General features: G+C 64.2%; 97 protein-coding genes, 2 tRNA genes, 12 pseudogenes and 1 riboswitch (2 of these 112 running past the window's edge). Of the genes and pseudogenes, 56 read left to right on the forward strand and 55 right to left on the reverse strand.

What is annotated here, in order from left to right; all coding sequences use genetic code 11:
* Positions 1-364 carry the 3' portion of a c-type cytochrome gene (locus ACTGJ9_RS05965; protein ID WP_456676313.1) on the forward strand. 230 nt of this gene lie to the left of the window's left edge, so 364 of the gene's 594 nt are visible here — the last part of the coding sequence; the start codon falls outside the window, past its left edge; its stop codon occupies positions 362-364.
* 32 nt (positions 365-396) lie between these two features.
* Here ACTGJ9_RS05965 and panE read toward each other — a convergent pair whose 3' ends face one another.
* From panE to ACTGJ9_RS05985, 4 genes are all read right to left on the reverse strand, one after another.
* Positions 397-1,320: a 2-dehydropantoate 2-reductase gene (panE, locus tag ACTGJ9_RS05970; protein ID WP_456676314.1), complete on the reverse strand. Its 924-nt coding sequence runs from the start codon at positions 1,318-1,320 to the stop codon at positions 397-399.
* A 105-nt stretch (positions 1,321-1,425) separates the two neighbouring features.
* Positions 1,426-2,040, reverse strand: coding sequence for a 2-hydroxychromene-2-carboxylate isomerase (locus ACTGJ9_RS05975; protein ID WP_456676315.1), 615 nt, complete (start codon positions 2,038-2,040; stop codon positions 1,426-1,428).
* A gap of 103 nt (positions 2,041-2,143) precedes the next feature.
* Complete coding sequence (locus ACTGJ9_RS05980) at positions 2,144-3,493, reverse strand: MATE family efflux transporter (RefSeq protein WP_456676316.1); 1,350 nt, start codon at positions 3,491-3,493, stop codon at positions 2,144-2,146.
* Positions 3,494-3,578: 85 nt separating this feature from the next.
* A complete protein-coding gene (locus tag ACTGJ9_RS05985; protein WP_456676317.1) occupies positions 3,579-4,175 on the reverse strand; it encodes a DUF2239 family protein in 597 nt (198 codons plus the stop codon).
* Positions 4,176-4,323: 148 nt separating this feature from the next.
* Between ACTGJ9_RS05985 and ACTGJ9_RS05990 the strand changes: the two are divergent.
* Positions 4,324-4,988 (forward strand): annotated as a pseudogene (locus ACTGJ9_RS05990) (glutathione S-transferase family protein).
* 26 nt (positions 4,989-5,014) lie between these two features.
* Here ACTGJ9_RS05990 and ACTGJ9_RS05995 read toward each other — a convergent pair.
* Both ACTGJ9_RS05995 and ggt read right to left on the reverse strand, forming a co-directional pair.
* Positions 5,015-6,309: pseudogene (locus ACTGJ9_RS05995) on the reverse strand (MFS transporter).
* Between the two features lie 96 nt (positions 6,310-6,405).
* Positions 6,406-8,156 (reverse strand): annotated as a pseudogene (gene ggt, locus ACTGJ9_RS06000) (gamma-glutamyltransferase).
* 101 nt (positions 8,157-8,257) lie between these two features.
* Here ggt and ACTGJ9_RS06005 point away from each other — a divergent pair.
* On the forward strand, positions 8,258-9,643 hold the full coding sequence (locus ACTGJ9_RS06005) for an MFS transporter (protein ID WP_456676318.1): 1,386 nt from the start codon (positions 8,258-8,260) through the stop codon (positions 9,641-9,643).
* Positions 9,644-9,827: 184 nt separating this feature from the next.
* On the opposite strand, the gene purH is transcribed toward ACTGJ9_RS06005, so the two are convergent.
* The 3 genes from purH to ACTGJ9_RS06020 all read right to left on the reverse strand — a co-directional run bounded on the left by purH (position 9,828) and on the right by ACTGJ9_RS06020 (position 14,809).
* A complete protein-coding gene (gene purH, locus ACTGJ9_RS06010; protein WP_456676319.1) occupies positions 9,828-11,420 on the reverse strand; it encodes a bifunctional phosphoribosylaminoimidazolecarboxamide formyltransferase/IMP cyclohydrolase in 1,593 nt (530 codons plus the stop codon).
* A gap of 25 nt (positions 11,421-11,445) precedes the next feature.
* Positions 11,446-11,527, reverse strand: a riboswitch (ZMP/ZTP riboswitch).
* A gap of 59 nt (positions 11,528-11,586) precedes the next feature.
* Positions 11,587-13,305, reverse strand: a complete 1,719-nt coding sequence (locus ACTGJ9_RS06015; RefSeq protein WP_456678450.1) for a heparinase II/III family protein — start codon at positions 13,303-13,305, stop codon at positions 11,587-11,589.
* A 157-nt stretch (positions 13,306-13,462) separates the two neighbouring features.
* Positions 13,463-14,809 (reverse strand): RsmB/NOP family class I SAM-dependent RNA methyltransferase, encoded by a 1,347-nt coding sequence (locus ACTGJ9_RS06020; protein WP_456676320.1) that lies wholly within the window; start codon positions 14,807-14,809, stop codon positions 13,463-13,465.
* Between the two features lie 189 nt (positions 14,810-14,998).
* Between ACTGJ9_RS06020 and ACTGJ9_RS06025 the strand changes: the two genes are divergently transcribed.
* Entirely contained in the window at positions 14,999-15,196 is a 198-nt protein-coding gene (locus tag ACTGJ9_RS06025) for a DUF1674 domain-containing protein (RefSeq protein ID WP_456676321.1), read from the forward strand.
* A 43-nt stretch (positions 15,197-15,239) separates the two neighbouring features.
* Entirely contained in the window at positions 15,240-15,833 is a 594-nt protein-coding gene (locus ACTGJ9_RS06030) for a thermonuclease family protein (protein WP_456676322.1), read from the forward strand.
* Positions 15,834-15,884: 51 nt separating this feature from the next.
* On the opposite strand, the gene ACTGJ9_RS06035 is transcribed toward ACTGJ9_RS06030, so the two are convergent.
* A complete protein-coding gene (locus tag ACTGJ9_RS06035) occupies positions 15,885-16,400 on the reverse strand; it encodes a L,D-transpeptidase (protein WP_456676323.1) in 516 nt (171 codons plus the stop codon).
* Positions 16,401-16,813: 413 nt separating this feature from the next.
* A complete protein-coding gene (gene acs / locus ACTGJ9_RS06040; protein ID WP_456676324.1) occupies positions 16,814-18,760 on the reverse strand; it encodes an acetate--CoA ligase in 1,947 nt (648 codons plus the stop codon).
* Positions 18,761-19,159: 399 nt separating this feature from the next.
* Here acs and ACTGJ9_RS06045 point away from each other — a divergent pair.
* A pseudogene (locus ACTGJ9_RS06045) lies at positions 19,160-20,330 on the forward strand (DNA topoisomerase IB).
* An 11-nt stretch (positions 20,331-20,341) separates the two neighbouring features.
* Here ACTGJ9_RS06045 and ACTGJ9_RS06050 read toward each other — a convergent pair.
* The gene (locus ACTGJ9_RS06050; RefSeq protein WP_456676325.1) at positions 20,342-20,797 is read right to left on the reverse strand and encodes an SRPBCC family protein; all 456 of its coding nucleotides are present in this window, start codon (positions 20,795-20,797) and stop codon (positions 20,342-20,344) included.
* Positions 20,798-20,898: 101 nt separating this feature from the next.
* On the opposite strand from ACTGJ9_RS06050, the gene ACTGJ9_RS06055 reads away from it, so the two are divergent.
* Positions 20,899-21,978, forward strand: a complete 1,080-nt coding sequence (locus ACTGJ9_RS06055; RefSeq protein ID WP_456678451.1) for an adenylate/guanylate cyclase domain-containing protein — start codon at positions 20,899-20,901, stop codon at positions 21,976-21,978.
* A 13-nt stretch (positions 21,979-21,991) separates the two neighbouring features.
* Here the strand turns inward: ACTGJ9_RS06055 and ACTGJ9_RS06060 are convergent, their stop codons facing one another.
* From ACTGJ9_RS06060 to tsaD, 3 genes and pseudogenes are all read right to left on the reverse strand, one after another.
* Positions 21,992-22,405 (reverse strand): EVE domain-containing protein, encoded by a 414-nt coding sequence (locus tag ACTGJ9_RS06060; protein WP_456676326.1) that lies wholly within the window; start codon positions 22,403-22,405, stop codon positions 21,992-21,994.
* A gap of 2 nt (positions 22,406-22,407) precedes the next feature.
* Positions 22,408-23,388 (reverse strand): NAD(P)H-dependent glycerol-3-phosphate dehydrogenase, encoded by a 981-nt coding sequence (locus tag ACTGJ9_RS06065; protein WP_456676327.1) that lies wholly within the window; start codon positions 23,386-23,388, stop codon positions 22,408-22,410.
* A 189-nt stretch (positions 23,389-23,577) separates the two neighbouring features.
* A pseudogene (tsaD, locus tag ACTGJ9_RS06070) lies at positions 23,578-24,650 on the reverse strand (tRNA (adenosine(37)-N6)-threonylcarbamoyltransferase complex transferase subunit TsaD).
* Between the two features lie 152 nt (positions 24,651-24,802).
* Here tsaD and ACTGJ9_RS06075 point away from each other — a divergent pair.
* From ACTGJ9_RS06075 to ACTGJ9_RS06120, 10 genes are all read left to right on the forward strand, one after another.
* Positions 24,803-25,549 carry a uroporphyrinogen-III synthase gene (locus ACTGJ9_RS06075; protein ID WP_456676328.1) on the forward strand — a complete coding sequence of 249 codons (747 nt, stop codon included), beginning with the start codon at positions 24,803-24,805 and terminating at the stop codon, positions 25,547-25,549.
* A 65-nt stretch (positions 25,550-25,614) separates the two neighbouring features.
* Positions 25,615-26,850 (forward strand): COG4223 family protein, encoded by a 1,236-nt coding sequence (locus ACTGJ9_RS06080; protein ID WP_456676329.1) that lies wholly within the window; start codon positions 25,615-25,617, stop codon positions 26,848-26,850.
* 48 nt (positions 26,851-26,898) lie between these two features.
* Positions 26,899-28,644, forward strand: a complete 1,746-nt coding sequence (locus ACTGJ9_RS06085; protein WP_456676330.1) for a heme biosynthesis HemY N-terminal domain-containing protein — start codon at positions 26,899-26,901, stop codon at positions 28,642-28,644.
* 98 nt (positions 28,645-28,742) lie between these two features.
* Positions 28,743-28,818: transfer RNA gene (locus tag ACTGJ9_RS06090), tRNA-Thr, on the forward strand.
* Positions 28,819-28,855: 37 nt separating this feature from the next.
* Positions 28,856-30,262, forward strand: a complete 1,407-nt coding sequence (locus tag ACTGJ9_RS06095) for a tyrosine-type recombinase/integrase (protein WP_456676331.1) — start codon at positions 28,856-28,858, stop codon at positions 30,260-30,262.
* A 420-nt stretch (positions 30,263-30,682) separates the two neighbouring features.
* Positions 30,683-31,066 (forward strand): hypothetical protein, encoded by a 384-nt coding sequence (locus tag ACTGJ9_RS06100; protein ID WP_456676332.1) that lies wholly within the window; start codon positions 30,683-30,685, stop codon positions 31,064-31,066.
* A gap of 455 nt (positions 31,067-31,521) precedes the next feature.
* Positions 31,522-31,683, forward strand: coding sequence for a DNA-binding protein (locus tag ACTGJ9_RS06105; protein ID WP_456676333.1), 162 nt, complete (start codon positions 31,522-31,524; stop codon positions 31,681-31,683).
* A 289-nt stretch (positions 31,684-31,972) separates the two neighbouring features.
* Entirely contained in the window at positions 31,973-33,367 is a 1,395-nt protein-coding gene (locus ACTGJ9_RS06110) for a DUF1376 domain-containing protein (RefSeq protein WP_456676334.1), read from the forward strand.
* A 537-nt stretch (positions 33,368-33,904) separates the two neighbouring features.
* Positions 33,905-34,234, forward strand: a complete 330-nt coding sequence (locus tag ACTGJ9_RS06115; RefSeq protein ID WP_456676335.1) for a hypothetical protein — start codon at positions 33,905-33,907, stop codon at positions 34,232-34,234.
* A gap of 204 nt (positions 34,235-34,438) precedes the next feature.
* Positions 34,439-34,675, forward strand: a complete 237-nt coding sequence (locus tag ACTGJ9_RS06120; protein WP_456676336.1) for a hypothetical protein — start codon at positions 34,439-34,441, stop codon at positions 34,673-34,675.
* A 1-nt stretch (position 34,676) separates the two neighbouring features.
* Here ACTGJ9_RS06120 and ACTGJ9_RS06125 read toward each other — a convergent pair whose 3' ends face one another.
* From ACTGJ9_RS06125 to ACTGJ9_RS06135, 3 genes are all read right to left on the reverse strand, one after another.
* Positions 34,677-35,024: a hypothetical protein gene (locus tag ACTGJ9_RS06125; protein ID WP_456676337.1), complete on the reverse strand. Its 348-nt coding sequence runs from the start codon at positions 35,022-35,024 to the stop codon at positions 34,677-34,679.
* Between the two features lie 310 nt (positions 35,025-35,334).
* Entirely contained in the window at positions 35,335-35,646 is a 312-nt protein-coding gene (locus ACTGJ9_RS06130) for a hypothetical protein (RefSeq protein WP_456676338.1), read from the reverse strand.
* 824 nt (positions 35,647-36,470) lie between these two features.
* Complete coding sequence (locus ACTGJ9_RS06135) at positions 36,471-37,409, reverse strand: hypothetical protein (RefSeq protein ID WP_456676339.1); 939 nt, start codon at positions 37,407-37,409, stop codon at positions 36,471-36,473.
* Between the two features lie 281 nt (positions 37,410-37,690).
* On the opposite strand from ACTGJ9_RS06135, the gene ACTGJ9_RS06140 reads away from it, so the two are divergent.
* From ACTGJ9_RS06140 to ACTGJ9_RS06165, 6 genes are all read left to right on the forward strand, one after another.
* Positions 37,691-38,596, forward strand: a complete 906-nt coding sequence (locus tag ACTGJ9_RS06140; protein ID WP_456676340.1) for an ATP-grasp domain-containing protein — start codon at positions 37,691-37,693, stop codon at positions 38,594-38,596.
* Between the two features lie 337 nt (positions 38,597-38,933).
* Positions 38,934-39,158 (forward strand): hypothetical protein, encoded by a 225-nt coding sequence (locus tag ACTGJ9_RS06145; protein ID WP_456676341.1) that lies wholly within the window; start codon positions 38,934-38,936, stop codon positions 39,156-39,158.
* A 29-nt stretch (positions 39,159-39,187) separates the two neighbouring features.
* Complete coding sequence (locus tag ACTGJ9_RS06150; RefSeq protein ID WP_456676342.1) at positions 39,188-39,829, forward strand: hypothetical protein; 642 nt, start codon at positions 39,188-39,190, stop codon at positions 39,827-39,829.
* 78 nt (positions 39,830-39,907) lie between these two features.
* Complete coding sequence (locus ACTGJ9_RS06155) at positions 39,908-40,909, forward strand: ImmA/IrrE family metallo-endopeptidase (protein ID WP_456676343.1); 1,002 nt, start codon at positions 39,908-39,910, stop codon at positions 40,907-40,909.
* A 554-nt stretch (positions 40,910-41,463) separates the two neighbouring features.
* Positions 41,464-41,625 (forward strand): hypothetical protein, encoded by a 162-nt coding sequence (locus tag ACTGJ9_RS06160; protein ID WP_456676344.1) that lies wholly within the window; start codon positions 41,464-41,466, stop codon positions 41,623-41,625.
* Between the two features lie 109 nt (positions 41,626-41,734).
* A complete protein-coding gene (locus ACTGJ9_RS06165; RefSeq protein ID WP_456676345.1) occupies positions 41,735-42,403 on the forward strand; it encodes a hypothetical protein in 669 nt (222 codons plus the stop codon).
* A gap of 451 nt (positions 42,404-42,854) precedes the next feature.
* Here the strand turns inward: ACTGJ9_RS06165 and ACTGJ9_RS06170 are convergent, their stop codons facing one another.
* Positions 42,855-43,916 (reverse strand): polysaccharide deacetylase family protein, encoded by a 1,062-nt coding sequence (locus tag ACTGJ9_RS06170; protein ID WP_456676346.1) that lies wholly within the window; start codon positions 43,914-43,916, stop codon positions 42,855-42,857.
* Positions 43,917-44,362: 446 nt separating this feature from the next.
* Here ACTGJ9_RS06170 and ACTGJ9_RS06175 point away from each other — a divergent pair, with 446 nt between their 5' ends.
* A complete protein-coding gene (locus tag ACTGJ9_RS06175) occupies positions 44,363-44,578 on the forward strand; it encodes a hypothetical protein (RefSeq protein WP_456676347.1) in 216 nt (71 codons plus the stop codon).
* Positions 44,579-44,581: 3 nt separating this feature from the next.
* On the opposite strand, the gene ACTGJ9_RS06180 is transcribed toward ACTGJ9_RS06175, so the two are convergent.
* Positions 44,582-46,270, reverse strand: a complete 1,689-nt coding sequence (locus tag ACTGJ9_RS06180) for an MFS transporter (RefSeq protein WP_456676348.1) — start codon at positions 46,268-46,270, stop codon at positions 44,582-44,584.
* Between the two features lie 136 nt (positions 46,271-46,406).
* Here ACTGJ9_RS06180 and ACTGJ9_RS06185 point away from each other — a divergent pair, with 136 nt between their 5' ends.
* The 7 genes from ACTGJ9_RS06185 to ACTGJ9_RS06215 all read left to right on the forward strand — a co-directional run bounded on the left by ACTGJ9_RS06185 (position 46,407) and on the right by ACTGJ9_RS06215 (position 54,369).
* On the forward strand, positions 46,407-47,777 hold the full coding sequence (locus tag ACTGJ9_RS06185; protein WP_456676349.1) for a hydrolase: 1,371 nt from the start codon (positions 46,407-46,409) through the stop codon (positions 47,775-47,777).
* A gap of 34 nt (positions 47,778-47,811) precedes the next feature.
* The gene (locus ACTGJ9_RS06190) at positions 47,812-49,179 is read left to right on the forward strand and encodes a cytochrome P450 (protein ID WP_456676350.1); all 1,368 of its coding nucleotides are present in this window, start codon (positions 47,812-47,814) and stop codon (positions 49,177-49,179) included.
* A 50-nt stretch (positions 49,180-49,229) separates the two neighbouring features.
* On the forward strand, positions 49,230-50,639 hold the full coding sequence (locus ACTGJ9_RS06195; protein WP_456676351.1) for a DUF5939 domain-containing protein: 1,410 nt from the start codon (positions 49,230-49,232) through the stop codon (positions 50,637-50,639).
* Between the two features lie 356 nt (positions 50,640-50,995).
* The gene (locus ACTGJ9_RS06200; RefSeq protein WP_456676352.1) at positions 50,996-51,484 is read left to right on the forward strand and encodes a tellurite resistance TerB family protein; all 489 of its coding nucleotides are present in this window, start codon (positions 50,996-50,998) and stop codon (positions 51,482-51,484) included.
* 225 nt (positions 51,485-51,709) lie between these two features.
* Positions 51,710-52,489 carry an SDR family NAD(P)-dependent oxidoreductase gene (locus ACTGJ9_RS06205; protein ID WP_456676353.1) on the forward strand — a complete coding sequence of 260 codons (780 nt, stop codon included), beginning with the start codon at positions 51,710-51,712 and terminating at the stop codon, positions 52,487-52,489.
* Positions 52,490-52,609: 120 nt separating this feature from the next.
* Positions 52,610-53,404 carry a glutamine amidotransferase gene (locus ACTGJ9_RS06210; protein WP_456676354.1) on the forward strand — a complete coding sequence of 265 codons (795 nt, stop codon included), beginning with the start codon at positions 52,610-52,612 and terminating at the stop codon, positions 53,402-53,404.
* Positions 53,405-53,556: 152 nt separating this feature from the next.
* Entirely contained in the window at positions 53,557-54,369 is an 813-nt protein-coding gene (locus tag ACTGJ9_RS06215) for an enoyl-CoA hydratase (protein ID WP_456676355.1), read from the forward strand.
* A 112-nt stretch (positions 54,370-54,481) separates the two neighbouring features.
* Here ACTGJ9_RS06215 and ACTGJ9_RS06220 read toward each other — a convergent pair.
* Positions 54,482-54,557: transfer RNA gene (locus tag ACTGJ9_RS06220), tRNA-Ala, on the reverse strand.
* A gap of 184 nt (positions 54,558-54,741) precedes the next feature.
* On the opposite strand from ACTGJ9_RS06220, the gene ACTGJ9_RS06225 reads away from it, so the two are divergent.
* The 3 genes from ACTGJ9_RS06225 to folD are packed head-to-tail and all read left to right on the forward strand — an operon-like array spanning position 54,742 to position 56,286.
* On the forward strand, positions 54,742-55,032 hold the full coding sequence (locus ACTGJ9_RS06225; RefSeq protein ID WP_456678452.1) for a YggT family protein: 291 nt from the start codon (positions 54,742-54,744) through the stop codon (positions 55,030-55,032).
* 35 nt (positions 55,033-55,067) lie between these two features.
* Complete coding sequence (locus ACTGJ9_RS06230; protein WP_456676356.1) at positions 55,068-55,400, forward strand: DUF167 domain-containing protein; 333 nt, start codon at positions 55,068-55,070, stop codon at positions 55,398-55,400.
* A 1-nt stretch (position 55,401) separates the two neighbouring features.
* Entirely contained in the window at positions 55,402-56,286 is an 885-nt protein-coding gene (folD, locus tag ACTGJ9_RS06235) for a bifunctional methylenetetrahydrofolate dehydrogenase/methenyltetrahydrofolate cyclohydrolase FolD (RefSeq protein ID WP_456676357.1), read from the forward strand.
* A 43-nt stretch (positions 56,287-56,329) separates the two neighbouring features.
* Here the strand turns inward: folD and ppa are convergent, their stop codons facing one another.
* Together ppa and ACTGJ9_RS06245 are read right to left on the reverse strand one after the other, a co-directional pair.
* Positions 56,330-56,866 (reverse strand): inorganic diphosphatase, encoded by a 537-nt coding sequence (gene ppa, locus ACTGJ9_RS06240; protein WP_456676358.1) that lies wholly within the window; start codon positions 56,864-56,866, stop codon positions 56,330-56,332.
* Between the two features lie 179 nt (positions 56,867-57,045).
* The gene (locus ACTGJ9_RS06245) at positions 57,046-57,555 is read right to left on the reverse strand and encodes a GNAT family N-acetyltransferase (protein ID WP_128963308.1); all 510 of its coding nucleotides are present in this window, start codon (positions 57,553-57,555) and stop codon (positions 57,046-57,048) included.
* 266 nt (positions 57,556-57,821) lie between these two features.
* Between ACTGJ9_RS06245 and ACTGJ9_RS06250 the strand changes: the two genes are divergently transcribed.
* Positions 57,822-58,709, forward strand: a complete 888-nt coding sequence (locus tag ACTGJ9_RS06250; protein WP_456676359.1) for a dienelactone hydrolase family protein — start codon at positions 57,822-57,824, stop codon at positions 58,707-58,709.
* A gap of 43 nt (positions 58,710-58,752) precedes the next feature.
* Complete coding sequence (locus ACTGJ9_RS06255) at positions 58,753-59,160, forward strand: thiol-disulfide oxidoreductase DCC family protein (protein WP_456676360.1); 408 nt, start codon at positions 58,753-58,755, stop codon at positions 59,158-59,160.
* 523 nt (positions 59,161-59,683) lie between these two features.
* On the opposite strand, the gene ACTGJ9_RS06260 is transcribed toward ACTGJ9_RS06255, so the two are convergent.
* From ACTGJ9_RS06260 to ACTGJ9_RS06280, 5 genes and pseudogenes are all read right to left on the reverse strand, one after another.
* Positions 59,684-60,847: an IS110 family RNA-guided transposase gene (locus ACTGJ9_RS06260; protein ID WP_456673537.1), complete on the reverse strand. Its 1,164-nt coding sequence runs from the start codon at positions 60,845-60,847 to the stop codon at positions 59,684-59,686.
* 110 nt (positions 60,848-60,957) lie between these two features.
* A pseudogene (locus ACTGJ9_RS06265) lies at positions 60,958-62,227 on the reverse strand (IS110 family RNA-guided transposase).
* Between the two features lie 275 nt (positions 62,228-62,502).
* On the reverse strand, positions 62,503-63,747 hold the full coding sequence (locus ACTGJ9_RS06270; protein ID WP_456676361.1) for a flavin monoamine oxidase family protein: 1,245 nt from the start codon (positions 63,745-63,747) through the stop codon (positions 62,503-62,505).
* A 172-nt stretch (positions 63,748-63,919) separates the two neighbouring features.
* Complete coding sequence (gene typA, locus ACTGJ9_RS06275) at positions 63,920-65,746, reverse strand: translational GTPase TypA (RefSeq protein ID WP_456676362.1); 1,827 nt, start codon at positions 65,744-65,746, stop codon at positions 63,920-63,922.
* 292 nt (positions 65,747-66,038) lie between these two features.
* On the reverse strand, positions 66,039-66,815 hold the full coding sequence (locus ACTGJ9_RS06280; RefSeq protein WP_456676363.1) for a Crp/Fnr family transcriptional regulator: 777 nt from the start codon (positions 66,813-66,815) through the stop codon (positions 66,039-66,041).
* Positions 66,816-67,005: 190 nt separating this feature from the next.
* On the opposite strand from ACTGJ9_RS06280, the gene ACTGJ9_RS06285 reads away from it, so the two are divergent.
* Positions 67,006-67,389: a response regulator gene (locus ACTGJ9_RS06285; protein WP_456676364.1), complete on the forward strand. Its 384-nt coding sequence runs from the start codon at positions 67,006-67,008 to the stop codon at positions 67,387-67,389.
* Between the two features lie 13 nt (positions 67,390-67,402).
* On the opposite strand, the gene ACTGJ9_RS06290 is transcribed toward ACTGJ9_RS06285, so the two are convergent.
* Positions 67,403-68,950 carry an alkaline phosphatase D family protein gene (locus tag ACTGJ9_RS06290; protein WP_456676365.1) on the reverse strand — a complete coding sequence of 516 codons (1,548 nt, stop codon included), beginning with the start codon at positions 68,948-68,950 and terminating at the stop codon, positions 67,403-67,405.
* A 244-nt stretch (positions 68,951-69,194) separates the two neighbouring features.
* On the reverse strand, positions 69,195-70,640 hold the full coding sequence (locus ACTGJ9_RS06295) for a TAXI family TRAP transporter solute-binding subunit (protein WP_456676366.1): 1,446 nt from the start codon (positions 70,638-70,640) through the stop codon (positions 69,195-69,197).
* A 151-nt stretch (positions 70,641-70,791) separates the two neighbouring features.
* On the opposite strand from ACTGJ9_RS06295, the gene ACTGJ9_RS06300 reads away from it, so the two are divergent.
* The gene (locus ACTGJ9_RS06300; RefSeq protein ID WP_456676367.1) at positions 70,792-71,094 is read left to right on the forward strand and encodes a 4a-hydroxytetrahydrobiopterin dehydratase; all 303 of its coding nucleotides are present in this window, start codon (positions 70,792-70,794) and stop codon (positions 71,092-71,094) included.
* A gap of 90 nt (positions 71,095-71,184) precedes the next feature.
* Entirely contained in the window at positions 71,185-71,565 is a 381-nt protein-coding gene (locus tag ACTGJ9_RS06305; RefSeq protein WP_456676368.1) for a YkvA family protein, read from the forward strand.
* Between the two features lie 145 nt (positions 71,566-71,710).
* Here the strand turns inward: ACTGJ9_RS06305 and ACTGJ9_RS06310 are convergent, their stop codons facing one another.
* The 3 genes from ACTGJ9_RS06310 to ACTGJ9_RS06320 all read right to left on the reverse strand — a co-directional run bounded on the left by ACTGJ9_RS06310 (position 71,711) and on the right by ACTGJ9_RS06320 (position 75,109).
* Positions 71,711-72,865, reverse strand: a complete 1,155-nt coding sequence (locus ACTGJ9_RS06310; RefSeq protein WP_456676369.1) for a TAXI family TRAP transporter solute-binding subunit — start codon at positions 72,863-72,865, stop codon at positions 71,711-71,713.
* A gap of 18 nt (positions 72,866-72,883) precedes the next feature.
* Positions 72,884-73,738, reverse strand: a complete 855-nt coding sequence (locus tag ACTGJ9_RS06315; RefSeq protein ID WP_456676370.1) for a hypothetical protein — start codon at positions 73,736-73,738, stop codon at positions 72,884-72,886.
* Positions 73,739-74,134: 396 nt separating this feature from the next.
* Complete coding sequence (locus ACTGJ9_RS06320; RefSeq protein WP_456676371.1) at positions 74,135-75,109, reverse strand: NADPH:quinone oxidoreductase family protein; 975 nt, start codon at positions 75,107-75,109, stop codon at positions 74,135-74,137.
* A gap of 219 nt (positions 75,110-75,328) precedes the next feature.
* Here ACTGJ9_RS06320 and ACTGJ9_RS06325 point away from each other — a divergent pair.
* The 6 genes and pseudogenes from ACTGJ9_RS06325 to argG all read left to right on the forward strand — a co-directional run bounded on the left by ACTGJ9_RS06325 (position 75,329) and on the right by argG (position 81,194).
* Positions 75,329-76,167, forward strand: a pseudogene (locus tag ACTGJ9_RS06325) (SDR family oxidoreductase).
* Positions 76,168-76,273: 106 nt separating this feature from the next.
* Positions 76,274-76,903 (forward strand): invasion associated locus B family protein, encoded by a 630-nt coding sequence (locus ACTGJ9_RS06330; protein WP_456676372.1) that lies wholly within the window; start codon positions 76,274-76,276, stop codon positions 76,901-76,903.
* Between the two features lie 251 nt (positions 76,904-77,154).
* Positions 77,155-78,356: pseudogene (rlmN, locus tag ACTGJ9_RS06335) on the forward strand (23S rRNA (adenine(2503)-C(2))-methyltransferase RlmN).
* A gap of 70 nt (positions 78,357-78,426) precedes the next feature.
* On the forward strand, positions 78,427-78,921 hold the full coding sequence (locus tag ACTGJ9_RS06340; RefSeq protein ID WP_456676373.1) for a hypothetical protein: 495 nt from the start codon (positions 78,427-78,429) through the stop codon (positions 78,919-78,921).
* A gap of 56 nt (positions 78,922-78,977) precedes the next feature.
* Positions 78,978-79,753 (forward strand): annotated as a pseudogene (locus tag ACTGJ9_RS06345) (phosphatase PAP2 family protein).
* A gap of 103 nt (positions 79,754-79,856) precedes the next feature.
* Positions 79,857-81,194, forward strand: coding sequence for an argininosuccinate synthase (gene argG / locus ACTGJ9_RS06350; RefSeq protein ID WP_456676374.1), 1,338 nt, complete (start codon positions 79,857-79,859; stop codon positions 81,192-81,194).
* A gap of 165 nt (positions 81,195-81,359) precedes the next feature.
* Here the strand turns inward: argG and ACTGJ9_RS06355 are convergent, their stop codons facing one another.
* Complete coding sequence (locus ACTGJ9_RS06355) at positions 81,360-82,298, reverse strand: OmpA family protein (protein ID WP_456676375.1); 939 nt, start codon at positions 82,296-82,298, stop codon at positions 81,360-81,362.
* A gap of 496 nt (positions 82,299-82,794) precedes the next feature.
* On the opposite strand from ACTGJ9_RS06355, the gene ACTGJ9_RS06360 reads away from it, so the two are divergent.
* Entirely contained in the window at positions 82,795-83,142 is a 348-nt protein-coding gene (locus ACTGJ9_RS06360; protein WP_456676376.1) for a hypothetical protein, read from the forward strand.
* A gap of 474 nt (positions 83,143-83,616) precedes the next feature.
* On the opposite strand, the gene ACTGJ9_RS06365 is transcribed toward ACTGJ9_RS06360, so the two are convergent.
* The 8 genes and pseudogenes from ACTGJ9_RS06365 to sdhC form a co-directional block, all read right to left on the reverse strand.
* A complete protein-coding gene (locus tag ACTGJ9_RS06365) occupies positions 83,617-83,910 on the reverse strand; it encodes a hypothetical protein (RefSeq protein ID WP_456676377.1) in 294 nt (97 codons plus the stop codon).
* A gap of 72 nt (positions 83,911-83,982) precedes the next feature.
* Positions 83,983-84,369, reverse strand: a complete 387-nt coding sequence (locus ACTGJ9_RS06370) for a VOC family protein (RefSeq protein WP_456676378.1) — start codon at positions 84,367-84,369, stop codon at positions 83,983-83,985.
* Positions 84,370-84,390: 21 nt separating this feature from the next.
* Positions 84,391-85,241, reverse strand: a pseudogene (locus tag ACTGJ9_RS06375) (FkbM family methyltransferase).
* Positions 85,242-85,394: 153 nt separating this feature from the next.
* Positions 85,395-87,548 carry an ATP-binding protein gene (locus ACTGJ9_RS06380; RefSeq protein WP_456676379.1) on the reverse strand — a complete coding sequence of 718 codons (2,154 nt, stop codon included), beginning with the start codon at positions 87,546-87,548 and terminating at the stop codon, positions 85,395-85,397.
* Positions 87,549-87,733: 185 nt separating this feature from the next.
* Entirely contained in the window at positions 87,734-88,516 is a 783-nt protein-coding gene (locus ACTGJ9_RS06385; RefSeq protein ID WP_456676380.1) for a succinate dehydrogenase iron-sulfur subunit, read from the reverse strand.
* Positions 88,517-88,540: 24 nt separating this feature from the next.
* Positions 88,541-90,391 (reverse strand): succinate dehydrogenase flavoprotein subunit, encoded by a 1,851-nt coding sequence (gene sdhA, locus ACTGJ9_RS06390; RefSeq protein WP_456676381.1) that lies wholly within the window; start codon positions 90,389-90,391, stop codon positions 88,541-88,543.
* A gap of 3 nt (positions 90,392-90,394) precedes the next feature.
* Entirely contained in the window at positions 90,395-90,799 is a 405-nt protein-coding gene (sdhD, locus tag ACTGJ9_RS06395; RefSeq protein ID WP_456676382.1) for a succinate dehydrogenase, hydrophobic membrane anchor protein, read from the reverse strand.
* The gene (sdhC, locus tag ACTGJ9_RS06400; protein ID WP_456676383.1) at positions 90,796-91,194 is read right to left on the reverse strand and encodes a succinate dehydrogenase, cytochrome b556 subunit; all 399 of its coding nucleotides are present in this window, start codon (positions 91,192-91,194) and stop codon (positions 90,796-90,798) included. Before sdhC ends, sdhD begins: the two co-directional genes overlap by 4 nt.
* A gap of 503 nt (positions 91,195-91,697) precedes the next feature.
* Between sdhC and ACTGJ9_RS06405 the strand changes: the two are divergent.
* Positions 91,698-92,558: pseudogene (locus ACTGJ9_RS06405) on the forward strand (sulfite exporter TauE/SafE family protein).
* A 121-nt stretch (positions 92,559-92,679) separates the two neighbouring features.
* Here ACTGJ9_RS06405 and ACTGJ9_RS06410 read toward each other — a convergent pair.
* On the reverse strand, positions 92,680-94,209 hold the full coding sequence (locus tag ACTGJ9_RS06410) for a malonate--CoA ligase (RefSeq protein WP_456676384.1): 1,530 nt from the start codon (positions 94,207-94,209) through the stop codon (positions 92,680-92,682).
* 94 nt (positions 94,210-94,303) lie between these two features.
* Here ACTGJ9_RS06410 and ACTGJ9_RS06415 point away from each other — a divergent pair, with 94 nt between their 5' ends.
* From ACTGJ9_RS06415 to ACTGJ9_RS06430, 4 genes are all read left to right on the forward strand, one after another.
* Positions 94,304-95,065 carry an SDR family oxidoreductase gene (locus ACTGJ9_RS06415; RefSeq protein WP_456676385.1) on the forward strand — a complete coding sequence of 254 codons (762 nt, stop codon included), beginning with the start codon at positions 94,304-94,306 and terminating at the stop codon, positions 95,063-95,065.
* Between the two features lie 317 nt (positions 95,066-95,382).
* A complete protein-coding gene (locus ACTGJ9_RS06420; protein WP_456676386.1) occupies positions 95,383-95,937 on the forward strand; it encodes a fasciclin domain-containing protein in 555 nt (184 codons plus the stop codon).
* Positions 95,938-96,110: 173 nt separating this feature from the next.
* A complete protein-coding gene (locus ACTGJ9_RS06425; RefSeq protein WP_456676387.1) occupies positions 96,111-96,740 on the forward strand; it encodes a cytochrome b/b6 domain-containing protein in 630 nt (209 codons plus the stop codon).
* A 14-nt stretch (positions 96,741-96,754) separates the two neighbouring features.
* Positions 96,755-97,537, forward strand: a complete 783-nt coding sequence (locus tag ACTGJ9_RS06430) for a molybdopterin-binding protein (RefSeq protein WP_456676388.1) — start codon at positions 96,755-96,757, stop codon at positions 97,535-97,537.
* A gap of 110 nt (positions 97,538-97,647) precedes the next feature.
* Here the strand turns inward: ACTGJ9_RS06430 and ACTGJ9_RS06435 are convergent, their stop codons facing one another.
* Entirely contained in the window at positions 97,648-98,850 is a 1,203-nt protein-coding gene (locus ACTGJ9_RS06435; protein ID WP_456676389.1) for a YbfB/YjiJ family MFS transporter, read from the reverse strand.
* 245 nt (positions 98,851-99,095) lie between these two features.
* Here ACTGJ9_RS06435 and leuB point away from each other — a divergent pair, with 245 nt between their 5' ends.
* Positions 99,096-100,208, forward strand: coding sequence for a 3-isopropylmalate dehydrogenase (gene leuB, locus ACTGJ9_RS06440; RefSeq protein ID WP_456676390.1), 1,113 nt, complete (start codon positions 99,096-99,098; stop codon positions 100,206-100,208).
* 170 nt (positions 100,209-100,378) lie between these two features.
* On the opposite strand, the gene ACTGJ9_RS06445 is transcribed toward leuB, so the two are convergent.
* Both ACTGJ9_RS06445 and ACTGJ9_RS06450 read right to left on the reverse strand, forming a co-directional pair.
* Complete coding sequence (locus ACTGJ9_RS06445) at positions 100,379-100,780, reverse strand: hypothetical protein (protein WP_456676391.1); 402 nt, start codon at positions 100,778-100,780, stop codon at positions 100,379-100,381.
* 156 nt (positions 100,781-100,936) lie between these two features.
* Positions 100,937-101,725, reverse strand: coding sequence for a hypothetical protein (locus ACTGJ9_RS06450; protein ID WP_456676392.1), 789 nt, complete (start codon positions 101,723-101,725; stop codon positions 100,937-100,939).
* 116 nt (positions 101,726-101,841) lie between these two features.
* Here ACTGJ9_RS06450 and ACTGJ9_RS06455 point away from each other — a divergent pair, with 116 nt between their 5' ends.
* On the forward strand, positions 101,842-102,876 hold the full coding sequence (locus ACTGJ9_RS06455; RefSeq protein WP_456676393.1) for an aspartate-semialdehyde dehydrogenase: 1,035 nt from the start codon (positions 101,842-101,844) through the stop codon (positions 102,874-102,876).
* Positions 102,877-103,007: 131 nt separating this feature from the next.
* On the opposite strand, the gene ACTGJ9_RS06460 is transcribed toward ACTGJ9_RS06455, so the two are convergent.
* On the reverse strand, positions 103,008-103,652 hold the full coding sequence (locus tag ACTGJ9_RS06460; protein WP_456676394.1) for a carbonic anhydrase: 645 nt from the start codon (positions 103,650-103,652) through the stop codon (positions 103,008-103,010).
* A 110-nt stretch (positions 103,653-103,762) separates the two neighbouring features.
* Between ACTGJ9_RS06460 and ACTGJ9_RS06465 the strand changes: the two genes are divergently transcribed.
* The gene (locus ACTGJ9_RS06465; RefSeq protein ID WP_456676395.1) at positions 103,763-104,644 is read left to right on the forward strand and encodes an HpcH/HpaI aldolase/citrate lyase family protein; all 882 of its coding nucleotides are present in this window, start codon (positions 103,763-103,765) and stop codon (positions 104,642-104,644) included.
* 22 nt (positions 104,645-104,666) lie between these two features.
* Here the strand turns inward: ACTGJ9_RS06465 and ACTGJ9_RS06470 are convergent, their stop codons facing one another.
* The 4 genes and pseudogenes from ACTGJ9_RS06470 to ACTGJ9_RS06485 form a co-directional block, all read right to left on the reverse strand.
* Entirely contained in the window at positions 104,667-105,155 is a 489-nt protein-coding gene (locus tag ACTGJ9_RS06470) for a hypothetical protein (protein WP_456676396.1), read from the reverse strand.
* A 324-nt stretch (positions 105,156-105,479) separates the two neighbouring features.
* Positions 105,480-106,264: pseudogene (locus ACTGJ9_RS06475) on the reverse strand (glycosyltransferase family 32 protein).
* A gap of 80 nt (positions 106,265-106,344) precedes the next feature.
* Positions 106,345-106,950 carry a 3-isopropylmalate dehydratase small subunit gene (gene leuD / locus ACTGJ9_RS06480; RefSeq protein WP_008539074.1) on the reverse strand — a complete coding sequence of 202 codons (606 nt, stop codon included), beginning with the start codon at positions 106,948-106,950 and terminating at the stop codon, positions 106,345-106,347.
* A 78-nt stretch (positions 106,951-107,028) separates the two neighbouring features.
* Positions 107,029-107,427, reverse strand: a complete 399-nt coding sequence (locus tag ACTGJ9_RS06485; protein WP_456676397.1) for a metallopeptidase family protein — start codon at positions 107,425-107,427, stop codon at positions 107,029-107,031.
* Between the two features lie 156 nt (positions 107,428-107,583).
* On the opposite strand from ACTGJ9_RS06485, the gene ACTGJ9_RS06490 reads away from it, so the two are divergent.
* Positions 107,584-107,889, forward strand: coding sequence for a hypothetical protein (locus ACTGJ9_RS06490; protein ID WP_456678453.1), 306 nt, complete (start codon positions 107,584-107,586; stop codon positions 107,887-107,889).
* A 79-nt stretch (positions 107,890-107,968) separates the two neighbouring features.
* Positions 107,969-108,232, forward strand: coding sequence for a hypothetical protein (locus tag ACTGJ9_RS06495; protein ID WP_456676398.1), 264 nt, complete (start codon positions 107,969-107,971; stop codon positions 108,230-108,232).
* An 82-nt stretch (positions 108,233-108,314) separates the two neighbouring features.
* Here ACTGJ9_RS06495 and leuC read toward each other — a convergent pair whose 3' ends face one another.
* The 4 genes from leuC to ACTGJ9_RS06515 form a co-directional block, all read right to left on the reverse strand.
* Positions 108,315-109,721, reverse strand: coding sequence for a 3-isopropylmalate dehydratase large subunit (leuC, locus tag ACTGJ9_RS06500; RefSeq protein ID WP_456676399.1), 1,407 nt, complete (start codon positions 109,719-109,721; stop codon positions 108,315-108,317).
* A gap of 321 nt (positions 109,722-110,042) precedes the next feature.
* Positions 110,043-110,426 (reverse strand): 50S ribosomal protein L19, encoded by a 384-nt coding sequence (gene rplS / locus ACTGJ9_RS06505; RefSeq protein ID WP_028133304.1) that lies wholly within the window; start codon positions 110,424-110,426, stop codon positions 110,043-110,045.
* Positions 110,427-110,535: 109 nt separating this feature from the next.
* Positions 110,536-111,291: a tRNA (guanosine(37)-N1)-methyltransferase TrmD gene (gene trmD / locus ACTGJ9_RS06510; RefSeq protein WP_456676400.1), complete on the reverse strand. Its 756-nt coding sequence runs from the start codon at positions 111,289-111,291 to the stop codon at positions 110,536-110,538.
* A 9-nt stretch (positions 111,292-111,300) separates the two neighbouring features.
* Positions 111,301-112,379 carry the 3' portion of an MFS transporter gene (locus ACTGJ9_RS06515; protein ID WP_456678454.1) on the reverse strand. The gene runs 178 nt beyond the window's last position, so only the last 1,079 of its 1,257 coding nucleotides appear in the window; its start codon lies beyond the right edge, outside the window; it ends in the stop codon at positions 111,301-111,303.

Raw genomic sequence — 112,379 nt, forward strand, 5'->3', positions numbered from 1 at the left:
GAACGAGCAGATGCAGCCGATTGCCGCGGAGATCACCAACGAAGATGTTCGCAGTCTCGGCGCCTATTTCGCGGCCTTGACGCCGCCGAAGGCCGCGGACGACAAGGATCCGGACCTGTCGAAAAAGGGCGCGCAAGTTGCCGCCGGCCGCCGCTGCGCCTCATGCCACACGGACAGCTTTGCCGGCACCAAGGCCGTCGCGCGGCTCGCGGGTCAGCGCGAGGAATATCTGGTCAAGGCGCTGCACGACTACAAGAGCAGCCAGCGCGTCGGCGGCGGCGGCGCCGCGATGGCCGATGTCGCCTATCACATGAGCGATGAGGAAATCACGGCCGTCTCGCACTATCTCGCGTACTTCAAATAGCGCTTCGCTGCGCGTGTGCGGGATGACAGCGATTACCCCGCGCGCTGCTTCTCATACGCCTTGAGATGCGTATACGCGATGCGCAGCTTCGGTACCGGGACCTTGTCGGCGTCGGCGCGCGCGATGAGATCGCCGATGACGTGATCGGCCTCGACCGGAAAACCCGCCTTGATGTCGCGGAACATCGAGGCCGTCATCGGCGAGCCTTCAGTGGTGAGGTTGCCCTTCACGCGCTCGAAGAACGGACCGCCCGGTGTGTAGCCCGACGCGGTGGCGATCGAGCTGGTTTCATCGAGCATGCCGAGCAGGAAGTCGCGGCCGCCGGGCGCGGCGAGGATGTTGCCGACCGAGGTGCGCATCAGGCAGGTGCTTGCGGCGAGTGAGGACAGGAACACCCACTTCTCCCACATGTCCTGCATGATGTTCTGGCTGGCGGTGGCGCCTTTGATGCCGCTCTTGAAGGCTTCGTCGATCGCCTGGACGCGATCCGACAATTTGCCATTGCGCTCGCCGTAGTTGATCGATTGCATCGGCTGCAGCTGCACCACCTCGCGTTTCTCGTTCAAGGTTGCGGCGATGGCGCAGAGGCCGCCGAGCACGCGCTCGGCACCGAACTCGGCATCGAGCGTGTCGAGATGCTTCATGCCGTTGAGCATCGGGATGATCGTGGTGTTCGGGCCGACTGCGGCGGCGAACGATTTAATGGCATCGTCGAGGTCGAACGCCTTGCAGCTCAGCAGCACGACGTCGAATTTTTCCTTGAGCGCATCGGCCTGCACGGTCGGCGGATTCTTCAAGGTCACGTCGCCATTCGGGCTCTTGATGACGAGGCCGGCGCTTGCGAGCTCGCTGGCGCGGCGCGGTCGGACCAGGAACGTGACGTCGCGGCCGGCCTGCAACAGCCTGCCACCAAAATAGCCGCCGATGGCGCCGGCGCCGACCACGAGGATACGCATTGTAGAGCTCCGTTGAACGAGGCAAATGGCGAGTAGGGAATAGCGAATAGGGCGAGAGGCCGCAAATGACGAGTCACAATTTCACGACTCGCTATTCGCCACTCATTATTCGCCCCCTTGCAGCACCATCTCCTCGACCTCGCGCAGCTGCTCCTTGCCGAAGAACATCTCGTTGCCGACGAAGAAGGTCGGCGAGCCGAACGCGCCGCGGGCGACCGCCTCTTCGGTGTTCTTGATCAGCTTGCCTTTCACCTCGGGTTCCTGGGCGCGGGCGAACAGCTTTTGGGCATCGAGCCCCGAGGACGCCAGCGCCTTGGCTGCGACCTCGAGGTCGTCCATCTTCTTCGGTTCGCGCCACATGTGGTGGAAGGCAGCCTCGACATATGTCTCGAACACGCCCTCGAGCTGCGCCGCGATCGCGGTACGCATCAGGTTCAGCGTGTTGACGGGGAAGTTGGGATTGAAGACGTAGGGCTGGACCTTGAAGCGCTTGACGAAGCGCTCGGTCTCGACCTGCTGGAATTCGCGCTTGTTCTTGATACCGGCGAGCGTCTCGGCCGGCGATCTATTGTTGGTCGACTTGAAGATGCCGCCGAGCAGGATCGGCACATACTCGAATTTGACGCCGATGCGCTGCTCGATCGCGGGAATAGCCAGATGACTGAGATAGGCGTTCGGGCTGCCGAAATCGAACAGGAATTGCGGTGATGTGCGGGGCAAATTCGTTCTCCCTGACCTGGCTTTTTGATCTGGCTTTTCACCTATTGTGGCGCAGCGCACGCCACAGGTCCACCGTTTAATGACGATCATAATATCTCGATGATCAGATCAGACGCCGGATCCTCCGCTTGCGCCACACCAGCAGGTAATAGCCCATCTGCAAAACGAACATGGCGCAGAACACGATCGGATACGCCGCCCACACACCCTCGAGACCGATCGTGCGGCTCAGGATCACCGCAGCCGGCAGCTCGATCGCGACAATGGCGAAAATCGACAGCAGCATCGGCGTCAGCGCAACGCCGGCCGCTCGCATCGCTCCGGAAAACGTGGTGGCAAGGCCGAACGGCACCGAGCTCCACAAGGCGACGAACAGCAGTCCTTTCGCCAGATCGAGCACGGCGCTGTCGGTGATGAAGATGCCGAGCACGGTGCGCGGCGCGAGATAGATCAGCGCCACGAGCCCGCCAGTCAGGACGAGGTTGAACGCAAGACCAGTGCGGACGATGCCGTCGAGCCGCGCCCGGTCGCCGCCGCCGATGGCTTGCGCGCCGAGGATCGAGACCGCGATCGAAATCGACATCGCCGTGAACTGCGTGTAGCCCATCACCTGATTGACCGCGCCGTAAGCCGCCGTTGCGTCCGAGCCGAAGCCGTTGACGAGGCCGAGCAGAACCAGTTCGGCGATCGCCATCACGACCATGCCGACCGCACTGGGCAATCCAATGCCGAGGATTTTTCCGATCACAGCACGATTGAGCCGCACATGGCGCAGCAGGGCGGCGTCCGGCGCGAGCGCGTGCTTCTTCCGCAGCAGATAGGCCGCCAGCGCGGGCAGCGTCACCGCATTGGAGATCGCAGCCGCCCAGGCCGGGCTGGTGATGCCGAGCGCCGGCAGTCCGAATGCGCCGCGGATCAGCATCGGCGTCAGGATCAGGCCGATCGCAGTCGACAATGCCAGCGCGAGCAGCGGTGTCACAACGTCGCCGACGCCGCGGATCATTGCCGTCATGAGCAGGAACACGAATCCGAGCGGCATCGTCAGCAGCATGATGCGGGCATAGGCGCTTGCCTGGTCGAGGATGTCTGCGGGCGTCGCGAGCGCCATCATCAATTGCCGGCTGAACAGGCCGCCGGCCAATCCGACAGAGATCGAGAGCAGCAAGCCGACTGCGAGCGTCGTGCCGACAACGATTCGGATCCTGCCGTGGTCGCCCGCGCCGAAGGCCTGGCCGATCAGCACGGTGGCGCCGGTGCTCAGGCCCATGACGAAGGCAAACAGAAAGAAAAACACCGGGAAGAATGTCGAGACCGCCGCCAGTGCATCTACGCCGATCATCTGACCGAGATAGACATTGCTGACGGTGCCGAACAGCGATTGCAGCGCGTTGCTCAACATCAACGGGGCGAGGAAGCGCAGGAAGCTTTTCCAGAGCGGTTTTGGGGCGGGCATGGATGGGCCTTTCATCAGGGCGAGCAAAGCCGTTGCCGCGCGAAGCACGCGCGGCTTGGCCGTCTGGGGTTGTTGAAGATCGCGCCTAGGCGCGGTCGCTATAGGCGAGCTTGACGATGTGGTCGCGGATGTCGGCCGGCCAGTCGGCGATCAGTCCGGTGAAGCGCCGCCTGTCATCCGCAAACAGCGCACGCGACGCTTCCTCGAACTGCGCCAGATTGCCGGCCATGGTCGACATGAAGTGATAGGCCGCATCGCGCGCCTGCCGTGCGCGGTCCTTGTCGCCGCTCGCGCGTCGAGCCTCGTCGACAAGTTTTCGCAAGGCGACCGAAGCGCCGCCGGGCTGCGCGCCGAGCCACTCCCAGTGCCGCGGCAGCAGCGTCACCTCGCGCGCGACCACGCCGAGTTTCGGCCGGCCGCGGCCGCGAGGTTCGGTTGGTGGAGCGATCTCCTCAAGCGGCGGCGGGATCAGCTTCGCCAGGCGCGCCAGCACCTCGCGATCCCCGCCGCGCAGATCGAAGTCGATCGATCGGCCCGTGGCATCCTCGAAGATGATGATGGGCTCGTCCGGCCGTCGCGCCACGCGCTTGACGACCAGCGCGACCTCTCCCGCCGGCCCGGAGACCAGGCGGCGTGGGCCCTGGAATGCGGTGAAAATCCTCTGCATTGAAATCATTGCCATATCGATGACCCTGGCGACTTAATAACCGGGTAAATTGCTGAGGTCAATATACCCGGATGAAAATATCCCGCCCGAATGGCTCGACATTGCGGTTCCGGGCTGGCAGGTACCCGGCCGACCGATCACGCCCAGCCCTAAGGATCTCGCGATGCTGACCGTCCACCACCTCAACAATTCGCGTTCGCAGCGGGTGCTCTGGCTGCTCGAGGAGTTGGGCGCGCCCTACGAGATCGTGCGTTATCAGCGCCAGCCGGATATGCGTGCGCCGAAGGAGCTGCGCGCGATCCATCCGCTCGGCAAGTCGCCCGTCATCACCGATAACGGCAGCACCATCGCCGAATCAGGTGCGATCATCGAATATCTCGTCGCGACCTACGGCAATGGCCGGCTGATCCCCCGCCGAATACGCCGGAGCGGCTGCGATTCACCTACTGGCTGCACTATGCGGAGGGATCGGCGATGTCGCCGCTGCTGCTGAAGCTGCTGTTCACGCTGATGCCGAAGCGCGCCCCCGCGCTGCTTCGGCCGCTGGTGCGCAAGGTGTCGAACCAGGCGCTGACCGCGCTGGTCAATCCGCAGCTCAAGCAGCACATGGACTATTGGGAAGGCGAGCTCGGCAAGACCGAGTGGTTTGCCGGCAATGAATTCACTGCAGCGGACATCCAGATGAGCTTTCCGCTTGAAGCAGCACAAGCGCGCGGCGGGCTCGAGCAAGGCCATCCCAAGGCCATGGCGTTCCTGGAGCGCATTCACGCGCGGCCGGCTTATGCGCGCGCCCTTGAGAAGGGCGGCCCGTACCAGGTGGGGCGGTAAGTTTCCTCACCGCCCCGGATGACCTTTCAGTCCGCGTGCAGCACGCGGCCGCGCGTCTCCGGCAGCGCGAAGGCAGCGATGAAGAACACCGCGTAGGCCACGACGGCAAAGATCGCGATCGCGTTCGCCAGCGACGTCGATGCCGACAGCGCGCCGACGAGGAACGGAAACAGCGCGCCGATGCCGCGGCCGAAATTGTAGCAAAGCCCTGGCCCGAGCCGCGCAGCCGCGTCGGATAGAGCTCGGTCAGGAATGCGCCGATCCCTGAGAAATAGCCAGAGGCGAAGAAGCCGAGCGGGAAGCCGAGCACCCACAGGATCTCGTTGGTCAGCGGCAGTTGCGTGTAGAGCAGCACGACGGCCATGGCGCCGATCGAGAAGATCAGGAACAGATTGCGCCGTCCGATCCGGTCGGCCAGCCAGGCGCCGACGAGATAACCGATGAAGGACCCGATGATCAGCGTCGACAGATAGCCGGTCGAACCGACGATCGACAGGTGACGCTCCTTGGTCAGGAATTGCGGCACCCAGAAGGTGACGGCGTAGTAGCCGCCCTGGCAACCCGTCGCCATCAGCGACGCCAGGATCGTGGTCTTCAGGATCGGACCCGAAAAGATTTCCCAGAGCGCCGGACGATTGCCGCTTGCGGCCTGCTTCGCCCGCGCCTCGGCCGCAATTTCCGGCTCGGTGACGGAGCGGCGGATGTAGAACACCAGCAGCGCTGGCAGCGCGCCGATCACGAACATCCAGCGCCAGGCTGTCTCCGCCGGCATCAATGAGAACAGGATTGCCTGCGACAGCACGGCAAGACCCCAGCCGACTGCCCAGCCCGATTGCACCGAGCCGACCGCGCGTCCACGATATTGCGGCCGGATCGCTTCGCCCATCAGTACGGCGCCCGCGGCCCATTCGCCGCCGAAGCCAAGGCCAAGCACGGCGCGCGCGAGCAAAAGCTGCTCGAAATTCTGCACGACCGCGCAGACCAGCGAGAAGACCGAGAACCAGATGATGGTGATCTGAAGCGTCCTGACCCGGCCGATATGGTCGGAGAGATAACCGCCGAGCCAGCCGCCGATGGCGGAGGCCAGCAGCGTCACCGTGCCGGCAAGGCCGGCCGAGGCCGCATCGACCTTCCACAGTGCGACAATGGTGCCGATCACCAATGGGTAGATCATGAAGTCCATGCCGTCGAGCGCCCAGCCTGCTGCGCAGGCCCAGAACGTCTTTCGCTCCGGCGCATTCATGTCGCGGTAGAAGGCGAGAAGGCTGGTGTCCTCGATCTCGGCGCGTTCGATGCGCCCAGTCGGATCGGCTGTGGTCATGTGCGTTTTCCCGGCAAATTCCTTGGCCGGGCGGTGGTAGCACGCGCGGCGGCCGGCGCAAGCCGACGGGCGCGGTCGTGCCATGCAGGGGCAGGACTACTGTCCTGCCGCTTCCGCGCCGCGCGAGCGCGGATCCGGTGCGCCGAGGGCCCGTTCGGCGTCACGAGAATCGAGTTGGCGGAGGTCTGCCCCATCGGCTCGACGATGAGATGATCCATCGCCTTCAACTCGAACAGCACCTCATCGGGAAAGCCGCGCTCGACGCGCACCTCGTCCGGCAGCCATTGGTGATGCAGCCGTGGCGCGGCCACGGCGGCCGCCACGTCCATCTTGTAGTCGACCACGTTCACGATCACCTGGAGCACGGTCGAGATGATGCGGCTGCCGCCGGGCGAGCCCGTAACCAGCACCGGTTTGCCGCCCCTGAGCACGATGGTCGGCGACATCGAGGACAACGGCCGCTTGCCGGGCCCGGGCAGATTGGCCTCGTAGCCGACGAGGCCATAGGCGTTGGACGCGCCGACCGCCGCGGTGAAATCATCGAGCTCGTTGTTGAACAGCACGCCGGTGCCGTCGGCGACGAGGCCGACGCCGTAGCTGAAGTTCAGCGTATAGGTGTTGCTGACAGCGTTGCCGCTGGCATCGACGACGGAGAAGTGCGTGGTGTTGCTGCCTTCGCGCGGCGCAGGTAGGGCAGAAACGATCTCCTTCGACGGTGTCGCGCGATCGGTCGAGATGCTCGCACGCAGCTTGGCCGCATAGTCCTTCGCCGTGAGGGTCTCGATCGGTGCATTGACGAAGGCGGGATCGCCGAGATAGCGCGCACGATCCCCATAGGCGCGCTTCATGGCTTCGATCAGCAGATGCAACGATGCCGGTGAACCCTGCTTCAAATCGGCGAGCTGAAAGCCTTCGAGGATGTTGAGCGATTCCACCAGCACGACGCCGCCGGACGACGGCAACGGCATCGAGACGATGTCATAGCCGCGATAGGTGCCGCGCACCGGCGAACGGATCACGGCCTGATAGGCCTTCAGGTCAGCCGGGGTCATGAAGCCGCCGGCGTCGGACACGGCTTTGGCGAGCTTCTCCGCCACCGGACCTTCGTAGAAGCCGCGCGGCCCTTGCGTTGCGACACTCGCCAGCGTGTCGGCGAGATCGCTCTGCACCAACCTGTCGCCTTCGCCAAGCGGCGAGCCGTCGGCCTTTGCGAAAATTTTAGCCGAGGACGGCCAGCGTGCCAGTCGCGGGTACCAACCCGGCAGGGTGTCGGCGATGTCGTCGGTGACGATAAATCCGTCGCGCGCGAGCAGGATCGCAGGTTCGAGCAACTGCGCCAGCGTGAACTTGCCCGAGCCAAACTTCTCGAGCGCGAGCGCGAGGCCCGCGACCGTGCCGGGCACGCCGATGCCAAGTCCGGAATCGCGCGACTTGGCGGGATCGGGCCTGCCGTCGGCATCGAGGAATATCTGCGCCGTGGTTGCTGCCGGCGCGGTCTCGCGATAGTCGATCGCGATGTCTTCGTTGCGCTCGGCGGAATGGATCACCATGAAGCCGCCGCCGCCGATATTGCCGGCACGAGGATAAGTCACTGCCATCGCAAAGCCGGTCGCGACGGCCGCGTCGACGGCATTGCCGCCACGCCGCAGGATATCGGCGCCGACCTGCGCAGATATTTTCTCCTGCGCCACCACCATGCCGTGCTCGGCGGGAATCGCATGCACCGTATCGAGCGCCGGCGGGAGATAAGCCCGCCGCGCATCCTGCGCGGCTGCCGATGCAAGACCAAACGCCAGAGTGGCGATGAGCGCGAAAAAAGTCCGCCGTGTCGAAAATGACGCCATCATCAAATTTCCGCCGGGCCCTCAGGCCAATCCAAAACGCGTCGCTGCAATGCTATACGGTTTGGGCTAAGAGAGACAAAACTGTTTGTGATGAGGACTGCGTCATGACGACGATCGCACCGGCGGCGTGCATGGCCGCGGCCCCGCGGACCTATCCGCCGCGCGCCGCGGTCGTCAGCTGGATCTTCTTCGACTGGGCCGCGCAGCCCTATTTCACGCTGATCACGACCTTCGTGTTCGCGCCCTATTTTGCCACCGGCATTGCGCCAGATCCTGCCACGGGCCAGTCGCTCTGGGGTTTTGCGATGGCAGCAGCTGGCATGGCGATCGCGCTGCTCTCACCGGTGCTTGGTGCCATCGCGGATGCGTCGGGCCGCCGCAAGCCGTGGATCGCCGCGTTCGGCGCGGTGCTCGTGCTGGCCTCCTGCGCGCTGTGGATCGGCAAGCCCGGCGATCATGCCATCATTCCGCCGCTGCTCCTCGCGGTCGCGCTTGCGAGCGTCGGTGCGGAGTTCGCCACGGTCTTCAACAACGCGATGATGCCGACCTTGGTGCCGCCGGAGCGCATCGGCCGTCTCTCCGGCACCGGCTGGGCCACGGGCTATATCGGCGGCATCGTCAGCCTGATCATCGTGCTCGGCTTTCTTGCCGCCAATCCAGAGACCGGCCGCACGCTGCTCGGCTTCACGCCGCTGTTCGGGCTCGACCCCGCCACCCATGAAGGCGATCGTGCTGCAGGACCGCTGACCGGGCTGTGGTTCATCATCTTCGTGACGCCGATGTTCTTGTTCACGCCGGATTATCCGGCGAAACGTCCGGTTCTCGCGGCGCTGCATGAAGGCCTGGCGGATCTGAAGCGATCGCTGAAAGATTTGCCGGAGCAGAAGTCGCTCGCGGCGTTTCTGCTCGCAAACATGATCTACACGGACGGGCTGGTGTCGCTGTTTGCGTTTGGCGGCATCTATGCCGCTGGTACCTTCGGCTGGCACACGATCCAGATCGGCACGTTTGGAATCATTCTCGCCGTTGCCGGCACCTTCGGCGCCTGGCTTGGCGGCAAGCTCGACGATTTTCTCGGTCCGAAGCGCGTCATCGCCGGCAGCATGCTGATTCTGCTGCTCTCGGTGGCGGCGATTCTCCTGATCGACAAGGACAGCGTGCTATTCGTCAAGGTCGCGCCGCCGCAGCCCGGCGGCCCCCTGTTCGCTGCTGCCGCCGAGCGTGCCTATATCGTGCTGGGTTGCCTGATCGGCGCGGCTGGCGGCCCGCTTCAGGCGGCGTCGCGCACGCTGCTGATCCGCCTCGCGCCGAAGGATCGCATCGCGCAGTATTTTGGCCTGTTCGCGCTGACCGGGAAGGTCACGTCCTTCACCGGCCCGCTGCTGATCGGCGTGATCACGGCGGCAACCGGAAGCCAGAAGGCCGGCATGGCCGTGCTGGTCGCGTTTTTCGTCACCGGGTTCGCGCTGCTGATGCGGGTGCGGGACTAAATTAGCCGCGCTCCGATCTCACCGCCGTCATTGCGAGGAGCCCGCGACAAAATTGCAAAGCAACTTTGCGCTGGCGACGAAAGCAATCCAGACTTCCTCTGCGGAAAGACCCTGGATTGCTTCGCTGCGCTCGCAATGACGAAGTCAAGAGGACCGTCGTGGCTCTTGTAGCCTGCTACGCTGATCAGTGCCTGAAATGCCTTGTCCCCGTGAACACCATGGCGATGCCGTGCTCGTCGGCGGCCTTGATCACCTCGTCGTCGCGCATCGAACCGCCGGGCTGCACCACGGCGGTGGCACCGGCTTCGATGCAGGCGAGCATGCCGTCGGCGAACGGGAAGAACGCGTCCGACGCCACGACCGAGCCCTTGGTGAGCGGCTCCGCGAGCTTTAGCTCATTGGCCGCATCCTGCGCCTTGCGGGCCGCGATCCGCGCTGAATCCACGCGGCTCATCTGGCCTGCGCCGATGCCGACGGTGGCGAGATCCTTGGCGTAGATGATGGTGTTAGACTTGACGTGCTTTGCGACCCGGAATGCAAATTTGAGGTCGCGCATCTCGGCGTCGGTGGGCGCACGCTTGGTCACGACCTTGAGAATCATGTCGTCGACGACCGCGTTGTCGCGGCTCTGCACGAGCAGACCGCCCGCTACGGTCTTTGCGGTGAGACCGGCCGTGCGCGGATCGGGCAAGCTGCCGGCGAGCAACAGCCGAAGGTTCTTGCGCGCGCCGATGATCTCGATCGCCTCTTCGCTGGCATCGGGTGCGATGATTACCTCGGTGAAGATCTTCGTGATCTCGCGCGCGGTGGCGGCATCGAGCGAGCGGTTCATCGCGATGATGCCGCCGAATGCGGAGGTGGAATCGCAGGCGAGCGCCTTGCGGTAAGCGTCGACGAGGCTCGCGCCTTCGGCAACGCCGCAGGGATTGGCGTGCTTGACGATAACGCAGGCGGCGGTGCGTTTTGTGTCGAACTCACCGATGCACTCATAGGCGGCGTCGGTGTCGTTGATGTTGTTGTAGGAAAGCTCCTTGCCCTGCAGCTGCCGCGCGGTCGAGACGCCCGGACGCTTGTCGGGGATCGCATAGAACGCCGCAGTCTGGTGCGGGTTCTCGCCGTACCGCAGCGACTGGATCAGCTTGCCGCCGAAAGCGCGGAAATCGGGCGCGTCGATCTCAAGCTGGCGGTTGAACCAGTTCGAAATGGCGGCGTCGTAGGCCGCGGTGCGCGCATAGGCCTTTGCGGCAAGCCGCCGCCGCAGTGTGAGCGTCGTTGCGCCCTTGTTGGCGGCGAGCTCGTCGAGCACGGCCTTGTAGTCGTCTGCCTCGACCACGACGGCGACGTCGTCATGGTTCTTGGCGGCAGCGCGGATCATCGCGGGGCCACCGATGTCGATGTTCTCGATGCAATCCTCGAAACCCGAGCCCTTGTCGACAGTGGCCTCGAATGGATAGAGATTGACGACGAGGAGGTCGATCGGCGCGATGCCGTGCGCCTTCATCGCCTCGGCGTGCTCCTTGTTGTCGCGGATCGCGAGCAGGCCGCCATGCACCTTCGGATGCAGCGTCTTGACGCGGCCGTCCATCATCTCGGGGAAGCCGGTGAGGTCGGATACGTCTTTCACCTTGAGGCCGGCGGCGGCGATTGCTTTCGCGGTGCCGCCGGTCGAGACCAGCTCGACATCATGCGCGGCAAGCGCCTTGGCGAATTCGATCAGGCCGGTCTTGTCGGAAACGGAAAGCAGGGCACGGGCAACGCGGCGGGGATGGTCAGTCATGAGCAAGATCCTCTGTCAAAAGGAGTGTCTATGCCCAGGCGCGCGGCGGATATGTCTCGCGCTTCCCGATGGTGCTCCATCCCAGGTCGCCAGTCGCGCGAACGAGCGCTCGATAGCAGCTTTTGGCCGTTTTCACAACGAGGAGATGGGGCTGGATCGCGCCTGTTTACAGCGGAAGTTCCGGCTCGCGCCGGGCGTTGCGGCGGGCATTGGTGACCGCGGGCGAGGCGGTGGAACGGACAAAGCTCCAGCGGATCGAGGGCACCTGGCGCGCATCCTGACGGATCACGATCTGCGCGGTGCGGCGGGGACCGTCATTGCCGGCCAGGAACACGCTGTCCTCGAGGTCGACTTTGTCGTCCAGGGCTTCGAAGGTCCAGACGTCGCGGTTCGGCAGCACCAGCATGACACCGCGAGCGTCCGACAGCCGACTCGCCTTCACCGCGGGATGCAGATGGAAGCGCAGCGCGAAACCGGCGTCAGCGCCCTTGAGGCGCCCGCCCTGCGGCGGCGACAGCATGTCCTCACCGTCGACCCGCCCGCCGTCATTGGTGATCATCAACACCCGGCGATGGATCACGCCGAACTTGGCGAGATAACCGTCATGCGAGCTCGTGAGCAGCGTGCCTTCCTGCACGATCTCGCGATAGCTCTCCACCTCATGGGGGCCGCTGGTGATGGGCGCGCCGCGCAGCAGTCGCTTCATCGCCGACATCTCGACGAACTGGCAGGACGAGGTGTCATGATAGGTGAGGGTCGAATGCGCCGCGGTGCCGCGCGCGAACGGCCGCCAATTGTCACGGCCGGTCGTCGGCATGCCGCAATTGGTGACGATGCGGCTGATGCCGGAGGACAGCTCGAACGACAGGCAGCCGGCATGTGCGTCGTGGCTGACGCCAGGCGGTGGCGGCGGGCCGGTGTCGATGATCAGCGTGGTCGGGCCGGCATCGAGGCGCTGGAAGCCGGTGTGCGGCATGTTCGCCATCGGGGTGCCATGGGCGTCGTCATAGGCGAGCAGGGTGGCGAGCAGGTCCGAAGACGTCGCGCTCATGCCGTTGAACAACGCGAAATTGCCGTCGCCGTGCCGGAAGAAGCGCAGCATCGGCATCATGCGGTCGATCGCATTGAGCAGCGCCGGCGGCGGCGCAATGTTGCGCGCGGCAAAGGTCTGCCGCAGCGGCAACAGGTCGATCAGCAGCTCGATCAGCGCGCCCGGGTTGCGCGAGATGTGGCCGCCGTCGGGGAGAATCTGCCGCTGCAATTCGTCAGAGAGCTTTTTCGACGCGCTGCGGATGTGACGGGCCTGGTTGGCGAGGCAGAGCGTCGTGTAGCACAGTGCGATCTGCACCTGGAGCTTCGGCACGCCGTCAGGAATGTTGACCATGGTGTAGCGCAGGAAGCGGATCTCGCGGCCCAGCGCGCGCAGATAGCGGCGGTAGAATTTGTTGTCGGTGTCGTTGAGCACCAGCGGCGCCTGCGACAACAGCGAGATCACGCGCCGGGCCAGCACGTCGGCGCGGCGGGCGACGGGCCGGCGCTTGTTGGCGGGGTTGCTGATCCAGTCCTCGACCAGCGCGCGTGCATTCGCCCGCGTCAGCGCCGTATCGGCGGCGCGCAGATGCCGCAGCCAGCCGAAGCCGAGCAGCGCGACCTCCCAATCCTCCGAGGGCGGATCGAGATCGAAGATCGAGCGGCCGTGGCAGTTGACGATCTTGCCGGCGAAAACGAAGCGCCCGGCATAGATTTCGGCAGCGCGTGTCGCATCCGCGGTGCGCAGATCATGCGGCGCGATGATCAGCCGATCGGCGCGGCCCGGCCACACCCGCGACAGCGCAACCGAGCCGCCGCTCGCGCGCGCGAGCATGTTCCGCGCGAAGCGGTTCATCACCAGCGTCGAGATACGTCTGCGTTGAGCGACCGACACGCCTTGCCTTGAAGGGGGAGAGGATTCCGACGAATCCTTATTAATCCCAAAATCGGACCGCGGACACCACCTTGAATGGCCCCGAATCAGTCCAGCGCTAGCAAAATCCGGTGCAAAATCAGGATTTAACGAGCCGGGCCGCGAAAAATCCGTCGAGCCCGCCGAGCTTCGGGTCGGCGTGCGGCAGGTGGCTCGGCAGGGTCCGGAGATCGCCCTCGGCGGTGATGATCTCGCTGAGCCCGGAGACCTCGCCGGCCTCGATCGGCACGCGGCGAAGCGCAGGCTCTGCGGCCAGCAGCGCGGCGACGGCTTGCTCGCCTTCTTCGGGTTCCAGCGAACACGTGCAGTAGACCAGCGTCCCGCCCGGTTTGAGCAGCGAGACGGATCTGCGCAGCAACCGTTGTTGGAGCACCGTCATCGCGGCGATATCGGATTCCTGGCGCAGCCACGCAACATCCGGGTGCCGACGGATCGTCCCGGTCGAGGTGCAGGGCGCATCGATCAGGATTCCATCAAGGCCATCCGCTGGGCCCGCCCATTCCACGGCGTCGGCGACGACGGTCTCGGCCTGGAGCGACAGCCGGTTCAGGTTCTCACGCAAGCGCGCCACCCGCGCCGGCGAGCGGTCGATCGCCGTGACATGAGCACCGGCCTGCGCCAGCTGCGCGGCCTTGCCGCCGGGCGCAGCACAGAAATCGGCAATGGATTTACCTTTGATGTCGCCGAACAGCCGGACCGGCAGCGCGGCGGCGGCGTCCTGCACCCACCATTGTCCTTCGGTGAAGCCGGGCAGCATCGTCACGGCACCGTGCAGCACGGTGCGCACCGATCCGGTCGGCAGCACTTCGCCATGCAGCCGGTTCGCCCATTGTGCGGCGTCGGACTTCACGGTGAGATCGAGCGAAGGTTCGTGGCTGAGCGCGAGCGCCATGTCCCGTGCAGTCGCCTCGCCATAATGCGCGCTCCAGCGCGCCAGCAGCCAAGGCGGCAGGTCCAGCGACTGCGTGGCGACCTCTTCGACCAGTGCCTGGCCTTCGCGCGCACAGCGGCGCAGCACGGCATTGACGAGGCCGGCATAGCGCGCGGCGCGCCGGTCGGATTGCACCAGGCGAACCGAGAGGTCGACCGCGGCGTGATCGGGCACGTCCATCCAGAGGATCTGGGCGGCGCCGATCAGGAGCGCGCTCTGTGCGCGCGGTGCGTCGGAGGGAATGCCTTTGTCGAGCAGGCGCGACAGCACATGGCCGAGCGTGCCGAGGCGGCGCAGGATGGTTGCGACCAGCCGCCGCATCAGCGCGCGGTCTCGGTCGGCGAGCGTCTTCAGTCCGGGATGGGCGCCGGAGCCGTCGAGCTGGTCATCGAGCGTGCGGCGCTTGTGCAAGACGCCGTCGACGATGTCGGCAGCGATCCGCCGCGCCGCGAGACCGGGCACTTCGGACGGAGGAGCGAAACGTTGAGATGGCATGCGGAAGTAAGGTTCTGAGCGAGCGGCAGTTCCGCCAGTATGGGCGCATGCCTTAAGAACGCCAGCTGTGGCACGCGAATATGCCAAATGTAAGAATGGACCTCTGGCGATTTCAGCCCGTCGCTGCCATTTCAGCAATGCGTTATTGGACGTCGCGCCACCCTCGATCCTGCGCTAGGACACCCGGCGATGAGTGACCAGCCTTCCATTCCCGATCGCAAGCCCTTGCCGCCGGCCGCGCAGCGCGCGCTAGCCGAGGCCGAAGAACGCCGGCGGGCCGCGGCGGCGCACCCCGAGGCAGCACCGAAAGAATTGCAGGGTCCGAAAGGACCTGAGCCCACCCGCTACGGTGATTGGGAGCGCAAGGGCATCGCTTCGGATTTCTGAAGCTCTCTTGCGGGCTCTGCCGACTCAGCCATAGCGTGCGCGGATGTCGCGCTTCGACCCCGGCCATCCCTATCGACCGCCGTACAACCGCTCGCCATTCGGCCGCCGTTTCTCCGGGCTATTGCCGTGGATGTTCGTGGTCGGAATCGTGTTGACGGTCGTACTCGCCTTCAGGCATGGCACGCACTGGCCTGTTCCGCACCCGACCGATGGTCAATCGCAGGACGCCGAGATCATCCTGCAGCAGTCCGGCAAATCCGACAGCCGCCTGCCGATCGACGTCATCCGTACCATCGACGGCGACACCTTTCTTGCGCGCGTGCATCAACGCGATGGGCGCGATCTCGTCGCGCGGGTTCGCCTGCGCGGCATCGATGCGCCCGAGATGAAGGCGTCCTGTCAGGACGAGCTGGACAGAGCGGAAGCCGCCACCGCGGCGCTGCGCAATCTGCTCGGCCAGGGCGGCGTCACCATCTACAATCTCGGCTTCGAAAAATACGGGCGCGTTCTCGCCGATGTCGCGACCAGACGGACCGCCAGCGTTTCGGCGGCGATGCTCGCGGGCGGCTACGCCCGCAGCTACAATGGCGGCCACCGCGCCGGCTGGTGCGCGCGCGGCTGGCGCTTCTGGCAATAAAAAAGCCGCGTCGAAACGCGGCTCTTTCAAACGCTGTTTTGGGTGCGACGATCAGCGCGCCACCACCACCGTCGTGCCGACGGAGACGCGGCTGTAGAGATCGGTGATGTCGTCGTTGAGCATGCGGATGCAGCCATAGGAGACGAAACCGCCCACCGAGCCCGGCACGTTGGTGCCGTGGATGGCATATTCGCCGCCGGCCAGCGTCATTGCCGCAACACCCATCGGGTTGCGCGGCGAACCGCCCGGGATGACATCGGGAAGCTGCGGCTTGTCGCGCTTCACCTCGGCGGGCGGCGACCAGGCCGGATTGCGGTACTTGCCGTCGATGCGGGTGGTGCCGGCCCATTGTTTGCCGGATTTGCCGACGCCGACAGGATAGCGCATGGCGTGGCCGTCATCGAGAATGAGATAGAGCCGGCGCTCGCTGGTTTTGACCACGATCGTGCCGGGCGAATAGTCGGCGACGTGCGTCCCCACCATTTCCGGCCGCGCCTCGGCTGCCGTCGAGATCAAGACCCCCGCCCCGACTGTGGCGGCCAGCGCCAGTGCAATCTTCATCGACATCGATTTTCCCCTTGCCCGGAACGGATCGTCCAAATTCACGCAAACCGGCAATTGCCCGTTCGCCCAGACATTCTTGACCGCGCCTGTTAACCGGATGGTTTCCACGCGCGGCCGCCAAGTGCGAGCCGGCAGGGGAAACAAAGGAAATGTTCGAAATAAAGTAAATGACTTGAAAACAACACCCGGCCGGAAAGATGCGGGCGCGGCGGCGCGCGCCCTGACAAGTGCGTGAGGTTGTGAATGGCGATTGATTCGGGGGCACGCGGATGCGGTCTCGTGTCCCGGACGCGGTGCAGCGTGCAACGCCGCTCCGCTGAGCCGGGACCCGGCCCTTCTGCGTGGATAGATGGGCCCCGGCTCTGCAGCGCACCGCCAAGTGGCGCTGCGCCGCGTCCGGGGCAGGAGAGCGTGCCTTACGCCGGCTTCTTGTTCTGCCGGTTCTTGACGAGATCGTCGACCACGGCGGGATCGGCGAGGGTCGAGGTATCGCCGAGACTGCCTGGCTCGTCCTCGGCGATCTTGCGCAGGATGCGGCGCATGATCTTGCCGGAGCGGGTCTTGGGCAGGCCCGGCGAGAACTGGATCTGGTCGGGCGCGGCGATCGGGCCGATCTCCTTGCGCACCCAGGTGATGAGTTCCTTGCGCAGCTCATCGCTCGGCTCGACGCCGGTCATCAGGGTGACATAGGCGTAGATGCCCTGACCCTTGATGTCGTGCGGGTAACCGACCACGGCGGCTTCCGACACCTTCTCATGTGCCACCAGCGCGCTCTCGACTTCCGCGGTGCCCATGCGATGGCCGGAGACGTTGATGACGTCGTCGACGCGGCCGGTGATCCAGTAATAGCCGTCGGCGTCGCGGCGGCAGCCGTCGCCGGTGAAGTACTTGCCCTTGTAAGTCGAGAAATAGGTCTGCTCGAAGCGGGCGTGATCACCATAGACCGTGCGCATCTGGCCCGGCCATGAACGGGTCAGGCAGAGATTGCCTGAGGTCTCGCCCTCCAGCACCTTGCCGTCGGCATCGACGATTTCAGGCACCACGCCGAAGAACGGCTGCGTCGCCGAGCCCGGCTTGAGTTTGGTCGCGCCCGGCAGCGGCGTGATCAGGATGCCGCCGGTCTCGGTCTGCCACCAGGTGTCGACGATCGGGCAACGCTCGTCGCCGACAACGCGGTGATACCACTCCCAGGCTTCCGGATTGATGGGCTCGCCGACCGAGCCGAGCAGGCGCAAGCTCGCGCGCGAGGTCTTCTTCACGGGGTCGTCGCCCGACTGCATCAGCGCGCGGATCGCGGTCGGCGCGGTGTAGAAGATGTTGACCTTGTGCTTGTCGATGACGTTCCAGAATCGCGAATTATCCGGGTAATTCGGCACGCCTTCGAACATCAGCGTGGTCGCGCCGTTGGCGAGCGGCCCGTAGAGAATGTAGCTGTGGCCCGTGACCCAGCCGACGTCGGCGGTGCACCAGTAGATGTCGCCGTCGTGATAGTCGAAGACGTATTGATGCGTCATCGACGCGAATACGAGATAGCCGCCCGAAGTGTGCAGCACCCCTTTGGGCTGGCCGGTCGAGCCCGAGGTGTAGAGGATGAACAGCGGGTCCTCGGCATGCATGTGCTCGGCCGGGCACTCGGTCGTCACCATCGCGGCCGCCTCGTGATACCAGAGGTCCCGCGTCGGGTTCATGTCGATCTTGCCGCCGGTGCGCTTGACCACGACGACCCAGTCGACGCCGTCGGCCTTGGCAAGCGCCGCGTCGACATTGGCCTTCAGCGGCACCTTCTTGCCGCCGCGCAGGCCTTCGTCCGCGGTGATGATGACTTTCGACTGGCAGTCGTTGATACGCTGCGCGAGCGAGTCCGGCGAGAAGCCCGCGAACACCACGGAGTGAACAGCGCCGATCCGCGCGCAGGCCAGCATCGCATAGGCCGCTTCCGGGATCATCGGCAGGTAGATGGTGACGCGGTCGCCTTTCTTGACGTTGCGGGTGCGCAGGATGTTGGCCATCCGGCAGACCTCGTCGTGCAGCTCCTTGTAGGTGATGTGCTTCGACTGCGAGGGATCGTCGCCTTCCCAGATGATCGCGGTCTGGTTGGCACGCCTGGCGAGATGCCGGTCGATGCAATTATGGGCGACGTTGAGAATTCCGTCCTCGAACCATTTGATCGAGATGTTGCCGGGCGCGAACGAGACGTTCTCGATTCTGGTGGGTGCGTGCATCCAGTCGATGCGCTTGGCCTGCTCGGCCCAGAAGGCGTTCGGGTCCGCGATCGAGCGGGCGTACATGTCCTTGTACTTTGCCTGATCGACCCAGGCGCGCTTGGCCCATTCCGCGGGGACGTCGTAAATCTTCTCGGACATGCTTCCCTCCACATACGGCAAGCCAAACGCTGGCGACGCGTAGGCCGACTTGATCGTTGAACCGATTATGCGTCGGGCTAACCGGACCCGACAAGGAGCACAAGCTGGACCTTCGGTGAGCGGCCGGCCATGCGGAGGATCAAGCGGCAAAGGCCGGCTGTCGCAAAATCTGAAACAGGCAGGCAGAGGTTTCGACTCTTTACCCAGATCTCGGGAACAGGCCTGCGCAGGGGGCTCATGCGTCGCAAACGGTATTAAGGAACCGCCTTCACTGATTCGGGACTCGCAATGCGGTTCGGAACACCCTAAATGGCGAACCCGGGTCCAAAGAGACCCCCTTGGAACAAAGATCAGAACAGCGGCATTGAACAGGTAACAGAGAGGCTAAGGCTTAAGACTATGATGGATCAGCAGAATCTCGGGACGATGCGGCCCGCTTCGGCCGATCCTGCTGCCATTGCGCTGGCCAAAGCCCTCGGACAATGGCCGAAACCGGCCGGTTCCAACCGTCCCGGCCCCAAAAAAGGCGTTCGACTCGGCGCCCGCGGCGACGGTCGAGGCGCTGGCCAAGGAGTTGGGCCTGCGGCTCGGCGACCAGAACGAGCTGACCATTCGCCGCATCCGCCGCGGCAAGGGCTATTCCTTCGTCCGTCCCAACGGCGCCCACATCCGGGACGCCCGCACCATCCGCCGGCTCCATGCCATGGCGGTGCCGCCCGCCTATCGCGAGGTGCGCTACTCGGCCGATCCGAGCACGCATCTCCAGGCGGTGGGTCGCGATGCCGCGGGCCGGCTGCAATACCGCTATCACGCCGACTGGGAGAAGGTCCGCGAGCACCGCAAGGCGCATCGCCTGGAAAAGCTCGTCGGTGCGCTGCCCAAAATCCGGCGCAAGGTCTCGGCGTTCCTTTCGGGCGACGAGCCGACGCGGGAATTCGCGCTGTCGGCGGTGATCGAGCTGATCGCGCGCACCGCGATTCGCCCCGGCAATGAATCCTATGCCCGCCTCAACGGCACCCGCGGCGCCACCACGCTACTCAAGTCCAACGTGACGCTGGAAGACGACTCTTTCGTGCTGACCTTCAAGGCGAAGGGCGGCAAGGCGGTGCGCAAGGAATGTGACGCCGCCAAGCTGGTGCGCGCCATCGGCATCCTCAACGACGTCCCCGGCAAGCGCATGTTCCAGTATCGCGATGCCTACGGCATCGTGCGCGCCGTCAGCACCACGCAGGTGAACGCGTTCCTGCGCGAGATCGCCGGTATCAAGATTTCGCTGAAAGATTTTCGCACGCTGATGGCCTCTGCCGTCGTCGTGGAATCGCTGTCACGTATCACGCCGGCGACCAGCCAGCGCGGCCGCAAGAAGCAGGTGCTCGACGCGATCCGCGCCGCCGCCGACAAGCTCTCCAATACGCCGGCGATCTGCCGCAAGAGCTACGTCCACGACACGATCGTCACCGCTTTCGAGGACGGCATTTTGGAGCGCTTCGCCGCGACCTTGAAGGGCCAGCGCTCGCAGGCCCGGCGCGAGCAGTTGTTGCAGCAAGTGGTGGCGACCGCGGCGGTCTGATCGGCGCTTCGTTACATCTTGTCTGAAACACCTTTATCGGGGCCGGGATCGCGGCCCGCGGCTGCGCTCGTGAGTCGCTCGAGATAATGCGCCCACCCTCTCGCGTGCGCGGCCACCTGCTCCTCGGTCGGCAGCCCGCTATGGGTCATGCGCAGCAATGTTCCACCGTCGCGTTCGATCAGGTCGATCTCGATCAGGCTCGACCCGGGCGGCACTTCCTGACCGCCCTCCCAGCCGAATGTGTAGGCCAGGCGATGCACCGGCACGACCTCGCGGAACGCGCCGCGGGCGACGCCATCGCGCGGGCCAATACCTTTCAGCAGATAAAGCCCGCCGGGATGCAGCTCGGTGGTCGCATCCGAGCCCATCCAGCTCAGGATTTTCTCGGGGTCCGTCAAATAGGCGAAGACGGTGGCGCGCGGGGCTGCGATCTGGGTCTCGCGTCGCAATACGAACGGCTCGGTCATCGGCGATCACCCTTGGGCTGATTTTGGGACATGGCGGCGCCGCAGCGCCCCGTCAAGGATTACCCGTGACAAAGGCAGCCCGTCTTCGCCATCATCAGCCCATGCGACTCTCACCGACCCTCGCCTGGCTCGTCGATACCGCCTCAGATAGTCCTGGAGCCGACCGCCTGCTTGCGGAACTCGGTGCCCATCTGGTCGTCGACGGCGTGCCGCTCGCGGCTGGCGCCTTGACGCTGGAAGTACCGGATCCGCTGATCGCGAAGCGAACCTGGTTATGGCGTGCGGAAAACGGCCGTGTGATCGAAGCGCTCGGTTTTGCACCGGGCGGATTGGCGCCCGATCCGCCCAACGATGCCAGCCGCCGCTGGCTGCGCGGCGTCGCGGACGGCGAAGTCCACGAAGAGATCGTCGGGCGACCGGACGGTCCGCTGCTTGGCTGGATCGGCCCGCGTCCGTTCACCGCGGATGAAATCGGCCAACTGCGCCAGGCCGCGCGTTTTGCCGCGACGCCTCTTGCTGTGCTTGCAGCGCGCGCCACGTTGCGGGCAACGCTGGATGCCTATCTCGGCAAGCGCAGTGCCGAGCGGGTGCTGGCGGCGCCGTTGCGACGCGATCTCGGCGAGACCATTCAGGCCGCACTGCTTTATGCAGACTTGCGTAATTTCACGATTCTCTCTGAAACCACGCCGCCTGCCCAGGTCATCGCGGCGCTCGACGCCTGGTTCGATCGCATCGCCGGTGCCGTGCATGCCTTCGGTGGCGAGGTGCTGAAATTCATCGGTGACGGCGTGCTCGCGATTTTTCCGGTGATCGACGCCGCGCCGCGTCACGCCTGCGTTTCAGCTCTGCGGGCGGCAGGTGCGGCGAGGGCCGGCATGGCTCATCTCAATGAGGAGCGTCGCGTCCACGGTCTGCCGCCGCTGTCGTTCGGTGCCGCGCTTCATCTCGGCGAAATGCTGTGGGGCAATATCGGCGCCGCCAACCGGCTGGACTTCACCGCGATCGGTCCCGCCGTCAACCTCGCCAGCCGCCTCGAAGGATTGTGCAAACCGCTCGGCCGGACCGTGCTGGTGTCGGGTGCGCTCGCCGTCGAGACGGACATGCCACTTGACACGCTCGGAACGCATTCGCTGCGTGGTATTGCCGCGCCATGCGAAGTCTTTGCGCTGCCGGAGTCTTGAATGACAGAGGAGACTACAGCCCGCCCATCTTGCAAACCAGCTTCCATTCCTCGGCCGTCACCGGCTGCACCGACAGGCGCGAATATTTCACCAGCGCCATGTCGGCGAGTTTCTTTTCGGCCTTGATCGCCGCCATCGTCACCGGCGTCTTCAAGGGCTTGTCGGCCTTGATATCGACGCAGACGAACTTTTCGGTCTTGTCGGTCGGATCCGGATAGGCCTCCTTGATGACTTCCGCGATGCCGACGATCTCCTTGCCCTCGTTGGAATGATAGAAGAACGCCTTGTCGCCCTTCTTCATGTTCACCAGATTGATGCGCGCTGTGTAGTTGCGCACGCCGGTCCAGGCCTCGCCCTTGGCGCCCTTCGCGACCTGCTGGTCCCAAGACCACACCGATGGTTCGGATTTCACCAGCCAATACGCCATGTTCATCCCTCTGCCTTGAACGGCCGTGTCAGCAGGCCCGAAATCGCGGCATCGATCGTGCTCCTGCCGCTCAGGATCGCTGCGACCGCCTCTGATACCGGCATCTCGATGTTTTGCGAAGCCCGGAGTTCGATCAGCACCGGCGCGGTGAACTCGCCTTCGGCAAGCTTGCCGGCGGGCGGCTGCTCGCCGCGTCCGAGCGCGAGGCCGAGCGCGAAATTGCGCGATTGAGGGCTCGAGCAAGTCAGGATCAGGTCGCCGAGGCCGGACAGGCCGGTGAGCGTCTCGCTGCGCGCGCCGAGTGCGCGGCCGAGGCGGGTCAGCTCGGCAAAGCCGCGGGTCGTGAGCGCGGCCTGGGCAGAAGCACCGAGCTTGCGTCCGACCGCAATGCCGACCGCGATCGCGAGCACGTTCTTGGCGGCGCCGCCGATCTCGACGCCGCGGACATCCGTGGTGTGATAGGGCCGGAAGGTCGCCGAGCCCAGCGCCTGCACCAGTGCACCCGCCAAGCTCTCATCCTTTGCCGCCAGCGTCACCGCCGTCGGCAGGCCGCGCGCAACGTCGTCGGCGAAGCTCGGGCCCGACAGGATTGCGGGCAGCGCACGGGGCGCGGCTTCAGCGATCACATCCGTCATGAATTTGTGAGTGCCGTGCTCGATGCCCTTGGCGCAGGCGATGACCGGAACGGGTTTCGTGATGTGCGCGGCCAGCATGTTGGCCGCGCCGCGCAGATGCTGTGCCGGCGTTGCGATCAGCAGCATGTCGGCACGCCCGGCGAACGACAGCTCGCTCGTCACCACGATCTCCGGCGCGAGCCGCACGCCCGGCAGCCGCGGATTGTCACGGGTCGATGCGATCCGCCCTGCATGTTCGGCGTTGCGCGCCCACAGCGTCACGTTCCGTCCGGCGCGCGCGGCCACCATCGCCAGCGCGGTGCCCCAGGCACCTGCGCCGATCACCGCGACGGACTGGAACACAGTCATGGCGCGCTCCCTCCACTCCCTCTCCCCGCTCTTGCGGGGAGAGGGTTGGGGTAAGCGGCCTCTATCCACAAAGACGGCGAGAGCTGGATTCGCGGAGAGCCCCCCTCATTCGGATTGCATCTACGATGCAATCCGACCTCCCCGCAAGCGGGACGAGGTGAAGTGGAGCTCGTGGCGACACCCCAGCATTCAATATCCTGCCCGCGTCTTGCCATAGCCTGCCGGCGCGGTGGCGTTGGCGTCGAGCAGCCAGCGCGCGCGCGGCTGTGCCTCCATCGTATCGGTGATGCCGAGCGCGAGGCGTTCGGCGCCGGCCCAGGCGATCATCGCGCCGTTATCGGTGCAGAGCGCAGGCGGTGGCATGATCAGCTGCGTCTGCGCTTCCTTGGCAACGTCGAGCAACGCGCCGCGGATCGCCTGATTGGCGGCGACACCGCCGGCCGCGACCACGCGCGCGGCGCGCCGAATTGTTCTCGGAAAAGCCTGAGACCGACTCGCAGCCGGTCGGCGGTGGAATCCAGCACCGCGCCCTGAAAGCTGGCGCAGAGATCGTTGACGTCCTGCGGCGTAATCTCAGCCAGCCGGCTCGCTTCGGTGCGGACTGCCGTTTTCAGTCCCGACAGGGAGAAGTTCGCATCGGGACGTCCCTGCATCGGCCGCGGGAACGCGAAGCGCGCCGCATCGCCGTTCGCGGCCGCGCGTTCGACCTGCGGGCCGCCCGGATAGGGCAGACCCAGCATCTTCGCGACCTTGTCGAAGGCCTCGCCGATCGCGTCATCGAGGGTGGTGCCGAGCCGCATATATTGGCCGACGCCGGTGACCGCGACGATCTGGGTGTGGCCGCCGGAGGCGAGGAACAGGCAGTAAGGAAATTCGACGCCGTCGGTCAGACGCGGCGTCAGGGCATGCGCCTCGAGATGATTGACCGCGACCAGCGGCGTGTCGTGCACCATCGCGATCGCCTTGGCGGTGGTGAGCCCGACGATGACGCCGCCGATCAAGCCCGGTCCCGCAGCGGCCGCCACGCCGTCGAGCTCGGCATAGTCGATGCCGGCCTCGGTCATGGCGCGGTCGATGATGCCGTCGAGCACGTCGACATGGGCGCGCGCCGCGATCTCCGGCACGACGCCGCCGAAGCGGGCATGCTCCTCGACCTGCGACCGCACGACATTGGACAGGATCCTGCCGCTCCCGTCGGGTGCGCGCTTGATCACGGCCGCCGCGGTCTCGTCGCAGGTGGTCTCGATGCCCAGTACCAGCATTGGCGAATTGTTATCCAATTTGCGCCCTTGCGCTCATCCGTAAAGCAGAGTTCTGGTACGTCCGGTAGCATTCCGGGGTCGGCTTGCGCAATCGTCACGCGCCGCCATCCCTCGCGAACGCGTCACCGCCACGTGGTCCGGGAACACAAGCGATGTCCATTCTTGTCACACGGCCGCATCCCGACAATGAGGCGACGGCGGAAAATCTGCGCGCGCGAGGACATGTGGTGTTGCTTGCGCCAGTGCTCAAGTTCGAGCCGGTCGCCTTCCATGACGAGGGCGAGGCGAGCTATAGCGCCGTCATCGTGACATCGGCCAATGCGATCCGCGCCGTCGCGCCGCAATTGCGGGACCTCGGCCTGCTGGAGCTGCCGCTGTTCGCGGTCGGCGAGCACACGGCCGCCGTGGCACGCGAATTCGGCTTCGCGGATGTGATCGTCGCCGGCGGCGATTCCGCTTCCTTGCGCGACAAGGTGTTGCGGAGCGCGCGCGACAAGGTGCTGAAGAAAAAGAGTACGCTGCTTTATCTTGCGGGCGCCGATCTGTCGCGGGATCTCGCCGGCGAGCTCGGCGCGGCAGGCTTTAGTATGGTCACTCAGACGACCTACCGTATGGTCCCGGTCAAGCTTCTGCCGCGTGAGGTCTGCGACGGCTTTGCCGTGCACGGCATCGCGGCGGTGCTGCACTACTCCCGGCGCAGTGCACGGGCCTTCTTGGACGCCGCTCGCGACGAGGGTGTCGAAATCTCGGCGCTGGCGATCCCGCAATGCTGCTTGACCGAGACGATCGCCAGCGTGCTGCGTGATGCCGGGGCATCGCAGGTCCTGGTGGCCGCGACCCCGGACGAAAATGCCCTGTTTGATGCCTTGGAGCGTGCGTTGCGGACGCGTTTGGCGTAAGAGGACGGGCCAGATCCGAGGCACTCGGGCTCGTCTCTGGTATGAAAGTGTGAGGAACCGTCACGATGGCCGACGACAAGCCTGAAGACGCAGGATTGGCCCCGGAGTCCGGCCGTGCCAAGCGCACCCCGCCCACCATCGACCTTGAGGCGACTGAAGTCTCCACCCAGCCGCAGGATGTGGCGGGTGAGCCGGAGGCGCAGACATCGGCCGAGCAGGCAACAGCCGAGCAGGCCGGTGCCGAAGATGCCAAAGTCGAGACGGCCAAGGGCGAGACAGCGAAGGCCGAACCGGAGCATGGCGAGGCGCAGGCCGCCATTGCATCGGGCGCCATTTCTCCCTGGGTCATCGCGCCATTTTCCGGGGCCGCTGCAGCCGCGCTCGTGATCGCGGTCGGCTGGCTGCTGGGCTGGCCCGCGGTGCAGGCGCCGCCGGCCGCGCCGCAGGTGACGAGTGCCACGGTCGATGCGCTGAGCGGACGTGTCGCCGCAGTCGAAGCCAGGACGGGCAAGCCCGCCCCCGATCCGGCCATCGTCGCACGGCTCGATGCGCTGGAGAAATCCGTCGGCACCCTGCGCGGCGACGTCGCCAATCTGCGCACTCAGTCCGAGAAGACCGCGAGCGCATTGAATGACGCGAAATCCGCGCCGCGTGACGCGGCGGCTTCGCCCGGCTTCGCCGCCCTCGACGACCGTATCTCCGAGCTCGAGCGCGCCAGCACCACCGCGCGCGCGGAGCTCGCGCAGCAGGGCGAAAAGATCGCCGATGCCAGGGTGATGGACGATAAACCGTTGCGCTATGTGGTCGCCGCCACCCTGCTCGACGTTGCCGTTCGTCACAATGATCCCTACCGGGCGCAGCTCACTGCTGCGCGGTCGTTCGCGGCCAACCCCGAATTGCTGAAGCCGCTCGATGCGTTTGCGGCATCAGGCATTCCGACGCCGGTCGCGCTGACCCGCGAGCTCCTGAACATCGTGCCGAAATTGTCGCCGCCGCCGGAGGCGCCGAGCAGCAATGCGGGCATCGTCGAGCGCCTTCAGGCGGGAGCATCAAAGCTCGTCCGCATCGAGCGTACCGACGGCGTCGGCAATGACCGCGGCGCCATTGTCACGCGGGTCACTTCCGCGGCGCTGCGCAACGATTTCGTCGAGGCGCGTCGCGAGCTGAAGACGCTGCCTGAGGCCGATCGCGCGCCGGCACAAGCCTGGCTCGACAAGGCCGACGCGCGCGATGCCGCGCTCGCGGCGTCCCGCAAATTCGCCGACGACGCTCTGGCCGGCCTCGCCAAGCCTGGTCAATAAGCCTGCTCAACAAGATTCGCGCAACAATCCGCGTGCATAGGGATAGCCATGCTTCGCATCGTTCTCTTCCTTGTTCTGATTGCGCTCGCAGGCGCCGGCGCGGCCTGGGTTGCCGATCAGCCCGGCGACGTCGTGCTGACCTGGGGCGGTTTTCGGGCCTCACCGAGCATTCCGGTGTTCGTGCTCTGCCTCGGCATATTCGCAGTCCTGATCGTCTTGCTCTGGAGCATCCTGACGGTGGTCTGGCGCGCACCGGGGCGGATGCGCCGCCGCCGGCATGAAAAGCGTCATGCCCGCGGCCGCCACGCCATCACTCACGGCCTGCTCGCGATCGGCCACGGCGACACTGCGATTGCCCGCCGTCACGCCGAAGCGGCGCGGCGATATGCGCCGAACGATCCGCTCGCGCTCCTCCTGCACGCGCAATCAGCCCAGCTCGACGGCAATCGCGACGAGGCGCAGCGCGCCTTCCGCGCCATGGCCGAGCGCGACGATACGCGGCTGCTCGGCCTGCGCGGCCTCTTCATCGAGGCGCAGCGCGCCGACGATGTGGTCGGCGCCGTGATGATCGCGGAGGAAGCGATCAAGCTGTCGCCGTCCTCGACCTGGGCCTCGCATGCGGTGCTCGGCTTCCGCTGCGCGCGTGGCGACTGGAGCGGCGCGCTCGCGATCCTCGATTCGAACCTGTCCGCGGGCCTGATCGACAAGCCGGGCTACCGCCGGCAGCGCGGCGTGCTGCTGACGGCGCGCGCGCTGGAATTGGAGACGATGGACCGCGACGTCGCGCGCGAGAGCGTGATGGAAGCCGTGAAGCTCGCGCCGACCCTGGTGCCGGCGGCGGTGCTCGCCGCGAAATTCGAAAGCGAGGCGCATCAGGTGCGCCGTGCCATGAAGCTGGTCGAGGCTGCCTGGCTTGCCAATCCGCATCCCGATCTTGCCGACGCCTATGCGCATGTCAAACTCGGCGATGCCGCGCGGCAGCGCCTGCAGCGGGTCGAGACGCTCGCGGCGAAAACGCCCGCCGACAAGGCCGGCCATATCGAGGGACAGCTTGCGATCGCACGCGCCGCGATCGATGCGTCCGAGTTCGCCCGTGCGCGCGAGGTGCTGGCGCCTTACGTCAACGATCCGACCCAGCGCGTGGCGCTGTTGATGGCCGAACTCGAACGCACCGAGCACGGCGACGGCGGCCGTGCCCGCGCCTGGACCTTGCGCGCGGTGCGCGCCCGTCACGACCCGGCCTGGACCGCGGACGGCTATGTCAGCGACCGCTGGCGTCCGGTCTCCCCGGTCACCGGCCGGCTCGACGCCTTCCAGTGGCAGACGCCGGTGGCGAGCCTGCCTTCGGACAAGGGCACGACGATCGAGTCCTCCGCCTTCGAGGAAGCCATGCTGGCGGCTCCGCCGCCGAAGCGGGTGACGCTGGCCGGCGAGGCGCCGGCGGAACCTGTCGTGATCGCACCGGTCCCGACCCCCGCCCCTGTTTCGGCCGCGCAGGACAACGCGCCGCCGACGGTCGAGGCAGAACCGGCGGTGGCGCCTGCCGAGCCGGTCAACCCGATCCCAGAGGTCACCGAATCATCGCCGCTGCCGGCAACCCCGGTGTTCCGGAACCGTGCCGACCTCGGCAAGCCCACATCTGCGCCGATCCCGGCCGTCATCCCGATCGTTCGGGCGCCGGATGATCCCGGCATCGATGACGACGGTCCGAGCGATGAATTTACGGAACAAATCGGTACACCCAAGGCCCAGGCCGGCGGTTGGCGCGGATTCTGGTCCCGCTGGGGCGCGTGAGCCGCACTTCGCCTGCCGCTTGTCCTTGCCAATTCGGGCCATGCCCGATATCAGGAAGCGCGTATCGGGGCCGGCATCGCCCGGGCCCGGCAGGGTTCGCCGCAATAGCTCAGCTGGTAGAGCACGTCATTCGTAATGACGGGGTCGGGGGTTCGAATCCCTCTTGCGGCACCACTATTCCTCCGTAGCCGTTCTCCACCGTTCGTTTTCAATGCTCAAGACATTGAAATCGATGCGCTTTCACAGCATCCCGCTCGCGCCCGTTTCTCCCCGTTCGTTGACAGTCGCAAAAACTGTGGTTCTTTTGGTGGTGCTCGACTCAGCGAGCGATTCCGAAAGGACCACACTTCGGGAGGGGGACATGGCGGGCGGGAAACTCACGGATAAGGCCATCAAGAACGCAAAGCCGGGCGAGCGGCTCGCGATTCTCTCGGATGGCGGCGGGCTGCAATTGTGGCTGACCCCGACGGGTGGGAAGCTCTGGAATTACGCCTATCGGTTCGGCGGCAAGCGAAAGCGGCTGGCGATCGGGGCCTACGGTAAGGATCCGGCTGGTGTGCCGCTCGAAGCAGCCAGGAAACGCAGGGATGAAGCGGCGGCCCTCGTACGAGACGGTGTGGACCCAGCAACGCGGAAGCGGCAGGTGAAGGCCGCGCGGGCAGAGGCCCACGCCAACACGTTCGCGCTGATGGCGGATGAATTGATCGCCAAGAAGAAGCGAGAAGGCGTCGCTGCTGCGACCGCAGGCAAGCTCGAGTGGCTGTTAGATCTCGCCAAGGCCGGTCTGGGGACGCTGCCGATCTCCGACATCACGGCCGGCGAGATCCTGCGGGTTCTTCGACCGCTGGAAGCGGCCGGCAAGTTGGAGACGGCCAAGCGACTGCGCGCCGTTGTCGGTTCGGTGTTCCGCTACGCTATCGCGACCGCGCGCGCCGAGAACGATCCGACACAGGCCCTGCGCGGTGCAGTCGCTTCACCAAAACCCCAGCACCGAGCTGCGATAACCGATCCGACGGCATTCGGCGGCCTACTGCGGGCCGTTGAGGGTTTCATGGGGCAGCCGACGACGAAGGCCGCGCTGCAACTCATGGCTCTGCTCGCTTGTCGTCCAGGAGAATTGCGGCAGGCGAGTTGGACGGAGTTCGATCTTGATGGCTGCGAGTGGGAAATCCCCGCCGAACGGATGAAGATGCGCCGGCCCCACCGTATCCCACTGCCCGCGCAAGCCGTGGCCATCCTGAAAGCTCTGCACCCTATCACGGGGCACGGTGCGGCCGGGCTGGTGTTTCCGGGCCTGCGTAGCGTGAAGCGGCCGATCAGCGAGAACACGATGAATGGCGCGCTCCGGCGCATCGGCTTCTCGCAGGAAGAAGCTACTGCGCACGGCTTCCGCTCCACGTTCTCCACGCTGGCCAATGAAAGCGGCAAGTGGAGCACCAACGCCATTGAAGCGGCACTTGCGCACATCGAACCGAACGCGGTGCGCCGCGCCTATGCGCGCGGCGACTATTGGGATGAGCGCGTGAAGATGATGCAGTGGTGGGCCGATTATCTCGATACGCTGCGACAGGGCGGGCGCGTGGTGCCGTTCAAACAATCCGCGAGTTCGGTCGGCTGAAACGGAGGGTTTGGACGTGAGAGCTGGCGTTTCACAATCCGCGAGCGGATGGCAAGAGCCTCAGGACAGGTGGATTCCGTTGGGCCTTGCGACCTTTCGATTTGGAATTGCCGACATAACGAGTGAGGTGTCTCGTGCCGGTGCCAATCTATTTTCGGTCGAGGCATTCGAGCAGTCCAGAGGTCGGGAAGAAATCTCAAATGTCGGGTACGAGCTCGAGCCGCCGACGCATGAGGATCTGGTTGAGCTTCTTCAAAAGCACGCTGGTGCGTCCAAAGCCGAAATAGATCGAGAGGGAGGGAGATTTCTTTTTTCCTTCACGCCATCAGGGGTAGAGCAGCGCTTCATGGTGGTACGCCTTGGGCGATACTATGGGAGCCGAATGAATCGCTGAAGTTCAATCCGCAGCTTGAGGCGCTGTTGGAAAAATCAGGCTTTGCCGGCGACCACGACGCACCGTTCGCAGGCCTCGCCAAGATCGGCGACGACGAAGCAGCGGAAGGAACTCAACAGTCAGAAGGTGTGCGTTTTGCGACGAGCCTCGTTTGGCGAAGGTTCATGCTCCTGGCATTCTATCGCGCGGTCAAGGCGCGTCGGGTGAAGCTATTTGCCCGCTGGCCTTCGCCCAGCGACGACTTCCAAGAACTACCGCCGGATATTTGGCCGTGTCTCGACGTCTTGGATTGGGAGCATGGAGTGGCGCGCGACATCAAGGCGCGCTCTACAGCTCCATCCATGTTGCAGATTCCGACGATGACGCTCCATCCATATCGGACGAGCCAACGGCGCCAGCGTACCACCTGAAGATACGTCAGGCGGTGAGAGAGCTTTGGCCGACCGACGACATACCGGCGAGTGCCAAAGAGCGCAACGCAGCTATCGACAACTGGTTTCGTGAAAAAGGTCAGCGCGGACCTAGCGAGAAAACGATCAGTCGCGCGCTAAAGTAAAACTGAGGATGATCCGGCTTCCGGTCCTGGGGGCACTGAAGCGGAAGGCATCGCCCACTGGTGGGGAAGCAGTGCCCCACGCACAGGCAACCTAGCTCGACAGCGTGAAACGCCGCGGCTCGAGCGAGTAGAACTCGGCCAATTCCGGTCAAATGCGGACAGTCCGCACTTGTCCAATGACTGTCCGCCGACGTCCCGTGATGCTTGCAGCAAGTCACGCTCGATAGAGCGCGGCCTTCACCGTCCGAAAGGAAATGCTGCATGCGAACTATACCTGTCCCCGACCAAAAAGGACCGCCTCCGGCCGCGATGACTCTCCGCGAGTTTTGCGCCTGGTCGCGCCTCGGCAAGACGTCTGCTTATCGCGAGGTCAGCGCCGGCCGCCTCCGCATCGTGAAGGCCGGCGCCAAGACGCTGATCCTCATGAGCGATGCCGAAGCTTGGCTGCGCTCGCTGCCCACTGCCGCCTAGCTCCCAAAACCCTCAATCGTTGCCCTCGCTGGAGCCTTCTCGGAACGAGAAGGCCCGCGCCACCTGCAAGTGGACACGGGCCAAAGGTCACTCCACATGAAAACCAATACCGAAGGCGCCTTCCAGGCGCAATCCGCTCCCAATCCTCCTTCCTCAGTTCGCGCATCGGCGTCGGCCGTCCGAGCCCGAGCACCGTGAGTGGTCGCTTCGTTGCGCGCCGTTACCACGTCGCTCCCGGCCTCGCCGATACGATCGCAGCTCTCGCCGGCTTCGAGCAGGAGGCCCGCTAATGCTGTACCCTGCCAATCCAGGCTGGAAGGCATCAGGCGACACCAGCCAAGAAGCCGGCGAACGGATCGCCGGCCACGCCAAGACCGTGCGCGGCCGTGTTCTCGGATTCCTGACCAAGCACCATCCGCGCACGTTCAACGCTGACGAGATCGCCGCGGCTCTAGGTGAGAACATCCTGACCGTGCGCCCGCGCGTCTCGGAGCTGCGCCGAAGCGACTTGATCGAGCCGACCGCAGACCGCCGCTTGAACCAGTCCGGCATGCGCGCGACGTGCTGTCGCGCCAAGGGGCGCCTCGTGAAGCCGGACCCATTGACTCCTCCCGACTGCGACCTGCGCGATTTTTCCTGGATGCCGCTCGACGTCATCCGACTGCGCGACAGCGATCTAACCGTGCTGTTGAGCGGTGAGGCATTCCGCGCTGCCGTGCTGCTCTGGTGCGCCGCCTGGCACCAGATCCCAGCCGCCTCGATACCTACCGACGACAGGATTCTGGCCAAGCTTGCCGGCTACGGCCGCGATGTCGAGAGCTGGGCCAAGGTCCGTGACGATGCACTGCATGGCTTCGTCGAGTGCTCCGATGGCCGCCTGTACCACCCGGTAGTGGCCGAGAAGGCGCTTGAAGCTAACGATCAACGCCAGAAGCAAAAGGAACGAACACAAAAAGCCACCGAAGCGCGTCTGGGCGGTAGTCGCAACGCGAAGCTCCACGATAAACGTAACGTACATCGTTACGACCAACGTGACGATAGCGAGCTGGCCGACCGTAACGGTTCACGTAACGAGGTCCAACAGACCGGACCGGACAGGACCGGAGAGGATCAGACCAAACATAAATCAAAAAACATCCGAAACCTGTTGTCGTTGTTGTACAAGGAAACGCCGGATGGTACGACGACGACGAAGGTTGCCGAAGGGATTGGTTTGCAGGCGATGCCCGTTGAGGCATCGAACAACCCCTTGGGCACCGCGCTCCCTGAGACCTGGGTGCCAGACGACGGCTGCATCGAGGTCGCCCACGACCACGGCATGACCGACGGCGAGATCGACAGCGAGGTGCTGCGCTTCCATGCCTTCAACGCCCAGCGCGGCACGTTCTCGCAGAGCTGGTCGAAGACGTGGACGCTGTGGTGCGTCGAGTTTGGACGCCGCAAGACTGCCGAGGTGGCCAAGGAAGCCGCCAAGGCCCCTCCCCGCGTCGAGATCAACCACCAGACCTCGGACAAGGATTGGCACAGCGCCGTGCAGCGCTGGAAGCGCAACAACTCGCACTGGTCGCGCCATCTCGGCCCGGAGCCCGGGATGATCGGATGCCGCTGCCCGGCTACGATCCTTACCTCGGAAGGCATCGATTCCGCCACGGGCCGCCGGCTGCCGACACAGGTGCAGGCATGATGGTTCTGCCGGCGCGATCGGGCGCCAGCAAGGTAGAGGCCTTATGATGAGGGTGCGCAAATTTGCGCACTCTCACGGGTGCTTCGCCGCTCTCTATTCTTTGAACCCTTTCTCAGCGACGGATCGTTTAAGAGATCCGCCGCTTCATTCCATAGGGCCTCGGAAGTAGATGGCACGGATTTCGTGCCTGGGCGTTTCGCCGGGGCGCGGCGGCTGAAACCTGAGCGGCGTTTGACGTCCTCTCTCAGCGCGCTCTCGATCCGAGCGATGTCGGATCGGAGGAGAATCTTGTCCCGCCCCATTGGGGTGTAGAAGGGTTCCCCGTTCGCGTCTGTAGGGTGCGCGCGCAGCCATTTCCCGCAGCCAGCGGGTGCTGGGAGCTCGTAATTCCTTGGCTGCTTCCTCGACGGTGTATCTCATGAATGGTCTGCCCGCTCGTTGTTCTTGGTCAGACGAAGCCACTCCGCCTCGCCGAGCGGGGTAATGCGATGCTTGCGGCCCTGGCCGTGGCTTTCGGAGATCTCGATGTAGCCGCGTATGGCGATCCGCGATCTCGCGCGGCAGGACCGCTCGGAGCCGCAGCGTGCGCAGCACCTCGTCGAAGCTGACGCTGCTCGATGGCAGGAGGCCATGGCGGGCGGCAACCTCCTTGGCCAGAAATTCGGCGAGCTGACGGAGCTTGATGAGCGTCGAGGGTGGGTCGTCGAAGAAATAACGCTCGGCAAGCGCGCCGAGCCGCGCCAGCCGCTCCTCCTGTGCGGAGAGGAAATCAAAGTTACTGAAAGCCCCCATTGGGTAAGAACTACCACTTTGCGCTGTCAGCACAAGGAGTTGAGTCCATGCCGCCCTACAACTTTTCTCCTATAATCGGCAATGGTCAGGCGTAGTTGAAATACAGTCGCGGGGCTGAACCAGCATAAGGAGGCCTCATCCCTGCTGTCGAGCGCTCGAGCGCGATGGGGTACCATGCGGCTTAAGACTTGCCGATTCAGGTGGGGACATCGGGACGAATGGGACTATCCCGGAAAGACGCGCGTGTGCGATCTTATGAGTCGGATTTCGGAGCCAGAAATGTCCGACATTGAACGCACCTCGGCCGGCCTCCAGATGATCATTCCCGGATGCGAGCGGCGCACCCTGCCTCGATCGACAACACGCGTCGATGACGCCGGCCAAGGCCTTCTGGGATTCTACAAGCCACCGAGCCTGCGGGAGCAGCTTGCCAACCGAGCTGACGCACCCTTGCAGCCGAGCAGGGGCCAAAAGCCGCTGCCGGTGACCGGGTTGTTCGGCGGCAAAGCTCCCTAAACTACTGCCTTACCGCAGCGATGGCTGCCAGCACGCCGACGTAACAGTTATCCCAGTCGGCACCGAAGCCGCCATAGGTTGCCAGCGCGTCGTCGCCCAGCCGCTCTCGGCAAAGATTCCGCACGGTCAGGCCGCCACCGAAATGAAAGAACACCGGATCCCCGCAGATGGAAAGCCTGCGCCCGTGCAAATCGCGCAGCTTCTCCAAGACGTCGTCCGGCAAGCGAGCCGCCACATGCTGCTCCACGTCCCTTCGGACTGCCTCGGGCACCTCCGACCAAGCCCTCTTGGAGCTGGCGTCGGGATCGCCGGTGCTCTCAGTCCAAAACATAGGCAGGACCTCTTTCATCCTCGCATGTCCCCCTGTTGAGCAGGTTCTGTCCCATGACTCACAACACTCTCCCGGTATGGCATGCGCTGATGTATTTACTAGAAGCGGCTCAGTGGTGGTGGAGCTGGGAGCCATCGCGAATCAGCGAGGCCCGCCGTCTAAGCCGTCTCACTGTCCCAGCCAGTGTCCCATAAACTTATGAGTCGACTCGAATTTGCCTGATAGCCAGTGCAGCCCGCGCGCACGGTCCTTTCCCGGCCAGGCCGTGCCGCCGGGCTTCAGTGTCTTGACTTATGAGGTCGTCACTTCCGCTCGGTAGGGCAACTTGTTAGTTACCCTGCTGACGAACCCTCCACTGCGCCTGCCCGGTGCTGGCATCTTGTTGCAGCTCCGCCGAGGACCACAATCCAGGACATGAAAGGGCAAACCAATGGCCGAAGTAATTGTTGACTTGACCACGCGCCGAAAGGCCCAGGAAGAAGCTGACAGGAATGAAGAGCTGGAGCTGCGTGCGGATGTCGATGCGATGCTCCAGTGCGACGCTATCCTTGCTAATGCGGTCGAGCAGATGTGGGATGTTGCCGAGCGGGCTCAGATCGTAAGGGCCCTTCGGCGCGCCGTTTGCGTGCTTGAGGGCCACGAGAATTGATGCCCCTGGCCGCAAGCTGGCGACGTCGTGTGACGCCGGCCACTACATCGCCGAGCTCCCGAAGGCCGCGCAGAACTCCCCGAGTGGCAGACGGCGGCCGAGGCGCTGCTGCTGGTCGTCGAGCGCGGCGGGCCGACGATGTTCGCTGCAATCGGTATCCGGCGCGCCCTGAGCGCGGGGCCCAAGCCGATTTGCGCACTGAGGGCGAGCTTCAAAGGTGATGCCGTCAGCACATTTCCACTGTTTCACTGTTCCGTCTCATGACTCATAAAACAGAAAACGGATTCACGCGTGAGACACACGAGACGAGAGGGCCCCGATAGAAATCCCACTTGTCTCGGCAACGGCGGCACGCGCGGTGCTTTACCGATAAGCGCATGCGGACGGGGGCTTCAGCGGGCCCGTGAACTATTAGACTGGGCCATTGCTTCCGTACTCGTTCCACCTTTGTGGCGAACTGGTTCTCCACACGGTCGGAACGACCGCGTGATCGGCCTGCGCGCAGTGTGACGCGGCGGACGATACAACGCCCCGACCACTTACCTGCTGGAGCCTGACCAACTCGACCGCAAGAAAAACGATACGGCCCAAGCTCAGAGCTGTGACGGCTTGGGCGGCGAATCATTAAACCCGAGCTCGTAGCTCAGGCGAAGCGGTTGCGCCGGCGGTCATCAAAAAGAAATCAGCGGTCACTCCGAGAAGTGGCCGCTGAACTCGCAAAGCTAGGTTTCGTTAACGAGCGAAATGTGGTGTTTTCGCCTTCATCGATCAGCGCGATGCTTAAGAAGTAGGTCCAAGACCGGTTCCGTGGATTCTCATGGCAAGGTCTCCTTAGGTTGGTCGGTGGTTTTCTGGGGCTGCCGCTTCTGAGCATGCTTCTCTGCATAGAGTTTGCGGAAGAACTCCATGTTCGGTTCATCCTTGATCGGGATAACCTCGCCTGGCGTGTACGAGAGGCTCTTAAAGCCGGGGTCGAGCTCCACGAGCTTCTCATAGAACTCCCAAGCAGCATCCTTGTCCTCGAGGACGCACGCGATCTCAAGCGCATTGTAGACGAGCTGCCAGAAGAAGGGATTTGTCTGTAGCGCATCCCTGATCACTGTCAGCACCTTGTTCTTTTTCAGAAGCGCTATGACATGCTTGCGGGCACGCTCTGGGGACAAGCCGCGCTTCTCCCGCTCAAGGATCACCTGCACCCAGTTTAAGAAAACAATCGGACGCAGCCACGTGATCGTCTTCTTCGCGCCGTCAGGCAATGCGCTCAAGTTGAGGGCGGCCAACTGGTTCTTCGTCGTCTCGGCAAGCTGCTCTGCCTTCTCAAGGGATTGAGGGATGTCGAACCAGTCCTTGCTTTTCCCAGCCTGCAAAGCCATCGTGATGTGGCTGAGCAGATTGCAGTAGCCCAAAACTATAACTGTTACCGGATCACCCGAGAGGCTGGGGTGATTGAAGAGCGCGGTCCAACGCTCCAGGTGATCTTTCAACGGGTCACCGCCAGGCTTCGCCTTCAGCTCCATAAGTTTGTCCCGCCAAAGCAGGGCAAAGTCAGGCAGCGGCGGAGGCTCCAGCAAGGCCAGATACTTGACCATGATCTTCAGCTTCGTACTTGGCGAGCTCTTATACCCGGGCGTGTTCGTCAGGTATTTGCGGTGCCGCTCATGGAGACCGAAGTGCTTCTCGACGTCCTCCCACGTCACCTCTCGACCCAACTTCACGCTGAGCAAATGCTTCGCATGGCGCAGGATGATGGCCATCGAGACTCGAACGTCCTTCCCACTTTCAATCCGGAAAACCATTTTCCCCTCTCTCAGGATAAACGCTCCGGCAACAAATATAACGCCGTCCGGTAGAGATAGGGAGTGAAGGGGCGCTAAGCTAGGCTTCCCCCAAGCTGCCTCATCGAAAAGTGAGGTAAGGGGGCTGGTCCGCCGGGCTTTTTATTCACTCCACGCCATCACTGATCTTCTTTTAGAGAAGCGGCCAAATTTCCGGCAACGGGCCAGAATTTCTGGTTGCCGTTCGGAGGTATCGAACGATGAAGCGCGTTGTGATCCTTGCTCACCGCAATCGGGGCTATGAGATCGGCAACTTGGTGCGCGAGATTCGCGCTCTTGGTATTGTTGTCGAGGTATGCCACCCGCTGCGGTTCTCCGTCGTGATGGGGCTCACCTCCATCATCATGTATGACGGCGAACCTTTCGAGCTTCCGGATTTGCTTTTGGTGCGCACCGGTTCGGCGACCGGTTCCCATTCGAACGTGATCATCTCCCAGATAGAGCGAATGGGCTGCCTGGTGATCAATTCCAGCGCGTCTATCCAAATCACGATGGACAAGATTCTGACGATGCAGCGGCTCGCCCTGGCGGGCGTCGCGATCCCGACAACCTTGGTCCAGAATGCCAAGGACCCCGTGGGCGCCTGGATCGCTCTCTCGGGAGGCGAATGGCGCGACGCAGTTGCGAAGCTGCCCGTCGGCTCACATGGAGCTGGCATTCAGGTCTGCTTCACCAAGGACGTGCTGAAGGGGTTCGGCCGATTGGTGAAAGTGATGAATCCAAAACAACCGATCCTGATTCAGAACCGTGTTGACGGCGAGGGGGACGAAATCTCCGACATCCGCGTGGTGTGTATAGGCGGGCGCGTGAAAGGAGCCATGAAGCGCATCGCGCAGCCTGGTTTTCATACCGCCGGCATTACCGCGGGCGGTCGCGGCGAGCCATACGAGCTCACCCCGAAGCTGGTCGAAATCAGCGAGAAGGTATGTTCTGCACTCGGCTTATCGATCGCGGGCGTCGATATCATCGAGGACAAGGACAAGAACTATTTTTGCATCGAAGGTAATTCTGCACCCGGCTTCAAGGGCTTTGATGAGTACTGCAACGCCAACATCGCCCGCGAAATAGCACATTACGTCGGAAGCCTGCTGTTCACCAAGCACTAAAGAGCAAATGAAGCGCCGACAGCGGCTCATGACGCACCGCCGCCGGCTCAGGCGGTGAACGAATGGCGCGGGGCTTCGGTCCCGCGCTTACATCTCTGGGTCACCAAGGTGCGGAAGGATGCTGGCCGAGCTGGCTTGCGAATGTTGCTGACCGCGGTTCAAGGGATCGCCTGGCCCCATATAGCCGATATTGCCGTAGCTGCCGGAAAGGCTCCCGCCGCAGTTTGATCTGAGTGTGCTCGATTTGCCCTCCTTCGGGCTCACGTACCTGTCATCGAACCCTGCCATTTCTCTCGCTCACTAATTGGCGCTGGGGTTCAGGATTGGAGGAGCCGAAATGGGCAAGATCATTGGTAACGGAATCAAACCGGCTGTAGGTGACCCCAAACCCGATTCGACGGTCAAGGAGATGGGCAAGATCATTGGTAACGGAATCAAACCAGCTGTAGGTGACCCCAAACCCGATTCGACGGTCAGGGAGGTTAGCGATCTCGCGACTGATGCTCTTCGGGGACAATTTCTGGGGGCACTTGACCGTGTTAATTTTCTCGTCCACAAGTGAGGCTCCGAAAATTAACACGGAGCGCCAGGATGGCTGCGGATCGCATCGTCGAACAGGACTATGAAGTTGCGTCGCGCCTCGATCAACTCGGCCTGTCGGCGAGCGAGCTCATCAGCGTGGTTCAGCAGGCGGTCGCCGCCAAGGCAAACTTCGTCCTGAACCATCCGCTGAACGCTGCCGGCCAGCTTTCCTACATCTACGGCACCGGCGCCCTCCGCGAGGTGCTCCGGCCGAAGGGGTGGCAGATCGATCGCGCCGACAACATCGAGGCGACCTACAATCCCGGGACGGGGATGAAGATCGTGTTCCAGAATGCAGACAGCGCCTGCGACGATGACCGCGATCCCAAAGGTATTTCCGACAAGGGACCGGCAGCATCGAGGGCGGTCGATCTTGGTCAGATGAATCTGTTCGAGGACTTCGAGCGTGAGGCGCAGGAGAAACTCACGCAGGCGAACGCCGCGCTCTGGTACCTGTTCGTATACATCAATGGCGACGACGTCCGCGCCGAGCTCTCCTTCCCGAAAAGGATCGAGGAAGGACAGTTTAAAGGGTTCAATGAGAGAATTTACCTGATCCGCCGCGGCGAATGGTCTAGCATGACGCCGATGGTTACGGTGGACGAAGCGCCGGCTCAGGACTTCGAGATCAACGTCACGCGTCGAAGCTGATCGGTTTCAATGTTCAATCCGCAACGATTGAGCCTCGCCCGGAAACGGCGCAGGCTGAGCAGCAAGGGATTCGCTGAGATGATCGGCATGTCGCCGGTCACGGTGACGCGCTTGGAGAGCGGCAATAACGAGCCAGACCCGACGACGGTCGATCTCATCTCGAAGAAGCTGAAGTTCCCGAAAGAGTTCTTCTTCGGAGGGGACATCGACGACCTAGAGAAAGGCGCCGCGAGCTTTCGCAGTCTTTCGTCCATGACCGCTCGCGAGCGAGATGCAGCATTGGCGTCGGGCTCGCTGGCATATCTGCTGTCGGATTATGTCGCGGAGCGATTCAACCTTCCTGAACCAAGGCTGATCGACCTCTCCCACGAACGCGATCCGGCCGCGGCCGCACGGATCATCCGACAGGACTGGGCGCTTGGCGAGCAGCCGATCAGCAGCATGATCAAGCTGCTCGAATCAAAGGGCGTCCGCGTCTTCTCGTTGGCGGAGAACACCAAGAACGTTGACGCGTTCTCGTGCTGGCGAAACGGCGTGCCTTACGTATTCCTGAACACCTTCAAGTCGGCGGAGCGAAGCCGGCTAGATGCAGCCCACGAGCTGGCCCACCTCGTTTTACATAAGCATGGCGGTCCGCAGGGTCGTGATGCCGAACTCGAAGCCAACAGCTTTGCTTCTTCCTTCCTCATGCCGAAAGCCGACGTTCTTTCGCGCATCCCGTTCGTCGCTCGCCTGGACGACGTTGTTGCCGCCAAGCGGCGTTGGGGCGTCTCGACCGCTGCTCTGGCCTACCGGCTGCACAAGCTGGGCGTCTTGAGCGATTGGCAGTATCGAACCTTCTGCATCCAGATCAACCAGCGAGGCTATCGGACGGACGAGCCAAACGGCTTGCCGCGCGAGGAGTCTGTTTTGTGGAAAAAGGTGTTCACGGAACTCTGGGCTGATCGTATCTCAAAGAGCCAAGTTGCCGCCCAACTGCACCTTCCGGCCGAAGAACTCGAAAATCTCGTGTTTGGCTTGACCAGCGACGTTGCGCCGCCGGAGCGAGCCAACGGACGTCCTTCGCTCAAGGCCGTTTGATGCGCCGGATCGCCGACAAAGCGGCGGCCGCAAGGCCGGACGCTCGGGGGTGGCATGTCGACCACGACTTGCCGATAGAGTCCCGTAGCGGCAGCCCGCCGTGCTTTACCGACGAGCGCGGGCAAGCGGGGTCTAGCGGGCCCTTGAATTACCACCGGTACCGTACTGGTTCTGTACAGTCGACAGCACACATCAAAGTCTACGGCTGTTGAACATCTGCAATGACGATTGATCGCGACCGTGCATTCCTCACCGAGATGCGAGCCACACAACCGACGGGGACGGTCGGGAAGTCTCGTCGGTCTGTCGTCCGAAGAAACTGATTGGTATTTCGCTTACAGCCAGCGCCGGGTCGTGCCTCATCGGAGAAGCCGACGGTTACACGGTAGAGCGCCGCTTTGTCGACGAAGGCGATGCCATCCGGTGGATCAAGGGGACGGGTCGGGCGGATTTCAGCGACCAAACAGCGCGCGGCGGCTGACACCGTACAGAACGCCATGCTGATCGCGCGCTCTCGCCCTACTTCGTCTGGTACGCTTCGCATGAGGCCGGCAATGGCGGCCGGGCTGGTTTCGTCTCCGCTGGATATGAGCGATATCGCTACGCTGATCGATCAGCGCGAAGGCCCGGGAAAAAAGCGGGGGCTATACAAGAAAAAGGCAACTTACGGCGGCATGAAGTCTTTGACTTTGCCGGCAGTTGCAGGACAAAAGTAGGGCCGGCACCCGAAGGTCCGGCCCGCTTTTGTCCGTAGGAGATATGCGCGTTAGCGCAGTGATCCAGCCCCACGGCACGTTCCCATTACTTACTCACAGCCGAGTCGCGATGCAATACCCCTTTTCGCCGCTACCGAATGTCCTGTCCGCGATTGAAACCACCATGTCATCAGCGCGATTGGCGCGTTACCTTGGGGCTTCAAAAGGCGATAAGTATCATGCCCTTAGGCTGTACATATGGAACGCGCGACTCTGTGAAGAGTTCTATATTCCTCTTCAATTTTCTGAGGTTTCTCTAAGGAACTCTATCCACCGAAGGTTAACCGTACTTTACGGAACCGACTGGTTTGACCAAGCTAAGTTCACTGGAGCAATCCCAGACCGCCATAAGTCTGAAATCACCAAGGTAGCCGCAGATGAGCGCCAAAAGCGCGGGCGAGCGTTCACCCCGGACCATGTTGTGGCAGGAATGTCATTCGGCTTTTGGCAGAACTTGCTCGGGCGAAGGCTAAAATTTGTTCTTTGGCGCGACGGCATAGGAGCTGCCTTCCCTCATCTTCCGAAGGGGTTTGGCCAGCATGAAGTTTACATCAGGCTGGAGCGCCTTCGCAAATTTAGGAACGCCGTGATGCACCACTACGCCATTTTCGATAAGGCTCCGACAGAGGAATACCGAAACATCCGAACGTTGTTGCAATGGATGTGCCCCGAAACACTGTGGCTTGTATCAGAGCTGGCAAATCCAGCGGCCGTGCTCCAGCGACGACCGCCGCACTGATAAATATTTCAATCTGAGGCAAGACCCAGCGCCGGCTATCGGGCGAGCCGCGAGGTGCGACCCACTCCGCGGACCGCGATCGATATCTCGCCGTTCACGAGAAGCATGAGCGGGCCCGCCTCGAAGTGCTTGGCGCCGAAGTGCAGAAGCGCATCGACAAGCCGACTGCCCATCAGCCCCTCTGCGTCGAGAAGCCCTTGCGCCCAATGGATTGGCTGCCGGCGGCGCTGGCCCGCTAGGGAGCAGCCCCGTAATTTCGTGGTCCTTTCCGTGGTCCGTCTCAGAAATCGCGCAAGAAAATTGGAGCATATTCAATACGATACGCCTATAGGGCGATGCCCTCTTGCGCACCAGCGCTCGATTCATCCGATCGTAAGCGGCGGCACGAAGCTCGAAAATGGAAATGGCCGGGCTGAGCCCGGCCAATTTTGCTTGTCGAAGCCTGACGCGCTCAGCGCTGCGAGACCGTCTGCACCACGCTCGAGACCGGGCGCGCGTTCGTCGCATTCGACGCGGGCACTTTCAACTCCCTCAGCACCGCTTCGTCATATTCGGGCAGCGAGTCGAATGTCGTCTTCGCCTTGATCTGCACGATCTTGTAGCCGCCGGCCTTGAGGCGCGCGAGCAGCGTCGGCAGCGCTTCGCCGGTGCGCTTCTGGAAGTCGTGCATCAGGATGATGCCCTTGCCGAGCTTGTCGAGCTTGGTCATCACGTTGCTGATGATCTTGTCCGGCGTGCTCTCCTTGCGGAAATCGAAGGAGTCGAGATCGGTCGAGAAAATCCCGACGTTGCGGCTGCCGAGATAACCCACGAGAGCCGGATTCTGCTGAAGCTGCGGGAAGCGGAAGAACGGCGAGGGATTGGTGCCGAGCGCCCATTTCACCGCACTGAAACCCTTCTCGATTTCGTCCTTGGCCTGCTGCTCCGTCATCTTCTTGCCGTTGAGATTGACGTGCGACCAGGTGTGGGTGCCTACCGTGTGCCCCTGCGCCAGAACCTGACGCAGGATCTCCGGATGCCAGGTGGCGTGCTTGCCGACCGAGAAGAACAGGCCCTTGGTGCATTCGTCGGCCAACGCCTTCAGCACCGCCGGCGTGTTGTGCGGCCACGGACTGTCGTCGAAGGTCAGCACGACCTCCTTTTCGGCGAGGAAATCAAACTGCTTGAACTGCTCGAAGCCGAAGCCCGGACCGCCCGTCGTGTCGATTTCGACCACGCGCGAGACGCCCAATGCATTCGGATTGGTGCAGGTCGTCGTCTGCTGAACCGGTGCCACTGCCGGTGCTGGCGCAGGCGCGGCGACAGGAGCAGCGGGCTTGCCCGCGAGCGCCGCCGTGGTCTCGACGTCGTCCTTGGCGGCAAGTCTGGCCGGCGCCGGCAGAGGATCGGCGGCACGGGCAGCTGTTGTCTTGGGAGCGCCCTGGTCGGAGCGCGAGGAATAAAAATACCAACCTCCGGCGATCACGACCGCCGCAAGGACACTGGCCAGCATCAGGCCCAACGCATTACGCATCGCTACTCTTTCCAAATACGCAACCAAACCAGCGGAATTCCCGCGCACCCGGCCATTAATGCGAAGGAACAGTTAACGTGACACCAACACGACGGCGGTTGCGGAGGAATTTCAGAGAGGTGCGCCAAAGTGACCGATATCACGGAGAGCGGGCGAACATCCCGAAGATCACCGCGTGCATGATGCAGCATCGCATCGATCTGAGCGCCGGCTGCCGCGCGGTGATGGACAAGGACCTCGCCAAGGGCGCCTCACGCAAGGTCGCTGACGCCCAGGACGGTCAGTAGGCGCGCGCGTCGTACGTTCGAGCTCCCTCTCGCGATGTGCCCCTGAGTCAAGCCGGGGCCATGCGGCGGCACAGATCCGCCCCGTCGACAAAGCCGTTGCGGCTCCTGCATCCCCGCACTAGCGTCCCCGCACATTTTCCGGGTACGAGGCATAACGCGATGAGCCGATTTCTTTTCATTCTTCCTTTGATCCTGTGCGCATCGGGCGCGTCCGCGCAGCAGCAGCCCGGCCATGACGCCTGCGCGCGCGACGTCACGCGCTTCTGCCGGCCGGTGATGAACAATGGTGATCAGGCCGTGCTCGCCTGCCTGAAAGAGCATCGCGCCCGGCTGACCAAGGCTTGCGACAAGGTGCTCACCGAGCACGGGCAGTAAGGCCTACGTACTGCTGCCCGCCGCAGTCGCAACCACCGGCAGCACCTCGGTATTGGCGCGGTCCGGCGTCTCTTCCTTCCAGCGCACCGAGCCGAACGGCCGCTCCAGCATGCGGCGGATCCGCACCGGATCGGGGCCGACGTGGAAATCGATCGCCTGCTGATGCAGCGCGCGTTCGGACTGGGTCGAACGATTGCGCTGGCGTAAGTAATCGAACCAGGTCGGGCAGTGATAGCGCTCGGTCCACAATTCGGGATCGGCGATGTCCCGCGCGATCGACCAGCCATAGGCGCCGTTGCGCTGCCGGGAGAGTTGCACGTCCTGCATCACATTGTGGAAGGCGCGCGCGTTTTCTTGCGCGACGCGATATTCGATCTCCACCACCAACGGCCCGCTGCGCCCGGTCAGCGACAGCTTGACTTCGGGATCGGCGAGCACCTCGGCGTCCTCGTTGCGGGCGCCGACGCGCGGCATCGCAAGCCAGATTCCTAGCAGCGGCGAGATCAGCATCAGACCGGCGGCCACCAGCAGCGCAACCTCGACGCCGGCATAGTCGGTGAGATGGCCCCAGCCCCAGGCGCCGATCGCGATGCCGCCCGAAATCGAAGCCTGGAACGCGGCGAGGGATCGCCCCGCGACCCAGCGCGGCGCCGAAAGCTGCACACCGATATTAAACAGTGCGACGGAGGCCATCCAGACCGCGCCGGCCAGCACCAGCGCAGCCGCGGTCAGCACCGGCTCGCTGGAGAGCGCGAGCGCCGCCATCGCAAACGCCATCGAGATCGTGCAGGCGCGGATCGCGGACTCGCCGCTCATGCGCTTGCGCAACTCGTGGATGTTGAGCGCGCCGACGACGGCGCCCATGCCGAAAGCGCCGAGCATGATGCCGTAGGTTTGCGCGCCGCCATGCAGGAGGTCGCGCGCGACCAGCGGCATCAGCGCCATCACGGCGCCGCCGCACAGGCCCATCACCAGCGTCCGCAACAGCACGATCTTGATCGGCGGCGAGTTGGTGATGTAGCGGAAGCCCGAGACCATCGCGCGGTTGAGCCTTTCCCGCGGCAGGCGCGAGGGCTCAGTGCTCCGCTGCCAGAGCAGTAGCACAACCAGGAGCGGCAGATAGAGGATCGCGTTGCAGGCAAACGCCGCCACTGCGCCGAGCGCTGCGACGATGACCCCACCCACTGCGGGGCCGAAGCTGCGCGCGATGTTGTAGCTGATGCCGTTGAGCGCGACGGCCGACGGCAGCGCGTCCGGCGGCACCTGTTCGCTGACCGAAGACTGCCAGGCCGGGCCGAACAGTGCATTGCCGCTGCCGACGACGAAGCAGAAGGCCAGCAACGTCTCGGGGGTGATGAGGTTGAGCCCGGCCAGGATCGTGAGCGCAGAGGCGCCGGTAAGTGCAATACAGAGGGAGACCAGCGTCACGATGCGTCGGTCATACATGTCGGCGATGGCGCCGGCCGGCATCGAGATCAGCATGATCGGCAGCATCAGGGCGGTCTGCACCAACGCCACCTTGTCGGCGGACGCGGCCATCTGCGTCATCGCCCAGGCCGCGCCCACGCCCTGGATCAGGAGGCCGAGATTGGAAAGCAGGCTCGCGAGCCAGATGCGCCGGAACACGGTATACCGCAGCGGCGCCGCAATGCCGTCGGCGGAACGTCTCTGGCGGTTCGTCTGCTCGGTCATATCCTCTTCCAAGTCGTCTGGCAGAAATGGCTCCAATGATTCCGGCAGCTTCTGTGATGCCTGCGAAAGTCCTTCGTTGTCCAGTGGTTAGGCCGCTATAAGCGGTGCAAAGACATGGTTTAACGGGGAGGAGCAGATGAAGCTGTCACGACGGACGATCCTGCAGGGTGCGGGCAGCCTGGCCTTCGCGGTTGCGAGCTTCCGCAACGATGCGCTCGCGCAAGCCCCGCCCGCGGCCGCTAACGCCGAGGTGCCGCCGATCCTGTTCGTCCATGGCGATGGCGACTACGACGCGCTCTGGATGACGACGCTGTGGCGGATGGAATCCAACGGCATCGCGCGTGACCGCATGATGGCGATCAATTTCACCAATCCCACCGCGCGCACCGACGATACGGTCGAACAGGCCAACCGCTCCTCGACTGAGGATCAGCGCCGCGAGCTTGCCGCCGCCATCGCCGAACTGAAGCGCCGCACCGGCGCGGCGCGCGTGGCGCTGGTCGGCAATTCGCGCGGCGGTAACTCCATCCGCAACGTCATCAAGAACGGCGGCGCCGGCGATGTCAGTCACGCCGTCCTGTGCGGCACGCCCAATCACGGCGTGTTTGCGCTCGATGATCTCCTCGGCAGCGAGTTCAACGGACGCGGACCCTTCCTGCGCGGCCTGAACGACGGCGACAGCGAGGTGACGCCGGGCACGGCTTTCCTCACCCTGCGCAGCGACGGCATGGACAAATATGCCCAACCCGACGGCCGCTTCATGGGCAAACCGGGCGTGCCGACCAATGTCACGGCCGAGGGGCCGGAGCTGAAGGGCGCGACCAACCTCGTGCTCGGCACCATCGACCATCGCGAGACGGCGTATCACCCGCGTGCCTTCCGTGAGATCTACAAGTTCATCGCCGGCCGCGAGCCTGCGCGGATCGCGATCACGCCGGAGCAGACCGTTCGCCTCGGCGGATTGGTCACGGGCGCGGTGGACGGCGTTGCGACCAATCGCCCGGTGGCCGGGGCGGTGGTGGAGATCAACCATGTCGACCGCGAGAGCGGGGAGCGCAGAGGCGATGTGGTGCACCGCGCGACGACGGACGCCGACGGCCGCTGGGGACCGGCCAGTGTCGATCCGACCTCGCCGCTCGAGATCGTCCTGACCTCGCCGGACGCCCCGATTACGCATTTCTACCGCTCGCCCTTCCCGCGCTCCTCCGATGTCGTGCATTTGCGTGCCGCGCGCCCATTCATGCCGGCGGACAAGGACGCCGGCGCGGTGGTGATCATGGCGCGCCCGCGCGGCTATTTCGGCCTGCCGCGCGACGTCGTCCTGTTCGACGGCCAGGAGCCCGCCGATGTCCATCCGGGCGTGCCCACCGATGCGGCAGCAACCCTGCGCCTTCCGGCCAGCGAAGTCGGGCGTAATATCGTGGCCCAGTTCAACGAAGAACGAATTGTGGCACGCGCCTGGCCTGCCTCCGAGAACAGGATTGCGGTTGCCGAACTGACTTATTAGCTAATTGCCTGGGTGAGATCTGCGGGAGAGAGCCATGAACATCGCCAGTGTGCGTCGGCCCATCATCCCCCCGACCCCGACCCGCGCGCCGGACAATCTGTCGTTCTTCGGCCGGCTTGCGGTGATCAGGCAGAACATGATCGCCACCTGGGGGCAGCGCGCCTATGAGGAAGAGATCATCCAGGGTCGCTTGTTCCTGCACAAGAGCTTCATCCTGAACCAGCCGGATGCGATCCGGCACGTCCTGCTCAGCAATTACGAGAACTACACGCGGACGCCGGCGGGCATCCGCATGCTGCGTCCCGTACTCGGTGAAGGTCTCCTGCTCGCCGAGGGTCACGCCTGGACGCATCAGCGCCGGACGCTCGCACCTGCCTTCACGCCGCGCGCCACCGCTAATCTCGTCCCGCACATGACGGCGGTGCTCGACGAGATCATCGCGAAGCTGGATGCGCGCGCGAACGAGCCGGTCGATCTGCGCGAGATCATGCAACGCATGACGCTGGAGATCGCCGGGCGCACGATGTTCTCGTTCGGCATGGATCGGCACGGTCCGACCTTGCGCAATTTCGTCGTGGAATATGCCGAGCGGCTCGGGCGGGCCTACTTCCTCGACATGGTGCTGCCGGTCTCCTGGCCGACGCCGATGGATCGGGCCCGCGCCCGCTTCCGTACCCGCTGGACCGAATTCGTCGCGATGCTGATCGCGGAGCGGCGTGCGGCGGGCAAGAAGGAGGGCGCGCCGCCACGCGATCTGTTCGATCTCATGGACGAGGCGCGCGATCCTGAAACCGGCAAGGGCTTTTCAGACGAGCAGCTCGTCGACGAAGTCGCGACCATGATCCTGGCGGGCCACGAGACGACTGCGACCGCGCTGTTCTGGGCGCTCTATCTGCTGGCGCTTGATCCTGATACGCAGGAGGAGGTCGCCTCCGAGGCCCACGGCGAGCATCTCGACAGCATGGCCGATATCGACCGGCAAAAATTCACCCGCGCCGTGATCGATGAGACCATGCGGCTCTATCCGCCCGCATTCCTCATCGCGCGTGCCGCGCGCGACAAGGACAATGTGGCCGGTGTTGAGGTCAGCAAGGGCGACATCATCATGATCGCGCCCTGGCTGCTGCACCGGCACGAGAAGCTGTGGGATCAGCCGAACGCTTTCATTCCCAAGCGCTTCATGTCGAAAGAGCCGCCCGATCGCTTCGCTTACCTGCCGTTCGGTGCGGGGCCGCGCGTCTGCATCGGCGCGCTGTTTGCGCAAGCCGAATCCGTGCTGGCGCTGGCCCGGCTGATCGGCGCGTTCCGCGTCGAGCTGGCCGACAGAACTCCCGTGATCCCGCATGGTGTCGTCACGACCCAGCCGGACCGTTCACCCCTGTTCAGCATCACGCGTCGGTGACAGACGTTCGTCTGGCGGATGCCGTGATCCAACATAAATAGAGTTGCGCGATGAGCGACATCCAGGCCCAGTTTTCCGTCCTGAAGCAGACCGCCGACGCGAAGGTGGTCGACGCGATCGCGCGTCTCATGAAGGATGGCGAGGATCACGAGCTCAACCGCGTCAATGTCCTCGACTTCGCCACGCAGCACGAGGTCGATGAAGAGCACGCGATTTCCGCCTTTCTGCATTCGGCGCGGCTCGGCTTGTTCGATCTCGGCTGGAACGTGCTGTGCCCTGGCTGCGGCGGCGTGCTTGGCGCTCACACGACGCTGAAGGCGCTCAAGCCGGACGATTATCACTGCGCGCTCTGTGCCTGCGGTTACAAGGCCTCGGTCGACGATCAGGTCGAGGTGTCGTTCACCGTGAATCCGCGCGTCCGGCGGATCGCCGCGCACGATCCCGATACGCTTCCGGTGTGGGAGTATTTCAAGCAGGTGTTCTGGAGTTCCGGTGTCGACTTCAACAAGGAATCGTTTGCGAAGCTGGCCAACGAGGTGACGCTGGACACGATGGAGCTGTCGGCCGGCGAGAAGGCGACCATGTCGCTGCAATTGCCGAATGACTTCATCATCGTTTTCGAGCCGGTGACACACGCCGCCCAGTTCATCGACGTCAAGGGCGAGCCGACCAAGGACCGCCAGCAGCTCGCCATTATGTACAACAAGGTGCAGGCGCCGACCGGGACCACGACGATGCGGCCGGGTCCGCTGCGGCTGTCGCTGGAGAACCAGGCCGGCGTGCGGGTGTTGCCGTCCGTGTTCATCGCGGCGGAGGCGCTCCATCATCTGATCGGCCAGCGCAAGCCGTTCCTCACCGCCAAGCGTATGCTCTCGAACCAGACCTTTCGCGATGTCTTCAAGGCGGACAATCTCAGTCTCGACCAGCGGCTCCAGATCACCTCGCTGACCTTTCTGTTCACCGATCTGAAGGGCTCGACCGCGCTCTACGAACGCGTCGGCGATCTCGCCGCTTTCGATCTCGTGCGGGCGCATTTCCACGCATTGCTGGAGATCATCTCGTCCGAGAAGGGCGCGGTGGTGAAGACGATCGGCGATGCCGTGATGGCGACCTTCGTCCGTCCCGAGCACGCCATCGTCGCGGGCCTGCGGATGCGCGCGGCGATGGACGAGCTCAACAAGCAGCGCGGCACCGCTGATCTCATCGTCAAGATCGGTATCCATGAAGGTCCGTGCCTCGCGGTGATGCTCAACGAGCGGCAGGATTATTTCGGCCAGACCGTCAACATTGCCGCGCGCGTGCAGAGCCTGTCGACCGCGCGGGAGATCCATATCACCGGCCCGGTGCTGGACGCGCCGGCGGTCGCCGAGGTTTTGCAGCAACGTGCCATCAAGCCGATCCAGAAGCAGGCGGCGCTGCGCGGCATCGCCGACAAGATGGTGGTGTACGAGATACCGTGAGGGACGGGAGGCGGTTGCCACGGACCCCGTCATTCCTAGCGCAGCGAAGCAATCCAGAATCTTCCCGCGGTGGCAGTCTGGATTGCGTCGCTGCGCTCACAATGACGATGGGATGCAGATGTGCGCCACGCCCGCCGTCGTCATGCCCGGGCTTGTCCCAGGCAGCCATGTCTTTCGTCGCGGCGACGCGTGGATGGCCGGGACAGGCCCGGCATGACGGCTGAAAGAGCGGCCATATTGCCGAAACGTAATGCAGCGCGCGGAACTGACGCACGTTGCGCCGGTTGAGTTTCCCACTCATATAATGCTGGTAGCGGCCGCGTTCCTCGCGGCGTCATCGATTTCGGTAGGATCTTATGCTCGACGGCCTGCGCCAATTCATCGCCGACATTGTTGCTCCTCATGCCCAGAACCGCGCCTTCGGCGACAGCGATTATCGGCTGGCGGCCACCGCGCTGCTGGTCCACGTGGTTTCGCTGGACGGACAGCCGACACAGGCCGAGCAGAGCAAGCTGCACAATCTGATCGAAAGCCATTTCAAGCTCGATCCTGGCACGGCGGACCGGCTGATTGCGGATGCGACGGAGGTCGAGGGCGACGCGGTCGATCTTTATCACTTCACCAGCGCCATCATGCGCTCGCTCGACGAAGCGGGCCGCAAGCGCATCGTCCAGATGATGTGGGAGCTGGTCTATGCCGACGGTCAGGTCACCGAGTTCGAGGACAACGTCGTCTGGCGCGCCTCCGACCTGCTCGGGATTTCCCAGCGCGACCGGATCGATCTCAAGCACGCCGTCGCGGACCGCGCCGGCGGTCAGGTCAGGGATAACGCTGTCGGCGGCTGAGCTATCGCCAAGGCGGAGTTATTTCCGGTTGTACGGACCACATGACGAAACTTTAATGTAGCCGCCGGCGCTACGGTCGGATTCCCCTGCAGATTCCGCGGCTTTTCCCGCCCCTGTTGCCCGCTCAGGCGGCCATGCTGCCAGCGCCGGTTGCCTGTCGCGCGTGGCCTATGCTCCAGTTCCGGCATTGCGGGGCCAAAAACTTCAATTCAAGAGACTGCGATCGTGACTGAGCGGGTAACCTTGATCACCGGCGCTTCGGCGGGCATAGGCACCGAGCTGGCGCGTGTGTTTGCGGCGAACGGACATCGGCTCGCGCTGACGGCGCGACGTGCCGACCGGCTCGAGGCGCTTGCGAACGAGCTCACCGCCCAGTGCGGCAAGAAGCCGATCGTGATCGCCTGCGATCTGCAGCAAGCCGATGCCGGCGAAAGGATCGCCGCCGCGCTCGCTGCCGCGGAGGTCGAGCTCGACAATCTCGTCAACAATGCCGGCTTCGGCGTGTTCGGCGACGCCATCGAGCGCGACCGCGACGAGCAGGTCGGCATCGTCGACGTCAACGTCCGCGCGCTGACCGATCTGTCGCTGCGCTTTGCCGATCAGCTCATCAGGAACAGGGGCGGTCTGCTCAATGTCGGCTCCGTCGCGGGCTTCCTGCCCGGTCCCGGCATGGCGGTCTATTACGCGTCCAAGGCCTATGTGATTTCGCTCACCGAGGCCTTGCGCGCGGAACTCGCGCCGCGCGGCGTTCGCGTCACCGTACTTTGCCCGGGTCCGGTGCCGACCGAATTCCAGGGACGTGCCGGCGTCGGCTCCGGGCACGATACGGCGATTCTCAATGTCCCGGCCGCCGATGTCGCGCGGCAGGCCTATCGCGGCCTGATGGCGAACAAACGGGCCGTGCTGCCGGGTCTCGGTATCAAGATCGTACCGTTCGCGCTGCGTTTCTTCCCGCGCGGCTTCGTCCTGTTCGCCACCAGCCGGTTCCAGCGGCGAAGGCACTAACGAACACCCGTAGTGGCCCGGAGCTTGCTTCAATATCGGGGCGTGTGTGCGCGAACTCACACGATGTTAACCGTCGCTTAGCTATGCTGGCGGCTTGAACCGATAGCACCCGCAGAGGCCATGTCGTTTCGGACGGACAGGTTTGGTGGCGCAGAATTGGTGCCCTTCCCCGGAAGGACGCCGAGCGCGGTCGCCTCCGAGCACCTTCTGCCGGTTCTGATCGTCCTGCATCAGGAATCCTCGACTCCCGGCCGCGTCGGCAATGCGCTGCGCGCGCTCGGCCATCGCCTCGACATCCGCAGGCCGCGCTTCGGCGATCCCCTGCCCCACACGCTCGACCGGCATGCCGGCGCCGTGGTCTTCGGCGGCCCGATGAGCGCCAACGATCCCGACGATTACGTCCGGCGCGAGATCGACTGGATCCAAATTCCGCTCCGCGAACAGCGGCCGTTCCTCGGCATCTGCCTGGGCGCGCAGATGCTGGCGATGCAGCTCGGCGCACGCGTTGCGCCGCATGCGCAGGCACTGACCCAGATCGGCTATTACCCGATCCGCCCGACCGCGGCTGGCCGCGCGCTCTGCCCGCATTGGCCGGCGAAGGTCTATCACTGGCATCGCGAAGGATTTCAGTTGCCTGCCGGCGCCGAATTGCTTGCGGAAGGCGAGGATTTTCCGATCCAGGCGTTTCGCACCGGCAATGCCTTCGGTGTGCAGTTTCATCCCGACGTGACCTACGCGATGATGCATTGCTGGACCACGCGCGGCTATGACGGTCTCAGCGCGCCTGGCGCGCGCGAGCGGCATCATCATTTTGCCGATCGCGCGGTCTTCGATGCCGCGGAACGCGCCTGGCTCGATCATTTCATCGACGGCTGGCTGGCGCGCCGGCCTGTGCTGGCGCAAGCCGCCGAGTGATCGCGCTTCCGCGCAGGTCCTTGGTGCAGGTTCTTGGCGCAAGTCCTTGGCGCAAGTCCTTGGCGCAAGTCCTTGCCTCATCCCTGGATATGCTAGGCTCGTTGCCAATGAGTGCGCGCGAACGCGTGCCGGCCAAAAATAGGGAGAACGCGATGGCTTATGAACACATCCTCTATGACGTGAGCGACCGGATCGCGACCATCACACTCAATCGCCCTGAACGTATGAACGCGTGGACGCCCGTCATGGAGCGCGACGTGCGCCATGCCATGGAAGCGTCGAGCGCCGATGACAATGTCCGCGTCATCGTGCTGACGGGCGCGGGCCGGGCCTTCTGCGCCGGCGCCGACATGGACGCGCTGAAAGGGCTCGATCCGAACGACATCAGGCGTGCCTCGAACCTGCCGCCATTCGACATGAACCGCCGGCCGGACTGGCAAACGCGCTACGGCTTCTATCCGTCGATCGGCAAGCCTGTGATCGCGATGCTCAACGGGGCGACGGCCGGCATCGGCCTCGTCCACGCGCTTTATTGCGACCTGCGCTTTGCCGCCGACAACACCGTGTTCACGACGGCCTTCGCGCGGCGCGGCCTGATTGCCGAGCACGGCATCAGCTGGATGCTGCCGCGCATCGTCGGTCATGCCAATGCGATGGATTTGTTGCTCTCGGCGCGGCGCGTCTCGAGCGAGGAGGCGTTACGAATCGGGCTGGTCAACCGGCTCTGCTCGCCCGAAAAGCTGCGCGAGGAGACTTACGCCTATGCCCGCGATCTCGCCGATTTGGTCTCGCCGAGCGCAATGGCCGTGATCAAGCGGCAGCTCTACGAGGTGCCGTTCCAGACGCTCGGCGAGGCGACCATCGAGGCGAACCGGGAGATGATGGTGGCGCTGAACGGGAGCGATTTTCGGGAGGGCGTTGCGAGCTTCATGGAGAAGCGGCCGCCGCGGTTTACGGGGAAGTAGGGGGATTTTCCGGGGAGAGAGTCCGTCTTCGCCCTTTGGGCTTCGCCGGACACCACGCTTCGCCCTTCAGGCTTCTCGTGGCTGCGCCACGCGTAGCCGGAAGGGCGAAGCGTGGTGGAGCCAGGCGGGATCGAACCGCCGACCTCGTCATTGCGAACGACGCGCTCTCCCAGCTGAGCTATGGCCCCTTGCTGGCCGCTCTGGTAAACGCGGCCGACAACCGGGCGCCATTTAAGTCCCCGCCAAGGTCAAGTCAAGGACGGGTGTAACGCGGTTTTAGCCATCCGGGCACCGACTTCCCTTGTTTGGGCCGGAGGGAACCGATATCTAGCCATGACCCGTCCCGCGACCGGCCGAGAGAGTGTTTCGCTGATGCGCCCGATAGTCTTCATTCTGATCCAGATCATCAATCTCTACATCTATCTGTTGATCGCATCGGCAATCCTGTCCTGGTTGATTGCGTTCAATGTCGTGAATACCCGCAACCAGTTCGTCGGAGCGATCGCGGAATTTCTCTATCGGATTACCGAACCGGTCCTTGGCCCTATCAGGCGCAGGCTGCCCGCGATGGGTGGGCTCGATATGTCTCCGATTGTCGCGTTCTTCGTGCTTTGGCTGATCCAGCTTTATCTCGCCGAGTACGTCTATCCGAACGTGCCGTAGCCCAGCGGGACCGGTGTAGCCTCGATGGACTCTCAATGGACCCCTGGCGCATCTCCACCGCGGGCGTCAGCATCGCGTTGCGGGTGACGCCGCGTGGCGGACGTGACGGCGTCGACGGGATCGAGCAGCTCTCCGACGGCCGCACCGTATTGAAATTGCGCGTACGCGCCATCGCCGATGGCGGCGAGGCCAATCGCGCCGTGCTAGTGCTGCTGGCGAAATCGCTCGGCGTACCCAAGGCCAGCGTCAGTCTTTTGTCGGGGACGACGTCGCGGCTGAAGCAGGTCGCCGTCGCGGGTGATCCGGTACGGCTTGCCGAGGCGTTGCGCGAGCTCGCGTCTGCTAAATCGATTGACCAAGGGAACTGACATGACCGCCAAGATCATCGATGGAAAAGTCATCGCCGCGGACCTTCGTGCGCGCGTCGCCGACGAGGTCGCCCGCGTCAAGCGCGAGCACAATCCGGTGCCGGGCCTCGCAGTGGTTCTGGTCGGCAACGATCCCGCCAGCGAAGTTTATGTCCGCTCCAAGCACACCCAGACCCAGGCTGCCGGCATGGCCTCGTTCGAGCACAGGCTGCCGGCGGACGTCTCGCAAGCCGATCTGCTGGCCGTTGTGGCAAAGCTCAATCGCGATCCCGCCGTGCACGGCGTGCTTGTGCAATTGCCATTGCCCAAGGGCCTGAACACCGAGGCTGTGATCAATGCCATCGATCCTGCCAAGGATGTCGACGGCCTGCATCCGAACAATGCCGGGCGGCTCGCCGGCGGTTTCGAGGCGCTGTCGCCCTGCACGCCGCTCGGCTGCATCATCCTGACCAAAAGCGTGCACTCTTCCCTCGAGGGCATGAACGCCATCGTGATCGGCCGCTCCAATTTGGTCGGCCGCCCGCTGGTGCAGTTGCTGCTGAACGAGAACGCCACCGTGACGATCGCCCATTCGCGCTCGCGCGACCTGCCCGGGCTCGTGAAGCAGGCCGATCTCGTCTATGCCGCGGTCGGCCGGCCGGAGATGGTGCGTGGCGACTGGCTGAAGCCGGGTGCGACCGTGATCGACGTTGGCATCAACCGCATCCCGAAGGACGACGGCAAGACCCGCCTCGTCGGCGATGTCGCCTACCAGGAAGCGCTTGCCGTTGCCGGTGCGGTGACGCCGGTGCCGGGTGGCGTCGGCCAGATGACGGTTGCCTGTCTGCTCGTGAACACGCTGCGCGCAGCTTGCGCGATCGCGGGTTTGCCGAAGCCGGCGGTGTAAGTTGACTTCACCTCGCTCCGCTTGCGGGGCGAGGGAGCAAAGCTCAAGCCTTCTTTTTCTTCTCGCGCTCGATGCCTTCGAGGATCAGCTTCTGCGCCTCCTCGGGGCCGCCCCAGCGCGTGATCTTCACCCACTTGCCCGGTTCGAGGTCCTTGTAGTGCTCGAAGAAGTGCTGGATCTGCTGCAGCGTGATATCCGGCAGGTCGGAATACGACTTCACCTTGTCGTAGCGCTGCGTCAGCTTTGACGACGGCACCGCCAGAATCTTCTCGTCGCCGCCGGCCTCGTCCTCCATGAACAGCACGCCAACCGGGCGCACGCTCATCACGGCGCCCGGGATGATGGCGCGGGTGTTGATGATCAGCACGTCGCAGGGATCGCCGTCATCGGACAAAGTGTGCGGGATGAAACCGTAGTTTCCGGGGTAACGCATCGGCGTGTAGAGGAAGCGGTCAACCACCAACGTGCCGGCTTCCTTGTCCATCTCGTATTTGATCGGTTCGCCGCCCACGGGGACTTCAATGATGACGTTGACGTCCTCAGGGACGTTCTTTCCGATCGAGATCGCATCGATACGCATTCAAAAGGCTCCGTTGTTGCCGAGGTTAAATCGCGCCCGGCAGCGATTTTGGCGCTGTCATACGCGGGCTTGGTCCCCCGATCCATCGTGTTTTTTGAAATAATGAATCCCGCGATCACCGGTGCAAGAAGCAACGGTATCGACAGATGCGCAGCGCTACCGATTAAGGTTTCAGCAGCTCAATTGGTCCAGGCGAAGGCAACCTTGTCGAGCGCCTTCGGCCCGAACCGCTCAGATGAGCGTGCCACCATGCGGCCGCCCAACGCCCGGTAGAACTCGGTTGCCGGATCGTTGTCCGAGAGCGCCCACACCACCATGCTCTTCAGATTGCTCTGCATGAGGTCGCGGCGCGCGGCGGTGAACAGGCGGCGGCCGAAGCCGAGGCCCTGAAACTCGGGGCGCAGGTACAGCTCGTAGATCTCGCCGTCGAAATGCAGGCTGCGGGCGCGATTGCGGCCATAGTTCGCGTAGCCTGCGATCTTGTCACCGAACACGAGCACGCTGACGCGGCTGCCCTTGCGGATCGCGCTGTCCCACCACTGCGGACCGCGACGGTTGATCAGCTTCTCCAGCTCGGCGCCGGGAATGATGCCCTGATAGGCGGAACGCCAGGCTTCGTCATGGGTGGACGCCACCGCAGTTGCATCTGCGGCTTTGGCCGGCCGGACCTCGATCAGGGTTGTGCTCATGGAGGCGATCAAACCAAGTCGCCGCGCTGGCGGCAAGACCTATCGTTAATTATCGGTTAACCTGTGGACTTTCTGCATCAGTATTTTAACCATGTTGTGCCGAAAAAAGACAAGCCGTCATTTCGAACGGCCGTGGGCTGCCATGCGCCGGTGCAAAACTCCGCCGTCTCAACGAATGAACGGTGATGGCAACGCAGAAAGTCCGCCCAGAGTGATTCGTTCCGACTAGTCTGGCCTGTGTCATCCGTGTTCGCCCTCGGCCCTTCATGCGGCTCCTCGATACCCTTGCTCTAGTTCTGCTGTCCGTACTGACAGCACAGCCTCTGTGCGCTCAGGTCACGTTCGGGGCAGCGGGCGCAGAGAGCGAGCCGTTCCGTCGGCAGGAATGGCGCGTGCCGTCTCCGGATACCGACATTGCCGCACGTGCGCTGCTGTTTCGTCCCGCCGGTGCCGGTCCGTTCCGCCTCGCCGTGATTGCGCATGCCTCGACGCAGAATGTGCTGCGTCGCGCACAAATGCCGCAGCCGGAGTACCACGCACTCGCAGCGTTTCTTGTCGCACGCGGCTTTGCCGTGCTGGTGCCGGAGCGGCTCGGCCATGGTGCGACCGGCGGCCGCTATGTCGAGGACCAGGGCGGCTGTGATGAGGCGGACTACGCGCGCGCGGGCCGCGCCACCGCGGAGGATATTTCGCTCGCGCTGGACTATCTGCAAAAGCAGGATTTCATTCGCAAGGATGCCGCGGTCGTGATCGGACACTCCGCAGGCGGCTGGGGTGCACTGGCGCTTGCGAACGCCGATCCGAAACGGATTTCCGCGATCATCGCTTTTGCGCCCGGACGCGGCGGTCACGCCAATGACGAGCCGAACAAGGTCTGCGCGCCACATACGCTCCTCGCGGCTGCGGCCGAATTCGGCGGGGCGGCGCGTATTCCCGTCATATCGCTGGTTGCGGCCAATGACAGCTATTTCGCGCCGGCATTTTCGAAGGAGCTGGCGAATGCGTTTCGCAGCGGCGGCGGCAAGGACGAAGTTCGCATCCTGCCGGCGGTCGGCAGCGAGGGTCATTGGATGGTCGAGACCGAGGCGGGCGTTCATGCCGCAAGCAGCGAGCTCGATCGCGCGATAAAGTTGGTGGTGGCGAAGAAGCCATGACGCTGTACTTCCTGATCGCGCCCCGGATGTTGGATAACCACTGATGCAACAATGGCCCGATGACGACGTGATCCTGTTCGATGGCGTCTGTATCTTCTGCTCGCGCTGGGTGCGCTTCGTAGCGCAGCGCGACACCGCGAAGCGGTTTCGGTTCACGCCGATTCAGTCGGATTACGGGGCAAAGCTCGCGCGGACGTTCGGCATCGATCCCGATGATCCCGACACCAACGCGGTGGTTCATGGCAGCGAGGTGTTCATGAAATCGGATGCCGCGCTGACGGTGCTCTCGCATCTTCCGGGCTGGGGTTGGGTGCGCGCGCTGTCCGCCGTGCCGAAACCGCTGCGCAATGCGGTCTACAGCCTCGTCGCACGCAATCGCTATCGCATTTTTGGTAAGTACGACGCGTGCTTCGTGCTGGATGCCGACTTGCGGGCACGAGTCATCGAGTAGTTCGTCGTTGCGAGCGTAGCAAAGCAATCCAGACTGCTGCCGCGAAAAGACGCTGGATTGCTCACATGGGGATTAGGTGTGTCAAGGCGGTTGTTCAGCTCTTTGTTCGATTGCAGGCCAGCTCTTCGTCCCGACCGCGGGATGTTTCGGATGGCGCGCGGAGATCGCGTCAAGGTCGGCTCGTTAGAGCCGCCGCGCAGCGGCTTGACCTTGACGTGATCGAGCACGCCATCAGGCTTGTGTGGTCGGGAGGCCGCGGGCGAACTCCTCCTTATGGTTCAGCGATCTCAGGGTCGAGCCGGTTTTGACAATCTGGTTTTGCGTGCCAGATCAAACTCACATCCGGTCGTCGCGCGGTAGCGACTGCACCAACATTCCGCTTGCGGCGGGCAGGCTCGAGAGGACGGGACCATTCTTCGTTGCGGCGTTTGAAGCCATGCAATCCATCGGTTCGTCCACCCCGGATCGGCCGAGGCTGATCGTTCCTCGGCTGATTGGTTTTAAGGCTGCGGGAAGCGTTGCATCAGGCGACGGTCTTCATCACGGCTCCCTCGATCACGACGCCGGCGGTCACGTACTTCCACAAGGCCACGAGCAGCTTGCGGGCCAGCGCCACGATCGTGCGCTTGCGGCCGCGCTGGCTGTTGGCCTTGAACCACTGGGTCAGCGCCGATTGAGGCTGGTGGCGTATCCACAACCAGGCGAGCTGGATCATCGTGGTCCTCAGCCGCGGATTGCCGGCCTTCGACACCCCTTGTTCGCGCTCGATGCCGCCGCTCCGCCATGGCGTGGCCGCAAGACCGGCATAGGACGCAACCTGACGGCGGTTGGCGAATTGCCGCCAGAACGCCTCCGTCCAGAGAACGGCCGCGAAGTTCGGGCCCATGCTCTTCAGGGCGAGCAGCATCGTGACGGGATCCGCCTTCTCCCCGGCTGGCTTGCTCACGACCAGCAACGCCTCCTGCTCGCGCTCCACCGCCGCGATCTGGTCGAGCAGCAGTTCGAGACGATCGAGCTCGCGGCTGATCTGGGCCTTCAGATGCGCCGGCAGCATGCGCCCATCTCCGGTCCGCAAGGCTTCGAGCCGTGCCCGTCGATCGCGCCGCAGCGGCACGTAGCCGAATATCCCTTGCGCGAACAGAACGCCCTTGATCCGGTTCACATGCTCGATCCGCTCGGCGATCAATGTCCGCCGCTCGCGGCAAAGCCTGCGGCGGTCCTCCGCTTCCGGAGAGGGCGCCACCACCATCGCGCAGACCCGCGGCTCGCCGCGCTTATAGGCCAGAAGCGCCCGCAACAGCGTCTCGCCATCGAGCCGATCCGTCTTGGCCCGCCTGCGCCGGCGCGGCGTCGCAATCGAGGCCGGATCGACCACGTGGCTCTCGATGCCTTCCTGCTGCAAGGCGCGGTGCAGCCAGAACCCGTCCAGCCCCGCCTCCTGGATCGTGATGATCGGATAGCTCTCACCCGTTCGCGCCTGTGCCTTGCGCTTCAGCTCCGCAAACAGCTTCAAGAGTTCCGCAAGATCGCCGGCCTCCACGCTGCGCTTCGACATCTTCTCGCCCTTGCCGGGCGACAGCGAGGTCACCAGCCATGTCGAGCGGCTCAGTTCCAATGACACGAAAATTGCGCCAAACTGCGTGCGGATAGCGGCCAGTCCGTCGGAAGGATGATCGAGCAACATCATTGTCTCCAGGTTGAGTGTTTCAGCAACCTCAGTCTGGCCTCAGACTTGGCTGCTATCCACTCCCCATGGAATCTTCGCTGCGCTAGGAAGAAACGGTTGGTCGTTTGGCGTCAGGCGGCCTCCGCTATGGGCTGGAGTTGAACGGCGAAGCCGAGCTTTTTGAGACGTGCGACCAGTCGGCTTGCTTTGACCTCGGTGGGCCGGCGGTCGAAGTAGTCGGCGCCGAGGTCATGGTGCTCCGTGCCGTTCTTGAGGATGTGATAGATGGCGGTGAGGATCGAGGCGGCGACGGCACAGATGGCTTTTTGCGGCCCGCGTTTGGCCTGCAAGCGGAAGAATTGGGCTCGGTAGTAGCTGTTCTTTGCGCGCTTGGCGGCCCAGGCACATTGAACGAGCATGGTCTTGAGCCACGGTGCCCCTTGCGCAGGCGCGAGGACTTGCGCTTGCCGGCGCTCTCGTTCTGCCCGGGACACAGTCCGGCCCAGGCGACGAGATGGCCGGCGGTCTGGAAACGGCTCATGTCGGCGCCGATCTCGGACAGAATGGCTGGCGCCGCCACTGCGCTGACCCCGGGAATCGTGGTCAGCAATTCGATCAGGTGGCGAAAGGGGGTTTTGCCGCCATCGATTTCCGCTTCCATGCCCTCGATCCGCTGAGCGATTTCGGCATCGAGCTTGCGAATCGTTTCATCCAGACCATCCCATTGGCGCAGATGAAGCGCGAGCAGGAAGCGGTGGTGATCCGTCAGGCGCCCGTGCAACGCATCGTAAAGCTCCTTTGGCGACGCCTTGATCTGCTTGCCGGCAAGCTCGGCCAGCTTGTTCGGCTGCCGCACGCCCTCGATCATCGCCTGGATGATCCGCCGCCCGCTCGCGCCCATGATGTCGGAGATTACCGAGCCGAGCTTGATGTTGGCTTCCGCCAGCGTCTTGTCGATCCGCTGCACGTGCCGCGTCTGCTCGCGCACCAGTTGCTTGCGCGTCCGCGTCAGCGCGCGCAGCTCCTGCACCTCCTCCTCCGGAATGAAGCTGCCCTTGATCAGCCCGCAGGCCAACAGATCGGCAATCCACATCGCATCGTTCATGTCGGTCTTGCGTCCCGGCACGTTCTTGATGTGCGCTGCATTGGCGATGATCAGGTCAAAGGCGCCTTCGCCCAGGATCCGGAACACCGGCATCCAGTAGACCCCGTCGCCTCCATCGCCACATGCGTGCACCGGCATTCTTCCAGCCACCTTCGCAGTTCCACAAGCTGCTCCGTCGTGGCCAAAAAGGTCCGGCACTCCCGCTGCGCCTTGCCATCGACCATGATCCGCACACAGGCCACGACCGTGTCCCTGTGCACGTCCAGGCCTGCCACCCGCTCGTACAAAATATCCATGCTTCTCTCCTCAACATTTGGCGCCGGCGGCATAGGCGCCTGTCAGAAAAGAATGCTAGGAAGCGTGCTCCAGAGCCTTGCGGCTCCTCCGCGCCAGTGTGGGTCATCCAGGCAACCCGGGTCCAACTCGCAACCGGGCTCTCACGCACCAGAGAGTAATCGACCTCTTTGCCGACGGCGCTCCAGTCTACCGCCTTCGCCCACCCGTGAAAAGTTTCATTCAGCGCGCGTCGGCTCCTCAAGCCGGTCCCAACTCGCAATGACGGAGTTTGTAGTTACGGCTTGCCCAAAGCCGCGAGCACTTCCTGCGCCGCCCGCTCGCCTGAATCCCGCGCGCCATGTGCCGTCGTGAAGAAATTCGGCGACGTCGCTTCTCCCGCGAAGAATAGCCGGCCATCCACTGGCGCGGCCAACACTGCGCGATCACCGGCGTGGCCGGGCAGCGCATGCGAATAGGCGCCGCGGGCAAACGGATCATGCGCCCAGCGCGACTCGTACAGCGGCTTCAGCTTGCGGCGGATGTCGTTGCCGAGAAAGCTCGCGATCTCGTCGATGCTCTGGGCCGCGAACGCGCCATTGCCGGCGTCTTCGAGCTCCCTTGCAAAGCTGCCGCCGAAGAAGCCTTCGATGCAGGGCTGACCAAAAGGGCGGATGTGGTAGGTACCCATCGCGGTGCGCATGGTGGCGCCGCGCAGATTGCCTTCTTTCGGGAAGGCGTCGGCGTCCTCGAGCGCCAGCGTCACCTTGTCGTCGACGCCGAGCGGCAGGCCGCGCGCTGCGTCGACTTTGGCCGGCAGCGGCGGCGAGAAGCGGATCGCTTCGTCGGCGATGAGATTGGTCGGTACGGTGACGATCGCCTTGTCCGACGTCAGCGTGCCCGGTGACGTCTCGATGCGGACGCGCTTGTTCGAGTGATCGATCAGCGTGACGTTGCAATTCAGCGCCACCGGGCAGGGCGCGCCATAGGCCGCGATCAGCGTCCCATAACCGGCGCGCACGCGCCAATTGAAGTAGGTATCGTCGTAGGCCTCCATATCCAGGATCGAGACCTGGTCGAGCTCGCACCCGTTCACATAGGTCGAGACCGCGTCGATCATTGGGTTCCAGCGATTGCCCGCTTCGAGATAGTGGGAGGCAGGTGCATCCTCGTCTTTTTCCGCACCTTGCGACGCGCGTTCGTAGAACGCGTCGATGGCGCGTCCGAAATCCTCGCGCAGGGCTTCCGGAAAGGCATCGCCAAAGGCGCGATCGCTCCAGGGCGGCAGGTCGGTGTTGAGCTCGAAGCCGAGGTGCCGGGCGATTGGAACGAACGAGTTCTGGTCGGCCGAGTGAAGCCAGCCGCAGCCGACATCGAAGGTGACCTCAGGCGAGGCCTGCACGGTCCAGGCGCGGCCGCCGAGCCGGTTGCGCGCTTCCAGCACGATCACGGAGAGGCCGGAGCCGGCCAGCGCGTGCGCCGCGCCGAGACCGGCTGCACCGGCACCGATGATCGCGACGTCGACGGAAGAGGGGAAGGACATGGATGGGCTCTAGCACGTCTCTGGTACGCGCTAAAGTCACCGCAAATCAGGTGCCATCACCCGCGGAAGCAGGTGATCCAGTGTTCCCGAGGCAGTCGTTAGAGGGCCGAGAGAGTGCGGCGTACTGCATTCCCCGCTTTCGCGGGGAATGACAGCGGGCGAGAACGACAGCTTAGGCCACCGCTTCCTTGGACTTTTCCGCGCGCTTGCGCTCGTTCGGATCGAGGTGCTTCTTGCGCAGGCGGATCGACTTCGGGGTGACCTCGACGAGCTCGTCGTCCTCGATATAGGCGAGCGCCTTTTCGAGCGTCATGCGGATCGGCGGGGTCAAGCGCACGGCCTCGTCCTTCGACGTCGTGCGGATGTTGGTGAGCTGCTTGCCCTTGAGCACGTTGATCTCGAGATCGTTGTCGCGGGTGTGCTCGCCGACGATCATGCCCTTGTAGACCTTCCAGCCGGGCTCGATCATCATCGGGCCGCGGTCTTCCAGCTTGAACATGGCGTAAGCCACCGCTTCGCCCTGGTCGTTGGAGATCAGGACGCCGTTGCGGCGGCCCTGGATCTCGCCCTTATACGGGGCATAGCCGTGGAACAGGCGGTTCATGATCGCGGTGCCGCGGGTGTCGGTCAGCAGTTCGCCCTGGTAGCCGATCAGGCCGCGGGTCGGCGCGTAGAACACCAGGCGCAGGCGGTTGCCGCCCGAGGGCTTCATCTCGACCAGCTCGGACTTGCGCTCGCTCATCTTCTGCACGACGACGCCGGAATGCTCCTCGTCGACGTCGATCACGACTTCCTCGATCGGCTCCATGGTGGCGCCGGTCGCTTCGTCCTTCTGGAACACGACGCGCGGGCGCGACACCGAGAGCTCGAAGCCTTCGCGGCGCATGGTCTCGATCAGGATCGCGAGCTGCAATTCGCCGCGGCCGGACACTTCCATCGCATCCTTGTCGGCGGCCTCGACGACGCGCAGCGCGACGTTACCCTCGGCTTCGCGCAAGAGACGGTCGCGGATCATGCGGCTCGTCACCTTGTCGCCTTCAGTGCCGGCAAGGGGAGAGTTGTTGACGATGAACGACATCGACACGGTCGGCGGGTCGATCGGCTGCGCCGGCAGCGGCACCTCGACGGTCGGATCGCAGAAGGTGTCGGCCACGGTGCCCTTGGTCAGGCCGGCAATGGCGACGATGTCGCCGGCTTCGGCCTCGTCGAGCGGCGTGCGCTCGAGACCGCGGAATGCCAGGATCTTGGTGATGCGTCCGGTCTCGACCAGCTTGCCGTCGGCATGCAGCACCTTGACCTGCTGGTTCGGCTTGAGAACGCCGGACGAGATACGGCCGGTGATGATGCGGCCGAGATAGGGGTTGGCCTCGAGGATGGTGCCGATCATCCTGAACGGACCTTCCTCGACCGTCGGCGGCGCGACGTGGCGCAGGATCAGGTCGAACAGCGGCTCCATGCCCTTGTCCTGCGGACCCTCGGGGCTCTCGGCCATCCAGCCCTGCTTGGCCGACCCGTACAGGATCGGGAAGTCGAGCTGCTCCTCGCTGGCGTCGAGCGCCGCGAACAGGTCGAACACCTCGTTGATGACTTCGGTCGGACGCGCGTCGGGACGGTCGACCTTGTTGATGACGACGATCGGCTTGAGGCCGACCTTGAGCGCCTTGGAGACCACGAACTTGGTTTGCGGCAGCGGGCCTTCGGCGGCGTCCACCAGCACCAGCGCGCCGTCCACCATGTTCAGGATGCGCTCGACCTCACCGCCGAAATCGGCGTGGCCGGGGGTGTCGACGATGTTGACGCGGGTGTCCTTCCACTGCACCGAGGCCGCCTTGGCCAGAATGGTGATGCCACGCTCGCGCTCCAGGTCGTTGGAGTCCATGGCGCGATCCGTCACCTTCTGGTTCTCGCGGAACGTGCCGGATTGCTGGAGGAGCTTGTCGACGAGGGTGGTCTTGCCGTGGTCGACGTGGGCGATGATGGCGACGTTACGAAGATTCATGAGTGAGCTTCTTTGCGATCGGACAATGGGTTAAGCGCGATCTCGCCGGTCAAGCCGGGACCTTTTCACGGATAACGCTGGAAACGTGGAAAACGGGGCCTGCTACGCCCAAAAAGCAAACCCGGTCATATCGACCGGGCAGCCTACGCGTTTGCGGCGCAATATAAGCAAAAAGCGCCAAAAAACAATGCGTTCTTTCGGGGTTGGGTGATTGAATTTTGTCCGGGAATCCCCGGAGGTTAGGGACGATCCTGAATCAAATCGGCCCTTTAGCCCGGGCTGGCCGCTTCAATCAGCCCTGAGCGGAGCCGCGCTCGGGCTCTTCCGTCGGATAGACCCCGCGCAGCACCTCCTCGAAATGCATCTTCACGGCGTCGTTGCAGAGGCAGGCGCGCAGCCGCAGGCCGTCATGGTTGCGGACCAGGATCGAGCCGCGCCGCGTGTCGAGCACGCCTTCGGCCTTGAACGATTGCAGCACGCGGCTCGCATAGCTGCGCCCAACCCCGAGCAATGTGGCGAGCTGCTCGTGCGTCAGCGGCACGCAACTCTCGTCGCCGGTCCGCTCCATCGCCGCCAAGATCCATTTCGCCGTGCGCTGCTCGATCGAGTGGATGGCGTTGCAGGCGGTCGACTGGAAAATTTGCGCCAGCATGCAGTCGGCGTAGCGGGCGAAGATATTGCGCAGCGACGGCGAGCGCGCCTTGGCCGCCTCCACCTTGCCGACGTGAATGCGCGCAAACGGGCCGCCGAATTTCACGCAGATGCGGGTGTAAGCCGGCAGAAATCCCTCGCTGACAATGCCGCCCACCGCGCCCTCGCGACCGACCAGAATGGTCTCGACGTCGCGGCCGTCCTCATTCGGGACCAGAAACGTCGCGAGCGACGGACCACAGGGAAAATGCACGATCTCGACATCGTCGCCGGGACTGTAGAGCAGATGATTTGCATCGACGTCGTCGAACGTGACGTGTGGTGCGAGCAGCGCGTAATCTGCCGCGTTCAAACGCCGCAACAGATTGTTGACGGGGCGGCTCTCGATCTCGTTTGCCTTGCTGATGCGCGCGTCCATCGTGATCTCCCCATCCTCCTTTCCACATTAGCTGGTTCCGTCGGCTGCTTGTGTGCACATGTGGACAGACGTCAAAACTGTTCTGTGGTGAGTTTCGTTCCGGGAACCCTCCGATGCGCTGGGCGCAGGCGTCGGGAGAGGCTGTCCACAACGGTGAAAAAACATGCAGCCCTCGACAGCAGCCAGGATCATGATACCTGCCTCCCCCGACCGCCCGGCCGATTTCCCTGCGGATGTTCTCATCGTCGAGGACGATCCGATCATCGCCATCGATTTCGAAGATCGACTGCTCGGCTTCGGCGTGACGAGCGTGCGCACCGTGGGGTCGGTGGCGCAGGCGCTTGATGCGATCACGGCACGCGCGCCCGACTTCGCGCTGCTCGATGTCGAGTTGATCCGCGAGAAGAGCTTTGCGATCGCCGAGCGGCTCGCTGCGCTGGAAATTCCCTTCGTCTTCGTCACCGGCTACGGCGCGGACACCGGCATTCCTCCGCAATTTGCCGCACGTCCGCGGCTGCAAAAGCCGTGCTCCAGCGATGCGCTGGAGGCGGCGTTGCAGGCGCGCGGCGCGTGACGGCGCGGTAGCCTCAGGCGAACTTTGGATCGAGCGTGGTCGACCACAGCGCGACGTCGGCGCGGTCGCGCAACGTCACAATCATCTGGCCCGAGGCGCCGTCGATCTTGACGTGGCCGAAGAACTGCATGCCGGCGGACGGCGGCAGATTCTGCTTGTCGAGGCCGGGGGCCTTGATGAAGCGCACCTCGGGGCCGAAGGTGTTGTCGAGCTCGTTCGGACCGAACGTGCCGGCGTGGAGCGGACCCGAGACGAATTCCCAGAACGGCTCGAAATCCTGGAACTGCGCCTTGTTCGGATCGTAATAATGCGCGGCGGCGTAGTGCACGTCCGCCGTCAGCCAAACCGTGTTCTTGATCGGCGCCATCTTGATGAAGCGCAGGATGTCGGCGATCTCCAGCTCGCGGCCGCGCGCCGGGCCGTCGTCTTGCGCGAACGCTTCCGAACCCTTTTTGTTGGTAGCATCGTCATAGACGATCAGGCTGAGCGGCATGTCGGAGGCAATCACCTTCCATGTCGCGCGCGAGTTGAGCAGGCCGCGCTTCAGCCACGCCATCTGCTCGGGCCCGAGGAAATAGCTTGCGGGGCCGTACTCCGTCTCGAGATTGGCGCCGTTCGGGCCGCGATAGCTGCGCTCGTCGAGCACGAACACGTCGAGATGCGGACCGTAGGATATCTGGCGATAGACCCGGCCCGGCTCATTGATGCTCTCGCGCATCGGATACATCTCGTGGAAGGCGCGGCCCGCACGGGCGGCGAGCAGCGAGATGTCGCGCACCTTGTAGGTCGCCGGCAGATCCTTCGAGAGCGACCAGTTGTTGGTCACCTCGTGATCGTCCCACTGCACGAAGATCGGTACCTCGGCATTGAAGGCGCGGACATTGTCGTCGGTGAAATTGTATTTGTGTGCGGCGCGGTACTCGTCCAGCGTCTCGGCGACCTTGGCCTTCTCGGGGATCGTGACGTTCTTCCAGATCTTGCCGTCGGCAAGCTTGACCTCGGAGGGGATCACGCCGTCGGCGTAGATGGTGTCGCCGGAATGCAGCAGGAAGTCCGGCCGGTGCTTTCGCATGGCTGCGAAGGTGACCATGCCCCCGTCATCGGGATTGATGCCCCAGCCCTGGCCGGCGACGTCGCCGCCCCAGACGAAGCTGACATCGCGGCGGTCGGCCGGCGCCGTGCGGAAGCGGCCGACCACGGGCTCGCCTTCGATCGCAGTATGGGACAGATCGCGGAAGCGGACGCGGTAGAAGATGTCCTGGCCAGCAGGAAGATTGTCCACCAGCATCTTCGCAGTGAAGTCGCTCTCGGGCAGCGCCGCGATCGGTGGCAGCGCGCGGGCGTCCTTGAAGGATTCCGTCGTTGCCACCTCGACCAGCATCTGCGCCGGCCGGTCGGTCCGCGCCCAGACCACGCCGCCGTCGACGGTGATGTCGCCGGACTGCACGCCATGGGTCACCGCCGGCCGGTCGGCCGCGCGCGACAGATGCGGCATCGCGATCGCGCCAAGCGCACCGGCGCCGGTGGTGAGGAAACGACGGCGGGAGAATTTGATCTTCATGGGACGGCCTCGATCTCGCGGGGGCGGCCAGCCTGGGAGGCCGCCACGATGGAGTCCGACCTATATTGAGGCAATGTGACGCGGCAATTACGCCCGCAAGCGCTTGGTCGAGTTGAGCCGCAACCTCAGTCCGCATCCTGTGGAGCTCGCATAGCGGGCGTCGCGAAGGATGGCCGCGGGCGAAAGTCGGGCCTGCATGGGTTCGAGACGCGCGTTCCGCGCTCCTCACCATGAGGGACCAAGACTATGCGTTGCCGGCGGCCCGGAATTGCGCGCCGGTGCGTTGCAGGTTCTGCGGCAAGCTGAACAGCACCGCCTTGCGGTCGGCAACCGCCGTATGGAACTGCTCGAGCACGATGTTGAAAGCGGTCAGCGCGCCTTCCTCGATGGCGCCGTGATCGAAGCAGCGCAGCGTGTTGCGCAGGATCTCGTCGGCCTCGGCCTGCATCTGGTCGAGATCTTCGGTCGTCTCGCTCTTGCGGGCGGCGGCGAGCATGTCGAGCAAGCGTTCGCGCAGATGACTGTTGTTGTCGCGCTCGTCCTTTCTCAGATAGCCCGCGAACCACGCACCGAGCGAGCCCGTGGCGGAAAGCGCCATCAGGCTCCACCAGATGTAATCGCTATATTTGTCGAGGAAGGTTTTCTCCTCGCCGTCGACGAAGGCGGCGGCGCCCGGATGCACGGGGATCACAGCGTCCTTGTCGGTATCGGGCGTCTCGATCTTCGCGGCCTGCGGGAATTCGGTCAACAATTGCTGGCGCACCGCGAAGAGCTGCCGGGTGAAGGCAGCAACCGTGGTCTCGGACAGGCTTTTGCGCGCCACGATGTGGTGCGAGAAGCTGATGGTCTTGACCTCGTCGTCCGGACGATCGGGCGAGCCACCATAGGTGCCCGCAGGAATCTCCGACGCCTCATAGACCGGATGATTCTGCGCGATCGCGTCCGCCGAATCGATTGCGAGGAAGGTCAGCGTGCCGCCGTCCTTGGCGGAGGCGGCAATCGCATCCGCCGTGATCTTGCTGTTGACGGGACCGGCCGCGAGATAGACGTCGGCCTTCTGTGACTTGATCGCCTCGGCAGCTTCATTGGCCGGGAACTGCACGATCTCGACCTTGGCGGGATCGACGCCGTATTGCTGCAGGATCACCTTGAGCAGATTGACGTTGGCCTGCGTGCGGCCGACCACGCCGACACGATGCCCCGCGAGCTGCGCGATCTTGGTGATTTTCGCGCCCTTCTTCTTGCCCTTGCCGGACACGGACCACAGCACCGCGACGTTCTTGCGCAGCGTCGCGACGGCCTGGGCGTTCTTGGGGACATCGAGATCGCCGCGCACGATGGCGAGATCGGCCTTGCCCTCCGCGAGCAGATCCGCGCTGGCGGTGGCGCCGTCGGTCTGGATCGGGCGCAACCGCACAAAGCCTTTGCTCTGCGCAAAGGCCTGCGTCAGTGTCTGCACCACCTTGACGTCGTCGCTGTTGGCGGGACCGACCGCGATCTTCAAGGTCACCGGTCGCATCGCGAAATAGTAGCCGCCGGCCAGTGTGCCGACGATTGCCAGCACCAGCGCCAGAGACACGAGTGCCGTCTTCCGCGCCGCGGATCGCGGCGAAGGCGGAGAGGGCGTCTCGGCCAGGTTGGAGTCCCCGGTCATCGATCTCCCAAACAGGCGCTTCAGGCTCAGTTTCATCTTGGCCGGCGATTTACGCCCGCAATTGTAGCAAATTTCTTGTCCGGCGGGGTTACATCTCCGTCATGGTTAGCGGATCGGCCAAATTCAGCATGAACCCGGGCCGCAGGCACGGTGTTAGGGTAAAGTTCCCCTGAAAACGGAGGCGATCATGGCAGAACGGCTATCAGCGGACGCACGCAAGCAGGCGCTGGGCGGTATCCCGGGCTGGGCGGAGGTCCAGGACGGCAAGGGGATCGGGAAGACCTTTGTCTTCAAGGATTTCAACGAGGCCTTCGGCTTCATGACCCGCGCGGCGCTGGTCGCCGAGAAAATGGATCACCACCCCGAATGGCGCAACGTCTACAAGACGGTCGAGGTGGTGCTGTCGACCCACGACGCCGGTGGCGTCACCAGGCTCGACATCACGCTCGCCACGGCCATGAATGCCATCGCCAGGCTGACGCCCGGCTGACGTCTTGCAGGCAGGAAGCGTATCCCTATGTTGTGATCGGCATGGGATGCGGCGATCCGCCACGTCCGGCCGAACGAGGATTTGTCGAACATGGCTGCCGAACACAGTGTCGGCTTCGAGCCGGCCGATCGGCTCGCGGAAGATCGTGAAGGCGTGCGACGCCGCTTCTGGCGCAAGCTGAAGCGCGTCGTCGCGCATCTGCCATTCGCCGAAGATCTGCTCGCTGCGTATTACTGCGCGTTCGACCGGCAGACGCCGCGCCATGTCCAGGCGTCGCTGCTGGGTGCGATCGCCTATTTCATCCTGCCGTTCGACTTCATTCCCGACGTAATGCCCGTCCTCGGCTTCACCGATGACGCCGCCGTGCTCGCCACCGCCATTCGGATGGTCGCCAGCCATATCACGTCGGAGCACCGCGAAGCGGCGCGCGCTGCGCTGAAGCGCGGGGTGGATAAGGCAGAGGCGGCGTAGCAGATGCTATTGGCGGCACGTCGTGGCAACACCCACTGCCGTCATTCCCCGCGAAGGCGCGGAATCCAGTACGCCGCGGTCTCTCGATTCAATCACCGGCGTCTCGGAGTCCTGGGGGCGATGACAGCGAGTGTGTAGCTGCTCGCTACTTCTTTTCCGCCCGCGCCTTGTCCGCATCCCACGCCTGGAATTGCCTGAACAGCGTGTCCCTGTCTGCATCGGACACTTTCGCGGCTGTGGGGCTCTGCTTCAGGAACGCCTCGAAGCGTTGCTGTGTCACCGGTTCAACGCCGTGCCGGTCGAGCCATTGCTGCGCCGCCGGCAACCTGTTCCAGCCGGACAGAGGTGCCGCGAGCGAAACCTCCTTCCATTTGGGATGGAACGGCGGGTTCTGAAGCGCCGGGAATTTGGTGAAGAACGCGTCCACGAACAGCGCGAGCTTGCGATAGCGCTCGGTGTTGGGCGCCCAATTATAGGCCGCGAGCACGGCGGGCACCGCGATGGTGTCGACGCTCTCGCCGTCCTTGATCAGGTTGGGGTAGTCCTTGGCGGTCAGCGTCGCCGGCAGATAGTCGCTCTGGAGCGGCTTTGCGTAGTCGACCTTCGCAAGGTGGAAGCGGCCGTCATTGCCGAAGGTCGAGACCGATTTGTACGGCTTGCCGCCGACCACGATCACGGCATCGATCTCGCCGGCTTTCAGCTTTTCCATCGCGATGCGCTGCTCGATATAGACGAACTTGGCCTTGATCCCGAGCCGCTCGAACACGGTAAGCGCGGTCACGAAGGTGCCGCCATTCGGCAGGTCGACGCTCACCGTCCTGCCTTCAAGGTCTTTCAGCGTCGCGACCGATTTCGGCGCGATCACCTGCATCTCCTCGTTGTAGAGTTTCGTCACATAGGTGAACTGCCGCTTGATGTCCTTGGCGAAGCCTCTGCGTTCGAGATAGTCGAGCGTATCGGCTCGCACGATTCCGAGATCGACACCCTGCAAAAACAGGATGTCGGCGACGCTCTGCACCGAGCCGCGGCCGACGATCGGCAGCACCCGGATCTTGTTGCCGTCGTCGAGCACCGAAGCGAGGTCGGCGCCGAACTGCACATAGGTGCCGCCGATCGTGCCGGTGATCAGCGTGACGGTGTTGGCGTTCAGCGCCTGCTTGGTCGAGGTCGAGCCGAACTGGAAGACGGCCTTCAGGCTGTCCGAGACCTTGGCCGGATCATATTCGGTCTGCTCGGCGCGTGCGGTGTAGGCGCAGATCGTCATGATGACGGCAAGCGCCATTTTCAAAGCGTTACGCATGATGTCCCCTGAAGCGTTCTAGTTCGAGAGAAGAGCGAGGCGCTGTTCCGCCTCAGACGATCCGAGCGCTGCGGCCCTCTGATACCAGTCGCGCGCCGCGGCGGCGTCGGCATTGACGCTCCGCGTATCGCGTGTGCCGAGCACCGCCGGATCATAGGTTTGCGCCAGCAGGAGTGCCGCCGTCGCATCCTGTGCATTGGCCGCGCGTTCGAGCAGCAAGCGGGCTGCAACAATATCGCCGATCCTCAACAGGCTCTTCGCGCGCGTCATCAGCCCGGCCAGCGTGTCGGCGTCGAGCGTCTTGGCGGGCGCAGGTGACGCGGGCTGTTCGGTGACAGATGCCGGTACAGGCGCAGGTGGCTGAACCTGTAGCGCGGTCTGGTAGGCGGTTGCGATCGCCTCGCGGCTCGGCGCCGCTGGCGCGGACATGTCCAGTGCGTCAGCACTCGCCAGCATCGTGTTGGTCACACGCGCGGCATCCTTGACCGGACTCTGCCGTGCGGCGGCCGGATTGGCGGATGCTGCGGCCTCGTCCACGGCCGCGCCCATCCACGACTTGGTGTTGATGGAGAGCAGCCGGTTGATGTCGGACTGAAACAGCGCGACCGGAACCGCGATGGCTGCCGCCGCCAGGATGGCGGCGAGAATGCGCGGGACGATCCTGGCTCCGGTGCGCAACTCGCGTGGTGCGAATTCGCGCGGATCCGGCGGGCTGAACGGATCGGACAGGAAGAGTGGAATCGGATCGTCCGGAGAAAGTTCGGCCCGTGCAGCGCGTGCACGGATATAGGACGCGGTAGGCGGACGTGATGCGACTTGATCGGAGTCGAGCGCACTCGACCCCCTGGACTGACGGAAGCCCGTCGTCTCCATGGTGATGCTCCCCAATACTGACATAACGCGGGGCATTGCCGGTTTCAGTTTTTTTGTTTGTTGTCCAGGAGCGCCCTGCAAACTGGAACCGGTAAATCGCAATTCGAATCAGCCCAAAAAGCGACGGCGATTGGGGCGGATCGGGAAATATTGGGGTTTGATTACGGCAAGGCGACGAAATGCACCGCAATTTTAGCGGGAATGGTTGAGCGGGATTTTACCGTGCGGCGCGGCACACGGCCTGCTCCGCGCTCGCTGTCATTCCCCGCGACGGCGGGGAATCCAGTCCGCCGCGGCCTCTCGATTCAATCACGACCGTCTCGGAGTACTGGATCGCCCGGTCGAGCCGGACGATGACAGCGAGTGTGCCGGAACGGCGTCGCGATGAAATCGCGATCACGGATGCAGGATCACCTTGCCCATGGCCTGACGACCCGCGAGCACCTTCAGTGCGTCGGCGGTCTGCGCCAGCGGGAAGGTGCGGTCGACATGGGAGGAGATCTTTCCTTCCGCGGTCCACTTCACGAGCTTCTCGAGATTGGCGCGGTTCTTCTCCGGATTCTGCCGGGTCCAGGCGCCCCAGAACACGCCGCGGATGTCGCACCCCTTCAAAAGCGCGAGGTTTAGCGGCATCTTCGGAATGTCGCCGGCGGCAAAACCGATCACGAGGAAGCGGCCTTCCCAGGCGATCGAGCGCAGGGCTTGCTCGGCATAGGTGCCGCCCACCGGATCGAAGATGATGTCGACGCCCTTGCCTCCGGTGAGTTTTCGCAAGCCTTCCTTCAGATCTTCCTTGCCGTAGTTGAGCGTGAGCTCGGCACCATGCGCTTTGGCGAATTCGAGTTTCTCGTCCGATGAGGCGCAGGCGATCACCTTCAGGCCCATCAGCTTGCCGAGCTCGCAGGCAGCGAGGCCCGTGCCGCCGGCAGCACCAAGCACCGCGAGCGTCTCGCCCGGCTTCGGGCTCGCGCGATCTTCCAGTGCATGCAACGCGGTGCCATAAATGATGATAATGCCGGCCGCGCGGTCATAGTCGAGATTGTCGGGAATCTTCACGATCGCAGCCGCCGGCAACGCGATCTTTTCGCGCGCGCCGTTATGGCCGCAGGAGGCGACCACGCGATCGCCGATTTTGAGGTCGGTGACACCTGGACCGATGCTCTCGATCACGCCCGACACCTCGGCAGCCGGCGAGAACGGGAACGGCGGCTTGATCTGGTACTTGCCCTGAATCATCAGGATGTCGAAGAAGTTCAGCGCCGCCGCTTTGATCGCGATCACGGCTTCGCCGGGACCAGCCACCGGATCCGGCACATCGGCAAGCACGAGATCGTCGGGCTGGCAATATTGCGAGCAGAGGATGGCTTTCATGGCGGCACCTGAGCGTTTCGAGGCAGAACTATAGCTGGCTGTTTCTGCCGGATTTAACGACGGGCGACAATCCGGTTTCTTTGCCCAAAGCGATGCGCAGGCCTATCCTCGCGTCATTGCGAGCGAAGCGAAGCAATCCAGAAACCGTACCGCGGAAATAGCCTGGATTGCGCTGCTGCACTCGCAATGACCGAAGAACAAAAAGAAGGGATTCAAACGATGTTTGAAACAGGTCTGCTCAGGGGCAAGCGCATTCTCGTTACCGGCGGCGGCTCGGGCCTTGGTGCCGCGATGGGGCGCCGCTTCCTCGCGCTCGGCGCCCCGCTCGTGATCTGCGGCCGCAAGCTCGACCGGCTGGAGGCAACCGCGAGCGAGATGCGCGCGCAGACCGGCGGCAAGGTCACGACGATCGCGTGCGATGTTCGCGATGGCGCGGCCGTCGACAACATGATGGATGCGATCTGGCGCGAGGCACCGCTCGACATTCTCGTCAACAACGCGGCCGCGACCTTCATCGCACAGAGCGAGCATCTGTCGTTCCGCGCGGCGGATGCGATACTGGCGCCCACGCTGCATGGCGCGATGTACTGCACGCTCGCCGCCGGCAAGCGCTGGATCGACGGCAGGCACAACGGCGTCGTGTCTCGATCCTCTCGACCTCGACCATCACCGGCCGCGCCTTCACGGTTCCCTCGGCGATGGCGAAGTCGGCGGTGCTGGCGATGACCAAAAGCCTCGCGGTCGAGTGGGGCCCGAAGGGCATCCGCACGGTCGCGATCGCGCCCGGACCGTTCCCGACCGCCGGTGCATCGGGCCAACTCCGCCCCGAGGGCCGCGACGAAGGCTGGACCGCGCGAAACCCGATGGGGCGCACGGGCGAGCACAGCGAACTCGCCGACCTCGCCAGCTTCCTGGTCTCGGATCGGGCCGGCTACATCAACGGTGAGATGGTGGTGATCGACGGTGGGGCACATTTGCGCAGTTCCGGCGCCGAAGATTTGTTGCGCTGGACCGAGGCACAATGGTCCGAGCAACGCGCCGCGCGATCCAAAGGCTGACCCGCTAACTGCCTTCCCAAATTGGACTTTTCCGGTTATCCCTGCAGCGGGGACAAAGCAAGGCCGGGCCATCTTCCAGTCACAATATTGAGGGAACCACTCCAGCATGTGGCGGGTGCTGATTTTACCTTTGATGATGGGCGTGATCGCCTGTGGAATCTTCGATTCCGCGCGGGCACAGACGCCGCAACCGGCGCCGAAGGCGGCAAAACCAGCTGCCGCCGCCAAGACGGCAGCGAAGCCCGAGAGCAAGCCGGTTGCCGCTCCCGCGGCGGTTGCCGGCGGCGCAGAGCCGACCCTGATCGGCCAGTTCGGCACCTGGGGCGCCTATTCGGCGACGCCGAACGGCAAGAAGGTCTGCTTTGCGCTGGCAAAGCCGTCGTCGTCCAAGACCAATCCGCCGAACCGGCCGCGCGATCCCGCCTATGCCTTCGTCTCCACCCGCCCGGCCGAGAAGGTGAACAATGAAGTCTCGGTCATGATCGGCTATGCACTGAAGCCCGGCTCTGAATCGACCGCCGAGGTCGGTGGCGCTGCGTTTGCGATGTACACACAGGGCGACGGCCTCTGGATCAAGAATGCAGCCGAGGAGGAGCGAATGGTCGAGGCCATGCGCAAATCCGCCGATCTCGTGGTCAAGGGCGTCTCGGCCAAGGGGACGGAGACGACCGACACGTTCTCGCTGAAAGGCCTCGCCCAGGCGCTCGACCGGATTTCGCAAGACTGCAGGCGTTAGGACTGCAGGCGTTAAAGCTGCAGGCTTAAGTCTTTAGAGCTAAGCAACAGACACCGTCGCAATCGGCGGTTCCGGCTGCTATATAAGAGCCGCTCCAGATTTTCGCCGTCAGGGCCGGGCTAAAGCGCGAAGCGCGTCTTCGCACCAGATGTCCCGGCCATCCACGCGCTTCCGCGAGTGAGGCAAGACGTGGATGCCCGGGTCAAGCCCGGGCATGACGAGTTTAGACAGCACTGACCTTAGGCCTATCAATGCAACCGACGACCGAGCCGCGCGACGCAATCCTGGTGGAGAAGACGCCACTCGAAACCTATGTGCCGCCGGCGAAGCCATCGCTGATCGGTTTGTCGCGCATCGAGCTTGCCGACCGCCTCGGCGAGATCGGCGTCGCACCTGCGCAACGCAAGATGCGTGTGCAGCAGTTGTGGCACTGGCTGTATTTCCGCGGTGCCCAAAACTTCGAGGATATGACCTCGATCTCGAAGGGCATTCGCGCCGATCTCGCAGAGCGTTTCACGGTCGATCGGCCCGAAGTGGTGGCCGAGCAGATTTCGAACGACGGCACCCGCAAATGGCTGCTGCGGCTGCCGAGCGGCGACAATGTCGAGAAGGCGCATGAAGTCGAGTGCGTCTACATCCCCGAGACCGATCGCGGCACGCTCTGCGTCTCCTCGCAGGTCGGCTGCACCTTGAATTGCTCGTTCTGCCACACCGGCACGCAGCGCCTGGTGCGCAACCTCACCGCCGGCGAGATCGTCGGCCAGATCATGGTGGCGCGCGACCGCCTCAATGATTGGGCCGATCGCGAGGACGGCACGCGCCGCGTCACCAACGTCGTGATGATGGGCATGGGCGAGCCGCTCTACAATTTCGATGCGGTGCGCGATGCGCTGCTGATCATCGGCGACAATGAAGGCATCGGCATCTCGCGCCGCCGCATCACGCTGTCGACCTCGGGCGTGGTGCCGAACATCGTGCGCGCCGGCGAGGAGATCGGTGTCATGCTCGCAATCTCGCTGCATGCGGTGCGCGACGAGCTGCGCAACGAGCTGGTGCCGCTCAACCGCAAATACCCGATCAAGGAGCTGCTGCAGGCCTGCCGCGACTATCCCGGCGCCTCCAACGCACGCCGCATCACCTTCGAATATGTGATGCTCAAGGGCGTCAACGATCTGCTCGACGATGCGAAGCTGCTGGTCAAGCTGCTCAAGGGCATTCACGCCAAGATCAATCTGATCCCGTTCAATCCCTGGCCCGGCACGGCCTATGAATGCTCGGACTGGGACCAGATCGAAAAATTCTCCGAATACATCTTCAATGCCGGCTATTCCTCGCCGGTGCGCACCCCGCGTGGCCGCGACATTCTCGCCGCCTGCGGCCAGCTCAAGTCGGAGACCGAAAGCTCAGCGCACGCGAGCGCCAGGCGCTGCGTGCGATGGCGATGACGGATTAGCGATCATGCCCGCGCTCTCGCATCCTCGTCATTGCTTCGCTTCGCTCGCAATGACGGAGGGGGCGGCGTCATGTCCCTAATCGGCCGCCTCGTCGTCATCTTCTTCGGCTTTCTTGCCGCCTGCTTCGTTGGCGGGATGATCGTCGTCGGTGCGCTGCTGTTTCCGGAATTCTCCGATCTCGGTGCCGGTCCGGTCGACCAGGGCACGATCGACATTTTGCTCGGCTTCGGCTTCATCTTCGTTTCGGGCTTTGCGCTGGTGCCGGCGGCGGTGATCGTCGCGATCACCGAGGCGCTCTACATCCGCAGCGCGCTCGCCTATGCCGTCGGCGGCGGCCTTGTCGGGCTCGCCTGCTATCTCGGCCTCGTTCCCTTCCACTCCGACACATTGCAGTTCGAGGGCATCGTGTGCCGGCATCTGGAGATCATGACCGGTGCGGGCATCGTGGCCGGAGTCGTCTACTGGCTGATCGCCGGGCGCAATGCGGGCGCCTGGCGTATGCCGCCGCCCCGACGCAAGCCGCCTCCGCCGCTGCCGTCGAATTCAAGGCCGGATGCGCGGTAATTCGTGCCGTCATTCCGGGGTTTTCATCCCCGTCCCACTCCGCTAAACCGCGCGCCATGAACCGGACCGGACTCTTCATCGCCCTGACGCTGTGGCTCGTGATCGGCGTGGTTTTCGGCCTCTATCCCGAGCTCGATCTCAAGCTCGCCGCGCTGTTCTTCGATTCCGAGACAAAAACCTTTCCGCTCAAGCTGAACGGCTGGGCCGGCATTGCGCGTGATGCTGCGATGTGGGTCTCCTGGGCCTTCGTGCTGCCTTCCTGGTCGCGCTCGTGGTCAAGATGATCCGGCCCGATCGTCCGTTGATGGTGTCGGGGCGCGCAATCGTGTTTCTGCTGCTGACGATCATCCTGTCGGCCGGCATTCTCACCAACCTGACCTTCAAGACCTATTGGGGCCGGCCGCGGCCGGTGGTGGTGACCGAGTTCGCCGGCGACCAGCAGTTCGTGCCGTGGTGGGATCCGCGCGGCGGCTGCGCGCGCAATTGCTCGTTCTTCTCGGGCGAGGGTGCGACGGCGTTCTGGACGCTGGCGCCGGCTGCGCTCGCACCACCGCCATGGCGGCCGCTCGCCTACGCCGGCGCAGTGGTGTTCGGCCTCGCGACCAGCGGGCTCCGCATGGCCTTTGGCGGGCACTTCTTCACCGATGTCGCGACCGCCGGCCTCGTCACCTTCATCGTGATCTGGTTCGGCTACGCGCTGATCTATCGCTGGCCGCGGACCCGGTTTTCGGACGAGGCGGTCGATGCCGCCCTGACCCGGCTGAACATGCCGGCCTACCGGCTCCGCAAGCGCCTGTTCGGCGGCAAGACCGGCCCCGCAGCGTCGATTTGAGCCATTAAATGCGTGCCCAGCTTCGCGAAATTTGATATTCGCGCGGTCAAGCTACGCGTATCAGCCCCTTGCATCAGCCCCTTGAGACCCGATTGGAAGCGCCATGACCACGATCCTGAAAAGCCTGCCCAAGGGTGAGAAAGTCGGCATCGCGTTTTCGGGCGGCCTCGACACCAGCGCGGCGCTGCTCTGGATGAAGCAGAAGGGCGCGCGCTGCTACGCCTATACCGCCAATCTCGGCCAGCCCGACGAAGCCGATTACAACGAGATCCCGCGCAAGGCGGAGGCGTTCGGCGCCGAGAAGGCCGTGCTGGTCGATTGCCGCACGCAGCTCGTCCACGAGGGCATCGCCGCGATCCAGTCGGGCGCCTTCCACATTTCGACCGGCGGCATCACCTATTTCAATACCACGCCGCTCGGACGCGCCGTCACCGGCACGATGCTGGTCGCGGCGATGAAGGAAGACGGCGTCAACATCTGGGGCGACGGCTCGACCTTCAAGGGCAACGACATCGAGCGATTCTACCGCTATGGCCTGCTCACCAATCCATCCTTGCGCATCTACAAGCCCTGGCTCGACCAGCAGTTCATCGACGAGCTCGGCGGACGCGCCGAGATGTCGGCGTTCATGACGGCGCAAGGCTTCGCCTACAAGATGAGCGCCGAGAAGGCGTATTCGACCGACAGCAATCTGCTCGGCGCCACGCACGAGGCGAAGGACCTCGAAAGCCTCGATAGCGGCATCAAGATCGTCAACCCGATCATGGGCGTGCCGTTCTGGCGTGACGACTGCAACGTCAAGGCCGAGAAAGTCGTGGTGCGTTTCGAGGAAGGCCAGCCGGTCGCGCTGAACGGACAGACTTTTACTGACCCCGTTGCACTGTTCCTCGAAGCCAACGCCATCGGCGGCCGTCACGGCCTCGGCATGAGCGACCAGATCGAGAACCGCATCATCGAGGCCAAGAGCCGCGGCATCTACGAAGCCCCTGGCATGGCGCTCTTGCACGTCGCCTATGAGCGCCTCGTCACCGGCATCCACAACGAGGACACGATCGAGCAGTACCGCATCAGCGGCATGCAGCTCGGCCGTCTGCTCTATCAGGGCCGCTGGTTCGACTCGCAGGCCCTGATGCTGCGCGAGCCCGCGCAGCGCTGGGTCGCGCGCGCTGTCACCGGCGAGGTCAGCCTCGAGCTGCGCCGCGGCAACGACTATTCGATCCTCAACACCGAGAGCCCGAACCTCACCTACGCGCCGGAGCGGCTCAGCATGGAGAAGGTCGAGGACGCCGCCTTCACGCCCGCCGACCGCATCGGCCAGCTCACCATGCGCAATCTCGACATCGCGGATACGCGGACCAAGCTCGGTCTCTATGCGAAGACCGGCTTGCTGTCGGGCAGCGAAGGCTCGCAGATCTTCAAGCTCGAGAGCGACAAGGACTGACGTAACCACGACTGCCGCCTCATTCGTCATTGCGGGCGAAGCGAAGCAATCCAGAATCTCTGCAGAGACAGTCTGGATTGCTTCGTCGCTTCGCTCCTCGCAATGACGAGAGCCAAAACAAAATGGCCGGGATCGCTCCCGGCCATTTTTCGTTTCGCGATGGTCTTACTGCCGCGGCGGAGGCGGCGGCAGCGAGGCCTGGCCGCCGTTGAGCAGCGGGGTAATGCGGCGGACGGTGACGCGGCGGTTGATGAGGCTCGGGCCGTCCGTCTGCTCCTTCAGGTACTGCTTGCCGTAGCCCTGCGACGTCAGGTTCTCCGCGGGCACGTTGAACTGCTGGGTCAGCAATTCGGCCGCGGCCTGCGCCCGGCGATCCGACAGCGACAGATTGTCGACGTCGTTGCCGACCGCATCGGTGTGGCCCTCGATCAGGAACACCTCCTGCGGGTTGGCCTGGATCGCCTGGTTGATGCCGTCGGCGATCACCTGCAGCCGCGCTGCCTGGTCCGGCGGAATGGTCCACGATCCCGTCTCGAAATTGATCGTGTTGACGTCGATGCTCGGCATCGCCATGCGGACATTCGGCGAGTAGCGGATCTCGTCGAGCGAATAGCGCCGATCGATCCGCTGCACCGGCGGGGCCCGCATCGTGTCGTAGATCACCTGCGGCGAGGCCTCCTGGGCGTCGACGATGTAGCGATCGTAGGGGATGTTGACCACCGGCGGCGGCACGTCGACATAGAAGCCGCCGACCGCGCGCGGATCGCGATAGGTGTTGTCGATGATCACGATCTCGCGGCCGCGCGGGTCCCGGCGGATTCGACGCAACAGCGAACCGTCCGGACCCACCACGGTGACGATCTCGCTGCCGTCGGGACGGATCACGACGGTGCGGGTGTCGCCGCCGACAGTCTCGGTACGGATGTCGCGGGCGCCATAGCGGAAGCGATAGAGATCGTTGCCGCGGACATATTCCTGCCCGCCGGGGTCGCGGATGATGATGCGATCCGGCTCGGTGTAGATGGTGCGACCGCCTTCGACGACCTCGTGCCGCTGATTGCGGTAGTCTGCGATCGTGGCGCCGATCACGGCGCCGGCCACCACGCCCGCGCCGATCGCAAGCGGCGTCAGGTCACGCTGCTGAGGTCGCGGCGGTGGCGGCAGCGGCGTGGTGGTGGTCGGTGCGGCGCGGAAGGCCGAACTGACTGTCGGCGGAGCGTTCTGCGCCCTGTTGGGCGGGACGGTGGCCGCCGCCGAGCCAGGGACGACAGACGGCGCTGCGGCGCCGGCGGGCGGCGCGGGTCGGGCCGGGACGCTCGCCTGCGGTGCCGCCGGCGGTGTGCCTGCAGGAGGTGCTCCCGCAGCCGCTGGCGCGCCCGCGGGCGGTGTTCCGCCCTGACGGCCGGGACCCGGCGTCGCCGTCGGAGCCGGCGCGGTTCCTGGAGCCGGTGTTCCCGCCGGCGGAGCGCCTGGACGTGCGGGCGGCGGCGTCGGGGTGCCGCCTGGCGTGGCACCTGGGGTCGGTGACCCCGCAGTCGGGGAGCGCCGGGGCGTCCGGGCGGCGTGGTGCCAGGCGCCGGGGTCGCGGACGGTGTGGTTGTTGTCGGGGCAGCAGGAGTCGTGGGCGGGCGAGCTGCCGGTGCTGCGGGCGACGGAGTGGGCGTTGCGGTCGGAGCTGGCATTGCCGCCCCAGGCCGCGCCGCAGGAGCCGCTGACGGCGGCGTGGCTGCAGCAGGCGGGGCAGCCGGACGCGCCGGTGCTGCCGCAGGCGGCGGCGGGGTCGGTGTCGGTGCGTGCTGCGGGGCTGCTGCCGGAGGAGGTGTCGGTGCGTGCTGCTGCGGGGCTGCCGCCGGAGGAGGTGTCGGCGCCTTGGGTGCAGCAGGCGGCGGCGGGGGCGGCTGACGAGTCGCGGGCGGCGCAGCCGGGGAGGCGGCGGCGTCGGGCGTGACGGCGCAGCAGCCGGCGGAGGTGCGGCGGGCGGATGCGGCGGGGCAGCGGCCGGCGGCGGTGCGGCCGGTGGCTTTGGTGCAGCAGGCGGCGGTGCGGCCGGACCCTTTGGCGCAGCAGGCGGCGGTGCAGCCGGGCGCGCGGCGGGCGGCGGACCCTTTGGCGCCTCCTTCGGAGGCTGCTTCGGTTTTCCGTCAGGGCCCAATTCTGGCTGGGCCTGCGCGACCACGAGCGGCGGCGCGGTTTGCGCATGCGATGCGGAGCTTGCGAGTTGCATCGCAGTCAGGGCCGTCGTGGCAAGCAGCACGAAACGAAGGTTGGTCATGTGGTTCAACTTCCCCGGAAGGTTCTTTGACGAAGTCTTGGTTTGACGAAGTGTTGGAATGAACGGCTATGCGTTAGGCCGCATTGTGGCGGGCGAAGACATTGCGTCGCGATTTATTTCTGCATGCAAATCATGTCACGCAAACAACGTTCATTGCGCATTCAGGCGCAGCTTGCAATCGCATCGCATATGATCGCTCGTCTCACATGTGATCCTGCGACGAATGGCGTCCGTCGCAGGATTGGGTGTAGTCGGTCCATTCGGTCCACGCGAAGGAATCTCTTCCGGCATGCGGCCGGGCAATTCATCGGGCCGCGGTGATTCGCCGGGCTCGCGCACCGGCGGCGTGATTTCAGGCTGCGGATTGCCCGGCGGAATTCCCGGCGGCGGCTCGGCCGGCGTGCCGGGTGTCGATGGCGGTATCTCGGGTGGTTCGATCGGCATCGGCAAACATCGAGATCAGTTGTCGGAGAACGACAACGATGATGCCGTGCCGAGGTTCCCCGTCGCGCCACGCTATTCCGGTGCGTGACAGACCGCCTCGATGTTGTGGCCGTCGGGGTCCAGCACGAAGGCGCCATAATAGTTCGCGTGATAATGCGGGCGAAGGCCGGGCGCCCCGTTGTCGCGGCCACCGGCGGCCATCGCAGCCTTGTGGAACGCGTCGACGGTCGCGCGGTCCTTCGCCAGGATCGCGACATGCACCGGCTTATTCATCGCGCCCTCGCCGCCGATCCAGAAGTCGGGCTTGCCGCCGGCGCCGAAGCCTGCTGCCGCGGCGTGACCGGTCTGCTCCTCCGTCACTTCCATGATCAAGCTGTAGTCGAGCGGCGCCAGTGCCTTGCTGTAGAAGGCCTTCGCGGCTTCATAGTTCGAGACGGAGAGGCCCAAGTGATCGATCATCGTAACCTCCATGGTTCGTCGTCAGCGTGACAGGAACGTATTGCTTCGTGTTTTGCGCGCGATCGTAAAGCCGCGTGCGACCATGTCGGCGATGCAATCCTGCTGCCATTGGTTTTGTGACAGATGCTCGATCACGACCGCGCGCGGCCACAGCGATGGCGGCGCGTCGCGGAAGAAGCCGATCATCACGCGGTCCTCGAAACCCTCGACGTCGATCTTGAGGAGTCGACCTGCATGACGCCGGCCTCCTTCAGAATGCGCGTGAGCCGCAGCGACGGCACCTTGATCGCATCAACACTGGCGGCGCCGGTCACGACATGCGTGGCGCCGAGATTGCCGCCGCCGCTCTCGATCATCAGCTCGCCGTCGCTGTCGCCCGCGGCGGCCTGCACCAGGCGCACCTGCATCGCGTTCGATGCGGCATGGTTGAACGAGAGCCGTCCGAACGTCACCGGATGCGGCTCGATCGCCACCACCTTGCCGGTGGGGCCGACATGCCGCGCCATCACCAGCGCAAAAGTGCCGACATTGGCTCCGACATCGACGAAGCTGCCGCCGGCCGGCGTGTGCCGTCGCAGGAAGTCGAGCTCGTCGAGATTGTAGTCGGGGTTGAACAGCGCGCCGCGTTCGGTCGCGCTGCCCTGGTGATAGAAGCGGAACGAGGCGCCTTGATACTGCACGTCGATAGGGCCGCTACGCAGCAGATTGACCAGCCGCGACATCCAGGGCCGGAACGCGCCGCGCTTCAGCCCCGATCCTTGCGCGAGGCGAATGATTGCGGCCTGGGCTGCGTTCGGCGCAAACGCGCCGAACGGCGCGGATGGATTATCGGGCGTCAAGCAGGCGATCCTCGTTGCAGGCGGCGCATGCATAGCCGGTTTTGCCGGGGACTCCAACGCTCCATCACAGGTGTCGTCCCGGGGCGCGGGGATGACGGAGAGAGGTCACGCCGCCTTTTTCGCCACCGGCTTGCGCAAGGGCAAACGCAAGCTGCTCGGTCGGTTCCTGTGCGCGGCAGGGCCCGATCACTCGGCGGCGCCGCCGCTTACCCGTTTCAGCCGCGCTGCGTGATGCAGGACCCGCGACAGCTCCTCGATCGAATAGGGCTTTTGCACGAGCTCGAAGCCGGCGACCCCGCCTCGCGACAGGGCCTCGCTATATCCCGTGGTCAGCACGATCGGCACACCGATGCAGCGATCCCGGATCGCCTGCGCGAGATCGACGCCGGTCATCCCGGGCATGACGACGTCGGAGAACACGACATCGAAGCGATCGGCGTCGTCGACCAGCTCGGCGAGCGCGTCGGTGGCGTTGTCGACCAGCGTGATGCTGTAGCCGAGCTCGGTCAGACCGTCGGCGGCGAAATTGCCAAGCTCGATATTGTCCTCGACCACAAGCACCGACATGCCGCTGCCCGCAACCGCAGGCGCCGTGGTCGGCGCCTCGCTCCGGGGCAAGAGATCCGCCGGCACGCGCGGCAGATAGAGCGAGAAGGTGCTGCCCTGGCCGACCTCGCTGATGACGGTCACCTCGCCGCCGGACTGCCGGGCAAAGCCGAACACCTGCGACAGGCCGAGGCCGGTGCCTTGGCCGACCTGCTTGGTGGTGAAGAACGGCTCGAAGATGCGTCCCAATTGTGCGGCGGGAATGCCGATGCCGCTATCGCTGACGGCGATGCAGACGAACCCAGGATGTTTCAAGGTCTGGCTGCCCGCGAGGTGCGCCAGCGTGTCCGGGACGGTCGTTGCCGCGTGCACGGTGAAGACGATCCTGCCCTTGCCCTGCATGGCATCGCGCGCGTTGGTCGCCATGTTGATGATGGCCGTCTCGAACTGGCCGGCATCGGCATTGACGAGGCAGGGCTCAGCCGGCAACCGCGTGACGATTTCGATCGCCGGTCCGAGCAGCGTGGCGAGCATGTCGCGCAGCGACTGCATGCGATCGCCGATGTCGAACACCTCGGGCTTCAAGGTCTGGCGCCGCGCAAAGGCCAGCAGCTGGGAGGTCAGCCTGGCGGCGCGCGCGACCGCCTCCGCAATCGCCGTGATGTAGCGTTGCCGCCGCTCCTCGCTCAATTGCGGCCGGTTCAAGAGATCGACGGACGCACGGATCACGGTCAGGAGGTTGTTGAAGTCGTGCGCGACGCCGCCGGTGAGCTGGCCCAGCGCTTCCAGCCGCTGGCTTTGCTTGAGCGCATCTTCAGCCTCGCGCCGCTTGGCAGCCTCGGTCTGGAGATGCTGGGTGCGCCGGAAGGCGAAGGCCAGCAGGATGAAGAGCAGCGCGGTCGCGGGCACGCCGAACACCAGATGCTGGCTGGTGGTGGCGATCCAGCGCGCCCGGATCGCCGAGGTCTCGAGCCCCGCGCTGACATAGATCGGATATTCGGCGACACGCCGGTAGCCGATGCGCCGCTCGATTCCGTCTGATGGCCACGCGATGGTGATGAGCCCGTGGTCGGGATGGGCTGCGATGCTCCGGCCGACCCCACCGTTCGGATCCAGCCGGAAATCGCGATCGATCCGCGGGAAATGCGCCAGCAGCACTCCGTCGGCGCGGCCCATCGCGAAGAAGCTGCCGGGATCGGCGCCGATCCTGGCGTAAAAGCTCTCGAAATATTCCGGCAGCACGGAGGCCTGGATCACACCGGTGAAGCTGCCGTCCTCGGACGAGCGCCGGCGGCTGACGCCAAAGAAGCGCGCGCCTTGGTAGGGTTGCCGCGGCGTCAGCGAGGCGCCGATGTAGGTCCCGATGTCCTGGTCGACATGGGCATAGAAATAGTCGCGATCGGCAAAACTCTGATCCGGCGGCGGTGACGCCAGGCTGTTGACCAGCGACTTCCCGTTGGCATCGAAGATCCAGACCGATTTGAGTTGCGGCAGCGCATCGGTCAGCTGCTTCAGGCGCCGGTGCAGCGCAGGTTCCCGCGACCGGATGACCTCGTCGGAAAGGTCGCGCACGATCTCGTTGATCTCGGCGAGGCTGCGGTCGATGGTTTCGAACACCTTGAGTGCGTGTTCATGGGCGACATCGAGCGTGCGCTCGATCTCACGGTCGGCGATGTCGAGCGTCGAATTGTAGGAGATGACGGAGGCGATCGCGAACAGCGCAATGGGCAGCGCCAGGGATGCGGCCATCATCCACTGCAAGAGTCTCAGCGAGTTGCGTTGTGCGCCCTGCACGGTCGCTCCGGTCCCCCGACCGGAAGCTTACTAGAATCTCTCGCCGGGAAGGAAGCGGCTTGTGCTTGGAACCGGAGGTTGTTGCCTCCTGATTTACCCGTCGCGCGGGTTGAGGTTTTTACCCAAAATCGCCCTGCGGCAGAACGTCCCGGGCATTTCGGCCCGGGGTCGCAGCATGAATGCAGCTAGATCTGGCGTTCGACCATCTTGAGCTTGAGCTCGGCGATGGCCTCGGCCGGGTTGAGGCCCTTCGGGCAGGCCTTGGCGCAGTTCATGATGGTGTGGCAGCGGTAGAGCCGGAACGGATCCTCGAGATTGTCGAGCCGCTCGCCGGTGGCTTCGTCGCGCGAATCGGACACCCAGCGGTTGGCCTGGAGCAGGGCCGCGGGACCGAGATAGCGGTCGCTATTCCACCAATAGCTCGGGCAGGAGGTCGAGCAGCAGGCGCACAGGATGCACTCGTAGAGGCCGTCGAGCTTCTCGCGGTCCTCGTGGCTCTGGCGCCATTCCTTCTGCGGCGTCGGCGAGGTCGTCTTCAGCCACGGCTCGACCGAGGCGTATTGCGCGTAGAAATTGGTAAGGTCAGGAACGAGATCCTTCACCACCGGCTGATGCGGCAGCGGATTGATCTTCACCGCCCCGTCCTTCACGTCATGCATGGACTTGGTGCAGGCAAGCGTGTTCTGGCCGTCGATGTTCATGGCGCAGGAACCGCAGACGCCTTCGCGGCAGGAGCGACGGAAGGTCAGCGACGGGTCGATGTGGTTCTTGATCCAGATCAGTCCGTCCAGCACCATCGGACCGCAATCATGGGTGTCGACGTAATAAGTGTCGACGCTTGGAATCTTGCCGTCGTCCGGATTCCAGCGATAGACGCGGAATTCGCGAAATTCGGTCGCGCCCGCGGGCTTCGGCCAGGTCTTGCCGCCCGATATCCTAGAGTTCTTCGGAAGTGCGAATTCAACCATTTCGATAAGGCTTTCGCTGTTCGCTCAGTACACGCGCGCTTTGGGCGGGATGTACTGCACGTCGTTGGTCATGGTGTAGTCGTGAACCGGACGGTACTCGATCTTGACCTTGCCGTTGTCGTCGAGCCAGGCCAGCGTGTGCTTCATCCAGTTCTTGTCGTCGCGCGCGGAGAAATCCTCGCGCGCATGCGCGCCGCGGCTCTCGGTGCGGTTGGCGGCCGAATTCATCGTCACCACCGCCTGGGAGATCAGATTGTCGAATTCGAGCGTCTCGACCAGATCCGAATTCCACACCAGCGAGCGGTCGGACACGGCAATGTCGGTGATGCCGCTGTGGACCTTCTCGATCAGGTTCTGGCCTTCGCTCAGGATGTCGCCGGTGCGGAACACTGCGCAATTGTTCTGCATCACGTGCTGCATGCCTTCGCGCAGCTTTGCCGTCGGGGTGCCGCCGGAGGCGTAGCGGTAATGGTCGAGGCGGCCGAGTGCGAGCTCGGACGAGTTCGCCGGCAGCTCGGGCTGCTTGCCGTTCGGCGTCAGCTTCTCGGCAAGACGCAGCGCAGCGGCGCGGCCGAACACGACGAGGTCGATCAGCGAGTTCGAGCCGAGGCGGTTGGCGCCGTGCACGGAGACGCAGGCCGCTTCGCCGATCGCCATCAGGCCGGGGATGATGGCGTTGTCGTCGCCGTCCTTCTTGGTCAGGACTTCGCCGTGATAGTTCGTCGGGATGCCGCCCATGTTGTAGTGCACGGTCGGCACGATCGGGATCGGCTCGCGCGTCACGTCGACATTGGCGAAGATCTTGGCGGATTCGGAGATGCCCGGCAGGCGCTCGGCGAGCACCGCGGGGTCGAGATGGTCGAGATGCAGGAAGATGTGGTCCTTCTTCTTGCCGACGCCGCGCCCCTCCCGGATCTCGATGGTCATCGCGCGCGAGACGACGTCGCGCGACGCCAGATCCTTTGCGGATGGCGCGTAGCGCTCCATGAAGCGCTCGCCTTCGGAGTTGACGAGATAGCCGCCTTCGCCGCGCGCGCCTTCGGTGACGAGACAGCCCGAGCCGTAGATGCCGGTCGGGTGGAATTGCACGAACTCCATGTCCTGCATCGGCAGGCCGGCGCGCAGCACCATGCCGCCGCCGTCGCCGGTGCAGGTGTGTGCCGAGGTGCAGGAGGCGTAGGCGCGGCCGTAGCCGCCGGTCGCGAGGATCACGGTCTGGGCGCGGAAGCGGTGCAGTGTGCCATCGTCGAGCTTGAGGGCAATGACGCCGCGGCAGGTACCCTGGTCGTCCATGATCAGGTCGATGGCGAAGAACTCGATGAAGAACTCGGCCGCGTGGCGCAGCGACTGGCCGTACATCGTGTGCAGCATGGCGTGGCCGGTGCGGTCGGCGGCGGCGCAAGTGCGCTGCGCCTGCCCCTTGCCGTAATCCATGGTCATGCCGCCGAACGGACGCTGGTAGATCTTACCGTCTTCGGTGCGCGAGAACGGCACGCCCCAATGCTCGAGCTCGTAGACCGCGTCGGGCGCGTTGCGCACCATGTATTCGATCGCATCCTGGTCACCGAGCCAGTCCGACCCCTTCACGGTGTCGTACATGTGCCAGCGCCAGTCGTCCTTGTGCATGTTGCCGAGCGAAGCCGAGATGCCGCCCTGTGCGGCAACCGTATGCGAGCGGGTCGGAAACACTTTTGTGATGCAGGCCGTCTTCAGGCCGGCTTCGCTGCAGCCGACCACGGCGCGCAGGCCGGCGCCGCCGGCGCCGACCACGACCACGTCATAGGTGTGGTCTTCGATCGGATAGGCCTTGCCGTTGGTGGCGGGAGCGCCGTTGCCCTTGCCATTCGTCTCGTTGGCCGATCTTCCGGTTGCCATGGGTTACACTCCGGATGAAAGTTGGAGAATCGCGTAGATCGAGGCGAGCGCAACGGCGGCCGCGAAGAAATTGTTGAGCATGATCGAGACGAGCTTCAGCTTCTCGTTGTGCACGTAGTCCTCGATCACGACCTGCATGCCGATCTTCATGTGCCAGGCGCTGGCGACGATGAAGAGCACCATGATGATGGCGACCGGCAGCGAGCCGAGGATCTGCTTGGCACCGGCCTGGTTGCGGCCGAGCAGCATCATGATGACGACCAGCACCGGGATCATCAGCAGCGTCATGGCGACGGCGGTGACGCGCTGACGCCAGAAGTCGGATGTGCCGGAATGCGCGGAGCCGAGATTGCGGACGCGGCCGAGCGGGGTGCGCATGCTGCGCTTGGGCGTATCGGCAGTGCTCATCGTCCACCTCCGATCGCGTAGGCGATGATCCAGATCAGCACGGTCAGGGCGATGCCGCCGATCAGTGCGCCCCAGGTCAAGGCTTCACGCTCATTGGCCTTGAAGCCGTAGCCGAGGTCCCAGACGAAGTGCCGGATGCCGCTCAACATATGGTGCATCAGCGCCCAGGTGTAGCCGAACACGATCAGCCGGCCGATGATGCTGCCGGTGAAAGCCTGGACGTGAGCGTAGGCGGCGGGACCGGTGGCCGCTGCGATCAGCCACCAGGCCAGCAGCAGGGTTCCGACGTACAGGGCGATACCGGTGGCGCGATGGACGATGGACAGCGCCATCGTCAACGTCCAGCGGTAGACTTGCATATGGGGTGAAAGTGGTCGTTCGATCCGTGCGGTCATGGGCTTTGATGTTGTATGGCGGCCCAGCAGGGGGCACGCGGGGATCGCGAAAGGTCGGCTCTATTTACGGAGTCGATTTGGCCTGCGCAATCACCAAATCGCCATAAATCGAACCGGAGTTCAGCACTACACCCTTGATGTAACAAGCCCAATCAGTGGCTTGGTATACCAGAGCGATGGCGTGTCGACCAAGGTGTGGATATGGATTCATTTTTACAGAGACCGTCGAGATACATTGAAATTGCTGTTGGAACGCATCTAAACGGACCATGCCGTCCAAACTGCCCAGGGGTCGGTCAGACGCCTGCCAACCTGTCCGCCGCGCACCGGTCTGGCCCCCTCCGACCCTGTTTGGCTCCCGCTCGGATATGCGCATCCCGCAATCCACCCCAGCCGGGAGGCACGGCGTGTCGACCGCGCGAATCAGATCGCCTAAAGCTCCGCCCGCAGCTTTCGCAACGACGTATCGGAGAAGCTGCGACCGGTCGCGGGGCGGGCCAGGGGTGATTGCAGGTCTTGAAATCAAGGAGATCGTCGAGCTCGCGCTGCTGCTGATAGCAACCGGCGCGCTCTCCGGATTTCTCGCCGGCGTGTTCGGCATCGGCGGCGGCGCTATCCTCGTGCCGGTGTTTTACGAATGTTTCCGCATCGCCGGCGTGCCGCTCGAGGTGCGCATGCCGCTCTGCGTCGGCACATCGCTTGCGGTGATCATTCCGACGTCGATCCGTTCGTTCCAGGCACATTACAAGCGCGGCGCGGTCGACATATCGATCCTGCGCGCGTGGTGGCTGCCGATCCTGGTCGGCGTCGTCGCCGGCAGCGTGGTCGCGCGCTACGCGCCGGAGCGGCTGTTCAAGATCGTGTTCGTCTGCGTTGCCTAGTCAGCCGCCGTGCGGCTGATCTTCGCGCGCGAGGCCTGGAAGCTCGGCGACGACCTCCCGCAGGACCCGTTGATGCGCATCTACGGCTTCTGCGTCGGCATTCTGTCGACGCTGATGGGCATCGGCGGCGGCCTGTTCTCGAACCTGCTGATGACATTTTACGGCCGGCCGATTCATCAGGCGGTCGCGACCTCTTCGGCGCTCGCGGTGCTGATCTCGATTCCCGGCGCGATTGGCTACGTCTATGCCGGCTGGCCGGCGGCGGCGACCTATCCCGGTGTCGCAGCGCTGCAAATCCCGTTCGCGCTCGGCTATGTCTCGCTGATCGGCGCGGTGCTGGTGATGCCGATGAGCCTCGTCACCGCGCCGCTCGGTGTGAAAGCCGCGCACGCGATGTCGAAGCGCACGCTGGAGATGGCGTTCGGGTGTTATCTATTTGTCGTCGGCAGCAGGTTCGTGATGAGCCTGCTGGGCGGACAGTAGCCGCCACGAACTCCGTCATTGCGAGCAAAGCGAAGCAATCCAGGAATCTTTCGTTGGCGGCACTCTGGATTGCTTCGTCGCGAGAGCTCCTCGCAATGACGAGGCGAGAGAGGCGCGCACCTCACTTCTTCGCGTAAATATCCTTGTACGTATCCCGCAGCACGTTCTTCTGCACCTTCCCCATGGTGTTGCGCGGCAGTTCGTCGACGACGAAGACGCGTTTGGGCATCTTGAATTTTGCCAAGCGTCCGTCGAGTGCCTTCAGCACCGCGGCTTCGCTGACGTCGGCACCCTTGTTGCAGACCAGCACCGCCGTGACGCCCTCGCCGAAATCGGCATGCGGCACGCCGATCACGGCGGATTCGATCACGCCCGGCATGGCGTCGATCTCGCTCTCGATCTCCTTGGGGTAGACGTTGAAGCCGCCGGAGATCACGAGATCCTTGCCGCGGCCGAGAATGTGGACGTAGCCCTTGTCGTCGATCTTGCCGAGGTCGCCGGTGATAAAGAAGCCGTCGGGCCGGAATTCGGCCTGGGTCTTCTCCGGCATGCGCCAGTAGCCTTTGAACACGTTCGGGCCCTTGACCTCGATCATCCCGATCTCGTCGCGCGGCAATTCCTTGCCGGTCTCGGGCTCGGTCACGCGCACGGAGACGCCGGGGAGCGGCAAGCCGACCGCGCCGGGCACGCGCTCGCCGTCATAGGGGTTCGACGTGTTCATGTTGGTCTCGGTCATGCCGTAGCGCTCGAGCACGGCGTGGCCGGTGCGCGCCGACCATTCGCGATGGGTTTCGGCCAGCAGCGGCGCCGAGCCCGAAATGAACAGCCGCATATGCTTGGTCGTCTCGCGGGACAACGCGGGATTTTGCAGCAGCCGCGTGTAGAACGTCGGCACGCCCATCAGCACCGTGGCGCGCGCCATCAGCTTGATGATGAGGTCCGGATCGAGCTTCGGCAGGAAGATCATCGACGCCCGCGCAAACAGCGTCACGTTGGTCGCCACGAACAGGCCGTGGGTGTGGTAGATCGGCAGCGCGTGGATCAGCACATCCTTGTCCGTGAAGCGCCAGTAGCCGACCAGCGAGAGCGAGTTCGACGCGAGATTGTCGTGGCTGAGCATCGCGCCCTTGGAGCGGCCGGTGGTGCCCGAGGTGTAGAGGATCGCGGCGAGATCGTCGTTCGCCCGCGAGACGGTCGCGAATTCGCCGCTCGCCTTGTCGGCGGCATCCGTCAGCGAACCCTTGCCGTCGGGCCCGAGCGTCTCGACCTTGGCCTTTACCTTGGCGGCGATCGGAGCGAGACCTTCGGCCTTGGAGGGGTCGCAGACCACCAGCGACGGCTCGGCATCGCCGATGAAATAGTCGAGCTCGTTGAGCGTGTAGGCGGTGTTGAGCGGCAAATAGACCGCGCCGGCCCTGACTGTGCCGAGATACAGCACGATGTTGGCCACGGATTTTTCCACCTGCACCGCGACGCGGTCGCCGGGCTTGACGCCGCGCGCGACCAGCACATTCGCCATCTGCCCGGCCCGCGCGATCAGGTCGCCATAGCTGATGCGGGCACCGTCCTGCGTCTCGATGGCGAGGCGCGCAGGGTTGTCGAGGCCGTCGAACAGGCGGGAAAACAGATTGGCGTTGGCTGCTTGGTTCATGCAAGATTTCCTCGACCGCAAGGCAACAAGGCCGGTCAAAACCGAGGGCTGGATTAGCAAAAACCGCCCCAACGAAGCAACGGAGACAGTTGGCATGGCAAAAAACGGAAAACGCGTGGCCTGGGTCACGGGCGGCGGCAGCGGAATCGGGGAGGCCGGCGCCGAGGCGCTCGCGGCCGACGGCTGGAACGTCGTGGTCTCCGGCCGCCGCAAGGACGCCCTGGAGACCGTGGTCGCGAAGATTACCAGGGCGGGCGGGGAGGCCAAGGCGCTGGCGCTGGACGTGTCAAACGCAACTGACGCCCAGAAGGCGGCCGATCAGATCGTTGCGAAGCACGGCCGGATCGACCTGCTCGTGAACAATGCCGGCATCAATGTCCCCAAGCGGAGCTGGAAGGACATGGAACTGGACGGCTGGGACAAGCTGGTCCAGGTCAATCTCAACGGCGTGCTCTATTGCATGCGCGCGGTGCTGCCGACGATGCGCAAGCAGCAGGACGGCTCGATCATCAACGTCTCGTCCTGGGCCGGCCGCCACGTCTCGAAAATGCCGGGCCCGGCTTACACCACGACCAAGCATGCGGTGCTGGCGCTGACCCATTCCTTCAATATGGACGAATGCGTCAACGGCCTGCGCGCCTGCTGCCTGATGCCGGGCGAGGTGGCGACGCCGATCCTGAAGCTGCGCCCGGTGGTGCCGAGCGAGGAGGAGCAGGCCAAGATGCTGCAATCCGAAGATCTCGGCCGCACCATCGCGTTCATCGCATCCATGCCGCCGCGCGTCTGCATCAACGAGCTCCTGATCAGCCCGACGCATAATCGCGGGTTCATTCAGACGCCGCACAACAGGGATTAGTGCAGGCACACTTCTGTAGGGTGGGCAAAGGCGCGAAGCGCCGTGCCCACCATCTCTCCGCATCTGCGGAAGCGTGGTGGGCACGCTACGCTTTGCCCACCCTACAACACCGTTGGTTTGGCGCGCGCTCGCCTACACGAAATCCCCCGCACATAGTTTCACGCATCACGATAAATTATTGTTCGAAACCGCTTCGCAGACCGTCCCGTAGTTCGGATCAACGACGCGCAATTGCCTCACGTCAAACTGTCGCAGGCGCCGTTGTTGCCCCAACGCAAATCCGGCAATCGCCGGTCACAATCATCGGGAGTTTCTCCATGTCGAAGCGCATTGCCTATCTCACTGCTGCAGCCTTCAGCGCGCTGGCCATCACCGCGACAATCGTCGCGCCCGCCCGCGCCGAGGAAAAGACTGTCATGGTCGGCGGCGCTGCGATGTTCCCCTCGAAGAACATCGTCCAGAACGCGGTGAATTCGAAAGACCACACCACGCTGGTGGCGGCGGTGAAGGCGGCCGGCCTGGTGCCGACGCTGGAAGGCAAGGGCCCGTTCACGGTGTTCGCGCCGACCAACGCCGCCTTCGGCAAGCTGCCGGCCGGCACTGTCGACACCCTGGTCAAGCCCGAAAACAAGGCGACACTGACCAAGATCCTGACTTACCATGTCGTGCCCGGCAAGCTCGAGGCCTCCGATCTCACCGACGGCAAGAAGCTCAAGACGGTCGAGGGCGACGAACTCACCGTGAAGAAGCAGGACGGCAAGGTCTGGATCGTCGACGCCAAGGGCGGCACCTCGATGGTGACGATCCCCAACGTCAACCAGTCCAACGGCGTGATCCATGTGGTCGACACGGTGCTGATGCCGGCGACGTAACACCGCGCAACCCTGATTAGCCCCCTGAGCAGGGGTGAACGGCAAGGCGAGTCGGGGCTACCCCGGCTCGCTTTATTGTGAGAAAGTGCACCGGATTCGCAAATATGCGGGCGTAACGAACCCGCAGCGGCTGGCGTATAATTGTCAACGCGATCTCACAGGACGGAACCATCATGTCGAGCCTAGCCACCGTGGACGAGCGCGTCGGGGCCACCCCGGCCAAAACGATCCAGCCGGTCTGGGTCCGGGTGATGCACTGGACCAACGCCGTCGCCATGGTCCTGATGATCCTGTCGGGCTGGCAGATCTACAACGCCTCGCCGTTGTTCAATTTCAGCTTCCCGCGCGCGTACACCCTGGGCGGCTGGCTCGGCGGCGCTCTTCTTTGGCATTTCGCGGCGATGTGGCTCTTGATGGTCAACGGCCTCGCCTATCTGATCACGGGTTTCGCCACCGGCCGCTTCCGGAAGAAGCTGCTGCCGATCACGCCGGCGGGCGTGATCCACGACGTCAGGGCTGCCCTCACCTTCAGGCTCAGCCATGACGATCTCAGCGTCTACAATTACGTGCAGCGTACGCTCTATGCCGGCATCATCGTGGTCGGCGTGCTGATCGTGCTGTCGGGTCTGTCGATGTGGAAGCCGGTGCAATTACATTGGCTGGTGACGCTGTTCGGCGATTATCCGACCGCGCGCTACGTCCATTTCTTCTGCATGGCCGCGATCTGTGCCTTCATCGTCATTCACGTGCTGCTCGCGCTGCTGGTGCCGAAGAGCCTGCGCGCCATGATCATCGGCCGCTAGAGAGGAGAGCAGATATGGCCAAGCGTTCATTCCTGATCCCCGGCGTCGACAAGCGGCTGCTGATCAAGGACTCCCTCAAGACGATGCCTGATGTCACCCGCCGCCGCTTCATCGCGGGCGGCGCGAGCCTCGGCGCGCTGACGCTGCTCACGGGCTGCGATGTGGTCGATTCCTCGTCGGCCGAAACCCTGCTGGCGAAGGTCTCGAAGTTCAACGACGCCGCGCAGGATTTCATCTTCAATCCCGATGCGCTGGCGCCGACGTTTCCCGAGAGCGCGATTACAAAACCGTTCCCGTTCAACGCCTATTACGACCTCGACGACGCGCCGGACGTCGATGGCGACGCCTGGAAGCTCGAGGTGCGCGGCCTCGTCGACAACAAGAAATCCTGGACGTTGCCCGAGCTCTACAAGCTGCCGCAGTTCACGCAGATCACCCGTCACATCTGCGTCGAAGGCTGGAGCGCGATCGGCAACTGGACAGGCACGCCCCTGCGCGACTTCCTCAAGCTGATCGGCGCCGATACGCGGGCGAAATACGTCTGGTTCCAGTGCGCCGACAAGGACGGTTACAACTCGCCTCTGGACATGCGCACCGCGCTGCATCCGCAGACGCAGATGACGTTCAGATACGCAAGCGAGATCCTGCCGCGCGCCTATGGTTTTCCAATGAAGATCCGGGTGCCGACCAAGCTCGGCTTCAAGAACCCGAAATACGTGGTCTCGATGGAAGTCACCAACGACTACAAGGGCGGCTATTGGGAAGACCAGGGGTACAATTCGTTCAGCGGGAGCTAGCTGTGTCATCCCGGCGAAGCACCGCTGCGGTAAGGTGGGCAAAGCGAAGCGTGCCCACCACCTTCTCGCCATTAAAAATCGTGGGCACGGCGCTTCGCGCCTTTGCCCACCTACGACACCGATGATTTGGCCGGTCCTACCTTCCGCTGGCACAACGCCAGCACCGCCCCCAACGCCAGCAGCCCCGCCGACACATTCAGCGCGTAGGACAAGCTCCCCAGCGCATCCGTGATCGCGCCGACGACGATCGGGCCGAGCGTCTGGCCGACGCCGAACGAGATCGTCATCGCCGCGATCGCGCGCGGCCACACCTCGGGCGGATAGTTGAAGCGGACAAAGGCCGTCGTCGAGCCGACCACGGCGAAAAAGGCGACGCCGAACACCACCGCCGAGGTTGCAAGCCACGCGGTCGAGTGTCCGAGCATCGGCAGGCCGGCGCCGATTGCATTGGTGCCGAGGATGATCGCGGTGGCGAGACCACCGCGGTCGAGCGCGAGCACGCGGCGCCAGGCCCAGGGCGTCACGAACGCACTCATGCCGATCAGGCCCCAGAATCCCGCCTGTGCCGCGGCACCGCCGCCGCCGTCGCGCACATAGGCGATCATGAACGTCATGTAGGCGATGTAGCCGGCGCCAAACAGGAAGTAGGCGGCGAGATAGATCAGCACGGGACGAATCGCGAAGGCGGCGTGGCTGCCCTCGTGGAAGCGCGCGCCGCTCTCGATCCGGACCAGGAACAGCGGCACCGTCATGACGGCCGACAGCAATGTCATCGCCCACCACACGATCCACCACGAGCCCGGCCCGAAATACTGCAGCGTGAACGGCGCGATCAGCCCGGAGGACAGAATGCCGATGCCGGGGCCGGCATAGAACAGGCTGAGCAGGAAATTGGCCCGCTCCGGGCGCGACTGCGCGATCGTCGCGGCCAGCGCGCCGCCGGCGACGAAGCCCGCCGCGGCCCCGACACCGAGCACCAGCCGCGCCAGGCTCAGTGCGATGAAATTCCCTGTCAGCGCGCAGGTGGCGAGTGCGGCGACGCAGGCCAATGTTCCGCCGCGGATCGCCGCCGACCAGCCGACCCGCTGGATCAGCCGGGACGCCACCAGCGCGCCCACGAGGTAGCCGACGGCGTTGATGGTGTTCATGAAACCGGCCGCCGAGTAGGACCAGCCGAGGTCCTCGCGCATATCCGGCAGCACCAGCGCGTAGGCAAAGCGACCGATGCCAAGCCCGACCGTCGCGGCCAGCGACAGGGTCAGGATCAGCCGCGCGGGATGGGCGTCGGGTGGAGGAAGATCAGGGGCGAGCAAGGGGTACTCCGGCCCGTGCAGTGTGGCAGGCCCCACCCGGCTTGCACAGCGGCGCGGCGGCAATGGTGTCTTGCCAAGCGCGCAACGCCGCTCTAGCACTCCCGCCGACCTGTCATTCCGGGGTGCGCCCCTTGGCGCGAGCCCGGAATCCACTCCGCCACTTGCTGCGTGGCCCGATGGATTCCGGGCTCGCTCGCGCTGCTCGCGCCCCGGAATGACGAGAGAGCATTGAGAAGGATCTGACCATGGCGACCCACAAATTGCTGCTGCTCCCCGGCGACGGTATCGGCCCGGAGGTGATGGGCGAGGTGAAGCGGCTGATCGGTTGGCTCAGTTCGGCCGGGATCGCCAAATTCGAGACCGATACCGGCCTCGTCGGCGGTTCGGCCTATGACGCCCACAAGGTGTCGATCTCCGAGGGCGACATGGCCAAGGCGCTGGCCGCCGACGCCATCATCTTCGGCGCGGTTGGCGGCCCGAAATGGGATGCGGTGCCCTATGAGGTGCGCCCCGAAGCCGGCCTGCTGCGCCTGCGCAAAGATCTTGCTTTGTTCGCCAACCTCCGCCCGGCCGTGTGCTATCCGGCCCTGGCCGACGCTTCGAGCCTGAAGCGCGAGGCGGTCGAGGGTCTCGACATCGTCATCGTGCGCGAGCTCACCGGCGGCGTCTATTTCGGCGAGCCCAAGACCATCACCGATCTCGGCAACGGCCAGAAGCGCGCCATCGATACCCAGGTCTACGACACCTATGAGATCGAGCGCATCGGCCGCGTCGCCTTCGAGCTTGCCAGGAAGCGCAAGAACAAGGTGACGTCGATGGAGAAGCGCAACGTCATGAAGTCGGGCGTGCTCTGGAACGAGGTCATGACCCAGGTCCACAAGCGCGAATACCCTGACGTCACGCTCGAGCACCAGCTTGCTGACTCCGGCGGCATGATGCTGGTGAAGGCGCCGAAGCAGTTCGACGTCATCGTCACCGACAATCTGTTCGGCGATATGCTGTCTGACATCGCGGCGATGCTGACCGGCTCGCTCGGCATGCTGCCCTCGGCCTCACTCGGCGAAGTCGACGTCAAGAGCAAGAAGCGCAAGGCGCTGTACGAGCCCGTGCACGGCTCGGCCCCTGATATTGCCGGCAAGGGCCTCGCCAATCCCATCGCGATGATCTCGTCCTTCGGCATGGCGCTGCGTTATTCCTTCGACATGGGCGCGCTCGCCGACAAGGTCGACGCCGCCATCGCCGCCGTGCTGGCAAGCGGTCTGCGCACCGCCGACATCAAGTCGGAAGGCACCACGGCCGCCTCGACCACGCAGATGGGCGAAGCGATCCTCAAGGAGTTGCAGAAGCTGCACGCGTAAGCGCGCAGTCTTTGGAGGGTGGGCAAAGCGGAGCGTGCCCACCATATTTATTGAGACTGCGGAGAGATGGTGGGCACGGCGCAAGAGCGCCTTTGCCCACCCTGCAAGATCTCATGAAACAAAAAGGCCGGGCGCGAGCCCGGCCTTTTGATTCGGTCGTGACGTCCGCTTCAGTACAGCGGAAAATTCCGCGGATAGCCGCCGACGTCGGCCGGCGTGCTCAGCGGCTGGCGATCGATCGGGCGGTTGTTGTTCTCGCGGGCGAAGGTCGGATAGCCGATCGCCGGCGGGAAGGCGTAATCGGAGAACTTGCGATCGCCCGGATTGACCTCGGTGCCGCCGTCGAGCCAGGAGCGCTTGCTCACATAGATACGGGTGCGGCCCTGCTGGTAGACGGCATTGGGGCCGCTCGGACCGTAAACCGGCCGGCCGCGATCGTCATAGCGCTGCTTGGACTTGGTATCGGCCGAAGCCGGTGTCGCGAACGCCATCGCAACCACGGCGCCCGCCGCAAGCAATGTCGCCAGTTTGTTCGCGGCCAATTTGTTAGCGCCAGAGAAATTCGAGCTCATCACGTCCCCTTCAGGCGGCGAGCCGCCAGTCGATTTCACCTCATACTAGCCCGGCCGGGGTGGTCGTAACTAGGTCAATTCAGTCACACCGCGCCGGAATAATCGTGCGTGCCGGCAAAAGTTGCATGGATACCAGTGACTTGAGTTTGATGCCGGTCACAGCGCGCCACGCAATTGCGCGTTGGCGGCGCCCAGCAGCCAGTCCGCCGATCCCCGGGAATCGCAGGCGCGGCGCTTCAGCTCCGCATGGGCGAACAATTCCGCAAGCTTCGGGTCGTTGCCGGAGGCGAGCTGCGTCAGCCGGTCCAGCGTGCAGGCGATCGCCGCCCGCCGGGCCGGCATGGTGTCGCTCTGGCAGGAGAAGCCGGAGATCTGCACGGCAGGCTCCTCGTTGCGCTTGAGGTAACCCAGGCAGGCCGGCGCCCCATCCGCTGTGCCCAACGGCCGGAACAGGGCGACGGGCCCAAATTTGGTGTCGATCAGGCCGGCCTGCTCGAGCGCGGTCGCCGCGTCCAGGCCCATCTGGGCGGCGAGGCCTGCGGTCGCCGGCTGCGTCACGTCGAATTCGCCGCCTTCCCGGTAGATTTCGAGCTCGGCCACGGGCTTGTCGCCCTCGCCGGTCCAGCGCATCACGTCGCGCCGGCCGCCTTCGGGATGTCTCAGAATGGTGTAAGAGGCTGGTTTTTCTGATGAATCAATCCGGTTGAGGGCAAAGGCCGAGTGCGACCGCTCCGCGATGGCCCAGCCCGGCCTCTCCGCGGGCTCATCGTCGCGCAGATCCGGCAGCTGGCCGAGACCCGCAAGCGCGAGGATGGCAAACAGGGCGAGCGTCCCCACATAGGCAAACAGGCGTGCCAGCGTGCCGACGACCTCGTCGGCGAAATTGGCGAGCGCTAAGTGGATCTGGGTGGGAGTTGCGGCCGTGCCGGCCTCGGGCGACTGCATCCACGGCCTTCAGGCATGGTCCAACGTTGTCTTGAGGCCGGTTCTCGCATAGAAGCGCTGCTCTTCCTGTTTAAGCGTCAGCTTCAGGAACGGGCTTTTTCATCGGAGAGTGAACGATGGGTTACAAAGTCGCAGTCGTCGGCGCGACCGGCAATGTCGGACGGGAAATGCTCAACATTCTTGATGAGCGCAAATTTCCCGCGGACGAGGTCGTGGCCCTGGCGTCACGCCGCAGCATGGGCGTCGAGGTCTCCTATGGCGACCGCACCCTGAAGGTCAAAGCGCTCGAGCACTATGATTTCTCCGACGTCGACATCTGCCTGATGTCCGCGGGTGGCGAGGTGTCGAAGGAATGGTCGCCGAAGATCGGCGCCGCCGGCACGGTCGTGATTGATAATTCCTCGGCCTGGCGCATGGATCCGGACGTGCCGCTGATCGTGCCGGAAGTGAACGCCGACGCCACCAAGGGCTTCGCCAAGAAGAACATCATCGCCAACCCGAACTGCTCGACCGCACAGCTTGTGGTCGCGCTGAAGCCGCTGCACGATAGGGCGACGATCAAGCGCGTCGTGGTCTCGACCTATCAATCGGTGTCGGGCGCCGGCAAGGACGCGATGGACGAACTGTTCTCGCAGACCAAGGCCGTCTACACCAACCAGGAGCTGGTCAATAAGAAGTTTCCGACGCGCATCGCCTTCAACGTCATCCCCCAGATCGACGTCTTCATGGAGGACGGTTACACCAAGGAAGAGTGGAAGATGATGGCGGAGACCAAGAAGATTCTTGATCCCAAGATCAAGCTCTCCGCCACCTGCGTGCGCGTGCCGGTGTTTGTCGGTCACTCCGAGGCTGTCAACATCGAGTTCGAGAACCCGATCAGTGCGGACGAAGCGCGCGACATCCTGCGCAAGTCGCCCGGTTGCCTCGTCATCGACAAGCAGGAGCCCGGCGGCTACGCCACACCGTATGAAGCGGCCGGCGAGGACGCGACCTATATCAGCCGCATCCGCGAGGACGCGACGGTGGAGAACGGCCTGGTGCTGTGGTGCGTGTCCGACAATCTGCGCAAGGGCGCTGCGCTCAATGCGATCCAGATCGCGGAAGTCCTGATCAACCGCAAGCTGATCAGCGCGAAGAAGAAGGCGGCGTAGCTCCGTCACAGGTCTCCTAGGGTGGGCAAAGGCGCGAAGCGCCGTGCCCACCATCTCTCCACGATCGCGATAGAAGCGGTGGGCACGCTTCGCTTTGCCCACCCTACTATCCGAGCCAAGCCGCTGAAGGCCTACACCACGCTCTGCGCGCTCTTGAATTCCTTGCTCGCCTTGTCCAGCACGAACAGCGTTCCCTCCGCGACGCCGAAATAGGCGCCGTGCAGCTGCATCTGGCCGCTCTCGACCGCCTTGCGCACGAACGGGAACGTCATCAGGTTCTCCAGGCTGCGGAACACCGCGGCCTTCTCGATGCGCTCGACGAATTGCGCCATGGTTTCGTGGTCGCGCTGCTCGACCACTTCGCCCGGCTTGATGAACATCTGCATCCATTTGCCGATGAAGTCGCCCGGCGTCAGCGGCTCGATCTTGTCGACGAAGGCGCGGATGCCGCCGCATTGCGCGTGGCCGAGGATGACGATGTGCTTCACCTTGAGCACCGTCACCGCGTATTCCAGCGCGGCCGAGACGCCGTGCGCGTTGCCGTCGGGCTGATACACCGGCACCAGATTGGCGATGTTGCGGACCACGAATAGTTCGCCCGGGCCGACGTCGAAAATCACCTCCGGCGAGACGCGGCTGTCGCAGCAGCCGATCACCATCACTTCGGGCGACTGCCCTTTCACCGACAGATCGCGGTAGCGGGTCTGCTCGGTCGGCAGCCGCTGGGTGGCGAAGGCCTGGTAGCCTTCCAGCAAGTGCTTCGGGAATGTGATCATGGTCTATGCCTAATCATATACCGATAGCGCGAACAAGCCTTTCGAATAGGCATGCCGGATGCTATCGGCTTCGGCCATCACAGAGACGAGCAAACCGGAAGGAACGTAGCATGACCCGCCCGCGCCGCAGCCATCTGTTCATGCCCGGCTCCAACCCTCGCGCTCTTGAAAAGGCGCGGAATCTCGCCGCCGACGGTCTGATCCTGGACCTCGAGGATCCTGTTGCCCCCGACGCCAAGGCGTTGGCGCGCGACGGCATCGCCGCCGCGATCGCCGCAAAAGGTTTCGGCAAGCGCGAGATCCTGATCCGGACCAACGGTCTCGACACGCAATGGTGGGCCGATGACGTTGCGATGGCCGCCAAGGCCTCGCCCGACGGCATCCTGGTTCCGAAAGTTTCAAGCATCGAGGATCTCCAGACCATCGGCCGCCACCTCGCCGAGCTCGGCGCAGCGCCGACCGTGAAGGTCTGGGCCATGATCGAGACCGCGCGCGCGGTGTTGCATGCCGAGGAGCTGGCCGAAGCCGGCCGCGATCCGAAGACGCGCCTCTCCGGTTTCGTGTTCGGCCCGAACGACATCTCGCGCGAGACGCGGATCAAGATGATGCCCGGCCGCGCCGCGATGATCCCGATGATCACCCATTGCATCCTGGCGACGCGCGCCGCCGGCCTCGAAATCCTCGACGGCCCCTACAGCGACATCAACAATCCCGACGGCTTTGCCACCGAATGCGCGCAAGGCCGCGATCTCGGCTTCGACGGCAAGACGCTGATCCACCCGTCGCAGATCGAAGCCTGCAACGCCATCTTCACGCCGCCGGAGGAAGAGATTGCGCGAGCCCGAAAGATCATCGCCGCGTTCGAACTGCCGGAAAACGTCTCGCGTGGCGCAATCCGTCTCGACGGCGCCATGGTGGAGCGCCTGCACGCCGACATGGCGAAACGCACGATCAAGATCGCGGACGCGATCGCGGCGATGGGGAAGGGCTAGCGCCCATACCGCATCAGCAGTCCTAGTCGCGGTAACGGCAGAACTCGTCGCCGTTTTCGTATTCGATGCAAGTCTTAACGCGAGCACGAGGCCGGGCCTCACGATAGTAGTGGCCCTCGCCGCGGTCGGTCGAGCCATAACTGCGGCCGCCATCCATGTCCTCGTCGTCGCGCCTCCAATTCCGCCCAGTGGTCTGGTGGTTCTCATCCTGGTCCATCATGCGGCCCATTCGGCGCTGGGGCATGCGATCCATGTCCATCCGTTCATCACCGCGCGATCTCGTCGTCCAATCCCGATTGATCCGCGTGTCTTCGGCGCTGCGCCGATCTCGGTCGCGGGCTTGCTCGGACTGTTGCGGCGTGCGCTCCGGCTGAGTTGGGGTGTTTTGGGCGGATGGGCCTGACTGTTGTTGGCCACCGTCGAGGCCAACCTGACCCGAAGATTGGTTCGTGTCCGGTGCCGTCTGCTGGGCCGATGCTGTGGCGGGAATCAATCCTGAAACAAGGATCAAGATAGCTGCTAGATCTGAGCGACGCATGGCTCTACCTCGCGAGTTTGCTGTCTAACTCGGCGGCTCAGCGTTCGTTCGAATATTCGTTCGAGCTGCGCTGTGGGGGTGCTTGAGACAGGGAAGGGTCAGATTGGGTGACCCTCCTGCGTCAAACTTCGCGGCCATCGAATTGAGAATGGATCGAGAGACACCGGTCTCGTGCCCCGGACGCGGCGCAGCACGCAGTGATGCGCTGCAGAGCCGGGGCCCATGTCGCGGCGTGCTGGGGCCCGGCTCTGCGGAGCAGCGTTGCACGCCGCACCGCGTCCGGGACACGAAAGGAACTTACGCGAACCGCTCCGTCGCCCACGCATACAGGCTGCCCGGGATCGGCTTCTCGCCGCCGCGGCCCTTGGGTGAGATGTGCAGGCCGATGATCTCGGGGTCGGTGACGAGGCCGAGATAGCTCGAGGATCGAAGAACAGCTTTGGCTCGGCGTGGACGGCGTAGAACGATTGCTTCGGCAATGCGTTCTGCAATTCGCCGGTGCGGCGGGCGAGCGCGGTGAGTGCCGCCGGCCCGAAGATCGCGACGCGAATGTCGGAGAGACGGTTCGAGCCGCCGCGCAGGCGGCGCATCAGGAAGGTGATGCGGTGGCGCACCGACAGCCAGTTCGGCGTCAGCTCCTCCTGCTCCATCAGCTCTTCGAAGGCCGTGACGATGCCGTGCTGCGGCGGCAGGTAGATCACGGAATTGCCGAGCTGGCGCGGCCGCTCCCAGGCGAAGTACGGCTTTGCCGGATCGATCATTGCGGGCTTGAGCAGCAGCACGTCGGCATCGAGCCAGAGGCCGAGGTTCTTCGCCATCAGCTTCATGCGGAAGAAATCGCTGAATTGCAGCGTGGTCCAGTCGCGCCAGCTGCCGTCCGGCTGCTCCGGCCGTAGCCGTTCGGAGAACGCGTGCGGCAGGATCGCTTCGGCATCGGCATTGCCGACGCCCGCCGGCAGACCGGGGATGGCATCGAAGCTATAGACCGTGACCTTGTGGCCGGCAGCCAGCTGCGAGCGCAGACAGGTCTGGCGCAGCGCGTCCATCGGGCCATGCCAGAAGGTGACGATCTCGGGCAGCATGAATGGAGCTATACGGGACAATCAGGGCAAAAAAAGCCCCGGCGCTTGGAGCACCGGGGCGCTTCGAACGAAACTTGAAATCAGGCCCAGGCGCGTTCGCGCTTGAGCTTGTCCTCGTAGGTGTCGATCGAGGCCTTCTTCTCCATGGTGAGACCGATGTCGTCGAGGCCGTTGATCAGGCAGTGCTTGCGGAACGGGTCGATCTCGAACTTGACCTTGCCGCCGTCGGGGCCGCGGATCTCCTGGTTCGGCAGGTCGATCGTCAGCGTCGCGTTGGCGCCGCGCTCGGCGTCGTCGAACAGCTTGTCGAGGTCTTCCTGGCTGACGCGGATCGGCAGAATGCCGTTCTTGAAGCAGTTGTTGTAAAAGATGTCGCCGAACGAGGTCGAGATCACGCAGCGGATGCCGAAATCGAGCAGCGCCCAGGGCGCGTGCTCACGGCTCGAGCCGCAGCCGAAATTGTCGCCGGCAACCAGCACCTTCGCATTGCGATAGGCAGGCTGGTTGAGCACGAAATCCGGATTCTCGCTGCCGTCGTCCTTGTAGCGCTGCTCGGAGAAGAGCCCCTTGCCAAGCCCGGTGCGCTTGATGGTCTTGAGGTACTGCTTCGGAATGATCATGTCGGTGTCGACATTGATGATCTTCAGCGGCGCCGCGACGCCTTCCAGCGTGGTGAACTTGTCCATGGTTGCGCTTTCCGAGGGTGGTTAGGAGGGCGTATTTATCGCGATCGGGGCGCGAATCCTAGGCCGAATTCGGCAGGGCTAGTCTGCTTGCGCCTCAATCGCCGCCATGTCGTCGTCCGAGAGGCCGAAATGATGGCCGATCTCGTGGATCAGGACGTGACGGACGATATGGCCGAGGCTTTCGTCGTGCTCGGCCCAATAGTCCAGGATCGGCCGGCGGTAGAGCCAGACCATGTTGGGCAGCCGCGCCACATCGCCAAGGCTCTGCTGGGGCAGGCCGACGCCCTGGAACAGGCCGAGCAGATCGAACTCGCTCTCGCATTGCATCTCGTCCAGGACCTCCTCGGTCGGGAAGTCGTCGACGCGGATGATCAGGCCTTCGCAGAGGCCGCGGAATTCCGCCGGGAGGCGCTCGAAAATGTCGTGCGCCGTCACTTCCATCTCGGCCAGCGAAGGCGCTTTCAGGTCCGTCCACATGCGTTGCTCTTAGCGCGGGTTCCGCAGCGATGCATCCGGCATTATAAGGGCAGCGAGGTTGACGGGCGCCGCCAAAACGGGGAGCGTGGGGCCTCGATCAGGACGGTTCAGGTGGGCGGAAAAATGCGAGTAAAAACAGCGCTGGCGCTACTGTGCATGGGGTTGTTTTCGCAAGCCTGTGTTGGCGCACATGCGCAGACCCTTGCCCAGCCCCTTGCCCGGACCCCCGCCACCGAAACCCGTGTGGCCCAGGCGGTCTTGCCTGACGACGCTCCGCCGCCGCGCAGGCGGCCCCAGACCCGCCTGCGCGTGACCCCCTATTACGTCCCGGACGGCGTCTATCCGCGCTTCAACCCGGGCCCGGACGCGGTCCGCGAGTGCAACGCCACCTATGTGCAGGAATTCCGGCCGAGCGGCACGGTGATCGTGCCGCATATGAGCTGCTACTGGCGTCGCGGCTGATACGCGCTCAGTGTCTGCGCAGCGTGCTCGGCAGGAGGCTCGCTGTGATCGCGAGGGTATGTTGCGGGCGGAGGTCGTCATGACGAGATGGATCGCACTGGCCGTAGTTGTTGCGCTCGCCGCAGGCCTGCCTCACGCTTTCGCAGCGCAGAGGGTGACGAAGCTGCCGGATGCGTCCGCAGGCCGCGCGGTGTTCGATGGGCGGCGGCACATACGATACGACGACATCGCGCCCTACTCTCGGCGGCCTGATCCGCACTATTACGCGCGGCCCGTTCACTATCGTCCCTATCCTTACGGCGTGCCTGCGCCTTTCGTGTTCGGCTACGGCCCATTCTGGTGATGCGAGCAACGTCGTTCGAAATGAAAAGGGCGCCTCAACGGCGCCCCTTATCTATTCAATGGCCGATGATTGCAGCGAGGACTCAGCGCCACTCCCTGACGTCGACGAAGTGACCTGCGATCGCCGCTGCTGCCGCCATCGCCGGCGACACCAGATGGGTGCGGCCCTTGAAACCCTGGCGTCCCTCGAAGTTGCGGTTCGAGGTCGAGGCGCAGCGCTCTTCCGGGGCCAGCTTGTCCGGGTTCATCGCAAGGCACATCGAGCAACCGGGCTCGCGCCATTCGAAGCCGGCCTTGATGAAGATCTTGTCCAGACCTTCGGCTTCGGCCTGGTCCTTCACGATGCCTGAGCCCGGCACGACCATGGCGTTGACGTGGCCGGACACCTGCTTGCCTTCCGCGATCTTCGCGGCGGCGCGCAAGTCCTCGATGCGGCCGTTGGTGCAGGAGCCGATGAAGATGCGGTCGAGCTTGATGTCGGTGATCTTCGTTCCCGCGGTCAGGCCCATATACTTCAGCGCGCGATGCTTGGAGAGGCGCTTGGCCTCGTCCGCGATCTTGTCGGGATCGGGCACGATGCCGGTCACCGAGATCACGTCCTCAGGGCTCGTGCCCCAGGTCACGATCGGCGGCAGTTTTGCGGCGTCGAGCCGCAGCTCGTGGTCGAAATGCGCGCCGTCGTCGGAGCGCAAGCCCTCCCAGTAGCGCATCGCCGCATCCCAGTCCGCGCCCTTCGGCGCCTTCGGACGGCCGCGCAGGAAGTCATAGGCCTTCTGGTCGGGCGCAACGAGGCCGGCGCGGGCACCGCCTTCGATCGACATGTTGCAGACCGTCATGCGGCCTTCCATGCTGAGCGCGCGGATCGCCTCACCGGCGTATTCCAGCACGTAGCCGGTGCCACCCGCGGTGCCGATCTCGCCGATGATGGCCAGGATGATGTCCTTGCCCGTCACGCCGTCCGGCAATTTGCCGTCGACGGTGACGCGCATGTTCTTGGCCTTCTTCTGGATCAGCGTCTGCGTCGCCAGCACGTGCTCGACCTCGGAGGTCCCGATGCCGTGCGCGAGCGCGCCGAACGCGCCATGCGTCGAGGTGTGGCTGTCACCACAGACGATGGTGGTGCCGGGCAGGGTGAAGCCTTGTTCGGGGCCGATGACGTGGACGATGCCCTGGCGCTTGTCGAACTCGTTGTAATATTCGATGCCGAATTCCCTGGCGTTGTCGGCGAGCGCCTTGATCTGCTCGATGCTCTCCGGATCCGGGTTCGGCTTGGTGCGGTCGGTGGTCGGCACGTTGTGGTCGACGACCGCGAGCGTCTTCTCGGGCGCGTGGACCTTGCGGCCGGTGGCGCGCAGGCCTTCGAACGCCTGCGGCGAGGTCACCTCGTGCACCAGATGGCGATCGATATAGAGCAGGCAGGTGCCGTCATCGGCTTCGTGCACCAGATGGTCGTTCCAGATCTTGTCGTACAATGTGGTCGGCTTGGACATGAGCTTAAGCTCCGGGAATGCTGTGTCAGCGGATATGCGCGGGTTCGCGCGGGCAATCGTATTCAGCGCAGCGTTTAAGCTGCGGGACTAAGCTCTGACGTTGCCGAGGTCGCGAAGCGTCCGAAGAACCGGCCAGGCAGCCGCGAGCGATCGTCGATGACGATGCGCTGGGGCGTTATGAAGCTGGTCGGATCTGGAAACATTCCAGGAATATATAGCAGGCGGATCTGGAATCGCGAGGGCTTTGACGCGCACGGCTGACGCAACAAAAAAGCGCGGGGCGTTCGGCCCCGCGCTTTTCGAAACTCGGTCGGCGAAAGCTTACTCGTTGACGGCGGCCTTGGCGTGCTCAGTCTTCTCGACGATACGGGCCGACTTGCCGCGGAGATTGCGGAGATAATAGAGCTTGGCGCGACGCACCTTGCCGCGGCGCACCACCTTGATCGAATCGATCATCGGCGACATCACCGGGAACACGCGCTCCACGCCTTCGCCGTAGGAGATCTTGCGGACGGTGAAGCTCTCGTTGAGGCCACCGCCGGAACGGCCGATGCAAACGCCTTCATAGGCCTGCACGCGGGTGCGGTCGCCTTCGACAACCTTCACGTTGACGATCACGGTGTCGCCGGGACCGAATTCCGGAATGTCCTTGCCGGCGGACAGCTTGTCGAATTGCTCTTGCTCGAGCTGCTTGATCAGGTTCATGGGTAAATCTCCATCGGCGCGCCCAGCCTTGGAAACGGGGGCTGCGCGAAATTCGTCTATCCAGCCATTGCGGATGTGGCCGCTCCTATAAGGCAAGCCGGAGCGTTTGTCACCCGTCTGTCTTGGTTTTTGGCGCTTTTTGGCGCCTGGGCCGATTCGGGGCTTTGGGTGGGATTTGGGCCCATAAATCGGGTCGCCGGGCCGCCGTCAGGGCCTCCGACTGCGCCCGCCGCCAGGCCGCGACCTTGGCGTGGTCTCCGGAGGTCAGGATCTCGGGGATCGGAACCCCCTCGAACAGCTGCGGACGGGTGTATTGGGGGTATTCAAGCAGGCCGTCGGAAAAACTCTCCTCGGTTCCCGAAGCTTCCTTGCCCATCACCCCCGGCAGCAGCCGGACGCAGGCGTCGATCAGGGCCATCGCGGCGATTTCGCCTCCCGAGAGCACGTAATCGCCGATCGAGACCTCCTCCAGGGCGCGCGCGTCAATCACACGCTGGTCGATCCCCTCGAACCGTCCGCAGACGATCAGGGGGCCGGGGCCCAGGGCGAGCTCGGCGACACGGGCCTGGGTCAATGGCCGACCCCGCGGGCTCATCAGCAGTTTCGGCCGGTCCGGACCGATTCCGACGGCGTCGATGGCCGCCGCCAAAACGTCCGCCCGCAGCACCATGCCCGGGCCGCCGCCGGCCGGAGTGTCGTCGACGCTGCGGTGACGATCCGCGGCGGATGCCCGGATGTCCCGCGCCTCGATCTCCCAGAGGCCGGAGGCCAGCGCCCGCCCGGCCAGGCTGACGCCGAGCGGCCCCGGAAACATCTCCGGAAACAGCGTCAGCACCGTCGCGCGCCAGGGTGAGGGATTGGTCATGGCCGCTGGTTAGGGCATTGCGGCCGGCAGGTCGAGGCCTTGGGCCGCTCTGCTTCGCAGATCATCGGCGAGATGCGATGCAAGCAGCAGCGCGAGCGGGCAAATGGCAACCGCGGTCATGGCTGTCGCCGTGGTGGCCAGTGTCGGGCCGAAAGCATCGCCGAGCAGGCCGTACAGCACTGGCGCGGTTGCGCCCGATCCGATCGTGCCGGTGTAGAACAGCGCGAAGGCGCGCTCGGTGCGATCAGGCGAGGTGAGCTCGGGGACTGTTCCATAGAGGACGGAAGAGGTGCCGTTGAGCATCACGCCGAGCAACGGCAGCACGATGATGGTCGGCATCAACGGCAAGATTAGCACGGCGACGATCGACACGGCGGTGCCGCCCTCGGTGAGAAGCACGGTGCGGATCGTGCCGACGCGTTCTCCGAGCCAGCCGCATGTGAACTTTCCTGCCGCGCCGCCGATGAAGACAAGCGCGAGTGCAACGCCGCTTGTCGGCAGCGAGGCGCCCTTGTCGCGCAGCAGGAAGGGCAGGAAGGTGAGGAAGCCCATTCGCACCGCGCTGTCGAGAATTCCGATGGAGAGCAGCCACGGGAATCCACCGCGGCCGGTCGGCGCGGCATGTGATGTGACGGCCGATTTGTGCGCAAAGCCTTTGCCGACCGCTGGCATCAGCATGGCGAGACAGACCGCGACGAGCAGCCCCGCCGCTGCGACCAGCAGCAGTGCGTGGCGCCAGGATATGATCACCAGCAGCATCGCGGTCAGCGCCGGGAGTGCCGCCTTGCCGAGATCGCCGCTGAAATTGTAGACGCCGAGCGGTCCGCGCGCCGCGTGGCCATAGGCGCGCGACACCGCCGCCGAAGCGAGCGGATGCTGCGTGCTGGCGCCCGCGCCCGACGCCAGCAGCGCGAGGCCCAATCCGACCACGCTGCCGGAGAGTCCCGCCAGCAGATAGCCGAGAGCCGCGACCATCGTGCCGAGCGCGAGCAGGATCTTGCCATCGATGCGCTCGGCGAGGCGGCCGGCAGGGATTTGCAGCCCGGCCATGGCGCCGGAATAGAGCCCGCGCATCACCGCCAGGAGCC

The sequence above is a fragment of the Bradyrhizobium sp. RDM12 genome (assembly GCF_051917485.1).
GTDB lineage: Bacteria > Pseudomonadota > Alphaproteobacteria > Rhizobiales > Xanthobacteraceae > Bradyrhizobium.

Excerpts from the sequence above, each read along its gene's own strand:
- ACTGJ9_RS06310 (WP_456676369.1), bottom strand. The coding sequence starts at position 72,865 with ATGCGTAACGCTTTGAAAATGGCGCTTGCCGTCATCATGACGATCTGC.
- ACTGJ9_RS06270 (WP_456676361.1), bottom strand. The coding sequence starts at position 63,747 with ATGTCCTTCCCCTCTTCCGTCGACGTCGCGATCATCGGTGCCGGTGCA.
- folD (WP_456676357.1), top strand. The coding sequence starts at position 55,402 with ATGACCGCCAAGATCATCGATGGAAAAGTCATCGCCGCGGACCTTCGT.
- ACTGJ9_RS06135 (WP_456676339.1), bottom strand. The coding sequence starts at position 37,409 with ATGGCCATCATCCTGCGCCATGCGAAGCATTTGCTCAGCGTGAAGTTG.
- ACTGJ9_RS06105 (WP_456676333.1), top strand. The coding sequence starts at position 31,522 with ATGACTCTCCGCGAGTTTTGCGCCTGGTCGCGCCTCGGCAAGACGTCT.
- ACTGJ9_RS06025 (WP_456676321.1), top strand. The coding sequence starts at position 14,999 with ATGAGTGACCAGCCTTCCATTCCCGATCGCAAGCCCTTGCCGCCGGCC.
- ACTGJ9_RS06445 (WP_456676391.1), bottom strand. The coding sequence starts at position 100,780 with ATGAGCTCGAATTTCTCTGGCGCTAACAAATTGGCCGCGAACAAACTG.
- leuD (WP_008539074.1), bottom strand. The coding sequence starts at position 106,950 with ATGGACAAGTTCACCACGCTGGAAGGCGTCGCGGCGCCGCTGAAGATC.
- ACTGJ9_RS06050 (WP_456676325.1), bottom strand. The coding sequence starts at position 20,797 with ATGACCGAGCCGTTCGTATTGCGACGCGAGACCCAGATCGCAGCCCCG.
- ACTGJ9_RS06005 (WP_456676318.1), top strand. The coding sequence starts at position 8,258 with ATGACGACGATCGCACCGGCGGCGTGCATGGCCGCGGCCCCGCGGACC.
- ACTGJ9_RS06460 (WP_456676394.1), bottom strand. The coding sequence starts at position 103,652 with ATGATCACATTCCCGAAGCACTTGCTGGAAGGCTACCAGGCCTTCGCC.
- leuB (WP_456676390.1), top strand. The coding sequence starts at position 99,096 with ATGGCGACCCACAAATTGCTGCTGCTCCCCGGCGACGGTATCGGCCCG.
- ACTGJ9_RS06410 (WP_456676384.1), bottom strand. The coding sequence starts at position 94,209 with ATGAACCAAGCAGCCAACGCCAATCTGTTTTCCCGCCTGTTCGACGGC.
- ACTGJ9_RS06015 (WP_456678450.1), bottom strand. The coding sequence starts at position 13,305 with ATGAACCGCTTCGCGCGGAACATGCTCGCGCGCGCGAGCGGCGGCTCG.
- ACTGJ9_RS06055 (WP_456678451.1), top strand. The coding sequence starts at position 20,899 with ATGCGACTCTCACCGACCCTCGCCTGGCTCGTCGATACCGCCTCAGAT.
- ACTGJ9_RS05980 (WP_456676316.1), bottom strand. The coding sequence starts at position 3,493 with ATGCCCGCCCCAAAACCGCTCTGGAAAAGCTTCCTGCGCTTCCTCGCC.
- ACTGJ9_RS06065 (WP_456676327.1), bottom strand. The coding sequence starts at position 23,388 with ATGACTGTGTTCCAGTCCGTCGCGGTGATCGGCGCAGGTGCCTGGGGC.
- ACTGJ9_RS06280 (WP_456676363.1), bottom strand. The coding sequence starts at position 66,815 with ATGGACGCGCGCATCAGCAAGGCAAACGAGATCGAGAGCCGCCCCGTC.
- ACTGJ9_RS06150 (WP_456676342.1), top strand. The coding sequence starts at position 39,188 with ATGGCTGCGGATCGCATCGTCGAACAGGACTATGAAGTTGCGTCGCGC.
- sdhD (WP_456676382.1), bottom strand. The coding sequence starts at position 90,799 with ATGAGCACTGCCGATACGCCCAAGCGCAGCATGCGCACCCCGCTCGGC.
- ACTGJ9_RS06080 (WP_456676329.1), top strand. The coding sequence starts at position 25,615 with ATGGCCGACGACAAGCCTGAAGACGCAGGATTGGCCCCGGAGTCCGGC.
- ACTGJ9_RS06120 (WP_456676336.1), top strand. The coding sequence starts at position 34,439 with ATGTCCGACATTGAACGCACCTCGGCCGGCCTCCAGATGATCATTCCC.
- ACTGJ9_RS06165 (WP_456676345.1), top strand. The coding sequence starts at position 41,735 with ATGCAATACCCCTTTTCGCCGCTACCGAATGTCCTGTCCGCGATTGAA.
- argG (WP_456676374.1), top strand. The coding sequence starts at position 79,857 with ATGACCACGATCCTGAAAAGCCTGCCCAAGGGTGAGAAAGTCGGCATC.
- ACTGJ9_RS06230 (WP_456676356.1), top strand. The coding sequence starts at position 55,068 with ATGGACCCCTGGCGCATCTCCACCGCGGGCGTCAGCATCGCGTTGCGG.
- ACTGJ9_RS06495 (WP_456676398.1), top strand. The coding sequence starts at position 107,969 with ATGACGAGATGGATCGCACTGGCCGTAGTTGTTGCGCTCGCCGCAGGC.
- ACTGJ9_RS06140 (WP_456676340.1), top strand. The coding sequence starts at position 37,691 with ATGAAGCGCGTTGTGATCCTTGCTCACCGCAATCGGGGCTATGAGATC.
- purH (WP_456676319.1), bottom strand. The coding sequence starts at position 11,420 with ATGACTGACCATCCCCGCCGCGTTGCCCGTGCCCTGCTTTCCGTTTCC.
- ACTGJ9_RS06330 (WP_456676372.1), top strand. The coding sequence starts at position 76,274 with ATGTGGCGGGTGCTGATTTTACCTTTGATGATGGGCGTGATCGCCTGT.
- ACTGJ9_RS06285 (WP_456676364.1), top strand. The coding sequence starts at position 67,006 with ATGATACCTGCCTCCCCCGACCGCCCGGCCGATTTCCCTGCGGATGTT.
- ACTGJ9_RS06340 (WP_456676373.1), top strand. The coding sequence starts at position 78,427 with ATGTCCCTAATCGGCCGCCTCGTCGTCATCTTCTTCGGCTTTCTTGCC.
- ACTGJ9_RS06425 (WP_456676387.1), top strand. The coding sequence starts at position 96,111 with ATGTCGAGCCTAGCCACCGTGGACGAGCGCGTCGGGGCCACCCCGGCC.
- typA (WP_456676362.1), bottom strand. The coding sequence starts at position 65,746 with ATGAATCTTCGTAACGTCGCCATCATCGCCCACGTCGACCACGGCAAG.
- ACTGJ9_RS05985 (WP_456676317.1), bottom strand. The coding sequence starts at position 4,175 with ATGGCAATGATTTCAATGCAGAGGATTTTCACCGCATTCCAGGGCCCA.
- rplS (WP_028133304.1), bottom strand. The coding sequence starts at position 110,426 with ATGAACCTGATCAAGCAGCTCGAGCAAGAGCAATTCGACAAGCTGTCC.
- ACTGJ9_RS06315 (WP_456676370.1), bottom strand. The coding sequence starts at position 73,738 with ATGGAGACGACGGGCTTCCGTCAGTCCAGGGGGTCGAGTGCGCTCGAC.
- leuC (WP_456676399.1), bottom strand. The coding sequence starts at position 109,721 with ATGTCCAAGCCGACCACATTGTACGACAAGATCTGGAACGACCATCTG.
- ACTGJ9_RS06030 (WP_456676322.1), top strand. The coding sequence starts at position 15,240 with ATGTCGCGCTTCGACCCCGGCCATCCCTATCGACCGCCGTACAACCGC.
- ACTGJ9_RS06085 (WP_456676330.1), top strand. The coding sequence starts at position 26,899 with ATGCTTCGCATCGTTCTCTTCCTTGTTCTGATTGCGCTCGCAGGCGCC.
- ACTGJ9_RS06110 (WP_456676334.1), top strand. The coding sequence starts at position 31,973 with ATGCTGTACCCTGCCAATCCAGGCTGGAAGGCATCAGGCGACACCAGC.
- ACTGJ9_RS06255 (WP_456676360.1), top strand. The coding sequence starts at position 58,753 with ATGCAACAATGGCCCGATGACGACGTGATCCTGTTCGATGGCGTCTGT.
- ACTGJ9_RS06245 (WP_128963308.1), bottom strand. The coding sequence starts at position 57,555 with ATGAGCACAACCCTGATCGAGGTCCGGCCGGCCAAAGCCGCAGATGCA.
- ACTGJ9_RS06305 (WP_456676368.1), top strand. The coding sequence starts at position 71,185 with ATGGCTGCCGAACACAGTGTCGGCTTCGAGCCGGCCGATCGGCTCGCG.
- ACTGJ9_RS06160 (WP_456676344.1), top strand. The coding sequence starts at position 41,464 with ATGGCGGCCGGGCTGGTTTCGTCTCCGCTGGATATGAGCGATATCGCT.
- ACTGJ9_RS06225 (WP_456678452.1), top strand. The coding sequence starts at position 54,742 with ATGCGCCCGATAGTCTTCATTCTGATCCAGATCATCAATCTCTACATC.
- ACTGJ9_RS06365 (WP_456676377.1), bottom strand. The coding sequence starts at position 83,910 with ATGCCGATCGAACCACCCGAGATACCGCCATCGACACCCGGCACGCCG.
- ACTGJ9_RS06490 (WP_456678453.1), top strand. The coding sequence starts at position 107,584 with ATGGGGTTGTTTTCGCAAGCCTGTGTTGGCGCACATGCGCAGACCCTT.
- ACTGJ9_RS06465 (WP_456676395.1), top strand. The coding sequence starts at position 103,763 with ATGACCCGCCCGCGCCGCAGCCATCTGTTCATGCCCGGCTCCAACCCT.
- ACTGJ9_RS06370 (WP_456676378.1), bottom strand. The coding sequence starts at position 84,369 with ATGATCGATCACTTGGGCCTCTCCGTCTCGAACTATGAAGCCGCGAAG.
- ACTGJ9_RS06035 (WP_456676323.1), bottom strand. The coding sequence starts at position 16,400 with ATGTCGATGAAGATTGCACTGGCGCTGGCCGCCACAGTCGGGGCGGGG.
- ACTGJ9_RS06210 (WP_456676354.1), top strand. The coding sequence starts at position 52,610 with ATGTCGTTTCGGACGGACAGGTTTGGTGGCGCAGAATTGGTGCCCTTC.
- ACTGJ9_RS06420 (WP_456676386.1), top strand. The coding sequence starts at position 95,383 with ATGTCGAAGCGCATTGCCTATCTCACTGCTGCAGCCTTCAGCGCGCTG.
- ACTGJ9_RS06300 (WP_456676367.1), top strand. The coding sequence starts at position 70,792 with ATGGCAGAACGGCTATCAGCGGACGCACGCAAGCAGGCGCTGGGCGGT.
- ACTGJ9_RS06215 (WP_456676355.1), top strand. The coding sequence starts at position 53,557 with ATGGCTTATGAACACATCCTCTATGACGTGAGCGACCGGATCGCGACC.
- ACTGJ9_RS06250 (WP_456676359.1), top strand. The coding sequence starts at position 57,822 with ATGCGGCTCCTCGATACCCTTGCTCTAGTTCTGCTGTCCGTACTGACA.
- ACTGJ9_RS06195 (WP_456676351.1), top strand. The coding sequence starts at position 49,230 with ATGAGCGACATCCAGGCCCAGTTTTCCGTCCTGAAGCAGACCGCCGAC.
- ACTGJ9_RS06320 (WP_456676371.1), bottom strand. The coding sequence starts at position 75,109 with ATGAAAGCCATCCTCTGCTCGCAATATTGCCAGCCCGACGATCTCGTG.
- ACTGJ9_RS06095 (WP_456676331.1), top strand. The coding sequence starts at position 28,856 with ATGCTCAAGACATTGAAATCGATGCGCTTTCACAGCATCCCGCTCGCG.
- sdhA (WP_456676381.1), bottom strand. The coding sequence starts at position 90,391 with ATGGCAACCGGAAGATCGGCCAACGAGACGAATGGCAAGGGCAACGGC.
- ACTGJ9_RS06290 (WP_456676365.1), bottom strand. The coding sequence starts at position 68,950 with ATGAAGATCAAATTCTCCCGCCGTCGTTTCCTCACCACCGGCGCCGGT.
- ACTGJ9_RS06385 (WP_456676380.1), bottom strand. The coding sequence starts at position 88,516 with ATGGTTGAATTCGCACTTCCGAAGAACTCTAGGATATCGGGCGGCAAG.
- ACTGJ9_RS06185 (WP_456676349.1), top strand. The coding sequence starts at position 46,407 with ATGAAGCTGTCACGACGGACGATCCTGCAGGGTGCGGGCAGCCTGGCC.
- ACTGJ9_RS06125 (WP_456676337.1), bottom strand. The coding sequence starts at position 35,024 with ATGAAAGAGGTCCTGCCTATGTTTTGGACTGAGAGCACCGGCGATCCC.
- ACTGJ9_RS06190 (WP_456676350.1), top strand. The coding sequence starts at position 47,812 with ATGAACATCGCCAGTGTGCGTCGGCCCATCATCCCCCCGACCCCGACC.
- trmD (WP_456676400.1), bottom strand. The coding sequence starts at position 111,291 with ATGACCAATCCCTCACCCTGGCGCGCGACGGTGCTGACGCTGTTTCCG.
- ACTGJ9_RS06020 (WP_456676320.1), bottom strand. The coding sequence starts at position 14,809 with ATGCCATCTCAACGTTTCGCTCCTCCGTCCGAAGTGCCCGGTCTCGCG.
- ACTGJ9_RS06485 (WP_456676397.1), bottom strand. The coding sequence starts at position 107,427 with ATGTGGACGGACCTGAAAGCGCCTTCGCTGGCCGAGATGGAAGTGACG.
- ACTGJ9_RS06295 (WP_456676366.1), bottom strand. The coding sequence starts at position 70,640 with ATGAAACTGAGCCTGAAGCGCCTGTTTGGGAGATCGATGACCGGGGAC.
- panE (WP_456676314.1), bottom strand. The coding sequence starts at position 1,320 with ATGCGTATCCTCGTGGTCGGCGCCGGCGCCATCGGCGGCTATTTTGGT.
- ACTGJ9_RS06175 (WP_456676347.1), top strand. The coding sequence starts at position 44,363 with ATGAGCCGATTTCTTTTCATTCTTCCTTTGATCCTGTGCGCATCGGGC.
- ACTGJ9_RS06430 (WP_456676388.1), top strand. The coding sequence starts at position 96,755 with ATGGCCAAGCGTTCATTCCTGATCCCCGGCGTCGACAAGCGGCTGCTG.
- ACTGJ9_RS06075 (WP_456676328.1), top strand. The coding sequence starts at position 24,803 with ATGTCCATTCTTGTCACACGGCCGCATCCCGACAATGAGGCGACGGCG.
- ACTGJ9_RS06060 (WP_456676326.1), bottom strand. The coding sequence starts at position 22,405 with ATGGCGTATTGGCTGGTGAAATCCGAACCATCGGTGTGGTCTTGGGAC.
- ACTGJ9_RS06260 (WP_456673537.1), bottom strand. The coding sequence starts at position 60,847 with ATGATGTTGCTCGATCATCCTTCCGACGGACTGGCCGCTATCCGCACG.
- sdhC (WP_456676383.1), bottom strand. The coding sequence starts at position 91,194 with ATGACCGCACGGATCGAACGACCACTTTCACCCCATATGCAAGTCTAC.
- ACTGJ9_RS06200 (WP_456676352.1), top strand. The coding sequence starts at position 50,996 with ATGCTCGACGGCCTGCGCCAATTCATCGCCGACATTGTTGCTCCTCAT.
- ACTGJ9_RS06170 (WP_456676346.1), bottom strand. The coding sequence starts at position 43,916 with ATGCGTAATGCGTTGGGCCTGATGCTGGCCAGTGTCCTTGCGGCGGTC.
- ACTGJ9_RS06180 (WP_456676348.1), bottom strand. The coding sequence starts at position 46,270 with ATGACCGAGCAGACGAACCGCCAGAGACGTTCCGCCGACGGCATTGCG.
- ACTGJ9_RS06145 (WP_456676341.1), top strand. The coding sequence starts at position 38,934 with ATGGGCAAGATCATTGGTAACGGAATCAAACCGGCTGTAGGTGACCCC.
- ACTGJ9_RS06455 (WP_456676393.1), top strand. The coding sequence starts at position 101,842 with ATGGGTTACAAAGTCGCAGTCGTCGGCGCGACCGGCAATGTCGGACGG.
- ACTGJ9_RS06115 (WP_456676335.1), top strand. The coding sequence starts at position 33,905 with ATGGCGATCCGCGATCTCGCGCGGCAGGACCGCTCGGAGCCGCAGCGT.
- acs (WP_456676324.1), bottom strand. The coding sequence starts at position 18,760 with ATGTCCGAGAAGATTTACGACGTCCCCGCGGAATGGGCCAAGCGCGCC.
- ppa (WP_456676358.1), bottom strand. The coding sequence starts at position 56,866 with ATGCGTATCGATGCGATCTCGATCGGAAAGAACGTCCCTGAGGACGTC.
- ACTGJ9_RS06415 (WP_456676385.1), top strand. The coding sequence starts at position 94,304 with ATGGCAAAAAACGGAAAACGCGTGGCCTGGGTCACGGGCGGCGGCAGC.
- ACTGJ9_RS06450 (WP_456676392.1), bottom strand. The coding sequence starts at position 101,725 with ATGCAGTCGCCCGAGGCCGGCACGGCCGCAACTCCCACCCAGATCCAC.
- ACTGJ9_RS06155 (WP_456676343.1), top strand. The coding sequence starts at position 39,908 with ATGATCGGCATGTCGCCGGTCACGGTGACGCGCTTGGAGAGCGGCAAT.